Genomic DNA, 112,799 nt, shown 5'->3' on the forward strand with positions numbered 1-112,799 from the left:
TCCGGGTCGACCCGGCCCGCCCGGTAGGCCAGCCACACCCGGGCCGCCGACTCGAAGTGCCCGGCCTCCGGGTCGATGTCGTAGCCGTCGAACGGCCGGTCGCCGGCCGGGTCCAGCTCGGGGTCGGACCAGACCCAGCGATCGCCGTTCCACCACTCGGCGAGCACATGGTCGTGGTGCCAGCCGGGCACGAAGTAGCTCGCGAACCCGACCCGGCTGCGGGCCGGGACGCCGTGCTGGCGCAGCGTCGCGACGGTGAGCAGCGTGTGGTCCCGGCAGCAGCCGGCGACCCGTTCGGCGGCCGGGCGCTCGGCGGCCAGCGGCAGCGGGAACCGCGACTGGTCGGCGTCGAGGATGCGGTCCAGCCAGCGCAGATTCACCTCGGCCCGGCGGACGTCCGGCAGCTCCACCCCGCCGGCCCGGTAGTGGATGATCACGTTGCGGGCGGTCGCCGCGACGGTGGGCAGGTCAGCCGGCACGGCTTCGAGCAGCGCCGCGTGGTGGCGGGGATCGCTGTACGGGGAGTGGGTCCGGTAGTCGTCGACGTCCATCCGGCCATTGTCGGCGCGGGACGCGGCCGGCGGGTGCCCGCTCGGCGCGCAATCTCGCGGCACCCGGAATGCCAGGTCCGATCACCGCCAGCGCCGCGGTCCGGGCCGCGCCAGGCTGGGACCGTGACGATCACCCGTACCGCGTTCCGGATCCACCCGCTGCCCGCGGGGACGCTCGCCGAGCTGCGCCGCACCGGCCGCGACGCCACCGGGCAGCCGCCCGAGCACCGGCACGCCACCGGCGGCGAGCCGCTGCGCTGCTGCCTGCGCGACGCCCGGCCGGACGAGACGCTGCTGCTGTTCGGGTACGCCCCGCCGCTGCCGCCGAGCCCGTACCGCGAGGTGGGACCGGTGTTCGCGCACGCCGCCGAATGCGCCGGCCCGCACGACGTGACGGCGTACCCGTCCCAGTGGCGCGGACGGGAGCAGGTGCTGCGCGCGTACGACAGCCGGGGCCGCATCGTGGGCGGACGGCGACACGACGGCGGCGACCCGGAGGCGGTGGTCGCGGAGCTGTTCGCCGACCCGGCGGTGGACCTGCTGCACAGCCGCAACGTGGTGTACGGCTGCTGGATGTTCGCTGTCGTGCGGAGCTGACCGGGTCCCGGATGGACATCGGCGGACGCCTCTTCTAGCGTCGCTGTCATGCGGAGGACCCTCATCGCCGGCGGGCTCGCGTTGCTCCTGCTCGGCACGGCCTGCGGGGAGAGCCGCCGGTCCGACCCGCCGGCCGCGGCCGGCTCGCCCACCGCCTCGCGGCAGGACCCGGGCCAGGTCGAACGGACGCTGGCCAGCCTCCGCAAGATCGACGACCTGCCGATGTACGAGATGACGTACGACGGCGACTACGACCCGACCGCCGGGCTGGCCGGGTCGACGCCGCCGAGCCCGTTCGGCTGCTCGCTGTTCGCCGCGCTCGGCGACCGGGAGCGGCCGGTGTTCGCCCGCAACTTCGACTGGGAGCCGAACCCCGCGCTGGTGCTGCGCACCGACCCGCCGGACGGGTACGCCTCGATCTCGCTGGTCGACATCTCCTACCTGGGGGTGGCCGCAGACCCGACGGGGGACCGGCGGCTGCTGGACGCGCCGCTGCTGCCGTTCGACGGCATGAACGAGCGGGGTCTCGCGGTCGGGCTGGCCGCCGACGACGGGGCGCGCGCCGAGCCGGTGCCCGGACTGCCGAAGGTGGGCTCGGTGCGCATCCTGCGCCTGGTGCTCGACTCGGCCGCGACCGTGGACGAGGCGGTCGCCGTGTTCAAGCGCTACAACCTGGACTTCGACGGCGGGCCGCCGCTGCACTACCTGCTGGCCGACGCGACCGGCACGTCGGCGGTGGTGGAGTTCGTCGACGGGAAGATGACAGTGGACCGGCGCAGCGGCCCGTGGCAGGCCCTGACGAACGTGCCGGCCGTCGGGGTGCCGGACCGGGAACTGCGCCAGGACCGCAGGTACGGGGTGCTGGCGAAGGAACTGGACCGTGCCGGTGGGGTGGTCGACGCGGCCGGGGCGCTGCGGCTGCTGAACGCGGTACGCCAGTCGCACACCCGCTGGTCGGTCACGTACGGGCTGCGCAGCGGCGAGGTGCGGGTGGTCACGGCCGGTGGCGGCACCCGTGACTACCGCCTGCCGATGAGCTGATCCGGGCCGGGTGGACCGCTCCGGCCGAGGTCGTCGGCGCTGACAACGCACCGGGCCCGGCGGCCCCCGCGAGGGGAGCGCCGGGCCCGGGACGGGTCAGCGGGTCACCAGCTCAGGTAGCCCGCCTGGGTCTGCACGTTCAGCTCGGGAACCAGCAGGAACTGCGCCAGCCAGGTACGCGGGTCACGCAGCTCCAGCACGTCCAGTCCCTTCTGGATGTCGCTGGAGTAGATGTGGCCGTTGTACCAGTACGCCGACCAGGACCCGCCGGTACGCAGCTGCGTGGCGTCCAGCGGACCGCGCTCCCAGTAGGCGATCTCGGTCGGCTTGCGGGAGTTGGTGAAGTCCCACACCGAGATGCCGCCCTGGTACCACGCCTGCACCATGATGTCGCGGCCGGGCACCGGGATCAGCGAGCCGTTGTGGGCCACGCAGTTCTCGGTGTCGGCGTTGACGCGCGGGATCTTGTAGTAGCTGCGGAATTCCAGCTTGCGGGCGTTGCCGCGGCCGGTGATGTCGTAGATGGCGTCCGCGCCACGGTTCGGGCCGACCACCTCGTTGCAGGTGGCCGCGCCGCCGCCGCCCAGCTCGTCGGTGAAGACGACCTTGGTGCCGGAGTTGTTGAACGTGGCCGAGTGCCAGAACGCGAAGTTCTCGGCGTCGGTCACCCGCTCGATCACCCGGGGCGCCTCACGGTCCTTGATGTCCAGCAGGATGCCGTCACCCATGCACGCGCCGGCGGCCAGGTCCTTCGCCGGGTACGCGGTGATGTCGTGGCAGCCGGTGGTGGCCGACGACTGACCGGGGATGCCCGGGTAGCCGCCGTCCGGGAACAGGTTCGGCGTGGCCACCACGGAGGCGGTGGTGGGGTTCTTCACCGGCACCTTGACGATGGAGATGGAGTCGTGCGGCGGCTGGCAGTCCGGGAAGTCGGCGCGCGGGCTGTACGACGAGACGTACAGGTAGACGTTGCGCTTGTCCTTGCCGGGCACGAGCGTGTGGGTGTGCGAGCCGCACGCCGTCTCGACCGACTTGATGTAGCGCGGGTTGCGCTTGTCGCGGATGTCGAAGATCTTGATGCCCTCCCAGGACTCCTTCACCGACGCCGGCTGGCTGGTGCTGGCGCAGGAGTCGTCGCTGCGGGAGGAGTCGGTGGACAGGAAGAGCAGGTCGCCGTGGACCGAGATGTCGTTCTGCGAGCCGGGGCAGAGCACCTGCGACACGATCGTCGGGCGGCTCGGCCGGAGGATGTCGTAGATGACGAACCCGTCGTAGTTGCCGACGAACGCGTACCGCCCCTGGAAGGCGATGTCGGTGCCGAGGGCTGCGGTGGTGTCGAACGGCGCCTGCTTCGGCAGGTTGGCCACCTGCCGCAGGTTGGGGCTGCTGGAGATCTCGTCGACACCGGGGACGGCGCTGTCCACGGTGGCCGGCGCGGCCTGGGCGCGGGGGATCTCCTGGGCGCTGCTCGGCGGCGCGGCGACCACGCCGGCGAGCAGCAGGCCGGCGGCGGCGAGGCTGATGATGCGGGTGCGGGACGTGCGGATGCTGATCACCGGCAACACCCTTCGAAAGGGGATGATGATTCGCCAAACCTTACCGATCGGAGACCGTCATCAATGTGACCTGGGTCACACTGGGGAACTTTTATCTATGTATAGGATCGCCTTCACCTTGACCGGAGGAGGCGTCGTATGACCAGCCGGCAGGCGCGCGTGTGGGTGGGCGTCACAGCGCTCGTCATGCTCGTGGTGATCGGCGGGCTGGCGCTCGCCGGGCGCGACGACACCCGGCCCGAGGCCGCGGCGGGGAACGCCGCGACGGGCGCGCCGAGCCCGAGCGCCACCACCTCGGCGCCGCCGCTGCTGGTTCCCGGCCGCCCGGGGGAGTCGGCCGCCACCCGTGCGCCCGATCAGGTGCGGGCAGCGTCGACGCCCCGGTTCAACAGCCTCGACGTCTGGTACGTCCGGATGATGATCCCGCACCACGAGCAGGCGCTGGAGATGGCGACGCTCGCCCCCGACCGGGCCGCCGACCCCCGCATCCGCGCCGTGGCCGAGCGGATCCGCGCCGCCCAGGGGCCGGAGGTCGGCCTGCTGCGTGCCTGGCTCAGCACCCGCGACCTGCCCGCCGACGTGCCGGGGCACGACCACGGCAGCATGCGCGGGATGCAGTCCGCCGAGGCGATGCGGCAGCTCGCGGACGCCAAGGGCGCGGCGTTCGACCGGATGTTCGTGCGGATGATGACCGACCACCACCAGGGCGCGATCGTGATGTCCACCGACCTGCTGAAGGTCGGCGCCGACCAGGCCATGCAGGAGTTCGCCACCGGCGTGGCCGTCGAGCAGTCCGCCGAGATCACCCGCATGCGAGCCCTCCTGCCCTCCTGACCCCCGATCCTCGCGGTGATCATGAGGTTGGCGGCGACAAATCGGACGACGACGCCCGTCAACCTCATGATCACCGCAAGGTGGGGCGGCGGGGGAGAGGTGGGGAGAGCGGGCCTAGGCTGGGGAATCGTGGCTCGCCTCATCCTCGGCCGTCCGCTGCGCGGCATCGCCTTCGACACCGCCGTCTGCGGGCTGGTCGTGTTCTTCGCCGTCTCCGCGTACGTCGCCGGCCAGATCGGCGTACCGGCGTTCGCGGTCGGGCTGGCGGCGGCGGTGGCGGTGTTCTTCCGGCGTACCCACCCGACGGCGGTCGCCGTCGCGGTGGCCGCGCTCGCGCTGGTCCAGGTGATCGCCGGCTGGGGTCCGCTCGCCTACGACATCGCCGTGCTGATCGCCCTCTACAGCGTGGTCAAGTACGCCGACCGGCTCCGCGACGGCATCGTGGCCGGGGTCGTCGCCGTGCTCGGCGGGGTGCTCGCCGCGCTCCAGACGCCCGGCGCCGGGCCCTGGTGGATGGGCGCGTTCTTCTACGCCCTGATCGTCGGCGCGGTCTGGCTGGCCGGGCTGAACCTGCGGACCCGCCGGCTCTACGTGCTCAGCCTGGAGGACCGGGCCGCGACGCTGGAACGGGAACGGGAGGCGCAGGCGCGGGCCGCGGTCGCCGAGGAGCGCACCCGGATCGCCCGCGAGCTGCACGACGTGGTCGCCCACAGCATGGCCGTGATGATCGTGCAGGCGGACGGGGTGCGGTTCACGCTCGACCGGGATCCGGCCACCGCCCGCGAGGCGGCCAAGGTGGTGGCGGACACCGGCCGGGCGGCGCTGGAGGAGATGCGGCGCCTGGTCGGCGTACTGCGGGAACCCACAGCGACGCAGCCGGACCCGGCGGACGGGCCCGCGCACCGCCGGCCCGCGCTGGTGGAGCTGCCCGCGTTGCTCGACCGGTTCCGCGCCGCCGGGCTGCGGGTCGCCTGCGGCGGCGCCGGCGCGCCGCCGCCGCTGCCCCCCGGCCTGGAGCTGACCGTCTACCGGGTGGTGCAGGAGAGCCTGACCAACACGCTCAAGCACGCGGGCGTCGGCGCGTCGGTGGAGCTGACGCTGGACTGGAGCGCCGACGCCGTCGTGATCCGCGCCGTGGACGACGGGCGCGGCCGTCCGGTCGACGGCCCGGCGCCGTCCGGCGGTCACGGCCTGGTCGGCATGCGGGAACGGGTCGGGGTGTACGACGGCAGCCTCGCCGCCGGACCCACACTTGCCGGTGGCTGGCGGGTGCGGGCGCGGCTGCCGCTGTCCCCGGCGGCCGGCACCGGGGAAGGGAGGGCGGCGGCGTGACGGTACGGGTGATGATCGTCGACGACCAGGCGCTGGTACGCGCCGGGTTCCGGATGGTGCTCGACTCCCAGCCCGACCTGGCGGTGGTCGCCGAGGCCATCGACGGCGCGGACGCGCTGCGGGTGCTGGACCGGGTCGCCGTCGACGTGGTGGTGATGGACCTGCGCATGCCGACCATGGACGGGGTGGAGGCGACCCGGCGGATCTGTGCCCGGCGCGACGACGGGCGCCCCCGCGTGCTGGCGCTGACCACGTTCGACACGGAGGCCGACGCGTTCGCCGCGCTGCGCGCCGGGGCGAGCGGGTTCCTGCTCAAGAACGTGCCGCCGGAGGAGCTCATGGCCGCGATCCGGGTGGTCGCCCAGGGCGACTCGGTGGTGGCCCCGTCGATCACCCGGCGGCTGCTCGACCGGTTCGCCGGGCAGCTCGGCCCCGCGCCGGCCGCCGATCCCCGGCTGGCCCAGCTCACCGAGCGGGAACGGGAGGTGCTGCTGCTGGTGGCGCAGGGGCTCTCCAACGCCGAGATCGCCGCCCGGGTGCACGTCGCGGAGGCGACGGTGAAGACCCACGTCGGCCGCATCCTGGCCAAGCTCCAGCTGCGCGACCGGGTCCAGGCGGTCGTCCTGGCGTACGAGAGCGGCCTGATCACGCCCGGCGGCTGACCCGGCGTACGCCTCAGGTCGTACGGGTTTCCCCGGTGGGGGACGACCTCCGTCGCATCGAGGTCGAGCGCGCAGGTGGAGATCAACCAGGTGGTGCCGCCCCTAGCGTCGGAACTGTCAGAAAGACCGTGTCCGACAGGAGCACCTCAGTGTCCGCACCACCGACCACCGGCGTCGCCCTCGCCGCCCGCGCGCTGCGCATGGAGTACGGCGCCGGGCAGTCCCGCGTCGTCGCGCTCGACGGCGTCGACCTCGACCTGGCCGCCGCCCGGTTCACCGCCGTCATGGGCCCGTCCGGCTCCGGCAAATCCACCCTGCTGCACTGCCTCGCCGGCCTCGACCGGCCGACCGCCGGGGCGGTCCACATCGGTGACGCCGACCTGACGCGCCTGGACGACCGGCGGCTCACCCGGCTGCGCCGGGACCGGATCGGCTTCGTCTTCCAGAAGTTCAACCTGCTGCCCACGCTCACCGCGCAGGAGAACATCGTCCTGCCGCTGGCGATCGCCGGCCGTCGCCCGGACCCGGCGTGGCTGGGGCAGGTGGTGGCGGCGGTGGGCCTGACCGACCGCCTCGGGCACCGCCCGGCGGAGCTGTCCGGCGGGCAGCAGCAGCGCGTCGCGGTGGCCCGCGCGCTGATCACCCGGCCCTGGGTGATCTTCGCCGACGAGCCGACCGGCAACCTCGACTCGCGCTCCGGCGCCGAAGTGCTGCGGCTGCTGCGCGAGGCGGTGGACATGCTCGGTCAGACCGTCGTCATGGTCACCCACGACCCGGCCGCCGCCGCGTACGCCGACCGGGTGGTCTTCCTGGCCGACGGCCGGCTGGTCGACGAACTGCACGCGCCCACGGTCGGCGCGGTCCGGGACGCGCTCAGCCGGCTCGACCCGGCCGTCGCGCCGGCAGGGCGGTGAGCGGGATGCTGCGGCTGACCCTGCGCCAGGTCCGCGCCGACGGCCTGCGCCTGCTGCTGTCCTCGCTGGCGATCGTGCTCGGCGTCGCGTTCGTCGCCGGCACGCTGATGTTCACCGACGGGATGCGCGCCGGGGCGTACGAGCGGGCCGGTGAGTTCGACAGACACACCGACCTGGCCGCGTACGCCGAGACCGACCCGCTGCCCCCGGCGCTCGTGGACCGGGTACGCGCCCTCGACGGGGTGGCCGCCGCCGCGGGCGAGCTGACCGGCTCCGCCGGGGTGGTGGGCGCCGACGGCCGTCCCGTGCTCGGGTACGCGGTGCTCGCCGCCGTCCCCACCGAGGCGGCCCTGCAGTCCTACGACGTGGTGGCCGGGCGGCTGCCGCAGCGCCCCGGCGAGGTGGTGCTCGACGACGAGACCGTCGCCGAGCAGCGCTTCACCGTCGGCGGCCCGGTGTCGATCGGCGGACGCGACGGCGCGGCCCGCCCGTACACGCTTGTCGGCACCGTCGACGTGGACGGCAGCTCCCGCGACGTCGGCGGCCCCTACATCGGGCTGACCGGCCCGGACGCGCTCACCGTCAGCGGCGAGAAGGGCTACGGCCGGATCATGGTGGCGGCCCGCCCCGGCGTGGACACGGCGGCGCTGGCCGACCGGATCCGCGCCGTGGTGGGACCGGACGTGACGGTCCGGGACCGCGACGCCATCCTCGACGCGGCCGTCGACGACGCGGTACGCGACCTGCGGCAGTTCGGCATGCTGCTGGGCACGTTCGCCGCGGTCGCGGTGGTGGTGGCCGGCTTCGTGATCGCCAACACCTTCGCCATCGTGCTCGCCCAGCGCTCCCGGCGTACCGCGCTGCTGCGGCTGGTCGGCGCCACCCGGGGGCAGATCTACCGGGCCACGCTGTCCGAGGCGGCGGTGACCGGCCTGCTCGCCTCCGTCGTGGGGGTGCTGGCCGGCGCGGCGGTGGCCGGCGGCCTCGGCGTGCTGCTCGCCGGCACCGGCGCGCCGCTGGGCGGCGGGCTCACCCTGACCCCGCGTACGCTGCTGCTGTCGCTGGGGCTGGGGACGCTGCTCACCGTGGCGTCGGCGGCGCTGCCGGCCTGGCAGGGCACCCGGGTCGCCCCGGTGGCCGCGCTCACCGACGCGGCGGTCAACCCGGTCCGTCCGGCCGGGCGGATCCGGCTGGCGGTCGGCGCGCTGGCGCTCGCCGCCGGTGTGGCGGCGCTGGCCGGCGCCGGTGCCACCGGCCAGGTGGTGCTGGTCGCGGCCGGCGGGTTGCTGGCCTTCGGCGGCATCGTGGCGTTCGGCCCGGTGCTGGTGCCGGCGCTGGTACGGGTGCTCGGCGGGCCGTTCCGCGCGGCGTTCGGCGCCACCGGCGGGCTGGCCGTGTCGAACGCGGTGCGCAACCCGCGCCGGGTCGCCGCCACCGCGACGGCCATGGTCATCGGCATCGGGCTGGTCTCCGCCTTCGTGGTCGGCGCGGCGAGCGTCAAGTCCGGCATCGAACGCGCGGTGGACGCCCGGATCGGCGTGGACTTCCTGGTCACCGGCATCGGCGGGGACCTGCCCGCCACCGTTGCCGGCGAACTGGCCGCCCGCCCGGAGCTGGGTGTGGTGCACGAGCAGCGCAGCCGGGTGGTCGGCGACGTGCAGCTGCGCGCCGCGCACCCGGCGCTGGTCCGGCGCACGCTGTCCGCGGTGGACGCCGGTGACCCGGCCGGCCTGGGGCCGGGAGCGGTGCTGGTGCACCGCGAGCTGGCCGCGACCAGGGGCTGGACGGCCGGTTCCACGATCACGCTCGCCGGGCGGCCGTTCCGGGTCGCCGCGGTGGTGGCCGACGAGGAGCCAATCCTGGCAGGGAGCCCGGTGCCCCCCGGTCACCTGGTGGACGTGCTGGACGCCGACTTCACCGCCATGTTCCCGACCGTGCGCGGTTACCTGGCCGAGGTGGATCCGGCCGCCGGGGTGAGCGTCGACGAGGCCCGGACCGCTGTCGAGTCGGTGCTGGCGCGCTACCCGACGGTGAACGTGATGGACCAGGCCGCGTACAAGAAGATGCTCACCGGCACCGTCGACCTGGTGCTGGGGTTCGTCACCGCGCTGCTCGGCCTCGCCGTGGTGATCTCGCTCGTGGGGGTCGCCAACACGCTCAGCCTGTCCGTGGTGGAACGCACCCGGGAGACGGCGGTGCTGCGCGCGGTCGGACTGAGCCGGGCCGGGATGCGGGGTGTGCTGGCGGTCGAGGCGGTGCTCACCGCGCTCGTCGGCACGCTGCTCGGCATCGCGCTCGGCGCCGGGGCGGCCGCCGGGGCGATGGCAGTGGTGGCCCGCATCGGCGGGGACTTCACGCTCGTCCTGCCCTGGGCGCGGATCGGGCTGATCGTCGCGGTGGCGGTGGTGGCCGCGCTGCTCGCCTCGGTCCTGCCGGCCCGCCGGGCGCTGTCCCGGCCGGTGGTGGCGTCGCTCGGCGCGGACTGAGCACCACCGCCCGGACACGACGAGGAGCCGGCTCCGCCGCGGGCGGGGCCGGCTCGTCGTGGGTCAGGGTTGGGTGGCCGGCTGCCCGCCGGTGTCACCGCCGGTGCCGGGGTCGGCGGTGGTCGGTTCGGGTGCCGGCGTAGTGGTGGGCGCCGTCGTCGCCGGCGTGCTGGGCGGCGTGGTGGTCGGCGCGCCGGTGGGCGCCGGCTCCTCGCTGACGCTCGGCTGCGCCGACGGGACCGTCGAGGCGCTCGGCGTCACCGACGGCGTGGCCGACGGCCGGCCGCCCGGGCCGACCGGCCGGTAGGTGTAGTCGTCGCCGGCCGTCGGCTCGTCGACTACCGGCTCCGCGGCCGGGTCGCTCGGCGCCACCGCGGGCGCCGTCTTGTCGATCTTCGTGGCGGGTTCGGCGGTGTCGTTCGCGGCGGCCACCAGCGCGCCCAGCGCGCCCATCGCCACCAGCACCGCGCCCAGCGCCCCGACGAGCGTGCCGCGCCGGCCCCGCCGCCGCGACGTCGCCACCGCGGCGCCCGGCCGGACCGCCGGCTGGTCGTCGCGGGACCGCGCCGGGCCCGCCGCGCCGCGCAGCGCCATCGTCGCGGTCGGCGAGTCGGTACGGGCGGCCCGCGCCGCGTCGGCCATCGCCGCGGCGCTCGGGTAGCGGTCGGCCGGGTCCTTGGCCAGCGCCCGGGACACCAGCTCGCGCACCGACGCCGGGATCTCCGCCGGCAGCTCCGGCGGCTCGTCGTCGAGATGGCGTACGGCCACCTGCAGCGGGTTGTCACCGGTGAACGGCGGGCTGCCGGTGAGGCAGCAGTACGCGACCGCGCCGAGCGCGTACACGTCGGTGGCGCCCGAGACCGGCCGGCCGGCGGCCTGCTCCGGCGCCATGTAGAGGGCGGTGCCGGGCACCGCGTTGGTGCTGGTGATGCTCGTGACGTTGGTCGAGCGGGCCACCCCGAAGTCGACGAGCACCACGGTGCCGTCGTCCTGCACCAGCAGATTGCTCGGCTTCACGTCGCGGTGCACGATGCCGCGCCCGTGCGCCGCGTGCAGCGCCTGCGCCACCTGGGTCACGATCGACATGGTCTCGGCGACCTCGAGGCACCCCGCGTCCTCGATCCGCCGCGACAGCGGCTCACCGGCGACGAACTCCATCACCAGGTAGTCGGCCCGGCCGCCGCTGGGCAGCTCGTCCTCGCCGCAGTCGAAGACCTGGACCACGCCGGGGTGGCGCAGCGAGGCCATGATCCGCGCCTCGGAACGGAAACGGGCGATGAAGTCGGGGTCGGACACCAGGGCGGGAAGAAGCACCTTCACCGCGACCGGACGACCGAGGACCAGGTCGGTGGCACGCCAGACGTCGCCCATGCCGCCGGTGGCGACACGGTCTTCCAGGCGGTACCGACCGCTGAGTACGACGTCTGAGGACAGCACCCCCATACCGTACCCACAGCGGGCGCGAAGTATTTCCCGCGATCTCGGCACGGGATCGAAAGCCTTCAGCGGGGCGTTCCAGCAGCCGGGACGCCGATCGGCGCACCGTGACCGGACCGGCACGATCGGCCAGAATGTGACAGCACGTCGCTGTCCGCCCGCGGGGCCCGGCACGATCGGTTGCGCCGGGGAGCGTCGATTCCGTACGTTGCGTTACCTCGACACGCCGGTGACGGGCGTAGACATTTCTCTCTCTTCCTCCGGCCCTGACGTCTTGCCGGAGCGCCCCGCGTTCCCAGGCGTCGGCCCGGCTCCCGGCCGCCCCGAGCCGTCGGTACCGTATGTCCGCCGACGCCCGTGCCGCGCGGCAGTGTCCATGGCTCATCGCACCCGTGTGCGAGTGTCAGATCAACTCACCGGGGGGCGGGGTGCGGATGGCGGTGTGGCCACTGGCTCCCCGGCGCCCGGACGCGACCCGGTCCGGACGGCGACCGTGACGGCCGAGCTGAACGAGGCGGTCGCCGCGGCGCAGGCCGGCGACGAGGAGGCGTTCCGGTTCCTCTACCGCAGCCTGCAGCCCGCCCTGCTGCGCTACCTGACCGCTCTCGTCGGCGCCGACGCCGAGGACGTGGCCTCCGAGGCGTGGCTCCAGATCTCCCGCGACCTGCCCTCCTTCACCGGTGGCGAGTTCCGCGCCTGGGCGGTCACGATCGCCCGCAACCGGGCCATGGACCATCTGCGCCGGCAGCGGCGGCGTCCGTCGGTGCCGGTGCCGGTGCAGGCGCTCAACGACCTGGCCGCCGACGCGGACACCGCCGACCGGGCCGGCGAGGCCATCGCCACCGAGAGCGCGCTGGCCCTGATCCGTACGCTGCCACCGGCCGAGGCGGAGGCGGTGATGCTGCGGGCCGTCATCGGCCTCGACGCGGAGACCGCCGGGCGGGTGCTGGGACGGCGGGCCGGAGCCGTGCGCACCGCGGCGCACCGGGGCCTTCGCCGGCTGGCTGCCATGCTGGAGCGCTCGGCGGCGGACACTGCCCCGGACGACTCCCGGGGCGCCCTCGCGCCGCGTCCCCGTACCGACCGCCAGGTGCCGCACGCGCCCGAGGCCGAGCCGGCGGAGGGCTGACGTGAGGAGAGACGGCATGCACCCTCGCCGGTCCGGCGGGCCCGCCGACCGGGCGGAATCCGATCGTCTGCTCGACGCCGCGCGCGCCGGGTCGCCACCGGGGCCGCAGACCGACCCGCTGACCCGGCTGCTGTCGGCCGCGGCCGGCCCGGCCACCGCCGGTGAGATCGCCGGCGAGGACCGGGCGGTCGCCGCCTTCCGGGCCGCCCGCGCCGGGCCCGTGCCCGCGGTCCGGCCGCGCCGGCGCCTGCGGATCGCCGCCGCGCTGTCCGGGCTGGCCGCCACCGCGGTCGCCGGGGTGGCCTTCGCCGCCGTACGCCTGGACCGCCATCCGGACCCGGTGATCCCGCCGGCGCCGGCCACCAGCGGCCCGGGCGTCACCGGCCCCACCGCCACCGGGCCGTCGCGGCCGGCGCCGAGCACACCGGCCGGCGAGGCGTCGGGCGCGGCGTCCCGGCCGGCCCGCGACGTGACGCCGACGCCGACGTCGACGCCGAGCGTCCCGGCCGCGCCGCCCGCGCCCCCGGCGGGGAACAACCGGATCGTCGCCCACTGCCGCGCCTACCTGGTCAAGTCGGAGCGGCAGCGGGAGAAGGCGCTGACCAGGCCCGGCTTCGCCGACCTGGTGGCCGCCGCCGGCGGCCCCGAGCAGGTGGAGAGCTACTGCCGGAATCTGGTGGGGGAGCCTTCGGGGACCCCGCCAGCCGAAGACGACGACCAGGACGAGGACGACTGAGCGCGGGGGGCGCAATCAGATTCCGGACAAAAATTCATCTCTCCGGGCAAGCGGATCACGTCTGCTAGACAGAGGATGGTGTGACGGCGTCCCGCGCCGAACGGGCCGGGCGCGTCGCGACACCGTGGTCGTCCGTCGCCGAGGAGGAGCCGCCCCATGGTGATGTCGCCGGACCTGGACCGCGCCGTCGTCCTGGGCGACGAGCAGGCGGCCCGGGGCCACCTCGCCCGGATCTGCTTCAAGACCGGACCACCCACGCTCGTCGGCGTCGAACTGGAATGGACCGTGCACGACGCCGCGGACCTGGCCCGGCCGGTCGACCGCGAGCGACTACGCAGGGCGCTGGGGCGGCACAGCCCCGTGACGCTCGACCCCACCAGCCCGGCCGACGAGCTCCGGCGCGCGAGCGCCGTGACCGTGGAGCCCGGCGGGCAGGTGGAGATCTCCGCCGCGCCGCGACCGACTGTCGGCGCGCTCGTCCTGGCCACCGAGGCCGACGTCGCCGAGCTACGGGCCCGGCTGGACGCCGCCGGGCTGGTGCTCGGCCGTAGCGGCATCGACCCCTGGCGGCTGCCGCGACCCGTCGTGGAAACCCCCCGCTACCGGGCCATGCGGTGCGCCTTCGACCGGCGCGGCCCGGCGGGGCGGGCGATGATGTACAGCACGGCGGGCCTGCAGGTCTGCCTCGACGCGGGCGAGCCGGAGCACCTCGCGCAGCGGTGGGCCGCCGCGCACGCCGTCGGCCCGCCGCTGCTGGCCGCCTTCGCCACCGCCGACCGGCACGCGGGCCGGGCCACCGGCTGGGCCTCCGCCCGGATGGCCACCTGGCTGGCCATCGACCCGGCCCGGACCCGTCCGGTGTGGTCGCCCGAACGCGCCGACGAGGATCCGGTGGCCGCCTGGACCGGGTACGCGCTCGCCGCGCCGCTGCTCTGCGTACGCGGCGACGGCCCGGACTGGACCGCGCCGCCGGGCGTCACGTTCGCCGACTGGCTGGCCGGCGCGCTGCCCCGCCCGCCCACCACCGACGACCTGGAGTACCACGTCAGCACGCTGTTCCCGCCGGTGCGCCCGCGCGGCTACCTGGAGCTGCGCTACCTGGACGCACAGCCCGGGGCGGCGTGGACCGTGCCGCTGACGGTCCTGGCCGCGCTCTTCGCCGACCCGGTGACCACCCGCGACGCGCTGGCGGCGGCCGCGCCGGTCGCCGACCGGTGGCGCGCGGCGGCCCGGTGCGGACTGGCCGAGCGCCCGCTGGCGACCGCCGCGGCGGCGCTGTTCGACCTGGCCCTGACGGCCCTGCCCCGCCTCGATCTGCCGCCCGCCATCCACGAGGAGACCCACCGAGAGATCCGGCGGCGACGTGCCGCCGCGGAGAGGGGACACCGGTGACCACGACCGAGCGACCGGGCACTGACGCCGAACGACTGCGCGACCGGATCGCCGCGGAGCTGGAGCGGACCCGCGCCCGCACCGCGGCGCTCACCGACGCGGTGGACGACGACGACCTGGTCCGGCAGCACTCCACGCTGATGTCGCCGCTGGTCTGGGACCTGGCGCACGTCGGCAACCAGGAGGAGCTGTGGCTGGTCCGCGACGTCGGCGGCCGCGAACCGGTGCGCCACGACATCGACGACCTCTACGACGCGTTCAAGCAGCCCCGCAAGGACCGCCCGGCGCTGCCGCTGCTGCCGCCGGCCGAGGCGCGCGCCTACGTGCGTACGGTCCGCGACAAGGTGTTCGATCTGCTCGACGGCATCCGCTTCACCGAGCGTCCCCTGGTCGCCGACGGGTTCGCGTTCGGCATGATCGTGCAGCACGAGCAGCAGCACGACGAGACCATGCTCGCCACCCACCAGCTGCGCGCCGGCGCCCCGGTGCTGGACGCGCCGCCACCGCCGGAGCCCCGGGCCCGGGTCGGCGGGGAGGTACGGGTGCCGGCCGGGCCGTTCACGATGGGCACCTCCACCGACCCGTGGGCGCTGGACAACGAGCGCCCGGCGCACACCGTCGACCTGCCCGCGTACCTCATCGACGCCGCGCCGGTCACGAACGGGCAGTACCGCGCGTTCATCGCCGACGGCGGATACGACGAGCCGCGCTGGTGGAGCGAGGCCGGCTGGCGGCACCGGATCGAGGCGGAGCTGAGCGCGCCGATGCACTGGCGGCGCGACGGCGACGGCTGGGCGTACCGCCGGTTCGGCCGCTGGTCGGCGGTCCGCGACGACGAGCCGGTGGTGCACGTCTGCTGGTACGAGGCGCAGGCGTACGCGGCGTGGGCCGGCAAGCGGCTGCCCACCGAGGCGGAGTGGGAGAAGGCGGCCCGCTGGGACCCGGCGTCCGGCCGGTCCCGCCGCTACCCGTGGGGCGACGAGGATCCGGGCGCCGAGCACGCCAACCTGGGCCAGCGGCACCTGTGGCCGGCGCCGGTGGGCGCGTACCCGGCGGGCGCGTCGCCGCTGGGCGTGCACCAGCTCGTCGGCGACGTGTGGGAGTGGACCTCGTCGCCGTTCCGCGGGCACCCGGGCTTCACCGCGTTCCCGTACCGGGAGTACTCGGAGGTCTTCTTCGGCGACGACCACAGGGTGCTGCGGGGCGGCTCGTTCGGCACCGACCGGTCCGCCTGCCGGGGCACGTTCCGCAACTGGGACTACCCGATCCGGCGGCAGATCTTCAGCGGTTTCCGCTGCGCCCGTGACGCCGGCCCGGAGGAGTGAGCCGGCCCGATGTGCCGTCACCTCGCGTACCTCGGTCCACCCGTGCTCCTGGGCAGCCTGCTGTTCGACCCGCCGTACGGCCTGCTGCGCCAGTCGTGGGCGCCGCGTGACATGCGCGGCGGCGGCACCATAAACGCCGACGGCTTCGGCGTCGCCTGGTACCCGGACGACGGCGACCCGGTCCGGTACCGGCGGGCCCAGCCGATGTGGAGCGACACCACGCTGCCGGAGCTGGCCGCCGTGACGCGCGCGCGGGCGGTGCTGGCGGCGGTCCGGTCCGCCACCGTCGGCATGCCGCTGCACGAGACGGCGGCGGCGCCGTTCGCCGAGGGCCGCTGGTTGTTCAGCCACAACGGCGTGGTGCGGGGCTGGCCGGACAGCCTGGTCCCGCTCGCCGCGGGCCTGCCCGTGCGCGACCTGATCACGCTCGACGTGCCGACCGACTCGGCGCTGCTGTGGGCGCTGGTCCGGCACCGGCTGCGCGCCGGGGCCGCGCCGGACGAGGCGGTCGCGGACACGGTCGCGGCGGTCGCCGCCGCCGCTCCCGGCTCACGGCTGAATCTGCTGCTCACCGACGGTACGACGGTGGTGGCGAGCACGGGCGGCCACGCGCTGTCGGCGCGTCGCGGGCCGGACTCGGTGCTGCTGGCCTCCGAACCGTTCGACGACGACCCGGCCTGGCAGGCGGTGCCGGACGGCCGGCTCGTGGTGGCGTCCACGGGCCGGTTCGACGTGCGGGAGCTGACCGCCGCCTGACGTTCTTCCCATCACCGGCAGGACAGAGAGGACACCTGATGAGCGCGGAGCCGCTGGAGATCCACCTGGAGGAGCGGGACCTCGACCGTGGGTTGCGGGAGGACGTACGGGTGGGGCTGGCCGCGACGCCGAAGTGGCTGCCGCCGAAGTGGTTCTACGATGCCCGGGGCAGCGAGCTGTTCGAGGAGATCACCCGCCTGCCGGAGTACTACCCGACCCGGGCCGAGCGGGCCGTGCTCGCCGCGCACGCCGACGACGTGGCCACCCTGACCGGCGCGAAGACGCTGATCGAGCTGGGGTCGGGCTCGTCGGAGAAGACCCGCCTGCTGCTGGACGCCTTCACCCGGCACGGCGACCTGGGCACGTTCGTTCCGCTGGACGTGTCGGTGAGCGCGTTGCGCTCCTCCACCGAGCAGATCGCCGCCGCGTACCCGGGGCTGCGGGTGCGGGGGATCGTCGGTGACTTCACCCGCCACCTGGACCGGCTGCCCACCGGCGGCCGGCGCCTGGTCGCGTTCCTCGGCGGCACGATCGGCAACCTGCTGCCGGTGGAGCGGTCCGGGTTCCTCACGGCGATGCGCGCGGCGCTGGAGACCGGCGACTGGCTGCTGATCGGCACCGACCTGGTGAAGGACCCGGCGGTGATCGTGCCCGCGTACGACGACGCGGCCGGCGTGACCGCCGAGTTCAACCGCAACGTGCTCCGGGTGATCAACCGGGAGCTGGGCGCGGACTTCGACGTCGACGCGTTCCGGCACGTGGCGGTCTGGGACCCGGAGCGGGAGTGGATCGAGATGCGGCTGCGCGCCGAGCGCCCGACAACGGTGCGGGTGCTGGACACCGACGTCGTGTTCGCCGCCGGCGAGGAGCTGCGCACCGAGGTGTCGGCCAAGTTCCGGCCGGAGGGGATCGCGGCCGAGCTGACCGCCGCCGGGTTCACCCGGCAGGCGTTCTGGACCGACCCGGGCGGGCTGTTCGGGGTGAGCCTGGCCCGGGCCGACTGAGGTCCGGGTGGTCCGGGCCACACCCGCTGACGGGCCCGGCGGGTGATCGGCTAGGCTGGCTGCGCGAAGGGGAGTAGCCCCCAATGTCGTGGTCGACACACTGGTGCGTTCCGCATCCGGCCACGCGGCCCCGGTCTCCGGGGCGGGCGAGACCTTCGACTCAGGCTGTCGCAGCCGGGTCGAGGGCGCCCCCGTTCCTCCTCCCGGCTTGATCGGGAAGGTTCACATGGAGGGTTTCCTCGTCGCGCTGGTGGTCAGCTTCGGCGTGATCTTCGTTGCGGAGCTGGGCGACAAATCCCAGCTCATGGCGCTGACATTCGCCACTCGGTTCAAGACGGTGCCGGTGCTCATCGGCATCACGATCGCCACCGCGATCGTGCACCTGGCCTCGGTGGCCATCGGGTACGGCCTGAACGCCGCGCTGCCCACCGGCTGGATCTCGCTCATCGCCGGCCTGGCGTTCCTCGGATTCGGCGCGTGGACGCTGCGCGGCGACAAGCTGACCGAGGAGGAGAAGCGCAAGGCCGAACGCAGCGGCAAGTCGGCGATCCTCGCGGTGGGTGTGGCGTTCTTCCTGGCCGAGCTGGGCGACAAGACCATGCTCGCCACCATCACGCTGGCCACCAAGTACGGCTGGTTCGGCACCTGGCTCGGGTCGACGCTCGGCATGGTCGCCGCGGACGCGCTGGCGATCCTGGTGGGCCGGATGCTCGGCCGGCACCTGCCGGAGCGGGCGATCCGTTACGGCGCGGCAGTGCTGTTCGCCATCTGCGGCCTGTGGCTGATCTTCGAGGCGGTCACCGAGCTGAACTGATCGGCCCGTGTCGCGCCGGCCGTTCCCGCTCCGGGGACGGCCGGCGCGACGCGGGTCAGGCGGCTCCGCCCTGGTAGATGTCCGGGATGCCGTCACCGTCGGCGTCCCGGTTCTCCCGTTCGCTGATCCGGCGGTAGACCCGGTTGCGGCGGACCAGCACCACCGAGGCGAGCAGGGCGGAGGTCAGCGAGCCGAGCAGCACCGCCACCTTGACGCCGTCCTCCTCCGGGCTGCCCGTGCCGAACGCGAGCTCGCCGATGAGCAGCGACACGGTGAAGCCGATGCCGGCCAGCAGCGCGAGTCCGAGCAGGTCGGCCCAGGTGATCTCCTCGTCCAGTTCGGCCCGGGTGAACCGGGCGAGCAGGTACGTCGAGCCGAACACGCCGACGACCTTGCCCAGCACGAGTCCGGCGGCGACCGCGAGCACCACCGGGTTGCTGAGCACGCCGCCCACGTCCACGCCGACCAGCGTCACCCCGGCGGCGAAGAAGGCGAAGACCGGTACGGCCAGGCCGGCGGAGACCGGCCGCCAGCGGTGCTCCAGCCGTTCGGCCAGGCCGGGTGAGCCGTCGCGTCCGCGCAGCACGGGCACGGTGAAGCCGAGCAGTACGCCCGCCACCGTGGCGTGCACGCCGGAGGCGTGCACGAGCGTCCAGGCGGTCACGGCCAGCGGGATCAGCGCCCACCACCAGGTGCGGCGCCGCTGCACGAGCAACCCGAACACGGCGATCGGCAGCAGGGCGGCGAGCAGCGGCAGCGGGTGGAAGTCGGCGGTGTAGAACACCGCGATGATGGTGATCGCGAAGAGGTCGTCCACCACCGCGAGGGTGAGCAGGAACGCGCGCAGCCCCTGCGGCAGGTGGGAGCTGACCACGGCGAGCACGGCGAGGGCGAACGCGATGTCGGTGGCGGTGGGGATGGCCCATCCGCGCAGTCCGGCGCCGCCGGCGCTGAGCGTCACCGCCAGGTAGATCAGCGCGGGCGCGACCATGCCGCCGACGGCCGCGATCACCGGCAGCGCGGCCCGGCGGGGGTCACGCAGGTCACCGGCGACGAACTCGCGTTTGAGTTCCAGGCCCACCACGAAGAAGAAGATCGCCAGCAACCCGTCGGCGGCCCAGGTGCGCAGGCTGAGGTCGAGGTGCAGCGCCGCGCCGCCGGGCCAGGGCACCCAGTGGCTCAGTTCCGCGTACCCGGCGCGCCACGGCGAGTTGGCCCAGATCAGCGCGATCACGGCGCCGAGAAGCAGCAGAGCGCCGCCGACCGTCTCGGTGCGCAGCACGTCGGCCAGGAACCGGGCCTCCGGCCAGGAGCGGCGGGAGAGCAGGCGCGACGGAGGTGGGGTGTGGGTCATGCGGCGTCCGTTCGGGAGCTGGGGTCGGCGAATCCATCGCCGACCAGGCTTCCCGGCACACCGGTTCCAAGCCTAACGGCCGCCGGGACCGGCGGCGAGCTAGGCCGGTGGGACGCTCGTCCCATCTCGTGGGCGGGCGTCCCACCGGCTCCGGTCAGCGCTGGCCGGGCAGCGCCGGCAGGGCGGCGCCGGCCGGTTCGCAGAACGCCGCCAGTCGCTTGATCAGCTCGTCCGGTTCCGCGTACGGGTCCAGCGTCCGCACCTCGTCCGGGTCCAGTTCCGGCACCGGGACGTGGGAGATCAGCGGGTGCAGCGGGCGGGTGTCCACCTCGTCCGCGCCGAACAGGTGTTCGTGCAGCTTCTCACCGGGCCGCAGGCCGGTGAAGACGATCTCCACGGGCCGGTCCGCCTCGGCGGCGAGCCGGCGCGCCACGTCCGCGATCCGGACCGGCTCGCCCATGTCGAGCACCAGCGCCTCGCCGCCCCGGCCGATGGTCGCGGCCTGGAGCACCAGGTGCACCGCCTCCTGGACGGTCATGAAGTAGCGGGTGACGTCGGGGTGGGTGACGGTGACCGGCACGCCGGCGCGGATCTGCGCCTGGAACGCGGTGAGCACCGACCCGCGGCTGCTGAGCACGTTGCCGAACCGGACGCTGAGGTAGGTGCCGTTGAGCCGCTGCGCGTGGTACGCGGTGAGCCGCTCGGTGATCCGCTTGGAGTAGCCGAGCACGCTCGCCGGGTTGGCCGCCTTGTCGGTGGAGATGTTCACGAACTGGGCGACGTCCCGGCACGCCTCCAGCACGTTCAGCGTACCCAGGATGTTGGTCTTGATCGCCTCACCGGGGTGGCGCTCGAGCAGCGTGAGGTGCTTGAGCGCGGCGGCGTGGAACACCACGTCGGGCTGCCGGTCGGCGATCACCCGGGCGATGCCCTCGGCGTCGCGGATGTCGGCCAGGATCAGCTCCGGGCCGTCCAGCAGCGCGCGCCCGTGCAGGGACATCTGCAGCGCGTGCAGCGCCGACTCGTCCCGGTCGAGCATCATCAGCTCGTCCGGCTCGCAGCGGGCGATCTGCCGGCACAGCTCCGAGCCGATCGAGCCGCCGGCGCCGGTCACCAGCACCCGCCGGCCGGCCAGCCCACCCCGCTCCACGCTCAGCTCCGCCACCCGGTGCGCCCGGCCCAGCAGATCGGTGAGCTGGACGTCGCGCACGTCGGTGGCGGCGACCGGCCGGTCGAGCAGCTCGCGCACCGGCGGCAGCACCTTGAACGCCGCCCCGGCCTCCAGGGTCCGGGTACGCACGTCGCGCAGCAGCTGCGGGTCCGAGCCGCTCATCGAGAAGATGACGGTGGTCGCCCCGGTCGCCCGAACGGCGTCGCCGACCTGCTCGCGGCCGCCCAGTACGCGCAGCCCCTCCAGCCGCAGGCCGCGGCTGTCGGCCGCGTCGTCGAGCAGGCCGACCGGCCGGTAGCTGCTGTCGGGATCCTGCAGCAGCACCCGGACGAGCCGCTCGCTGGCCGCGTCCACCCCGTAGACCAGGCAGCGCTCGGCGTTCCGTGGGGCGGGTGGCCGGCGGTCGGCGTGGGCACGCCACAGGCCGCGGGCGGTCGCCATCACCACCAGCGCCACCGTGCCGCCGACGAGCGGCGTGCTGGCCGGTACGGGATGCCGCGTCCACTGCATCACGGCGACGGCGCCGACGGCCGCGACGAGCGCGACGGTGACGGCGAGCCCCTGCGCGTCCCCCGAGCTGCCGATCGGGTAGCGGCCGTAGACCCGGGAGCGCAGCAGCGTGAGCGCGGCGTACAGCGCGGCGCAGGCCAGCGCCAGGCCGAGCGTACGGGCGCTGGCGGCGACGGTCAGGTCGAACTCGTACCTCGTCCAGGCGGCGCCGAGAAATCCTCCGCACCACGCGGCCGTGTCCAGCGTTAACAGGGAAAGGGTGGCGGCGCGGTGGGTGATCCGGCGGTGCGGTCGCACTGCTGTGCTGGCTTCACGATCCATGGGCTGCCCTCTGTGTCCTATCCGGATTGAAAGGATTAGACCTTCTGTGCCTGTTCGGTCGTTTACATTCGTCAAGTCACGTAACGTCGTGAATAGGCGATTCGATCCTGGCACGGGTACGGGTGCTTTTAGGGGGCTTTCGTGCAGTTTCATCGGCAGACCGGCGTGTCGCTAGGGAGGGCGTGATGGACGTTCTCGGCTACCTGCGCCTGGTCCGACGCCACTGGTGGATCGTGTTGGTGACGGTGATGCTCGCCCTGGGCACCGCCGCGCTCGTGACGGTCCGGACGGCGCCTCGGTACGAGGCCTCGGTGACGTTCTTCGTCACCACGCCCAGCCAGGGCGTCACCGACGCCTACCAGGGCAGCCTCTTCCTCCAGCAGCGGGTGAAGTCCTACGGTGACCTGCTCACCAGCGACCGGCTGGCGCAGAGCGTGGTGGCCGACGCGCCGCTGGGTCTCACCGCCGACCAGGTGCGCAGCCGGATCCGGACCGCCAGCACGACCGGCACGGTCCTGCTCAAGGCCACGATCACCGACACCGACCAGACCCGGGCGCTGAAGACCACCGAGACGCTCGCGACGAAGTTCACCGAGCTGGTGCGCAAGGTCGAGACGCCGCCGGACGGCAATGCCCCGCCGATCAAGATCGAGGTCGTCAGCGGTCCCCGGGTGACGTCCAGCCCGGTCTCGCCGCAGCCCACGCGCAACCTGGTCATGGGCGGTGTGCTGGGCCTGCTGCTCGGCGCCGCGCTGGCCGTGCTGCGCGGGCTGGCCGACGTCCGGATGCGCGACGGCGCCGCGCTGCAACGGGTGACCGGCAGCCCGCTGCTCGGCGAGATCCCGTACGAGAACGGCGCGAAGGCGGCGCCGCTGATCGTCGGCGCGGCGGCCACCTCCGCCCGGGCCGAGGCGGTCCGCAAACTGCGCACGAACCTGCGCTTCGTGGACGTGCACGAGCCGGCCCGGGTCATCGCGGTCACGAGCGCGTTGCAGGGCGAGGGGAAGACCACGATGGCCTGCAACACCGCCATCGCGCTGGCCGAGGCGGGCTGGCGGGTGCTTCTCATCGACGCCGACCTGCGCCGCCCGAAGGTGGCCGACTACCTGGGCCTCGACGGCGGCGTCGGCCTCACCGACGTGCTGGTCGGCGACGTCCAGGTCGGTGACGTGGTGCAGCGCTGGGGGGAGAAGTCCCTTCTCGTGCTGCCCAGCGGCGCCACCCCGCCCAACCCGAGCGAGCTGCTCGGCTCGAAGTCCATGGCGGACCTGCTGGTGGCGCTGCGGGACTCGGCGGACATCGTGGTGATCGACACCGCGCCGCTGCTGGCCGTCACCGACGGCGTGGTGGTGGCCGTGCAGGCCGACGGCGCGCTCCTGGTCACCCAGCAGGGCCGGACCTCGCGCAGCCAGGTGGCGGCGGCGGCGAACGCGCTCAGCTCGGTCTCGGTGCGCCTGCTCGGCTGCGTGCTCAACATGGCCAAGGTGGCCAAGTCGGACGCCTACCAGTACGAGGCGTACAAGGTGGTCGTGCCGCCGGCCGCGCCCTCGGTGCCGGCCGACCGGGCCGGCAGCCGCCGGGGCGCCAAGGCCGTCGGGGGCGACCGGACGCAGGAACTCACCCGGCTGTCGCGATGAGCGCGAGCACGGGGCGGATCGACCGCTCGATCTCCTCCGCGCACCGCCGGAAGTCGGCCGGCGAGCCGCCGATCGGGTCGCGCAGGTCGTCCACGTCGGGGGCGGCGGGTTGCAGCCGCCCCCGGGCGCGCACGGCGGCCGACACGGCCGCCCGCAACGGCGTGCCCGCCTCCGCCTCGTCCGCCCGGGCCTCGGTGGCCAGCCGGGCGAACTGCCGGAGCGTGAACGTCCGCGCCAGCGTGGCCGGGGCCATCGCGGTGCAGGCCGAGCGCTGGCGGCGGGTCGCGGTCAGCACCAGCGCCGCTCCGGTCAGGTGCTCGGGGCGAAGCCGCCGGGTGCGGAAGGCCGCCGGGTCCGCGCCGGTCCGGGCGGCCACCTCGACCGCGTACGGGTGCATGGCGGCGCCGTCGATCGCGTCGGTGCCCGCGCTGGCGACCGCCAGCGGCAGACCGGCCAGCATCCGGCGGGCGATGAACTCCGCCATCGGTGACCGGCACATGTTCGCGTGGCAGACGAAGAGGACCTCGTCGACCATCTGCACCCCTCTCGTCGGCACGGTCGCGGCGCAGAGTGCCGCGACGGCGTTCTTCCGGCTGTCGCGGCCGGACGCAGAGGGGTTGCCGGAATCGTACGCGCCGCGCCGCGCGCCCGTCCGGCAAGCCGCGCCGGGAGCGTGGACATGAGGATCGGCATCCTGTCGTACCACTTCCCGCCGGAGCCGGCGTTCGTCCCGGGCAGCCTGGCCGAGGAGCTGGTCGCCCGGGGCCACGAGGTACGGGTGCTCACCGGGTTCCCGGACTATCCGGGTGGCCACGTCTATCCGGGCTGGCGGCAGCGCTGGCGGCACCAGACGCACAGCGAGCGGCTGACCGTACGCCGGGTGCCCCGGTACGCCGGCGGCGACGGCACGCCCCGGGCCCGTACCGCGAGCTGGCTCTCCTTCGCCGGCAGCGCCGCGCTCGCCGGGCGGGGCCTGCTGCGGGGCGTCGACGCGCTCTACGTCTTCGGTCACCCGGCGGTCACGTTCGCGGCGTCCGGGCTGCTGCGGCTGCTCGGCCGTACGCCCACCGTCCTGCACATGCAGGACGTCTGGACGGAGCACGAGCCGGGCCCGGCGCAGAGCGACCGGGCGCCGGCCCGGCTGGAGGCCGCCATGCGCCGCCTCTACCGGGAGGCGGCAGTGGTGGCGGTCAGCTCGCCGTCCATGGCGGATCTGGTGCGCGCCCGCGGGGCCGATCCGGCGCGGGTGCGTACGGTGCTCAACTGGACCGACGAACGCATCTTCCGTCCGACCCAGGCCGGTCCGGCCGTCCGCCGGCTCATCCGGCGGGACGACCGTTGCGTGGTGATGCACGCCGGGACGATCGGCGTGCGCCAGGGGCTGGAGACGGCGGTCCGCGCGGCGGCGGCGCTCGGCGACCGGATGGACCTGGTGCTGGTCGGCTCCGGTCCGCAGGAGCGGCGGGTGCGGGGGCTCGCCGCCGAGCTCGGCGCGGACAACGTCCGGTTCGTCGAGCGACGGTCCGCCGTGGACATGCCGCAGCTCTACGCGGCCGCCGACTATCAGCTCGTGGCGCAGCGCGACCTGCCCGAGCTGCGGGGGACCGTGCCCGCCAAGCTCCAGGCCGCGCTCTCCTGTGCCGCGCCGGTGGTCGCCTCCGCCGGTGGGGAGACGGCGGAGCTGGTCGAGCGGGCCCGCGCGGGGCTGTCCTGCCCGCCGGAGGACTGGGCGGCGCTCGCCGACCGCTTCTGGCTGGCCGCCGCCATCCCGGCGGCCGCCCGGATCGACATGGGTAGGCGGGGCCGGGGCGCGTACCTGCGGGAGATGTCGATGCGGACCGGCGTGGACCGGATCGAGGCCCTGCTGCAGGAGGCGGCGGGTGTGGCGCCGAAGCGAGCAAAACTCGCAGAAGCGATGCAAGCCGACAGAGCGGCGGAATAGCCAACTAAGCCTCCCTTTTCCATGCTAGAAAGCAACTCGATTGCGAAAAGTGTCTTATTCGTCTCGTAGGAGGATTTTGTGTCCGGACCCGGTCCTTCGCCCGGCCGCCGACGGCGCTCGCGGCGGCGCCGGCGCGCCCGGGTCCGCCGGATCCTGCTGACCGGGCTGGTCGTCGTCTCGGTGCTGCTCAGCGCCGGTGGCTGGGTGGCGTTCCGGGGCTGGCAGGCCCGCGCCCACCTGGTCAACGCCGCCGGGCTGGCCAAGGAGCTCAGCGCCCAGGTGCTCGACGGCGACGTGGCCCGGGCGCAGCGCACGCTCGCCGCGTTGCAGGAGCAGGCGGCCGCCGCGCGCGGCGCTACCAGGGATCCGGTCTGGTGGGCCGGCCAGCAGGCCCCCTACGCGGGGGACAACCTGGCCGCGGTGCGGCAGATCTCGGTGGCGGTGGACGACCTGGCCCGGCTCGCGTTCCCCACGCTGCTGCGGGTCGACCTCGCCTCGCTGGTGCCGAAGCAGGGCCGGCTGGACCTGGCCCGCCTGCGCGGGGTCTCGGCCGAGGTCGCGGCGGCCGACCAGGCGGTCCGGGCCACCGCCGAGCGGTTGCGGCAGGTGCCGGTGGACAGCCTCGTGGCGCAGGTGCGCGACGCGGTCACCGCGCTGCGCGCGGAGCTGGACAAACTGGGCGAGCTGACCTCGGCGGCGGATCGGGGCGCGCGGCTGCTGCCGCCGCTGCTCGGTGCGGACGGGCCACGCAGTTATCTGCTCGTCTCGCAGAATCCGGCCGAGCTGCGCGCCACCGGCGGCATGTTCGGCGCGTACGCGGTGCTGCGGGCCGAGGGCGGCCGGGTCCGGTTGGTCAAGCAGGGCAGCTCGTCGGACCTGCGGTCCTTCGACCCACCGCTCAAGATCGGCGCGGAGGCGAAGCGGCTCTGGGGCGACCTGCCGGGCATCTATCCGGCTGATGTGAACCTCAGCCCGGACTTCCCGGCCGCCGCCGCGCTCTACCGGGACATGGTGCGCCGCCGTACCGGCACCACCGTGGACGGCGTGCTGGCGGTGGACCCCGTGGTCCTGTCGTACCTGCTCGGCGTGGTCGGCCCGGTGACCGTGCCGGACGGGCCTTCGCTGGCCGCCGCCACCGCCGTGCGGACGCTGCTCAGTGACTCGTACCGGGACCTGGACACCAAGGACCAGGACGTGTTCTTCGCCCGGGCCGCGTCCGGCGTGTTCGACACGTTGTTCACCAAGACGGTCGACCCTCGGTCGCTTTTGACCGTTTTTAGTCGTTCCATTAGCGAACGTCGGATATTGTTCTGGAGTGTCCGATCCGATGAGCAGCGCGCGCTGGCCGACACCCGGCTGGCGGGTCAGCTCCCGGAGAAGGACACCGTGCCGACTGTCGGCGTGTTCCTCAACGACGGCAGCGGCGCGAAGCTCGGTTACTACCTCAGGTTCTCGGCCACCGTGACGGTCGGCGAATGCCATCCGGACGGGCGCCGCGAGCTGCGGCTGAAGGTGACGGTGCACTCCACCGCCCCGAAGTCGGGCCTGACCAAGTCGGTGACCGGGCTGGCCCTGTCCGGCGACAAGTACACCGCACGCACCTTCGTCTCCGTCCACACGCCCACCGGGGGCGCCGTCCTCACCGGGCGGCTCGACGGGAGGGACACCGCGATGGGCAGCGGCACCGACGGCCGCCGCCAGGTGGCGGTGGCCAACGTGGAGACCCGCCCGGGGCAGACCCGGACGCTCGACGTCACGGTGCTCACCGGCCAGACCGGCGCCGGGACGGCCGAGCTGGTGCACACGCCCACCGTCACCCCATGGACCACCCAAGTAGTCAACGCACCAAGCTGTGAACAGTAGGAGGGAAACCATCATGCGGCTATCCCGCATCATCATGGCGCTCACGGTGGGCCTGGCCGTAGCGGCCGTGCCGACCGCGGCCGGGGCGGCGCAGCCGCAACCCCCGGTCTACCCGCCCGAGGTCGCGTCGCTGACCGTCTCACCGACGACCATCCGGCTCGGCGAGACGTTCACCCTGCGGGGATCGAACTTCGGGCCGAACGAGACGGTCCGAATCGACGTGGCGATCTCGGGCCTGCCCGCGGCCGCCCCGGCCGACGGTTCCGCGCGACGCAGCGACGGCAGCACGGTGGCGATGGCGCCGGTCGCCTACACGCCCAACCGTGCCCAGCCGCAGCCCGCGCCGACCACGTTCACCGTGACGACCGACGCCAGCGGCAACTTCACCGTGACCTACCGGCCGACCCGGCCCGGGCGGTACACGTTCACCGCCACCGGTCTGACGTCCGGTCGGATCGCCAGCGCCACCGGCACCGTCCTGCCGCCGCGGCCGACCAAGTCCCCGCACCACGGCGGGCTGCCGGTCACCGGTGACAGCATCGGCACGCCGCTGAAGCTCGGTGGGGGCCTCGCCGCCGCCGGCGCGGTGCTGCTGCTGGCCTCCATGGCCTGGCGTCGCCGTCGCCTCGGCTGATCCGGGGCGCGCCGGGAAAGACCCGGCTCGATCGTGAGTGCCCGCCGGACGGAGTCCGGCGGGCACTCACGTGTCCGTGCCACACGACACAATGGGCCATGGACGCGACACCGTGGACCGATCAGGCCGGCCTGCTCACGCTGCCCGGGGGCGCCACCGTCCGCGGGCGGCGAGTCGCCGAGCCCGCCTCGCCCGCCGACTTCGCGCTGCTGCTGGCGCCCGGCCCCGAACCGGAGTGGCCCGCCCGGCGCGTCCGCTGGCCCGACTTCTGGATCCCGGCCGACCGCGCCGACGCGCTCGACGCGCTCCGGGAGGCGTGGCGGCGCGCGTACGCGGGCGAGCGGGTCGAGGTGGCCTGCCACGGCGGTGTGGGGCGTACCGGAACCGCGCTCGCCGCCTTCGCCGTACTGGACGGGCTGCCGCCCGATCGGGCGGTGGCCTGGGTCCGGTCCCGCTACCACCGGAAGGCGGTGGAGACGCCGTGGCAACGATGGTGGTTGCGCGGCGTGCGCTGACCCCCGGCCGGTCACCGAGCGGGGCCGGGCGATCGGCGCCGCGTCACGGCCCCGGTGAGCCACCCGGCCCTGATCAACGGGCTCGGTATGGTGCCTTCTCATGAGAGCCCGGGTCCTGGCCGCCGTCACCGCCGTCACCCTGCTCGCCGCCGGGACACCCGCACCGGCGCCGGCCGCCCCCGGGACGGCCCCCGCGCCCGGCGCCACCGTGCCCTGCCCCCGGCAGCCCGCGCCGAAGGTGAGCCGGCCGCCCCGCCCCACGCCGCCGGCCACGACGCCCGAACAGGCGGCGGTGGGCGGGGAGGCGCTGGCCGGCGCCGGACTGGTCGCGCCGCCGGGCAGCCCCGCGCCCCCGGCGGTCACCGCCAGCACCTGGCTCGTGGCGGACCTGGACACCGGCACCGTTCTGGGCGCGTGCGGGGCGCACGTCCCCGGCACGCCGGCCAGCACCCAGAAGCTGCTGCTGGCCGCCACCATGCTGAGCCGGCTCGACCCGAAGCAGGTGGCCGTCGCGACCCGCGCCGACCTCGACATCGAACCGGGCAGCTCGGCCGTCGGGCTGCTCGTCGGTGGCCGCTACAGCGTGGAGACGCTCTGGCTGGGCCTGCTCCTGCAGTCCGGCAACGACGCGGCGAACATGCTGGCCCGTCTCGGCGCCGGCAGCACGCAGGCCGGCGTCGCCGAGATGAACGCGCAGGCCCGCCGGCTCGGCGCCGGGCAGACCCACGCGGTCACCCCGTCCGGACTGGACGGCCCCGGGCAGTTCACCACCGCGTACGACCTGGCGCTGATCGCGCGGGCCTGCTTCGCCGACGCCGCGTTCCGCCGGTACGCGCTCACCGAACGCACACAGATCCCGGCCCAGCCCGCCCTGAAGAAGGGCGGGTTCCAGATCCAGAACGAGAACCAGCTGATCTACCGCTATCCGGGCGCGCTCGGCGGCAAGACCGGTTTCACCGAGCTGGCCCGGCACAGTTACGTCGGCGCCGCGCAACGCGGCGGACGCCGTCTCGTGGTGACGCTGCTCGGCGCCGAGGCCCGGCCGGTACGCGGCTGGCAGCAGGGCGCCCAGCTGCTCGACTGGGGCTTCGGGCTGCCCCGGGACGCCTCGGTCGGCCGGCTGGTGGAGCCGGGTGAGGGGGACGCCGCGGCGGCGGAACCCCGTAACGCTCCCGCCGCCGCGCCGGCCCGTACCGTCTCGCCGCCGTGGCGGGGGCCGGCCGGCACCGCGCTGCGCCGCGTCGGCGAGGGGGACTGGCGGATGATCGTGCCGCTCGCCGGTCTGCTCGCCCTCACCGTCGGCGGGGTGGCGGCGGTGCTCGCCGCCCGCCGGGGCCGGTCCCGCCGCCGCGGACGCCGCCGCGCCTGAACCCGGCGTCCCGGCGGGTCGCGTGGACACCGATTCCGTGGGTATGCGCCCGGCATGGAGCACCCGGGCCGGATCGTGGTGGTCTCGGCGGACATCGGCGCCGGACACGACCGGGCCGCTGACGAGCTGGCGCAACGGCTGCGTGCGCGGGGCTTCGCGGTGGACCGGCTGAACCTTCTGCACCTGCTGCCCCGCCCGCTGCACCGGGCGGTGCGCGAGACGTACCGGGGGGTGCTGCACCGGCTCCCGTGGGGCTACCACGCGCTGTTCCGGCTGACCGGCAGCTCACCGACGGCCGTACGCGCGATCCGCGCGCTGCTGAGGCCGTTGCGCCGTCGCCTGCGCCGCCGCATCCCGTCCGACACCCGAGCCGTGGTCACCACCTATCCGTTCGCCAACCAGCTCCTCGGCCCGTTGCGGCGGCACGGGCGGCTCCGTGTCCCGGTGATCACCTACGTGACCGATTTCGTGGTGCACCCGACCTGGCTCGCGCCGGGCGTGGACGTGTACTGCGCGGTCCGCCACGCCGAGACGCGCCAGGCCGACGCCGCCGACGTCACGGTGGTGCAGCCGCTGGTGTCCCGCGCCTTCGCCCGGCCCGGCCCGGAGGACCGGCAGCGGGCCCGGCAGCGGTTCGGCCTCCCGGCCGACGGTGTGCTCGCGCTTGTCGTCGCGGGCTCCTGGGGCGCCGGCGAGGTGCCGGCGACGGTGGCCGAGGTCGCCGCGGCGGGTGTCCGCCCGGTGGTGGTGTGCGGGCACAACGCGGCGCTGCGCCGCCGGCTGCACGGCGCCGGCCGGTACGTGCTGGGCTGGGTCGACGACATGCCGGCACTGATGCGCGCCGTCGACGTGATGGTGGAGAACGCCGGCGGGCTCACCTGCCAGGAGGCGCTGGCGGCCGGGCTGCCGGTGGTCACGTACCGGCCCATCGCCGGACACGGGCGTGCGAACGCCGCGATCCTGGCCCGCGCCGGCCTGAGCCGGTGGGCGGGCACACCGCAGCAGCTCGGGCCGGTGCTCGCGGCGGTGATCGGGACTTCACCGGTGGTCCCGTCCCACGACGACGTGTCCCAGGACCCGGCCGGCCTGGTCGCCGAGGCGGCTCGCCGGGCGCCGCCCGCGGGTTCGGCCGGCACGCGCCGCCCGCTGCTGGACCCGGTCGGCGACGCGGTCGCCGTACTCGCCGCGATGCTGCAGTCCACCGGCGGTCTGCGATGAGAGCGGCGACCCTGGCCCGGGCCGCCGCGCTCGCGCTGCCGGTGTTGCAGGTGGCGCCGTCGGTCACGGCGCTGCCCGCCGTGCGGCGGCGGTGGCTGCCCGGCCTGCACGGAATCGGGGCGCCCGACCGGGTCGCGCTGACCTTCGACGACGGCCCGGACCCGGAGTCCACCGGCCACGTCCTGGACGTGCTGGCGGCACACCGGGTCCGTGCCACGTTCTTCGTGCTCGGCGCGATGCTGCGGCGCAACCCGGCGCTGGGCCGCCGGCTGGTCGACGACGGCCACGAGGTGGCCGTGCACGGCTGGACGCACGACAACCTGCTGCTGCGCGGCCCGGCCCGCACCGTCCGGGACCTGACCCGCGCGTACGACCTGGTCACGGACGTGACCGGCCGTGCGCCCCGGTTCCTGCGACCGCCGTACGGCGTGCTCACCGCCGCGGCTCTCACGGCCGCCCGGCGGCTGCGTCTGCGGCCGGTGCTGTGGAGCTGCTGGGGGCGGGACTGGACCGCCACGGCCACCGCCGACACGGTCGCGCGAACCGTCCTGTCCGGGCTGGAGGGAGGTGGCACGATCCTGCTGCACGACTCCTCCCGTACCGCCGCGCCGGGCGCCTGGCGGGCCGGTGTCGCCGCGCTTCCGCGCGTGCTGGCCGAGTGCCGTCGCCGCGGATGGCACGTCGGCCCGCTCAGCGGTCACGGGCTGCCCGCGCGCTGATCCGGGCACGGGCGGGGGAGCCTACCGCGTGGCCCCGGCGCCGGGGCCCGAATCCCGGAGCCGGTGACCCGTTCGGGTCGGCGTGGCTAGCGTCCGGGTCATGAGGACCTGGGGATCCTTCGTGGCGCTGGCCGCCGCCCTGCTGGTGCCGGTGTCGGCGACGCCCGCGGTGGCGGGCGTCCGCGCGCCCGTACGCCGGATGCCGGCCGCGCCGCCCTGCCCGAACGTGCCGCCCCCGTCGACCCGGCCGCCGCAGCCGCCGCCCGCGCCCGATCCGGCCGCGCGGGCCGTCGGCGGCGCGGCGCTGGACACCGCCGGGCTGGTCGTCCCGCCCGCGTCGACCGCGCCGCCGCCGGTCACCGCCACCTCCTGGGTGGTCGCCGACCTGGACAGCGGCGCGGTACTCGGCGGCTGCGGGCCGCACGAGTACGCGGTGCCCGCGAGCGTGCAGAAGCTGCTGCTGGCGGCCACGATGCTGCCTCGGCTGGACCCGAACCGGGAGGTCACCGTGACCGCCGGGGATCTGGCCGTGGAACCGGGCAGCTCGGCGGTCGGGCTGGTCGAGGGCGGGCGGTACCGGATCGAGACGATCTGGCTGGGACTGCTGCTGCGTTCCGGCAACGAGGCGGCGAACGCGCTGGCCCGCCTCGGCGGCGGCCCGGACGGGCTGGCCGGCGGGGTGCGGGCGATGAACGAGGAGGCGCACCGGCTCGGCGCGCGGCAGACCCACGCGGTCACCCCGTCCGGGCTGGACGGTCCGGGCCAGTTCACCAGCGCGTACGACCTGGCGCTCATCGCGCGGGCGTGCTTCGCGAACCCGGCCTTCCGCCGGTACGCCGCCACCCGTACGGCGCAGATCCCGGCCCAGCCGGCGCTGCGCAAGAAGGCGTTCGCGATCTCCAACGACAACATGCTGCTGGACCAGTACCCGGGCGCGATCGGCGGCAAGACCGGCTTCACCGACCTGGCCCGGCACACCTACGTCGGCGCCGCCGAGCGCGGCGGGCGGCGGCTCGTGGTCACGCTGCTCGGCGCCGAGGTGACCAGCCAGCGGGGCTGGCAGCAGGGCGCCGCGCTGCTGGACTGGGGATTCGCGCAGCCTCGGGACGCCTCGGTCGGGCGGCTGGTCGAGCCGGGTGAGCTGGACCGGACCGCGCCACCGGCGGGCGGCGGGGCGTCGGCCCTGGCCGGGCACGCCGACCTGCGTGGCGGCGCGCCGGGCCCCGGCGCCGCGCCCAGCGCCGGTGTGACGGTGGCGGTGGGCGCGGTGCTGACGGCCGGGGGAGCGGTGCTGCTGGCACGGCGGCGCCGGCACGCCGCGGCGGCCGCCGCCACCATGTCGACCGGGCCGGTTCTGCGCGAGCCGGAAATTCCGGAACAGGACTGAAAGCGGCGGTCCGGGTCAGCGGCAGGCGGGCGCCGCGGTGCTGTCGCGCACCACCAGTTCGGTGGCCAGTTCGACCCGGGGCGAGTCGATCTCCTCACCCTGGGCCAGCCGCAGCACGGTACGCGCGGCGAGCCGCCCCATCTCGACGAGGGGCTGGCGGACGGTGGTCAGCGGCGGTGAGGCCCACCGTGCCTCGGGCAGGTCGTCGAAGCCCACCACGCTCACGTCGTCGCAGACCCGCAGGCCGCGCCGGCGCACCGCCTCGTACACCCCGAACGCCATCTGGTCGCTCGCCGCGAAGATGGCCGTCGGCGGCTCGTCGAGGTCGAGCAGCGCGCCACCGGCGGTGAACCCGGAGGCGTGGTAGAAGTCGCCGGGCTGCACCAGCCGGTCGTCGGCGGCCACACCGGCAGCGGCCAGCGCGGCCCGGTAGCCGTCCAGCCGGGCCCGGCTGCACAGCAGGTGCGGCGGGCCGGCCACGAAACCGATCCGCCGGTGGCCGAGCTTGAGCAGGTGCTCGGTGGCGGCCAGGCCGCCGGTCCAGTTGGTGGCGCCGATCGCCGGCACGTCGGTGGCGGCCACGCCGGCGGCCGGGTCGACCACCACCACCGGCACGTTGAGGCGGCGCAACTGGGCCTGCACGGCCGGGCTCAGGTGCGAGGTCACCACGATCACGCCGTCGGACGCGCGGGCGCGCAGGTTGTGCAGCCACTGCCGGGTGGAGCTGGACTCGCGGTGGATCGCCGAGACGACGGTGCCCACCCCGGCGGCGTGACTGACGTCCTCCACGCCGCGGATGATCTCCACGGCCCAAGGGCTGTCCAGGTCGTTGAAGACCAGGTCGACCAGGTCCGCCCGGCGCACCGTACGGCTGCCCCGGCGCCGGTAGCCGTGGTGGCGCAGCAGCTCCTCGACCCGTTCCCGCGTGTCCGGCGCGACGTCGGACCGCCCGTTGAGCACGCGCGACACGGTCGGGACCGAGACGCCGGCCTCCCGTGCGATCGCGGTGATGGTCACCCTGCGTTCGTCGTCCGCGCTCACCCGTGTTCCCTTCGCCGGCTGCCGGAACCGACCGGTAGACCGTCCCGCCCCACGCACATCTTGCCGTACGCAGAGGGCTTGACGACAGGCCGGACCGGCCCTAGCGTTCGCACGAGTTGCGGAAACGTTCCGGAAATGCGCCAGTCATCTTCCGGCGGCTCGCCGTCCACCCCCGACGAACGACGAGGAAGACCGAGGCGTGCTCACCGACCTGACCGAGGCCGAACTCCGTACCTACCGCAGCGACCTGCACGAGCCTGCCGACTTCGACGCCTTCTGGGCTGACACTCTCGCACAGGCGCGCTCGTGCGGCGACCCCGTGACGGCGACCCCGCTGCCGACGCCGCTGACCGGTGTCGACGTCTTCGACGTGACCTTCCCCGGCTTCGCCGGACAGCCGATCCGCGCGTGGCTGCGGGCGCCGCGCGGCGCGTCCGGCCCGCTGCCCACGATCGTGCAGTACGTCGGGTACGGCGGCGGGCGCGGCCACGCGCTGGAGAACCTGCTCTGGTCCGCGGCCGGCTTCGCCCACCTCCAGATGGACACCCGTGGCCAGGGCTCGGGGTGGAGCCGGGGCGACACCCCGGACGTGGCCGCCGCCGGGCCGCAGGCGCCGGGCATGGCCACCCGGGGCATCGAGGACCCGAACAAGTACTACTACCGTCGTTTCCTCACCGACGCGGTCCGCGCCGTGGACGCCGCGCGTGAGCTGCCGGCAGTCGACCCGGACCGGATCGCCGTTCTCGGTCACAGCCAGGGCGGGGCCGCAGCGCTCGCGGCCGCCGCGCTGGCGCCGTCGGTACGCGCGGCGGTGGCGTACGTGCCGTTCCTCTGCGACATCCCGCGCGCGATCACGATCACCGACTCGGCGCCGTTCCGGGAGATCCGGGACTACCTCGCCGTGCACCGCGACCGCGAGGAGCAGACGCTGCGCACGCTCGGCTACGTCGACGGCGTCGCGTTCGCCCGCCGCGCCACCGCGCCGGCCCGGTTCTCCGTCGCGCTGATGGACGAGATCGTCCCGCCGTCCACGGTCTACGCCGCCTACCACGACTACCGGGGCGACAAGGACCTGACGGTGTGGCGGTTCAACGGCCACGAGGCGGGCGGCATCGACGACGACGCCGCCGCTGTGGACTTCCTGCGTACCGTGCTGGGCGGCTGACCACCGGTTCCGCCGATGCCGGCCCGCCCGGGCTGGTAGACACGGCGGATGGGCACCGGCATGCGCGCGACGGCGGGCCTGGCCGTGGCGACCGCGCTGCTCGCCGCCGCCTGCCAGCGGCCCGCGCCGTCGCCGTCGCCGTCCGCGCCGCCGTCAGCCACCCCGACCGGCCCGCGGGCCCCGGCGGACTTCGTGGACCTCAGCACCGTCGACCCCACCGTCCGCACCGACATCCGGTACGCGGGCCCGCACAACTTCGTCGGCCGCCCGATCGACGGGTACGCCGAACCACGCTGCCTGCTCACCCGCCCGGCGGCGCAGGCGCTGCACCGGGTGCAGACCGCCGCGCTCGCCGGCGGGCACAGCCTCAAGGTGTACGACTGCTACCGCCCGCAGCGCGCCGCCGACGACTTCGTCGCCTGGGCGAAACTCCCCGGCGAACAGCTGATGAAGGGCGAGTTCTACCCCGCCGTGCCGAAGGACCGGCTCTTCGCCGACGGGTACATCGGCGCGCCCACCGCGCACAGCCGGGGCAGCACCGTCGACCTGACCCTGGTCCCGGTCTCCGGGCCCCCGCAGGCCGGGTACACGCCCGGCCAGCCGCTGGTGCCCTGCACCGACCCGGCCGGCCGCCGCTTCGCCGACGACTCGATCGACATGGGCACCGGCTTCGACTGCTTCGACCCGCGTGCCCACACCGCCGACGCGCGGATCAGCGACACCGCCCGCAACAACAGGGACCTGCTGCGCCGGCTGATGTCCGCGCAGGGCTTCGAGAACTATCCGCTGGAGTGGTGGCACTACCGCTACGTCGACGAGCCGTACCCGGACACCTGGTTCGACTTCCCGGTGGCCGGTTCGTCGCTGCGGTGACGCGGTCGTTCCACCATGATCGATTGCGGCTAGGGTGGGCGTTCATGGAGACCGAACGGATCGGCCCGCCGCTGCTCGGCGGGGAGCGGGAGTCGCTGCGCGCGTTCCTCGACTTCCACCGGGCCACGCTGGCTCTCAAGTGCGAGGGGCTGACCGACGAGCAGTTGCGCCGGCAGGCGTCGCCGCCGTCCACGCTGTCCCTGCTCGGGCTGGTCCGGCACATGGCGGAGGTGGAGCGCACCTGGTTCCGCCGGGTCATCGCCGCCGAGGACGTGCCGCTGGTGTGGTCGGACACCGGTGACTTCCAGCAGGCGTACGACGCCCGCGACGCCGACGTGGCGGAGGCGTTCGAGGCCTGGCAGCGCGAGATCGAGCACGCCCGGCGCATCGAGCGGGAGGCCGAGTCCCTCGACGTGACAGGTCACCAGGCCCGCTGGGGCGAGGACGTGTCGCTGCGCCTGGTCATGCTGCACATGCTGCACGAGTACGCCCGCCACAACGGGCACGCCGACCTGATCCGCGAGGCGATCGACGGCACCGTCGGCGTCTGAGTCCGGCCGATCAACGCGTGCGCAGCGGCAGCCAGGCCAGCACGTCGGAGATGCGTGCGTCCCAGTACGCCCAGTCGTGGTCCCCCGGACCGAAGTCGACGGTGACCGGCACGTCGCGCTCGCGGGCCGCGTCGAGGAACCGCACGTTGTCCTCGTACAGGAAGTCCTCGGTGCCGCACGCGACGTAGAGCGCCGGCCGGTCGTCGCCGGAGCGCTCCAGCAGCCCCACCGTGTCGTCGTCCGCCGGCACCGGGTCGTCGCCCCAGACCGTGTGCCACACCGCCGGGTCGACCGGGTGGGTCGGATGGTGGCGGCGGCGGGTCACGTCCAGCGCGCCGGACAGGCTGGCCGCCGCCGCGAACCGCTCCGGCCGGCGCAACGCCCACTTGAGCGCGCCGTAGCCGCCCATCGACAGGCCCGCGACGAACGTGTCCTCCCGGCGGTCGGACAGCCGGAAGAACGACCGGCACACCTCGGGCAGCTCCTCGCTGAGGAACGTCCAGTAGCGGTTGCCGTGTGCCTCGTCGCAGTAGAAGCTGCGCTGCACCTGCGGCATCACCACGGCCAGCCCCAGCGGCGCCACGTACCGCTCGATCGACGTGCGGCGCGTCCACACCGTGTCGTCGTCGGTCAGCCCGTGCAGCAGGTAGAGCACCGGCGGGTCACCGTCCGCGCCGGAACCCGCCATGCCGATCCCGGCGGCGCCCGGGTCGGGCAGCAGCACCGTCATCGAGGTGCCCACGCCGAGCGCCTCGGAGAAGAAGTCACACCGGATGTGCGCCATGAGGCGGGAGCGTACCTCGCAGGGGTTCGATGAGGGCGTTCCTATTGCCCCCGGACGGTCGTACGGGACAGGATGGCCGTGCGTGCCGGTAACACACCCGTAACCTGCGCGCTGCTGGTCTCTGTCACAAGGAAGTGGGAGTCAGGCATGAGCGACGTGTCGGCCGCACTGGGTGTGCGCCTCTACCCGGACCTGGTCGAGCCGGGTGGTCTCGCCCCCGCGCTCGTGGCGACCGCCGCCGCGCACCAGCTCGACGTCGGCGCGGTCTCCGCGCCCGAGCAGGGGCGCAGCCGCTTCACCTGCGCCGAGATGACCTCCCCCCGGGGCGTGGTCTGCGTCAGCCTCGGCTCCCAGGCCCGCTACTTCATGATCGACCTGAGGGTGGACGGCGACGTCCAGGCCCGCGGCGACGCCACCGACCTGCTCCAGGTCGCGCAGGTGGCGGCCGCCTGGCGGGCGGGGATCACGCTCGCCGAGCTGACCGCGCGCTACCCGTTCATGGAGGAGATGCGGCGCCACCCGGTCGCGCAGGCCGGCTGAGGCCGGGCACCCTGGCCCGGCCCGATCCAGGTCGACCGCCGCTCCTGGACGCGCCGTGTCGATCTAGGGTGATGCGATGACCGCCAGGCGCGTGACGACAGTACTGTTCGACTTCGCCTGGACTCTGTTCGCCAGAGACTCGGAGCGCTGGGTGGGCAACGCGGCGGCATCGATCGACCGGACATTGGCTGTCGGCGAGGCGCACCGTATTGCCGGCGACTTCGCGGAACTGTTGCGGGAGACGGCCACGGATCCGGCCCACATCGCCCGAGATCTGGACCCGCGAGTCTGGGATCGGGCGATCCTCGCTGTGCTGGAACAGATTCCTGGGGTGGACCAGGCGCTGGCATCGGCCATGCACGAAACACACGCCGAAGCAGTCGAGCCGTACGCCGACACCGTCGCCACCCTGTCCGCATTGCGTGACAGCGGTGTTCGCATCGGCGTCGTCAGCAACGTCGGCTGGGACATCCGCACATGCTTTGCGCGGCATGGACTCGACGGCTATGTCGATGCGTTCGTACTGTCCTACGAGGTCGGCTTCGTCAAACCGGACCCTCTGATCTGGGTCGCCGCCCTCGAAGCCCTCCATGCCGCACCGGGCCAGACCCTGATGGTCGGTGATCATCCCGCCGGCGACGGCGGATCGGTTGCCGCCGGCATACCGGCGCTGATCCTGCCAATGGTGGATTCGCCCGCGCAGAAACGCGGATTCGAATACGTGCTCAGGCTTGCCCAGGTTCCGTCCTGACGGGTCTTTCGCTGGTCACTCACGTGAAGCTCCTGGTAATCAGCGCGTGCGCGGAAAGGTTCAGTGCTGTCGCAAATTCGCGTTGCCGCCGGTGCGTGGCGGCCGTACGGTGAGCGGGCAACGTCGATCTGATCCACCAGGGGAGTCCACCGTGTCGCAGCAGAACCGCACCCGCGCCGAGCGGCAAGCGCCGCGCGCCGGTGCCCTGCTGCCCGAACCGGGCACGGGCCGGGAACGGCAGTGGCAACCAGGGTGGTGGCGCGTCTAGCGCCGGCGCGACGATCCGCGCGAACCGCCCGCCCCGACACCGGAGCAGGGCGGTTCTCCGTTTCCGGGGTACCTATCTCCGACGGACACGAGCAAGGAGACGACGATGGGTTTCACCCCGCTGGCCGGTACCCGGGCGCCGGTCCGCGTCTGGACCGACCCGTACACGATCGAGGCGCAGGCGGCCCGGCAGCTGCGCAACATCGGCGCGCTGCCGTGGGTGCAGGGCGTCGCGGTGATGCCGGACGTGCACTTCGGCAAGGGCGCCACAGTCGGCTCGGTGATCGCGATGCGGCAGGCCGTGTCGCCGGCCGCGGTCGGCGTGGACATCGGCTGCGGCATGTCCGCGGTGCGGACCTCGCTGACCGCCGCCGACCTGCCCGACGACCTCGCGCCGCTGCGTTCGGCAATCGAGGCGGCGATCCCGGTCGGCTTCGCGATGCGCGACGACGCTGTCGATCCGCGGCGGGTCCGGGGCCTGGAGCAGGCCGGCTGGGACGAGTTCTGGCGGCGGTTCGCCACGCTGGACCGGAAGGTCGCCCAGCTCGAGACGCGGGCGCAGCGGCAGCTCGGCACGCTCGGCGGCGGCAACCACTTCATCGAGGTCTGCCTGGAGCAGGGTGGCCCGGACGACGGCCGGGTCTGGCTGATGCTGCACTCCGGTTCCCGCAACATCGGCAAGGAACTGGCCGAGCGGCACATGTCGGTGGCGCGCGGGCTGCCGCACAACACCGACCTGCCGGACCGGGACCTCGCGGTGTTCCTCGCCGGCACGCCGGAGATGGAGGCGTACCGGCGGGACCTGTGGTGGGCGCAGGAGTACGCCCGGCGTAACCGGGCGGTCATGCTCGCGCTGCTGAGCCAGGTGGTCCGGGAGGCGTTCCCGCACGTGCGCTACGACGAGCCGATCTCCTGCCACCACAACTACGTGGCGGAGGAGAGCTACGACGGGGTGGACGTGCTGGTGACCCGCAAGGGCGCGATCCGGGCCGGTAAGGGGGACCTGGGCATCATCCCCGGCTCGATGGGCACCGGGTCGTACATCGTGCGCGGCAAGGGCAACGTCGACGCGTACTGCTCGGCGTCGCACGGGGCCGGGCGGCGGATGTCGCGGGGGCAGGCGAAGCGCACGTACAGCACGGCGGATCTGGCCGCGCAGACCGCCGGTGTGGAGTGCCGTAAGGATGCCGGTGTGGTGGACGAGATTCCCGGCGCGTACAAGGACATCACCGAGGTGATGGCCCAGCAGGAGGACCTGGTCGAGGTGGTCGCCCACCTCAAGCAGGTCGTCTGCGTGAAGGGCTGAGCGGCAGGGCCGGCGTCGAGGGGGCGCCGGCCCTAACGGGTACGCCGGGCGACACGTACGCCGATGGCTACCGCGCCGATGACGAGCAGCGCGGACAGGAGCTGGAGGCCGGGGGAGTCGTCGGCCTCGCCGTACACGAAGCCGGCGACGCCGAGCACGACGGCGAGCACCGCCACGGCGGCGGCCAGGTGCCTCATCGCTCCTCCTCGTCGGGGACCCATTCGAGCAGGTCGCCGGGCTGGCAGTCGAGCACCCGGCACATGGCCTCCAGGGTGCTGAACCGGACGGCCTTGGCGCGGCCGTTCTTGAGCACGGCGACGTTGGCCGGGGTGAGCCCCACGCGCTCGGCGAACTCGCCGACGCTCATCTTGCGCTTGGCCAGCTCCACGTCGATGCGCACGACGATCGGCATCAGATCACCGCTTCCATGTCGGTGCGCAGCGTGGTGGCCTGGCGCAGCAGCGCGCGCAGCACAACCATCAGCAGCCCCAGCACGGTGACGCCGGTGACCAGCAGGAACAGCAGCAGCGGCAGCCCGGGGTCGTCGGCGTTGAAGCCCACATAGAGGAACACCCCGACGAGCACCACCCAGGCGGCGGCGACCGCCCAGACGATCCCGTCGACCCAGCGCAGGGACGCCTCGGTGAAGATGCGGTCGCGCTTGACCAGGGTGAGCAGGTGCCAGGTGCAGACGATCACCACCTGGACGCAGAGCACCCAGAAGACCGTGACCGCGGTGGCGGGCCATCGCAGGTACGCCATGTCCGGGTCTTCCCGGGCCATGTGGGCGAACTGGCCGGGCAGCGACATGGTCTGGAACAGCACCAGGACCGCGAACAGCAGGACCAGGAAGGCGCGGAGTGGTGTCACCGCGCGTTGCGCCGTAAGCATGCATCGACTATCGCGCGGAACCTATCGAAAGTCAATCGGTATCGCTCGCGCGGCGGGTGACGGCGTAGCGGACGTGCACGGCGTACCGCGAGTGGTGCACGGCGCAGATCTCCAGGTCGACGTCCCGGTCGAAGCCCTCGAAGAGCCGCTTCCCGCCGCCGAGCACCACCGGAGCCGTGGACAGGCCCAGCTCGTCGACCACGCCGGCGGCGAGCGCCTGCCGGATGACGGCGGCGCCCCCGCCGATGATCACCGCACCGTCCCCGGCCGTACGCCGGGCCGCCGCCAGCGCCGCGTCGAACCCGTCGACCATGAGGAAACCCGCGTCCGGATCTGGCTGGTCGGCGGTGCGGTGGGTGAGCACGACCAGGGGCGTCTGGAACGGGTTCCGGCCGCCCCAGGCGCCCGCGGCGTCGTACATGCCCCGGCCGCACAGCGCCGCGCCGGCACCCTCCAGCAGCTCGTCGAAGTACGCGCGGTCCTCGGCGGTCATGCCGGCGCCGGGTTCGCGTGGCGTGTCGTACGTCCACGGCCCGCCCATCACCCAGTAGTGCAGCCGCTCGCCGCCGGCACCGAGCCCCTGGCCCGCGTGGTCGTCCGGACCGGTGACGTAGCCGTCCAGGGACACGGTGACGAACGCCCGCACCCGGCCCCGCGCTTCGCTGGTGCTCATGCTTCCTCCCGGAGACTCGGAGAACACCGACTCACCGAAGACCGCGCACCGGCACCGGACTCATCGCCGTCCTCGGTCCGGCGTCAGCCGTACACCGGATGTTCGGCCTGGAACGCCAGCCGGCGGTCCGCGCCGGCGGCCAGCTCGGCGAGCACGTCGTCGAGGTCCAGGAACGTCTGCCAGCGCTCCTGGCCGGTGATGCCGGCGAGCCGGTCGACCACGAGTTGCTCCAGGTCGGCGACCCGGCGGCCCTTCCACACCTTGTCGGCCAGGCTGACCATCAGGTCCTCCAGCTGCACGCCGGGGGAGTGCCAGGCGGCGTGGGTGACGGCGAAGCGGGCCCGCTCCTCCGGCACGCCGAAGCGCAGCAGCAACTGGTAGCCCGCCTCCTCGTGCGCGGACCCCGGGCCGGTCAGCTCGGCCGGATGCTCGACCTTGCCGAGGTCGTGCACCGCGGCGCCGAACAGCACCGCCTGCCTGTCGAACGGCACCGTGGCGAACCGGTCGGCGAACGCGGCGGTCAGGTGCCAGGCGACGTCGTGCACCAGCCGCAGGTGCGCGCCGAGGCGCGGCGGGGCGGCGAGGGCGGCCAGCAGCTCGACCGCCACGCCGGGCAGCGGGAGCAGCGGCGGGTCACCCGGCTCGGTGAGGGCGCGGCGCAGGGCGTCGGAGGTCATCGGGGCGAGCGTACCGGTCCTCGCCGGTCTCACCAGCGGTGATGGACGAGCAGCCGAACGTGAAGCGGCCGCTCGCCCGATTCCCGTCGGTCGATCCACTCGGGAGGGTGGGGGCCACGTCTCTCACGGGGGTTGTCGAATGACAGCGTTGAATCGTCGTGCCCTGCTGCGTACCGCCGCGTTGACCGGGCTGGCCGCCGCGACCGGGCTGGCCGCCACGTCCCACGGCGCGGCCGCCGCCGAGCCGGTCAACGGGCCGTGGCTGGTCAGCGTCGGCTGGGGTGTGCTCCAGGTCGACCCGGGCCGCACCACGCCGCGGGAGCTGCTGCCGAACGGGGACCACGCCAAGACCTCGCCCGACGGCCGGTACGTGGCCTGGGTCAACACGGCCCGCTCCGGCGACGGCACGCTGGAGCCGTTCGTCGCGGTGTACGACCGGACCACCGGCCAGAAGCGCACGCTGCTCGCCGACCCGTTCGGCGTCCGCTACGGCGCGCCGACCTGGTCGCCGGACGGCACCGAGATCGCGCTGGTCACCGGGCAGGACAACGACCGGCTGATCGCCGTCGACGTGGCGACCGGTGCCACCCGGGTGCTGGTCGAGGGGCACGCCATGGCCGACCCGGACTGGTCCCGGGACGGCTCCTCGATCGCCCTGCGGTGGCGCAGCCGTTCCGAGGGGCCGCAGCTGCGCGTGCTGGACCTGGCGACCGGCAGGGCGCGGCCGATCTACACACCGCTGGCCGGCGAGCGGTTCGGCTCGCCGGTCTTCATGCCCGACTCCGGGCGCGTGGTGTTCTGCACCGACCGCTGGTATCCGGACCTGGAGACGCTCAACCAGTCCCTCGCCTCGGTGCGGATCAACGGGACCGGGCTGAAGAAGCTCACCGACGAACCCCGGTTCTACCTGTCCCCGGTGTTCTCCCCGGACGGCCGCTACTGCGCCGCGCTGTCGATCCCGCCGGAGAACGAGTACCCCGACGGCGGCAACATCATCGTGTCCACCAGCGGTTTCGGCGAGCAGTGGTGGATACCCGGCGACGAGTACGACGACAGCACCCGGCTGGACTGGGCGCGGGCGATCTGACGTACCGGGCGCGCGCATCACGGACCGGATGCGCGCCGCCGGGCGTGACCGGTGCGAGGCTTGGAGCGGACGCCGCCGACGGGGCCGGCGTCCGCTCTGGAGGGGTGATGGCCGAGCCGCCGACCGGGACGTCGTCGCACCGCGCGCAGGCGCACGGCCGGCACGCCAACCACCGCCGCTACCACGACGGCGCGGAGGTCGACGGGTACGTCGACGACCCGTACCACAGGGTGCGCCGCGCGGTCGCGGCCCGGCTGGTGACCGAGGGGGTGACCGGCGGCGGGCCGGTGCTGGAACTGGGCTGCGGACCGCGCGGCATGCTCGACCCGGCGGCGCTGCCCGGCCCGCTCGTGCTCGCCGACATGGCCGAGGCGGCGCTGGGCGCGGCGCGCGCGGTGACCGGCGGCCGGGCGCTGCCGGTCTGCCTGGACGCCACCCGCGGGCTGCCGTTCCGCGCCGGCAGCTTCGCCGGGCTGCTCGCCGGGGAGCTGATCGAGCACGTGTACGACCCGCTGGCGCTGCTGCGGGAGTGTCACCGGGTGCTGGCGCCGGACGGGCTGCTGGTGCTCACCACCCCGAACCTGGCGCCGGTGCAGGACCGGCTGGCGTTCCTCGCCGGCCGCGCGCCACGCCAGGTCGACCCGCTGCACCCCTATCTGTGGCTGCACATCCGCCCGTTCACCGCCTCGCTGCTGCGCCGCACGCTGCGCCGGGCCGGGTTCACGCCGGTGGCCCTGCGCTCCAACGAGGTCGGCTGGCGGCTGCCCGGCGGGCGGTGGGTGGCGTCGCGGCGGCTGGCCCGCGCCGCGCCCGGGCTCGGCGGCTCGCTGATCTGCGCCGCCCGCCGGCAGCCGCCGCCGGCCGGAAACAGGGTGTGATGGTGACATTGACAGCGGGCTATCATGGAGGTTCCGTCGTCGACCGGGGGATGTCATGACGCGCCTGCTCGCCTGGGTCGTGACCAACCTCGACGCGTTCATCGGTCTCGTCCTGGCCCTCACGGTCGCCGTGCTCGGCCTGACCAACGACGCGGTCAGCCAGGAGGTCGTCAACAGCGCGATCCTGCTGGTGCTGGGCCTGCTCGCGCAGGCGGTGCTGCGGGACCGGCTGCGCCGGCGCACCACCGAGCGGGAGATCCGCCAGGTCATCGTGGACACCCGCGACCGGCTCACCGAACTGGTGCCGCAGATGCGGGAGATCACCGGCCCGGAGGGCGCGCTGAACCGGGCCCGCGAGGCCATCGACAGCGTCTCCATGGTGCGGGTGCTGCACGGCAGCGAGGTCGGGCAGGCGCTCGCCGAGGCCCGGCGGCACACCGACCAGTGGAGCTTCAAGGGCGGCACCGGCACCTTCCTGCGCGCGGTCACGCTGCCGGACTGCCTGGAACACGCCCGGCGGCGCAACGCCACGCTCACCGTCGCGATCGAGATCATCGACCCGACCGACGAGGAGGTCTGCGAGCGGTACGCGCGGTTCCGGCGCAGCCTCGACCCGGACGCGCCGGGCGAGCCGTGGACCGTCGACCGCACCCGCAAGGAGTCGTACGCGACGGTGCTGGCCGCCTGCTGGCACCTGCAACGCTCCGGCCTGCTCACTGTCGACGTGCGGCTCTCCGCGCAGATGACCACGTTCCGCTACGACCTCTCCTCCTCCTGCGTCGTCGTCACCCAGGAGAACCCGCAGACGCCCGCGCTGCGCATCGACCGCGGCGAGGTCTACTACAACCGTTTCAACATCGAGCTGGACTACAGCCGCCGGCAGAGCCGGCGCGTGCCGATCGAGGCGGCGGCCCAGGTCAAGCTCGACGACGAGCCGTCGGTCGAGCAGGTACGGCGGTTGTTCACCGCCCTCGGCCTGACGCTGCCCCGGTCCTTCGGCGACCGCGAGGTCGCCGACATCATCGGCAAGGCCGTCCAGGCGAGGAACCCCTACTCATGACCAGTTACGCCGACCTCGAACGGGAGATCGACCGGGGCACCCGGCCGGAGCTCCTACGCGGCTGGGCGCTGGACGTGCTCGACGACGTCGCCGAGGGGCGGCGGTCGCTGCGCGCGGTCCGGCACCCGCTCGGCTTCACCTGCCTGCCGGTGGAACGCGACGGCCCGGACGGCGTCTGCGTGCACGCCTGGCCCGCCGACCCGCCGCCGGTGCGCCCGACCACCTCCACCATGCACTCGCACAGCTGGGACCTGCTCAGCCACGTGCTGCACGGCACCGTGCGCAACGAGCTGATCGAGGTCGACGACGCGCCGGCCGACCCGGCCTGGCGGGTCTACGAGGTGCGCAGCCTCGGCGAGGTGGACGAGATGGCCGCCACCGACCGGCTGGTCACCGCGATGACCGCCACCGTGGAGACGCACTCGGCCGGCGACTCGTACGCGCTGCGCGCCGGCGGCTTCCACACCTCGGAGGTCGACGCCGGTGAGCCGGCGGTGACAGTGGCGCTCGGCCGGACCACTCCCGGCGCGTGCGACCTCAGCCTCGGCGCGGTGGACGGGCGCAGCCACCGGGTACGCCGGGACCGCTGCGACGCGGCGGAGACCGCGCGGATGGCGCGGCAGATCGCGCGACTGGTGGCACGGGGCTGACTGGCTGGAGGAGCCATGGACGTGGAGCCGAGCAGAGGCGGGCCCGACCTGCGCGAGGCGCACCGGTTCGCGGTGGAGGCCGCCCAGGCGGCGGGCCGGCTGCTGCGCCGGGGCACCCGGGGGGAGGTGCGCGCCCGGGCCAAGAACGACACCGGCGACCTCGTCACCGACCTCGACCTGGCCGCCGAGCGGCTGATCGTCGACCGGATCCGGGCCCGCTGGCCGGAGCACGGCGTGATCGCCGAGGAGGGCGGCGAGTACGCCCCGGACACCGCCTTCGCCTGGCTGGTCGACCCGCTCGACGGCACCAACAACGTGGCGATCGGACTGCCCGCGTACGTGGTCGGGATCGCCCTGTGCGACAACGGCTCGCCGGTGCTCGGCGTGGTCCACGACCCGGTCGCCGGCCGTACCTGGTCGGCGGTGCGCGGCCGGGGCGCGTTCGTGCACCCCTCCGGCCCGGCCGCCCGTCCGCTGCGCGCCGCGCACCGGCCGGTGCCGGCCGCGCCGGTGCTGGCCTGGACCCAGGGGCACGAGGTACGCCGGGACGACAGCACCGCCCGGGCGCTGAAGGTGGTGCTCGACACCACCGCGCGGCGGGTGCTGCAACTGTGGGCGCCGCTGCTGTCCTGGGTGATGCTGGCCCGCGGCGACATCGACGGCATCGTCGGCTACCGCCCCGAGGCGGTCGATCTGCCCGCCGGGATGCTGCTGGCCGCCGAGGCCGGCATGGCGGTACGCGCGCTCGACGGCGGCACGTTCGACGACCGGTACGGCTGCCCGGCGGACCGGCGCAGTTTCGTGGCCGGGCCGCCGGAGACCATCGACCGGCTGGTCAAGCTGGTCACCGCGGCACAGTGGATCGAGCCGCAGGTGCGCCGCCTCACCCCGGTCAGTCTCGGCTCGGTCGGCTGGTGAGACGCGATCCGCTGCAGACGAACCTGCGCTACCCCGGCCTTCGGTCGGCCAGGAAGTCGGTCCAGGTCCGCACGCCCCTCGCCGCACCGGGCCGGGCGAGGTTCGCGCCGTCCCGGTACGCCCGGCCCGCCCGCCCGGGGATGCGGACTGGCAGGCGTGCCCGGCGCTTCCCGGTGGCCGCCAGGTAGCCGGTCAGCAGCTCGCCGATGCCGTGGGTGTCCGGCCCGGCCAGGTCCGGCACCAGCCCGGCCGGTGCGCCCAGCGTCAGCTCGGCCAGCCGCGCCGCCACCTCGGCGGCGTCGACCGGCTCCAGCCGCAGCCCGCCCGGCACCGGTGCCACCGGCAGCCGGGTCATCGCCGTCAGCATGGTCAGCACCAGGTCGTGCACCTGCGCGGCGCGCAGCACCGTCCACGGGACGCCGGAGTCCGTCACCGCGCGCTCGGCGTCGAGCTTGGACCGGATCCAGGCCAGCGGCACCCGGTCGGCGCCGGTCACGGAGATCTGCACCAGGTGCGCCACACCGGCCCGGTGCGCGGCGCGGGCCAGGTGGGCGGTGGCGCGGTCGTCGCCCTTCGCGCCGCCGGCCAGGTGCAGCACCGTGGACACCCCGCGCAGCGCGGGGCCGAGGTCGGCGCCGGTGAGCAGGTCGGCGGTCACGTGGGTGACGCCGTCGCCGGACCGTCCGCCGCGTCGGCTGAGCACCCGCACCGGATGCCCGGCGGCGCGCAGCAGCGGTACGACGTGCCGGCCGATCGTGCCGGTGCCGCCGGTGACCAGGATCTGTGGGTTCATCGTCTTTCCCTCCGTCGCCTGTGCTGCCACGTCGACCCGCGCCGACCCGTCGACGTGACAGGTGTGACGGTGGTCACCTCCGGTCACCTCGGCCGGTTGTGGCGGGTCGGGACGACGTGCGGGAGAGGGAGGCTCAGGTGATGGACCACGGGCTGGCGGAGCGGTTCGAGCGGGAGCGGCCGCGTCTGCGCGCTGTCGCGTACCGGCTGCTCGGCTCGCTCACCGACGCCGAGGACGCGGTGCAGGAGACCTGGCTGCGGCTGGCCCGTACCGACCCGGCCTCCGTGGACAACCTGGATGCCTGGCTCACCACAGTGGTCGCCCGGGTCAGCCTCAACGCGCTGCGGTCCCGCGCCGCCCGCCGGGAGGACCCCCTCGACGTACGCCTGCCCGACCCGGTGGTGGACGCCGACGACCCGGCGCATGCCGCGGTGCTCGCCGACTCGGTGGGGCTGGCGTTGCTCGTGGTGCTGGACACGCTGAGCCCGGCCGAGCGGCTCGCGTTCGTGCTGCACGACATGTTCGGGGTGCCGTTCGACGAGATCGGTCCGCTCGTCGACCGCTCACCGGCGGCGGCCCGGCAGCTCGCCAGCCGGGCCCGCCGCCGGGTACGCGGACAGGCGCCCACCCCCGATCCCGACCTCACCCGGCAGCGGGCGGTGGTCGACGCCTTCCTCGCCGCCGCCCGCGACGGCGACCTCGACGCGCTGATCGCGGTGCTGCACCCGGACGTGGTGCTGCGCTCCGACGCGGGGACCGCCCGCGCCCGCCACACGGTCGTGCTCACCGGCGCGACGACGGTGGCCGCGCAGGCCACCACGTTCGGGCGGCTGTTCCCGCACACCCGGCCGGTGCTGGTCAACGGCGCCGCCGGGGTGCTGGTGAGCGCCGGGGACCGCCCGCTGTCGGTGATGGCGTTCACCGTCACCGGCGGACGGATCGCCGCCGTGGACGTGATCGCCGATCCGCGCCGGCTGGCCGCGCTCGGCCTCACCGGCTGACCCGGAGCCCGCTCGGTCGGCCGGGACCAGGTCGGCTCGGTCGGGACCAGGTCGGCTCAGTCGACCAGGGCCAGGTTGGCCATGTCGACCACCGGCCGGAAACCGAGGCCGGCGTAGAGCCGGTTCGACACCGGGTTGGCCTGGTCGGTGAACAGGCACACCCGCGCGCCCTCGGCCGTGAGCAGCCGGCTGACCTCGGCGACCGCGTTGCCGGCCCAGCCGCGTCCGCGCTGCTCGGGTGGCGTGTAGACCGGACCGACCCGGGCCACGCCGAACGACGGCGGGTTGGCGGCGGTCAGGTGCACCGGAGCGCCCGACCCGTCGGTCCAGAACCAGACCCGGCCGTCCCGGATGCGGCGCAGCAGATCGGCGCGGTCGGGCGTCTCGTGGGCGCTCGTGCCGCGCGGGCGGCCCGCCTGCTCGTCGGCGTCGGCCATGAACGCGGCGAACCACGCGGCGACCAGGTCGACCTCGTCGGCGGTGGCCGTCCGCAACGCGCCCGGCGCCGGCGCGGGCGGCCTGAGATGGTCGAGCACGTGCAGCCGGGTGTGCTGGGCGACAGCGACCCGGCCGCCGTCGAGCCGGGCGACCTCCTCGGCGCAGGCGCGCGCGGCGGGCAGCGCGCCGTTCACCGCGCGGACCCGCTCGCCGCGCCGGTGCCACGCGCGGGCCAGCGCCTCGGCGGCCTCCGGCGGCATCGGCAGCAGGAACGCCGGTCGCGGCGGGAACGGCGCGGTACGCATCGCGGCGCCCACCACCGCCCCGGAGGCGTCCCGCACCACCAGCCACCAGTCGTCCTCGGGCAGCGCCACGCCCTCGGCGCGGCGGGCCGCCATCCGGCGCGTGACGCTGGCGACGACGGTGCTCACCACCGGGTCGGCGGCCAGGTACGCCCCGGCGGCGGCGAGGAACTCCTCCGGGTCGGCGTAGAAGCGCAGGGTGGGATCGGCGGTCATGCGGGCACGGTAGCCACTGCCCGCGGCCGGGCCGTAGCGGTTTTCCCGCCCCGGCTCAGGGTGCGATGCGCAGTCGCCGGATGCGGGTGTCGTCGTACTCCTCGAACCGGAACCGCAGCCCGGCGAACGGGCTGCCGGGGAAGTCACCGCTGATCGTGGCGGTCACGACCGTCCCGGCGGGTGTCTGCTCGACGTCGGTGATCTCGTACGACACCAGCGGCGTGCCGTCGCGCCAGGCGCGGATCTCCCCGATCCCGCGGTGGGTGCGGCCCTCGTCCTCGACCACCGCGTCGTCGGCGAACAACGCGAGCCAGGGCTCCTTGTCGGCCTGGCCGGCGAGCGCGAAGTAGCGGCGGACGATCTCGGGCGGGTTGCTCATGGACGCGATGCTAGGTGCCGGGACCGACAAGAAGCGCCGTGACGGTGGCGGCGGTGGCCAGCACGGCGAGCGCGGCGCTGGTGGCCACGAACCGGCCCAGCGGCACGGCCACCCCGGCGGCCCGGCAGCGCTCGTACCAGATCAGTGTCGCCAGCGACGCCCACGGCGTGGCCAGCGGACCCACGTTCGTGCCGATCAGCAGCGCCAGCAACTGGGTGTGCCGGTCGGCCGCGATCACCGCCTCGCCGGCCAGGTACGCGGGCAGGTTGTTCACCGCGTTGCTGAACAGCGCGCCGACCGCGCCCGCCCGCAGCGCGCCCTCAGCGCCCGGGTCGGTGCCGATGAGCGTGCCCATCACGGAGTCCAGGCCGTACCGGCCGATGGTCTGCACCACCAGGAACAGCCCGGTCACGAACACCAGCAGCCGCCACGGCACCAGCGCGAGCCGCAACCGGTGCCGGGCCCGTACCGCGAAGCCGGCGACCAGGATCGCGGCGGCCACCCCGGAGGCGACGCCGATCTCCACCCCGGCGAGGATTCCCGCGACGAACAGCAGGCAGGCGGCGAGCGCGGTGCGGTAGAGCACCCGGTCCGGCGGCACGTACGGCGGCGGCGGGTCGAACGGGTCGGCCCCGGCGCGCGCCGGACGCCAGTACCACCACCACAGCAGCAGCGCGGTGACCGCCACGGCGACCAGTTGCGGCCACCACATCCGGGCCGCCCACGGCACCGGGTCCAGGTCGACCCGGTCGCTGGCCAGGATGTTCGTCAGGTTGGACACCGGCAGCAGCAGGCTGGCCGTGTTCGCCAGCCACACGGTGGTCATGGCCAGCGGTGTCGGCGGCACGTTCAGCGCCCGGGCCAGCGCGATCATCACCGGCGTGAGCAGCACCGCCGTGGTGTCCAGGTTGAGCGCGATGGTGGTCACCGAGGCGAAGCCGACGCAGAGCCAGAACAGGGCCCGGAAACTGCCCCGCGCGGTCACCGCCACCCGGGTCGCGAGCGCGTCGAACACCCCGGCCACAGCGGTCAGCTCGGCCAGCACCACCACCGTGCCGAGGAAGATCAGGATCGGGATGATCCGCCGCATCGTGCCCTCGGCGTCGGCGCGCGGCAGCAGCCCGGTGAGCACGCACACCAGCCCGACCGCGGCCAGGCCGATCGCGATCCAGTCCAGCACGTGCAGGCGGCCCCAGCGGGAACGGTCGGGCACGGCGTTCGGCGGATCGCCGGGGGTCTCCACGAGTGATGATCCTCGCACATGCGGGCGTGGCGGCAGGAGCCCGACGCGGGCCCGATCCGGGCTGCCGAGGGTGTCGATCTGTTGACCGTCGGTGGCCATAATGACCACGTGGCTGTAGGCGCGCACCCCACCCGGTCCGACCGCCCCATCGACTTCTTCATCAGTTACTCACCGGCCGACGAGCGCTGGGCGACGTGGCTGGCGTGGGAGTTCGAGGCGGCCGGCTACCGCACACTGTTGCAGGCGTGGGACTTCGTCGCCGGCACCAACTTCATCGACTTCATGGACCGTGGCGTCCGCGAGGCCGAGGTCGTGGTGGCGGTGCTGTCCGAACGCTACCTGCACTCCACGTACGGCAAGCTGGAGTGGCAGGCCGCGCTGCGCGCCGACCCCGACGGCACCGGAAACAAGCTCGTCACGGTACGCGTCGAGGACTGCCCGATCGACGGGCTGCTCGCCACCATCACCTATGTGGACCTGGTCGGTGTGGACGACCCGGCGCAGGCCCGCAACCGGGTGCTCGACCGCATCCGGGAGGCGCTCGACGGCCGGGCCAAACCGATGCGGCAGCCGGCGTTCCCGCACCACCCGGCCGACCCGCACGGGGTGCTCGCCGCGCCCGCCGCCGGAGCGCCCGCGCCGCGCCGCGCCCGGCGTACCCCGATCAACCCGCCGCCGTTCCCGCCGGCCGCGGTGGCGCCGCCGACCGCCCGGGACACCGTCACCGTGCTCCAGGTCGCCGGGCCGCGCTTCGGCCGGGGCGTGATCACCCCCGGCGCGCCGGTCACCCCCGGCGAGGTGCAGGAACACCTGATGGGTGACCTCACGCTGCTGATGAACGACGGCGTGCCCCGGCCGGACCTGCTCGTCGTCGCCGGCAACCTGACCGAGTCGGGCAGCCCGCGCGAGTTCTCCGACGCGCTGAGCTTCCTCACCGGCCTGCGGGTGCTGCTCGGGCTGGAGCCGCACCGCCTGATCGTGGTGCCCGGCCCGCGCGACGTGACGATGGCCGCCTGCCGCGCGTACTTCGCGACCTGCGAGGCCGACGACGTCGACCCGCAGCCGCCGTTCTGGCCGAAGTGGCGGCACTACGCGCGCCTGTTCGACGACCTCTACCAGGGCCTCGAGGACCGGATCTTCGACAGCGAGCAGCCCTGGACGCTGTTCCCCGTCCCGGACCTGCGGGTGGTGGTGGCCGGGCTGAACTCCACCATCGCCATCACCCACCGCGAGGAGGACCGGTACGGCTTCCTCGGCGAGGCGCAGTCCAGCTGGTTCGCCCAGCGGCTGCGCCACTACCAGCAGTCCGGCTGGCTGCGGCTGGGCGCGATGGCGCACGCGCCGGGGCCGCGCAGCCCGTACGCCGACGAGGTGCCCCCGGACCCGGTGTCGCTGCGCGACCGCGGCGCGGTCAACCGGCTGGTCGGCCCGATGCTCAACCTGCTGCTCTCCGACGCCGCGCCGTCGGCCCGGGTCGACCCGGTGGTGCCGCTGGCCGCCGCGCCCCGCGACGGCCGGGCGCAGGTGCTGCGGCTCGGCGGCGACGGGATGACCCGCTGGGTGCTCGGCCGCGACGACCGCCTCGACTCCGGGGCGCTGACGGCGGTGAACTGGCCGCACGCCGAGGCGACGTTCGGCGCGGCCGGCCCGGCCCAGGTGCCCGACCCGCGCCGCCCGGTCGCAGTCGAGGGGGCCACCCAGGGCGTGGCGGTCACCGCCGCCCCGGTGCAGCGCCTGCTGGACCGGCTCGCCGAGGTCTGCGAGGCCCGCTACGACCGGGTGGTGGTACGCCGCGTCGACACCGACCCGCCGCACCTCTACATCAGCTACCGCGCCGACGGCGTGGTCCGCCAGCAGCGCGTCGGCGCGCACGTGGGCACCCCCACCGCCGCCGACGTGGACGTCTTCGCCCGCCGGGTGCACGCCACCGACCCGGACATCGCCTCCGAACTGGTCTACGACGGTGACCGGGTGCCGCGCGGGCTGGCCGAGGAGGCGCAGCGCCGGGGCGTGCGCGTACTGCACCTGACCGAGTTCCAGGGCCTGCTCGACCTGCGCGACTACGTCGCGGCGCAGACCGCGCGGCTGCAGGCCGACCGGCTCTACCCGCCCGGGCAGTACGTGCCGCAGCGCTACCGTCACCTCGTCGGCGCCGACCAGCGCGTCCGCGACGACGTGGTGGACGAGCTGCTGGAGACCGTCTCCGCCCCGGACGGCCGGTTCGTGCTGGTGCTCGGCGACTTCGGCCGGGGCAAGACGTTCGCGCTGCGCGAGGTGGCCCGGCGGCTGCCCACCGCAGCCCCCGACCTGATCCCGATCCTGGTCGAGCTGCGCGCGCTCGACAAGGCACACTCCGTGGACGGCCTGGTCGCCGCGCACCTCGCGAATCACGGCGAGCAGGTGATCGACCTCAAGGCGTTCCGCTACATGCTGCGCCAGGGCCGCATCGTGCTGCTGTTCGACGGGTTCGACGAGCTGGTCGCCCGGGTCACGTACGACCGGGCGGCCGACCACCTGGAGACGCTGCTGCAGGCCGCCGAGGGCAACGCGAAGATCGTGGTGAGCAGCCGGACCCAGCACTTCAAGACCAACTCGCAGGTGCTGACCGCGCTCGGCGAACGGGTCGGCCTGCTGCCGCACCGGCGCGTGCTCGCCGTGGAGGACTTCACCCCCGGGCAGATCGAGGCGTTCCTGCGCAACCGGTACGGCGGCGACGAGCGGGCCGCCCGCGAGCGGATGGACCTGCTGGCCGGCGTGAAGGACCTGCTCGGGCTCTCCCGCAACCCGCGCATGCTCGGCTTCATCGCCAACCTGGACGAGGGGCGCCTCGCCGCGGTCGCCGGCGCGGGTGGCACGTTCAGCGCCGCCGCGCTGTACCGGGAGATCCTGGAGTCCTGGCTGGACTTCGAGGAGCGCCGCACCCAGGGCATCCCCGGCGCGCCGGTGAGCCTGCGCCGCCCCGAGCTGTGGCAGGCGGTGAGCCGGCTGGCGTTCCAGCTCTGGGAGAGCGGCGAGGCGTACCTGCGCCTGGCCGAGCTGGCCGAGTCCACCGGCCAGCTCGCCGGGCGCGCCGACTCGCGGCTGTCCGGCCCGCAGGCGGCGCACGCGGTCGGCGCGGGCAGCCTGCTCGTCCGCACCGACGACGGACTGTTCGGGTTCATCCACACCTCGGTCATGGAATGGCTAGTCGCCGAGGGCGTCGCCGAGCAGATCAACCGGGGCGAGGAACCGGCCGCGCTGGCGGTGCGGTCGCTGTCCGCGCTCGCCGTCGAGTTCCTCGGCGACCTCGCCGACCCGGCCCGCTGCACCGCCTGGACCGCTCGGGTGCTCGGCGACGAGTCGGCGGGGGAGACGCTGCGCGCCAACGCGCTGCGGCTGTCCGCCCGGCTGCGCCTGCCCGACCGGGCCGACCTGCGCGGCGCGGTGCTGCGCGGCGAGGACCTGTCGCACCGCGAACTCGCCGGCGCCGACCTCACCGGCGCCGACCTGACCGACGCGCGGCTGGTCGCCACGAACCTGACCGAGGCGCGGCTGGAACACGCCCGGCTGCGCGGCGCCCGCCTGGACCAGGCCCGCCTCGCCGGGGCGGACCTGCGCGACGCGGAGCTGGCCGGGGCGCGGCTGTTCCGTACCGACCTGCGCGGCGCGCGCGTGGGCGGCAGCAGCTGGCACCGCACCGCGCTGATCGACGTCAGCGCCGACGCGGCGATGCTGCGCGCCCCGGAGCTGCGCGGCGCCGTCGTCGCGCCGGGCCGGCCGGTCGCGCCGGGCCTGGCCCCGCCCGCGGTGGGCGTCGCCTACGGCTTCGAGGTGGGCCGGCTGCCGGTGCCGGCGGCGTACAGCCCGGACGGCGCGGTGCTCGCGGTCGGCAGCGACGACGGCGGTGTGCTGCTCTGCGACACCGCCACCGGGCTGCCGGTACGCACGCTCCAGGGACACCGCTCCCGGGTGTACGCGGTCCGCTACGACGCCGCCTCCCACCAGCTCGTCACCGGCGCGGCCGACCTCACCGTACGGCTGTGGGACGCCGACCACGGCGACGTGCGGCACGTCATCGAGGACGTCTTCACCGGCTGGGTGTGGCCGCTGCTGACCGACGGCCGCCGCGGCCGGCTGGTGGTGGGCGACGCGGCCGGCGTGGTGCGGCTGTACGACACGCGCACCGCCCGGCTGCGCCACGAGTGGCCCGGCCACGCCGCGCCGATCTGGGGCACCTCGTTCAGCCCCGACGGCCGGCGGGTCGTGGTGGCCGACAGCGGCGGCACGGTACGCGGCTGGGACATCCCCACCGGCCGGCTGGCGTTCGAGGTGCGCGAGCCGGAAGTCGTCTACCGGCTGGCGCACACGCCGGACGGGCGGCTGCTGGCCGCGGTCGGGCAGCACGGCCGGGTCTGGGTCCGCCGGGCCGCCGACGGCGAGCTGCTGCGCTCGCCGCGCGGCCACGAGGCCGACGTGTACGCCCTCGACATCCACCCCGACGGCACGCTGATGGCCACCGGCGACACGCACGGCGCGCTGCGGCTGTGGGAGACCGAGACCGGCCGGCCGGTACGGGTGCTCGGGCGGCAGCGGGGCGCGATCTACAGCGTCCGGTTCAACGGCGACGGCAGCCTGCTCGCCACCGCCGCCAGCGACGGCGCGATCCAGCTCTGGGACACCGACGACGGGCAGGTCCGGCACGAGCTGACCCGGCACCGCGGCTCGGTCTGGCCGGTGGTCTGGCGGCCGGACCAGAACCAGGTGGCCACCAGCAGCAACGACGGCACCACCCGGCTGTGGGACGTACGCACCGGGCAGCTCCAGCACACGTTGCGCGGGCACGGCCGGCGGGTCACCGCGCTGTCCTTCCGCGACGACGGGGAAGTGCTCGCCGCCTGCGGCAACGACGGCGTGATCCGGCTCTGGGAACCGCGTACCGGCCGCCTGCTGCGCCAGCTCGCCAGCCCCGCCGACCGGCTGCTGTCCGTGGTGTTCTGCCCCGAGGAGCCGCTGGTCGCCTCGCCCAGCGGCGACGGCGGCGTGCACCTGTGGAACACCGACACCGGAGCCGACGAGCGCGAACTCAACGTGGACACCGACCACGTCTGGGCGGTCGCGTTCAGCCCCGACGGCGACGCGCTCGCCACCGCCAACGACGACGACACGGTACGCCTGTGGTACCGCCGCACCGGCCGGCACTTCGCCACGCTCACCCCGCACCGGGGCCGGGTACGCACCGTCGCGTTCAGCCCCGACGGCGAGACCATCGCCACCGGCTGCGACGACCAGACGGTACGGCTGTGGGACGCCGCCACCGCCACCTGCCGGATGACGCTGGAACACCACACCGACCGGGTCTACTCGGTCGGCTTCAACAGCGAGGGCACGCTGCTGGCCAGCGCCGGCAACGACGGCACGGCCGTGGTCTGGGACGTGCAGACCGGCCAGCCGCGTGTCGTGCTCACCGAACACGACGGCCGCCTCTGGTCGTGCGCGTTCAGCCCGGACGGCAACCTGCTCGCCACCGCCGGCGACGACCTGGTGATCCGGCTGTGGGACCCGGTCACCGGCCGGCTGCACGGCACGCTGGCGGCACACACCCGGCGGGTCTGGTCGGTGCACTTCAGCCCGGACAGCAGCCTGCTCGCCAGCGCCGGTGACGACGGCACGGTACGCCTGTGGGACGTGGCCGACCCGGAGCACGCCCAGCTGCGGACCACGCTGATCGGGCTGCCGGACGGATGGGCGGCGGTGAGCCCGGACGGCCGGTACAAGCTGGACGGTGACCCGGGCGGCCAGTTCTGGCACGTCATCGGCACGTGCCGGTTCGAGGTGGGCGAGCTGGATCCTTACCTGACCCAGGTCCGCCGACTACCCGTGGACGCCCCCTTCTGACCCCCGCGAATCTCCCCGTGCTCTCCGCGGTGATCAAGGAGTTTGTGTCCCGATCCGCGCCCGATCCGGACACAAACTCCTTGATCACCGCCGTGGGCGCTGCCGGGAGGTGCTCGTTCCGCCGGGCCGCCGTGGGCGCCTCGTCCGAGGGCGGTCCGGAGATCTTGGTAGGAAAGGGTCCCTATGGGGGCCCTTTCCTACCAAGATCTACTGCAGTTCCGGGATGTGGTCCGCGAATCCTGGAATCCGGACACGCGTGGCTGGTGCGGGTGGCCGGGCAGGGGGCGGGTGGGCCGGCCGCACCCCATGCCCGCGATCTTGCACTTTGTGCCCGGGCGAACGGGACATTCGGGGCGCGACTCGGGCCGAAAGTGCAAGATCGCGGGTGCGGGTGCGGGTGACGCCGGGGCGGGTGAGGGCGGGGCGGGCGGATGCGCCGCCCGCCCCGGGCCGGGACGCCGGTCAGCGGCGCCACTTCTGGTTGGCGGCGCCGGTGCAGTCCCAGATCTGCAGCCGGGTGCCGTCGGCCGAGCTGGGACCGGTGGCGTCCAGGCACTTGTTGGCCTGGGGATTCACGATGTCGCCGGCCGCGCTGAACACCCACTTCTGCGCGCCGGTGCCGTTGCAGTCGTAGAGCTGCACCTTGGCGCCGCTCGCCGTGGACCCGGCGGCCACGTCGAGGCACTTGCCGAGCGCGCGTACCGAGCCGTCGGTGTTCCAGCTCCAGCGCTGGGCGGCGGTGCCGTTGCACGTCCAGAGCTGCACCGGGGTGCCGTTCGCGGTGCCGGCGCTGGCCACGTCGACACACTTGTTGCCGTACCCGGTGATCTGGCCGCCGGTGCCCCCGCCGCCGTTGTCCCAGGCCTGGACCCGGACGTAGTCGATGGTCATGGTCTGCGGGAACGTGGTGCTGCCGTCCGGCGAGCCGGGCCAGTTGCCGCCGACCGCCACGTTCATGATCATGAAGAACGGGTGGTCGAAGACCCACCGGTTGCCGCCGATGTCGGCGGGCGTCTTGCGGGAGTACGCCACGCCGTCGAGGTACCAGGTGATCGAGTCCGGCGCCCAGTCCACGGCGAACGTGTGGAAGGCGTCGGCGAGCGCCTGACCGCCGGGTAGCGACGTGGATGCGCCGACGCCGCTGCCGCCGGAGTAGCCGGGACCGTGCAGCGTGCCCCAGACGGTCGACGGCGCGTACCCGACGTTCTCCATGATGTCGATCTCGCCGCTGCCGGGCCACGGGTTCGTGCCGATGTCGTTGCCGAGCATCCAGAACGCCGGCCACAGGCCCTGTCCACGCGGGACCTTGATGCGCGCCTCGAACCGCCCGTACGCTTGGGCGAACGTGCCGTTGGTGAGCAGCCGGGCCGAGGTGTACTGGCAGCTTCCGTACCAGCAGTTGTAGCCGGACGGGTTCTCCCGGCGGGCGGTGATGACCAGGTTGCCGTTGCCGTCGAGCGCGGCGTTGCGGGTGCTGTTGGTGTAGTACTGCAACTCGTTGTTGCCCCAGCCGCCGCCACCGAGGTCGTAGCGCCACTTGCTCGCGTCGGGCGCGGCGCCGGCGGGGCCGTTGAAGTCGTCGGACCAGGTGACCGCGCCGGGGGCGGCGATCGCGGGGGAGTGGGGGACGACGGTGAGGGCGGTGGTGAGGCCGACCGCTGTCACCGCCAGGGCGGCGAGGGTACGGATGGTGCGCACGGGGCGCCTCCTGCGGGGATGGTGGCTGTTCCCGTCACGGCGGCCGGCCCCGCCCAACGGTAAACAAACCATACAAATAGACTTCGATGAAGGTATGAACGAAGTCGGTCGATGTCAAGAGAGCGTTTCCCGCCTGCGCTCCGAGGCGGGCTCGGGCTCGCGCTGCCGCACCACTGTGGGCCGGCGCATGTCCCGCCACGGCCCGCCCAGCAGCGGCGTCAGCACCACCAGCAGGTAGCAGGCGCCCATCACGACCAGTGTGGACGCCGGGCCGAACCGGTCCGCGGCGAATCCCGCGCCGACCGCGCCGGCCGGCATGGCCGCCCACGCGCCCGCGCCGATCACGCCGTACACCCGGGCCCGCATGGCCGGCGGCACCCGCTCCAACTGGACCGCGCCCATCAGCGGGTTGAGCGCGCCGGCGGCGAGCCCGGCCATCGCCACCACGGCGGCCACCACCGGCAGCGGCGGCGCGGCGGCGAGCGCCCACAGCGGTGGGGCGCCGCACAGCGCGTACGCGGTGACGAATGTGGCCCGGCGGGGCAGGCGGTGCCCGATCGCGCTGAACACCAGCGAGCCGACCAGCGCCCCACCACCCATGACGCCCACCAGCAGGCCGAACGCGGCCGGCCCGCCGAGTTCCCGTTCGGCGACCACCGGCAGCAGCACCTGGCTCTTGGCCGCGTCGAACAGGTTCGTCACCAGCACCAGCAGGACCATGGCGCGCAGCAGCGGCTCGCGGACCAGGAAGCGCAGCCCGGCGGCGAACTGCCGCCAGTAGCCGCCGGCCTCCGGCTCGCTCCCGTCGTCGGACGGCCGCAGGCCACGCGGCACCAGCAGTGTCACCACGAGCGCCGACACGGCGAACGTCACCGCGTCCAGCGCCAGCACCGGCACCGCCCCGAACACGCCGACCAGCAGGCCGGCCAGGGGTGCGCCGATCATCCGGGCGCCGCGCGAGGTCGCGTCCTCCCACCCGGCCGCCCGCTCGATCGGCACCCCGGCCGCCGCCGCGGCCTCCGGCAGCAGCGCGGTGCGCGCGGTCTGCCCCGGCGTGTCGAGCAGTCCGCTGACGAAGACCAGGGCCAGCAGCGCCGGGAACGGCAGGCCGACGGTGGAGTGCAACAGGGGTACGGCGGCGATCGTCACGCCGGAGACCACGTCGGCGAGCACGCTGGAGCGCCGGTAGCCGATCCGGTCGACGAGCACGCCGCCGAACGCGCCGCCGAGCACCACCGGCGCGGTGGCGAACGCGCCGGCCAGCCCGGTGGCGCCCGGCGAGCCGGTTTCGGCCAGCACGTAGAGCGGCAGCGCGATGAGCGTGAGCACGTTGCCGGTCAGCGAGACGGCGTGCCCGATCAGCAGTCCGGCCAGCGGCCGGCGGTCGCGGGTCACCGCGGCCCCCGGTACGCCTGCCAGATGAGCGTGACCATCTCCGCGCCGGGCCGGCCGGCGGCGCCGCGTTCCCGCCAGCGCCGGCCCAGCTCGGACAGTTCGTCCCGCAGCTCCACCAGCTCGTCGGGGGTCAGGTGCAGCACCGTGTCGCTGCTCGTGGTGCCGCGGACCCAGGCCGGGTCGAGGTCGGCCTCCGATTCCAGGTACGCCTGGTAGCGGGCCACGTAGCGCTGCATGGCGGCCTGGCGCAGCAGGTTGCCGGCGAGCCGGCGCTCGGGGTCGTCGAGCAGTTCGAGGGGATCCCAGTCGGTGGTGGCGTGCGCGGCCCGCCACCACCGTTCGCGCCGGTCCCGGGCCAGTTCGGGGGCCTCGGCCACGAAGCCGTGCTCGGCCAGCTTGCCGACGTGGTAGCTGACCGACCCGACCGCCTCCCCGGTCCGCTCGCTCAGCATGCCTACGGTCTGCGGGCCGCGCAGGCGAAGCTCGCCGAGCAGCCGCAGCCGGGTGGGGTGGGCCAGCGCCCGCATGGCGCGCGGGTCGCTGAGGCGCCGGTTGCCGGTTCCGTCGGTCATGCCGCCAGGCTAGACCGACAAGAAGTAATGTACAAGGAGTCTTGTCGAATCTCCTCGGGTCTCAGTCGAGGCAGAACTCGTTGCCCTCCGGATCGGTCATCAGCACGTGCCCCGCCTCCAGCGGGGGAGCGGGCTCGAAGCGCCCGACGCGCGTCGCGCCCAGCGGGACGAGCAGGTCGGCCGCCGCCTCCAGCGCCGCCATCCGGGCCTCGCCGGTCAGGCCGGGCGCGGCCCGGACGTCCAGATGCACCCGGTTCTTGACCCGCTTGGACTCCGGCACCCGCTGGAAGAACAGTCGCGGACCGGCCCCCTCCGGGTCGACCACTGCCGAGGCGTCGTTGTGCCGCTCCGGCGGAACGCCCATCGCGGTCAGCGCCTGCTCCCACGAGTCGAAGCCCTCCGGCGGGCCCTGGACCCGGTAGCCGAGGACCTCGGCCCAGAACGCCGCCAGCTTCGCCGGGTCGGCGCAGTCGATGGTGATTTGCACGTCGCGGGCCATCTCGGCTCACCTTCCGTCGGTCCCGCCGGCGAACCGGCGGCACGTGTGATCGGTCGCCGTCCAGCCTGCCGGAGCCAGCGGACAGCGACTGTCCTCAACACGGGACGGATCAGGTTCGGCGGCCGGTGGCGCGGCCCTTGAGCCGGCGACCCAACTCCCGGGCGATCTCCTTCTTCGCGTCCCGCTCGGCCAGCGCCTGACGCTTGTCGTACGACCGGCGGCCCCGGGCCAGGCCCAGCTCCACCTTGGCCCAGCCGTCGGCGAAGTACATCGACAGCGGCACCAGCGTGACGCCGCCGTCGCGCAGCTTCTCCAGGATGCGGGCGATCTCCACCCGGTGCAGCAGCAGCTTGCGGGTGCGCCGGGGCGCGTGGTTGGTCCAGGTGCCGAAGCCGTACTCGGCGATGTGCAGGCCGTACAGCATGATCTCGCCGTCGCGCTCCTGGGCGAACGCGTCGACAAGCGACACCCGCCCCTCGCGCAGCGACTTGACCTCGGTGCCGGCCAGCACGATGCCCGCCTCGTACGTCTTGAGGATGTCGTAGTCGTGCCGCGCCTTCTTGTTCGAGGCGATCAGCTTGCGCCCGTTCTCCCTGGCCACGCGAGCAGGGTACCCGCGGGCGGCGACTCCGGGCCGGTCGCCGGGCGGGTCGCGGCCACCCAGCCGGTGGTGATCAGCAGCAGCGCCGCGCAGTAGGTGGTCATCACCAGCAGGCCCCGCCCGGGCAGCTCGATCCCGGCCGCGCCCACGCCGATGAGCAGGTCGGAGACGAGGAAGAACGCGCCGCCGGCGGCGACAGGCGCGGACACCCCGGCCGCGGCGGCGGCCATCAGGCACAGCGCCAGGCTGTAGCCGAGCACCGGCAGCCGCAGCGGCCCGAGCATGCCCCACAGCAGCGCGTTCGCCCCGGCCCAGGCGAGCAGGTAGCCGGCCCACGCCACGACCGGCGCGCGCCGGTGCCGGACGAAGGCGGTGATGAACGCGATCTGGGTGACCAGGAAGAAGCCCATGCCGGCCAGGAACGCGGTGTCACCCTCCAGGAGCAGGGCGACGTCGCCCGCGGTGGCGGCGACCAGGCCGACCGCCACCGCGTCCACCCGGCGGCGGCGCGCCCAGAGGTACGCCAGCAGCACCGGCGCGAGCAGCGGCTTGGCCAGCCACTGGAGCACCGTCGAGTCGAGCGCGACCCCGACCAGTTCGACGGCGGCGACCAGCCCGAACAGGAGCAGCATCCAGGAGCGCCTCATCGGGCCGGCTGCCAGCCCGGGCGGCCGAACAGGTAGCCGAGTCGGTGCCGCCAGCAGTCGGCCCGGCGTACGTCGGACCAGATCGCGGCGAACTCGTGGGTGGCCACCCGCAGCGGGTTGTAGGTGCCGATGTTCTTGGTGAGGCCGTAGCGCGCGGAGGCCCGCTCGGGCTCGAACGTGCCGAACAGCCGGTCCCAGATGATCAGGATGCCGCCGTAGTTGCGGTCCAGGTACTCGGTGTTGGAGCCGTGGTGCACCCGGTGGTGCGACGGCGTGTTGAAGATCCACTCGATCGGCCGGGGCAGCACCCTGATCCGTTCGGTGTGCAGGAAGAACTGGTAGAGCAGGCTGACCGACTGCTGCAGGAAGATCATCCACGGCGGGATGCCGAGCAGGGCCAGCGCGAGCCAGAACGGCAGCGAGGTCATCGGCGTCCAGCTCTGCCGCAACGCGGTCGAGAAGTTGTAGTAGACGCTGGAGTGGTGGACCACGTGGCTGGCCCAGAGCACGCGCACCTCGTGGTGCGAGCGGTGGAACCAGTAGTAGGCCAGGTCGTCGGCGAAGAACAGGATCACCCAGGTCCACCAGTCGCCGGGGGACAACTGCACCGGCGCCACGGTCCACAGCGCCGCGAACAGGCCGACGGTGAGCAGCTTCCACGGGAAGCCGATGATCTGGCTGCCCAGCCCCATGGACAGGCTGGTGGTGGTGTCGCGCAGCTCGTAGCCGCGCTCGTCGTCGTCGGGCAGGAAGCGGTAGGAGACCGCCTCGATCACGATCAGGAGCAGGAACGCCGGGACGGCGTACAGCACGGCGGGGATCATGCGCGCGCTTCCCTTCCGGGGGTGGTGGTGGGGGTGGGGGTGACCGGCGCGGTCAGCAGCTCCCGGGCGTGCCGGGCGGCCGCCGCGCCCTGACCGGAGGCGATCGAGGTGGCGAGACGGCGGTGCCCGGCGACGTCGAGCAGTTCGGCCGCGCGGGCGTCCGGGGGGACGTCACCGACCGCGAACGTGCCGGCCACCAGGCTGTTGAAGGCGAGCTGGTAGGCGGTGTTGCCGCTGCCGCGTACGACCAGCCGCCAGATGGCGATGTTCGCCTCGTTCATCAGGTCCAGGTCGGGGGCCAGGTCGCCGTACTCCTCGGCGGCCCGGACCACGGCGGCGACGACGGCCGCGTCGCCGCGCTCGGCGCACAGCCGGGCCGCGTCGATCCCGACGCACGCCCGCATCTCCAGCATGTCGCGCACCAGCGTCTCGACCGGGAGTACGTCACCGGAGCGGGCCAGTGACAGCGCCAGGTCCAGCCCGGCGTGCACCCGCCAGTCCAGCACCCGGGTCGCGCCGCCCTGGCTGACCCGGACCAGGCCGAGCTGCTGCAGGCGGCGCAGCGCCTCCCGGACCGCGTGCCGGTTGACCGCGAACGCGCCGGCCAGCTCGCGCTCGCCGGGCAGCGTCTCGTCCGGCGCGTACCGGCCGGAGACGATCGCGTCGCGCAGCCGGCCGAAGACGTGGTCGGAGACCGAGACGCGGGGCGCGGGATCGAAGGTCATGCGCAGCAGTGTGGCCCCGTACACATCAACCCGTCAACTGGTTGTACCAGTCGAATTCCGGGGCGGCCGGTGCGTGCCGCAGCGGTCACCCCTCGTATCCTTTCCGCCGTAGGAGCCGCCAGAGGGAAGGAGCCGGTGTGAGCGACGGGGTCGAGACGTTGGAGTTCCAGGCCGAGGCCCGTCAGCTGTTGCAGCTGATGGTGCACTCGATCTACTCGAACAAGGACGTCTTCCTGCGCGAACTGATCTCGAACGCGTCCGACGCGCTGGACAAGCTGCGGCTGGAGTCGCTCGTCGACAAGGACCTGCCGGCCGACACCTCCGACCTGCACATCGAGATCGAGGCCGACAAGGACGCCCGTACGCTCACCGTGCGGGACAACGGCATCGGCATGACCCGTGACGAGGTGGTCCGCCTGATCGGCACCATCGCCAAGTCCGGCACCGCCGAACTGCTGCGCAAGCTGCGCGAGTCCTCCGACGCCGCCGCGTCCCAGGAGCTGATCGGCCAGTTCGGCGTCGGTTTCTACGCCACGTTCATGGTCGCCGACAAGGTGACGCTGCTGACCCGCCGCGCCGGACAGTCCGGCGGCACCCGCTGGGAGTCCACCGGCGAGGGCACGTACTCGATCGAGGAGGTCGAGGACGCACCCCAGGGCACCTCGGTCACGCTGCACCTCAAGCCCGTCGACACCGAGGACAACCTGCACGACTACACCGCCGAGTGGACGATCCGGGAGATCGTCAAGCGCTACTCCGACTTCATCTCGTGGCCGATCCGGATGACAGTCGACAAGCCCGGCGAGGACGGCGCCACCACCCCCGAGGAGCAGACGCTCAACTCGATGAAGGCGCTCTGGGCGCGCTCGCGGGACGAGGTCGACGAGGCCGAGTACAAGGAGTTCTACCGGCACGTCGCGCACGACTGGGCCGACCCCCTCGAAACCATCCACATGCGCGGCGAGGGCACATTCGAGTACGAGGCGCTGCTGTTCCTGCCGTCGCACGCCCCGCTGGACCTGTTCTCCCCGCAGGGCCGCCGCGGCGTGCAGCTCTACGTCAAGCGCGTGTTCATCATGGACGACTGCGACGCGCTGATGCCCAACTACCTGCGCTTCGTCAAGGGCGTGGTGGACGCGCACGACCTGTCGCTGAACATCTCCCGGGAGATCCTCCAGCAGGACCGGCAGATCCGCGCGGTACGCCGCCGGCTGGTCAAGAAGGTCCTCGCCACGCTCAAGGACATGTCCGCCGAGTCGTACCGCACCTTCTGGACCGAGTTCGGCGCGGTGGTCAAGGAGGGTCTGCTGGAGGACCCGGACAACACCGAGACGCTGCTGGAACTGGTCCGCGCCGCCAGCACCCACGACCCGGCCGAGCCCACCACGCTGCGGGCGTACGTGGAGCGGATGAAGGACGGGCAGAGCGAGATCTACTACGCCACCGGCGAGAACCGGGCCACCATCGAGAACTCGCCGCACCTGGAGGCGTTCCGCGCCAAGGGCTACGAGGTGCTGATCCTCACCGACCCGGTGGACGAGGTGTGGGTCGAGCGCGTCGGCGCGTACGACGGCAAGACGCTGCGCTCGGTCGCCAAGGGCCAGGTGGACCTGGAGACCGAGGAGGAGAAGGAGAAGGCCGAGGCCGAACGGCAGGAGTACGCCGACCTGCTCACGTTCCTCGGCGGCGCGCTCGCCGACAGCGTCAAGGAGGTGCGCCTGTCCACCCGGCTGACCACCTCGCCGGCCTGCGTGGTGGGCGACGCGCACGACATGACGCCGACGCTGGAGAAGATGTACCGGGCGATGGGCCAGGAAGTGCCCCAGGTCAAGCGGATCCTGGAGCTGAACCCGGCCCACCCGCTGGTCACCGGGCTGCGCAAGGCGCACGGTGAGGGCGGCGACACGGCCGCGCTGACCGAGACCGCCGAGCTGCTGTACGGCATGGCGTTGCTGGCCGAGGGCGGCGAGCTGGCCGACCCGGCCCGGTTCACCCGCATCCTGGCCGACCGCCTGGCCCGCGGCCTGTAGCCCGACCCGACCCGGCCCGCTTGATCGACTCCACTACGCCGAGGTGGCGGTACCTGGGTGCCCCCGATGCCTCCACCTCGGCGAGCTGGTGTCGATCAAGCGCCGGGAAGTCGATCCGGGTGGTTGTCGGGTCAGTCCTTCGCCGGGCTCGTGCGGGCGGCTGGCTGCCGCTTGATCGACTCCAGCTCGCCGAAGTGGTGGTATCAGGCGGGCTCTGACCCCGCCACTTCGCCGAGCTGGTGTTGATCACCTGGGGCGTCCCGGAATGAGGAAGATCGATCCCAGTTGGAGGGACGCTCGGGGCTCTAGATGAGTGAGGGCTCTGGCGGAGATGGTCTTGCGGGCCCGCGTCGGCGGGGCGGCCCCAATGCGCAGGTGTCGAGCGGGTGGATCTGACGGAGCGCCGCTTGGCGAGCGTCGGCTGATGTCGGGCTCTTGTCGAAGGCTGTTGATCGGCTGTGTCCGGGCGGTTGTCGTGGCTTGTGCTTGATCGACACCATTGCGCCGAAGTGGTGGCATCGGACGGGTTCTGACCCCGCCACCTCGGCGAGACGGGTCTGTTCAGGGGAGCGCGGGGTAGAGCGCTGCCACCCCACCGGACAGCCCCGCCTGGACCCGGCGGGCGACGTCGTCGGCCAGGATCTCGTAGCTGCCGGACTCGATGCCGTCGGCGGCGAGCCGGGCGACGTCGGCCGGGTGCGCCTTCGGGCCGGGCACGGCGGCGGCCATCTCGGTGTCCATGTAGCCCACGTGCAGCCCGGCGACCCGGACGCCCCGGCCGGCCAGTTCCAGGCGCAGCGCGTTCGTCATCGACCACTCGGCGGCCTTGGCCGCGCCGTACGCGCCGACGCCGGGGATCGTGAACCAGGACAGCGCCGACAGCACGTTCAGGATCGTGCCGCCGCCGTTCGCCGCGATCCGGGGCGCGAACGCGCGTACCACCGACAGCGTGCCGAGGTAGTGCGTCTCCAGCTCCAGCCGGATCTGCGCGAGGTCACCGTCGAGCAGGTCGGCGCCGGTGCTCACGCCGGCGTTGTTCACGAGCAGCGTCACGTCACCGGCCCGCTCCGCGGCGGCGGCCACCGAGGCGGGGTCGGTGATGTCGAGGCGTACCGGGGTGACGCCGGGCAGGTCGACGGTGTCCGGGTTGCGGGCGCCGGCCCAGACGGTGGCGCCGCGCGCGACGAGTTCGGCGGCCAGGTGCCGGCCGAAGCCGCGGTTGGCGCCGGTGACCAGGGCGGTGCTTCCAGCGATCTTCATGTCTCGCTCCGAGGGGTGGGGAAGGAAGGTGGGTCAGGCGGACAGCAGGCCCGGACCGGGCAGGACGGCCAGCTCGCCGGGCGGTACGTCGTGTCCGGCGTCGCAGCGCAGCCGGGCGTGCACGGCCGCGCCGCACTCGTCGTGGGTCAGCCGGACGGCCGGGCCGGCCTCGTCGGCGGCGTACGTGTCGCCCCACTGCCGCAGCGCGACCAGCACCGGGATCAGGTCGCTGCCCTTGGCGGTGAGCACGTACTCGTCGCGGGTGCGCTGCCCGGGCTCGCGGTAGGGGCGCCGGTCGAGCAGCCCGTCGGCGACGAGCTGCTTGAGGCGTGCGGCGGCGACGGGCTCGCTGACGCCGACCCGCCGCGCGAAGTCGTCGAAGCGGCGGGTGCCGAACGACGCCTCGCGCAGCAGGAGCAGCGTGGTGCGGTTGCCGACCACCTCCAGCGCCCGGGCGATCGAGCAGTTGGCGGTGGACCAGGAGTCACGCTGCGCAAGGAGGTCCGTCATGGCGTCGACGGTACCCCCTGACTTAGGAAATCAAAAGTCAGCTACCTCACAGCTGGCCGGGGAAGAAGCCGTGCCGGGCCAGCGGCTCGACGATCTGGTGCTCCTCGTACGACAGGTGCGACAACAGCGTGTCGGTGAGCAGGTCCACCGCCTCCTGGAGCTGCGTGAAGTCGCCGGGCCGGTGGACCAGTTCCACGAGCGCCCGGTCGACGCTCTCCACCACCCCGTGGATCACCACGTGTTCCTCCTCGAGGCGGTCGAGCACGGCCGCCAGCCCGGCCTCGGAGCGGCGCAGGTGCGGGAAGATCGAGGCGTCCTCCAGCCCGTGGTGCTGGGTGACCATGGTGCAGTAGGCCGCGCAGTACGCCCCGAGCGTCCAGTTGTTCTGCCGCATGGTCATCTCGTTGAGCGCCGCCCGCGCCCGGCCCGGCGAGACGGCGCCCCGCTTGACCTGTTCCAGCAGGTCGCGCACCTGGGCCAGCTCCTGGCGCAGGTGGTCGTGCACGTCCACCAGGTGCTGCCCGGCGGCCTGCCCCCGGGGTGGGTAGACCTGGCCGGCCGGAGGCAGCGGGGCGGTCGGCCGGGTCGACTCGTCCCAGGGGCGGCGCGCGCTCAGACGTACCCCCGGGTCGGGGGTGGGGGTGACCGCCAGCGTGGCCGCGCCGCCGGTGGCGGCCGTGTCGTCGGCGACCGCGCGGGCCCCGCTGCCGGGCGCGGTGCGCTCGGCGGCGACGAGTTCGCGGACCGCCGGCGCGACCTCCTGGGCGAAGATCTGGATCGCGCGCGGCTCGTCGCTGCCGAGGATGAACGTGGTGACGCCGTGCTCCAGCGTGAGCCCGGCCAGCTCCTCCACCCACTGCTCCGGCGGGCCGGCCAGGAAGCCGGCCGACGAGCGCGCGAACGTGCCGGTCACGTTGAGCATGCGGCGGATCTCGGCCGGGTCGCGCCCGGCAGCCTGCGCGCCCTCGTCCACGAGCGCGTTCAGGGCGGGCAGCTCGTCGGGGCCCTTGGGCAGGTAGGACAGGGAGGGCAGCCAGCCGTCCGCGGCGCGGCCGACCAGGCGCAGCATGCGCGGCTTGTACGCGCCGACCCAGATGCCCACCCGATGCGCGGGCGCCGGGCCGCGCTTGGCGCCGACCACCCGGTAGTGCTCGCCGTCGACGCGGATCATGCCGCGGCGGTCGGTGTCCCAGACCTCGCGGATCACCCGGATCGCCTCGTCCAGGGCCTCGACCGCCGCGCCGGGGGACAGGCGCCGCCCGCCCGTCGCCTCGATCGCGTCCCAGAACGCGCCCGCGCCGAGTCCCATCTCGACCCGGCCGCCGGTGAGCAGGTCCAGGCTGGCCACGCTGCGGGCCAGCACCACCGGCTGGCGCAGCGGCAGGTTGAGCACGTTGCCGGCCAGGTGGATGCGCTCGGTGACGGCGGCCACGTAGGACATCAGCGTCCAGGTGTCCAGGAAGCCCGGCTGGTACGGGTGGTCCTGGAACGTGACCAGGTCCAGCCCGACCTGTTCGCAGAGCGTGGCCAGCGCCACCACCTGGTCGGGCTGCCCGGCGGCGGGCGTGATGAAGCCGCCGAAGGTCAGCTCGTGTCCGTGATCGGTCATCCGTCCCGCCCCTCCCGTGATCTTGCTCGGCCCTGCCACGGTAGCTCCACAGGTGGTAGCCCGGCCGGGTGAACACCATCACAAGAAGTGGACGATCGTCGCAAACCGTCCTTAGCGTCGGTTTCGTTCGCATTCGCGGGCACCGCGGGCCGGAAACGCCAAATCCCGCCGCCGGCCCCGGTAACCGAACCTCGTGCGGGAGCGGGGGAACCACACGTTCCACGGTGCATCGTCACCTCGGGGTGAAGCCGCCACCGGCGGCCGGGCTCCTCGGCCCGAACCCGACAGCTCACCTCGTCGGCGTGGAGGAATCCACATGGCAACTGCATACTCGGCCCGAAGCCGCCGTACCGCTCTCGGTGCGGTGGTGACCGGCGCCGCCGTCGGCGTCGCGACCCTGTTCGGCCCGGCCGCACCGGCCAGCGCGGGCGTCAACTGGGACGCGGTCGCGCGCTGCGAGTCCGGCGGCAACTGGAAGATCAACACCGGCAACGGCTACTACGGCGGGCTCCAGTTCTCCCGCGCCACCTGGAACGGCTACGGCGGCCAGAAGTACGCCGCCCGCGCCGACCTGGCCAGCCGGTCCGAGCAGATCGCCGTCGCGGAGAAGGTGTTGCGCGGCCAGGGCATCGGCGCGTGGCCGGTCTGCGGCAAGAAGGGCGGCTCGGCGAACGCCGCGGCGACCCGGTCCGAGCGGGCGGCCCCGAAGAAGGCCACCTCGAAGAAGTCCGCCCCGAAGCGGGCCGCCACGCGCAAGACCGCGCCGGAGCGGGCCGCGACGACTGCGGCGCCGCAGCCGTCGGCCGGGACGTACGTGGTCCGGCGCGGGGACACGCTGTCGGAGATCGCCGTGGCGCAGCGCGTCGACGGCGGCTGGCGTGCCCTGCACGAGCGCAACCGGGCAGTGGTCGGCGACGACCCCGGCCTGATCTTCCCCGGTCAGCGGCTGCGTCTGCGCTGATCTGGTCCGGACGCCCGGCCGGTTCGACCCGGCCGGGCGTCCGGCCGCCCGCGACACGCCGCGCCGCCGGTGTCCGGCCTGCTCGCGGCGCCGGACGCCACCCGTGACGGCCGCTGACCGCGATTCGTCGGAGCCGGTTGCTAGGGTCACGATGATCGGCTCAGACGTGAAGAAAGCGCGGAAATGACCAACGATCCGTTCTCGGCGGCCGCGAGCATCGACGAACTGCTGACCCGCACGCAGCAGGCGCTCACCGCGATGCGCTCCCGGGCCTCGGAGCACGCCGACGGCGAGCCGGGCGACCTGCTGCGCGCCGAGGGCACCGCAGCCGACGGCCGGGTCCGCGCGGTCGCCGTTCAGGGTGGCCGGCTGGATTCCGTGACGATCGACCCGGACTTGGCCGGCGAGCCCCTCGACGTCCTGTGCGGACATGTCACCGCCGCCGCCAACGCCGCGCTGTCCGAGCTGGACGCCCGGGTCAGCGCGTCGGCGCGGGCCGACGCCGACGCGCTCGCCGCCCGGCTCGGCAGCATGGGTGACCAGGCCGAGCTGTTCGGTCGCGCGATGCACGAGGCGGCCGCGCGGATCCACCGCGACCGCGGCACGGCGTCCCAGGCCGGGCGTCCGGCCTGACCCGACCGCACGCGGTCCGGCACGACGCGGCGCCGCCCCGGCACGCGGCGGCGGCCACGCGCGACGCGGCACCGCCCGGCACGACGAGGCGGCCGGCCGCCGGGAGGACGACGACCGGCCGCGCTACGCCACGGTCAGCTCAGGGTGACCGCGGTGTCGTCGACGACGAAGGACGTCTGCAGTGAGCTGTCCTCCACGCCGCTGAACGAGATGGTCGCCGTGGTGCCTGCGAGCGACGAGATGTCGAAGGACCGCTGCACGTAGCCGGTGGCCTTGTTCAGGTTGGAGTAGGTGGCCAGCGTGGTGCTGCCGGCCTTGACGGTGAGCTTGTCGTACGCGGTGCCGGTGGTCGTCTCCGCGCTGTCGATGTGCAGCCAGAAGCTGAACGTCGCGCGGCATCCGGCCGGGATCGTCACCGACTGACTGAGCGTGTCGGTGTGCGACGAGCCGTACCCGTCCAGCCACGCCTTGTACGAGCCGCCGTGCGCGGCCTGGCCGCTGTCGGTGGTGATGACGCCGGACGAGGCGCTCCAGCTCACGTTGCCCGACTCGAAGCCGGGGTTGGCGAGCTTGTTGCCGGAGCAGCCGCCCGACGGCGGGGTGGTGGTGGCGGTCGGCGTGGGCGTCGGGGTGCCGCCGGCGCAGGTCGGCTCACCCGACTGGGCCGGCACGCTGACCGCCGCCCAGGCCGCCTTGACCGCGTTGAACTCGGTGCAGCTGCTCGGGTAGAGGTTCTTCGCCGCCTGCAACGTCCAGACGCGGTACTTCAGGTAGGACGAGGACGACGTCTTCAGCAGCATGGCGTTGTACATGATCTTGATGGCCTTCTGGATGCCCAGGCCGCTCACGCTGCTGCTGTTGCAGGTCGAGCTGGACGGCTGCCCGTTGGTCGGGCTGCTGCCGTTGGCCAGCAGGTAGAACCAGTGGTTGCCGGGCCCGGCCGCGGCGTGCACCTCGGTCGACGGGATGCTGCTGGAGTAGCAGTTCGGGTCGCCGAGCGCCGACGGGTTGTACATGTTGCGGATCGGGCCGGAGCCGACCAGGTTGATCTTCTCGCCGACCAGGAAGTCCGGCGCGTCGTAGCTGGACGGCTCGTTGGCGAACCACTCGGTGGCCGCGCCGAACGTGTCCGCCACGAACTCCTGCGTGCCGCCGCCGGAGATGCCGCCGGGGGTGTTGTCGTCGATGCCGTGGCCGATTTCGTGCGCCACCACGTCCAGCGAGCCGATCCACTGGCCGGCGGTGTTCTTGCCGATCTGCACCTGGCTGCCGTCGTAGTAGGCGTTCTGGTCGTTGAGGCCCACCCGGATCGGCCAGTAGCCGCCGTTGCCGTTGGCGCCGTTGCGGCCCAGCCACTGGGCGAGCATCTTGTGCTCGGTCTGCGCGGAGAACAGCGCGTCCACGCAGCCGGTCTCCTTGTTCGTGGCGGTGCCGTTGCCCCACACGTCGTCGGAGCCGCTGAACGTGGTGTTGTTCGCCGCGTCCTGGCAGCTCAGGTTCGTGACGGTCGGGTCCTTCATGGTGTACGTGGAGCCCGACTGGGTGGTGTTGAGCGTGAGCGGGCTGGGCCCGTTCCAGGCGCCGGTGCCGGTGCCGCGTACCACGTGCTCCTGCTTGCGCAGGACCGCGCCGGTACGGGCGTCGACGTCGACGGTGAGCCGGCTCGGGCCGTCCGCGCCGGTGCCGCGTACCGTGGTCTCCCAGGCCAGCGCCGGTGCGGCGCCGAGCGTGTAGACGACGAGCGTGGTGCCCTCGACGGCGCTGACGGTCTTGAGCTGGGCGCGCGCCGTGGCCGCGGCGGCGGCCTGGGTCAGCGCGGGCGTGGTGGCGAGGGCGCCGATCGGCCGCTGCTGGGCGACCGAGGCGTACTTGAGGTTGCCGGCGGAGTCGGTGGCCAGCACGAAGTCGCCGCCGACCACGGGCAGGCCCTTGTAGGTGCGCTCGTACGGCACGTACTGGGTGCCCTCGGAGGAGATGACCGGCTTCTGGACGAACGCGTCGTCGGAACCGGCCTGGAGGTAGGCGGGGCGGTTCGCGACCAGCGCGCGGGTCGAGTCGGCGGCGGCCGCTCGGGCCTGGGCCGGGTTGGGGGCGGCGGGCCCGGGTGGCGCGGCCTGCACGGCCGCGGCGGTGCCGGCGGCGATGACGCCGGCCGCCGCCGCGCCGGTGAGCGCGGCGAGGCGAGGTGAGAGTTTCACGGAGGTTTGCTCCTGTTCTACAGGCGCGCCGCACGAGCCCGGTGGGGACGGGCGGCGCGGTGGTGCGAGGCAGGGTGACGGCCGGTCACCGGAGCTGCCGGCGTGGCTCCGGGTCGACAGATCGACCGTCGCGATTCGCCGGGGGTCGGCGGTTCGCTGGTGCACAATCACACGCCGCGCGAGCCGTGAGCAATGGGTGACCTGGGCAACGGCTGGCAGTCGGGCGTGTCGCCGCGCGCGTCGTCCCAGGCAACCATGATCTTCAATAGGCCCTGATCAGGGCGAACATCGCCGACAGTGGATGGGGGCCCGTGCAAATTGCGGACGTTGCCTATGTGCGCGAATGGCGCACATAGACGCGAGGACGCCGCCGCACGCGGGCCGCCACCGCGCGGCCGGGCACGTCAGCGCGGGCCGCGGGTCCGCGTCGGCGTGATCGTGGGCGGCGGTGGCAGCGTGGGCGTCAGCGTGGGCCGCGACGTCGGCCGCCCGGTCGGCTCCGGGCTCGGGCTGGGGCTCGACGGGGTCGGGCTCGGGCTCGGGGAGTCCGACGGTGTGGGCGCGGCGGTCGACGGCAGCGGCGCCGACGCGGTCGGCTCCGGGGTGTCGCCGGGAAACTTCGGCTCACCGAAGCGGTACTTGCCCGGGTCGAGCTTCATCGCCTCGGTGGCCTTTGTCATGAACTGCCGCCAGATCGGCGCGGCGCCGGTCGAGCCGTACACGTCGTAGCTGCCGTCGCTGGTCCGCAGCGGCTTGCCGTCGGTGGTGCCCAGCCACACGGCCGAGGCCAGCGCGCCGGTCCAGCCCACCATCCAGGTGTGCACGTTCTGCGTGGTGCTCTTCCCGGCCTGCCAGGTGCCGGTCTTGCCGGCGGAGTCCCAGCCGTTGTCCAGCTTGGCCGCCCGGACCCGGCGCAGTGTCCAGTCCAGCTGGTCGACGGCCTCCCGGTCCAGCCCGAGGTCGGTGGTGCGCAGCTGCTCGGTCCACACCTCCTCGTCGTCCTTGCTCACCGACCGGACGAAGTGTGCGTCGGCGCGCTTGCCGCCGGCTGCGAACGTGGCCATCCCGTTCGCGTGGTCCTGCACGGTGATGCCGTACTGCCCGATGCCGACCTCGGTGGAGAACCGCTTCGCCACCTCGTCGGCGGGGTCGCTGCGCAGGTCGACGCGCTGCGGTCGGGGGTTGCCCCGGACCGTCTCCCACATCGACTCCACGCCCGCCTGCCGGGCCGTCTCGATCACCTTGTCCGTGCCGAGCCGCTCGGTCAGCTCGAAGTAGGTGACGTTGAGCGAGGCGACGGTGGCCTCCCAGAGCGCGCAGTCCGGCTGGCAGGGCGCCCGCTCGGCGTTGCGGATCGGCCCGGCCGCGCTGCCCTTGGTGCGCCCCGAGGCGGGGAACTCCTTGGTGTCCGGCGAGTCGAACCGCTCCTTCACCGAGATCCCGTCGCGCACGGCGGCGGCCAGGTCGTACACCTTGAACGACGACCCCGGCGGATGCTGGCCGAAGCCGCGGGCCTGGCCGTCCTCGTCGGAGTACCAGCCCGCGTAGTCCGCGCCCGAGCCCTTGTCGCCGCCGTAGTAGCCGAGCACCCGGCCGGTGCCCGGCTCCACCGCCACCAGCGCCGCCTGCCAGTTCCGCGGCTGCCCGCGCACCGCTCGCGGAGCGGTGTCCCGGCGGATGTCCGCCGCCGCCTCGGCCGCGTCCTGCACGCGCTTGTCGATGGTGGTGACGATGCGGTAGCCGCCGTCCCGGATCACCTCGTCCGGCTTGCCGCGGAACGGCTCGGTCCCGCGCAGCTCGGCCAGCACGTGGTTGACCACCAGGCCGGTCGGCCGGTCCAGGTCGGACCGGCCCGCGTCCTTGTCGATCGGCCGGACCGTGTCCGGGTACGCGAGGTCCGCCGCCTGCTGCGACGTCAGGTAGCCGAGCTTGACCATGCCGTCGCGGATGTAGTTCCACCTGTCGATCGAGTTCTGCTTGGCCAGCGCGTTGCGGCGCGGGTCGTAGCCGGGCGTGCCCTCGGGGTCGGCCGGATCCGCCTCCGGCTGCTTCACCATGGCGCAGAGCACCATCGCCTCGGCCTGGGTGAGCTGCCGCTCGGGTGGGGCGTCCCGGCGGACCGTCTTGCCGAAGTACGTCTGCGCGGCCGCCTCGATCCCGTACGCTCCCCGGCCGAACGGCACGGTGTTCAGGTAGAAGCCGAGGATCTCCTCCTTGGTGTACGCGTCGTCGAGCTTCCACGCGATGACCGCCTCGCGCAGCTTGCGGGAGTAGGTGACCCCGCGCAGGTCGGCGGCGATGCGCGCGTACTGCTGGGTGAGCGTGGACGCGCCCTGCCGCTGCCCGCCGCTCACGTTGGCCCAGGCGGCGCGCAGCACACCCTTGAAGTCGATGCCGCGGTTGGTCCAGAAGGTCCGGTCCTCGGCCGCCACGATCGCCTGCTTGGCCGAGTCGTTCATCTGGTCGTACGGCACGATGGTGCGGTTCTGCGCGCCCAGCTTCGCCATCGGCGTGCGCCCGTCGGCGTAGAAGACGGTTGTCGACTCGGGCAGCTTCAGGTCGCTGGGCGTGGGCACGCTGTCGAAGTAGTAGCCGCCCGCGACCAGGCCGCACCCGGCCAGCAGCACGCAGACCGCGAGGACGACCGGCAGGCGCCGCCGCTTGCGCTTCGGGCTCGCGGTCGTGGCGCCGGCCGGCCCCGGGGTCTCTCCCGTTCCTCGCACCGTTACCTCCGGTCGCTCGGCGAAGTCGTGCCCGGCTCGCAGGCTAACCGAGGTAGGGCGCCCGCACCGGCCGACGACGTCGGGGCAACGGATCAACCTCCGGCTCGCCGAGGCCGAGCACAGCGACGTCCCCGTGAAGGCGGCGGGCGGGAGCCGGGGCGGCTGGGTGGCCGCCCCGGCCCGGTCAACCGGTCAGCGCGCCGCCCGGTCGGCGGCCCGGCCGTCGCGGTCCGGGCGGCCGAAGCCGCGGTGACGCACCGGCCAGCGGTCGTTGCCGCCCGCACGGAACGGCGTCGACCGCCACAGCGCCCGCAGCTCGGTGCCGTCCGGGGCCGCGAAGGCCTCCCGTGCGGTGTAGCCGAGCCGCCGCAGCAACTCCTCCTGCTCCCCGGCGCACGGGTGCGCGTAGGTGGGCAGGCTGAGGGTGTCCATCCGGCGCTGCGCCCCGGCGAGCGCCTCCGCCGCACCGCCCCGGGGAGCGGCCAGCAGCGCCAGGTTGTTGTGCGGCTCGACCGGACGCCGGGCGGCGAGCGCGTCACCGAGGCGGCGGAACCGCTCCTCGTCCGGGCCGGCGGCGGCGGCGAGACGATCGGCGTACCGGTGGGGCGTCGGGATCGGCCGGTAGCGGTGGAACCACACGGTGGCGGCGCTGCCGTCGGGCAGCAGGAACGCGTCGCCGAACAGCAGCGCGTGCTCGGTCCAGATCCGCGCCACGGCGGCGAGGACCGGCAAACGGCGCGGCGCGTCGGGGACGAGCCAGGCCGCCAGGGCGGTGGGCATCAGGGCCTCGGCGACGAGATCGGCGATGCGGCCGATGTCGCACCACCGGGCGCGGGCGACGGGCAGGGCTGTGCTCATGAACGAACTCCTGTTTCACAGGCGTGATCGGGTCTGGTGCGGGCGCCGGACGACGGCGCCGCCGCGCAGGCGCGGCAGTCGGGCGGGACACGCCCGTGCTCCGGATCGCATGTGGTCCTGTGAAGTCCGCTCAGGCGGGTCTGGTGCCGGGCCGTGACGTGCGGGAGGCCGGCAGGCGTTCGTGCGACGGGCGCCCGTACTGGTGGGCGAGCGTCGGCAGCCCCCAGCGGCACGCGTCCGCGTCGGCCGCCTCGCTGTGCACCGCGCCGCCGGCATGGCTGGCGCCGTCGTACGGCTGCGGCGCGACGGGGGTCGGGGCGAAGTCGGCCGCCGTGCGGACAGCCTGTGTCGCGCTGCGCGCGGCGGCGCCCCGTTGTTCGACGGCGAAGGCACGCGCCACCGGGCCGGCGGCGACCGTAACGCTGTCGCCCGCGCGGGCCGGCGCAGCCGGGCGGGCCTTCACGGCCGGATCAGCGGTGCCGGCCGGATCAGCCGGACCAGCCGGATCAGCCGGGTCGGCGGGGGCTGTCGGGTCACCGGGGTCGGTCGGGTCAGCGGGGTCGGCCGGGTCCGGCTGCGACGCCGCCGGTGGGTCGAGCAGATCGGTCACCGGGCTGAGCGGGTCGAGCACCGGGTCCAGCGGCGCGACCACCGGTTCCAGGCCCCGCCAGACCGGACCGAGAATCGGGCTCAGCGGCTCCACGACCGGGGACAGCACGTCCGCGACCGGTTCGAGCACGCCCTCCGTGACCGGGCCGGTGAGCGGGCGCAGGGCCTCCGCGACGGGCGTGAGCAGGTGATCGCGTACCGGGTCGGTGGCCGGGCGCAGGCCCTCGGTGACCGGGGTCAGCACGTGGTCGCGGACCGGCGTCACCACCGCCTCGACGACGCGGCCGGTGACCGGCGTCGTGGCGGCCGGGGCCGCCTCCGGGGCCGCCTCCGGGGGCGTCGCCACGGCCTTTCCGGGCGTGGCCGTGCCGGATGTGGGCGTGCCGGGCGCGTCAGCGCTCGGCGCGGTGGCGTCGGCGGCGGGAGCTGTCGTGCCGGATGCCGGCCCGGCGGCGGGTGTGGACTCGACACCGACGGCCCCGGACGCGGGCAGGCCGAGAACCGCGCCGAGTGTGTGGGTCAGAGTCTCCACAGTGGCCGTGGGCGGCGGACGGTCGGCGGCGTGGGCGGCCGAGCCGGCCGCCACCTCGTGCGCGCCCCAGACGGCTGCCACGCCGCCGAGCAGCAAACCGAGGCGCAGCGTGTAGTACGCCACCCACCCGATCCGTCGCGTCATCGCACACCCTCCGGATCCGCGCCCGGCGGCGCGGATCATCGTCCGCACTGTACCGAACGTGGCCGTCCGGGCACAGTACGCCGCGAATCGGTTTCGGGCGCGTCGCGCCGGGCGCAGGCGTGGGACGCGCGCGCTCCGGGTACAGCGGGACCATGAACACGAGCACGGCCGAGCGCCCGGCCACCGCCCCCGCCGCGCCCCCGGCCGGTGTGGTCGCCGTCGTCGCCCATCGGAAGAAGACGTTCGGGGGAGGGCTCGACGAGCTGCGCTCCCGGCTCGTCGCCGCCGGGGTCGGGCGGCTGCTCTGGTACGAGGTGCCGAAGAGCCGCAAGGCGCCCAAGCGGGTCCGCGCGGCGCTGGACTCCGGCGCCGAGCTGGTGCTGGTGTGGGGCGGCGACGGCATGGTGCAGCGGTGCGCCGACGCGCTGGCCGGCAGCGGCGTGCCGATGGGCATCCTGCCGGCCGGCACGGCCAACCTGTTCGCGGTGAACCTGGGCATCCCGGTCGACCTGCCCGAGGCGGTACGCATCGCGCTGCACGGCCGCCGCCGCGAGCTGGACCTGGGCCGGATCAACGGGGAGCACTTCGCGGTGATGGCCGGCGCCGGGTTCGACGGCGACCTGATCCGGGACGCCGACCGGCAGCTCAAGGGCCGGTTCGGCCGGATCGCGTACGTCTGGACCGGGCTGCGGCACGTGCGCGGCGAGTGCGTACGGACCCGGATCCGGGTCGACGGCGCGGACTGGTTCGACGACGAGGCGAGCTGCGTGCTGTTCGGCAACGTCGGCACCATCACCGGCGGCATCCCGGCCTTCGACGACGCCCGTCCGGACGACGGGGCGCTGGAGGTCGGCGTGTCCACCGCCAGCGGCGCGGTGGACTGGGCGCGCACGCTGGGCCGGATGGCCGCCGGGCGCTCCGAGGAGTCGCCGTTCGTGCGGATCACCCGCGGTCGCAAGATCACGGTGCGGTTCGACGCGCCGAAGACGTACGAGCTGGACGGCGGCGCGCGGGGCAAGGCGAAACGGCTCAAGGTGAAGGTGGTCCCGGGCGCGCTGACGGTGTGCTGTCCCGACCCGCCGGACTGACCGCGTTCTGGCCGGGGCAGGATGCCGGCATGCGCGACGACATCCGCGACTACCTGGCCGAACTGGTCCGCCGCTCCCGGGACGTGCTCGGTGACGACCTCGTCGGCGCGTACGCCGCCGGGTCGGTCGGGCTGGGCGCGTACCAGCCGGGGCGCAGCGACGTGGACGTGGCGCTGCTGGTCGCCGGGCCCCAGCCGGAGGCGGCCAAGCGGATACTCGTGGAGCGGCTGCGGCACGAGTCGCTGCCCTGCCCGGCGCGCGGCCTGGAACTGGTCGTCTACCGCCGCGACGTGGCCGCCTCCGGCGCCCCGGAGCCCGGCTTCGAGGTCGAGCTGAACACCGGCGCGACAATGCCGTTCCGCGCCACCTACGACCCGGCCGACCGGCCCGCCGCCGACGGGCGGTTCTGGTACGCGCTGGACCGCAGCATCCTGCGCCAGTCCGGCCTGACGCTGCTCGGCCCGCCCGCCGCCGACGTGTTCGCCGACCCGTCACCGCAGGCGCTGCGGGCGCTGCTGGCCGACGCGCTGCGCTGGTGGCTGGCGCTGCCGACCCCACCCGGCGACGCACCGGCTCCCGGCGCGGAGGACGCGGTGCTCGGCGCCTGCCGCGCGCTGGTGCGCCACCGCGACGGCGTCTGGCTGGGCAAGGTCGACGCCGGGCTGCGGGTTGCCGCCGACGACCCGGACGCCGCGCTGATCCGCGCCTCGATCGAGGCCCGCCGCGGCGGCACGCCGCCGTCCGGCCCGGCCGCCCGCGCGTTCCAGCGGCGGGTGCTGGACCGGATCACCGCGGACTGAACCGCGACTACTGTGAGCCGGGGAGGTGCGGTGATCATGACGGAGCTGAGCGCGTCCACGCGGGCCGGACTGGAGTCGGTGGTGCCCGGCGGCGTGGCGACCCGGGCCGCGGACCGGCTGCGGATGGCCCACGACGCCTCGCACTATCTGCTGCACCCCGGCGCGGTGATCACCCCGGCCGACGCCGGTCAGATCGCCGCGCTGCTGGCGCACAGCCGCCGAACCGGCACCCCGCTGACGTTCCGCTCCGGCGGCACCAGCCTCAGCGGCCAGGCCGTCACCGACCGGCTGCTCGTCGACGTGCGACGGCACTTCCGCGACCTCACGGTGCTCGACGACGGGCGGCGGGTGCGGGTCCAACCGGGGGTGGTGCTGCGGCAGGTGAACGCGCGGCTCGCGCCGTACGGCCGCAAGCTCGGCCCCGACCCGGCCAGCGAGTCCGCGTGCACGGTCGGCGGCGTGGTCGCCAACAACTCCAGCGGCATGACCTGCGGAACCGAGTTCAACACGTACCGGACGCTGGAGTCGCTGGTCCTCGTGCTGCCCAGCGGCAGCGTGCTGGACACCGGCGCCCCGGACGCCGACGCCCGGCTGCGCGCCGCCGAACCGGCGCTGCACGCCGGGCTGCTGCGGCTGCGCGACCGGGTACGCGGCAATCCCGACTCGGTGCGCCGCATCCGCGCCCAGTACGCCATGAAGAACACCATGGGGTACGGCGTGAACGCGTTCCTCGACCACGACGACCCGGCCAATCTGCTCACCCGGCTCGTGGTGGGCAGCGAGGGCACGCTCGCGTTCGTCGCGTCGGCGACGTTCCGCACCGTACCCGTGCACCGCCATGCCGCGACGGGCCTGCTGGTCTTCGACTCCCTCGGCGCGGCGATGGCCGCGATGCCGGCGCTGGTGGCCGCCGGGCCGGCGGCGGTCGAGCTGCTCGACGCCGCCGCCCTGCGGGTCGCCCAGCGGGACCCGAAGGCGGACGCCACGCTGCGCGGCCTGGCCGTGCGCGGGCACGCCGCGCTGCTCGCCGAGTGGCAGGAGTCCGACGCGGCGGCGCTCGCTCACCGGGTCGCCGACGCCGGACCGGTGCTGGCCGGCCTGCCGCTGAGCGCACCGGCGCGGCTCAGCGGCGAACCGGCCGCCCGGGCCGCGCTGTGGCACATCCGCAAGGGCCTGTACGCGGCGGTGGCCGGCGCGCGCCCGTCCGGCACCACCGCGCTGCTGGAGGACATCGCCGTGCCGGTCGAGGCGCTCGCCGGCACCTGCGCGTCGCTGGCCGAGCTGTTCGAGCGGCACCGGTACGCCGACAGCGTCATCTTCGGCCACGCCAAGGACGGCAACCTGCACTTCATGCTCAACGAGCGCTTCGACGGCGGTGCGGCCCCGGCGCGCTACGCCGACTTCACCGAGGAGATGGTCGACCTGGTGCTCGGCCACGGCGGCACGCTCAAGGCCGAGCACGGCACCGGCCGGGTGATGGCCCCCTACGTGCGCCGCCAGTTCGGCGACGAGCTGTACGAGGTGATGCGCGAGCTGAAGACGCTCTGCGACCCCGACGGCGTGCTCAACCCGGGGGTGCTGCTCAGCGACGACCCGGAGATCCACATGCGGCACCTCAAGACCGTGCCGACGGTGGAGGAGGAGGTGGACCGCTGCGTCGAGTGCGGCTACTGCGAGCCGGTCTGCCCCAGCCGCGACCTCACCACCACGCCCCGGCAGCGCATCGTGCTGCGCCGGGAGATCGCCGCAGCGCAGGCCGCCGGCGACACCGCGCTGGTCCGGGAACTGACCGACGACTACGACTACGACGCGGTGCAGACCTGCGCCGTCGACGGCATGTGCGCCACCGCCTGCCCGGTGCTGATCAACACCGGTGACCTGGTCAAGCGGCTGCGCGCGCAGGAGCACGGCCGGGCGGCGGGGACCGCCTGGCGCGGCGCGGCCCGCCGCTGGGGCGCCACCACCCGGGGCATGGCCCGGGGACTCGATCTGGCCGGGGCGCTGCCCGCCGCGCTGCCCGAGGCCGCCACCCGGGCCGCCCGCGCGGTGCTCGGCGCCGACCGGGTGCCGCAGTGGCAACGGGACCTGCCGCGCGGCGGCACTCCGCGCCGCCCCCACCCGGCCGACGACCCGGACGCCGTGTTCGTGCCGTCCTGCCTGGGCACGCTGTTCGCCCCGGCCGATGGCGGCACCGGCGTGGCTGCCGCGCTGCTCACGCTCGCCGAGCGGGCCGGCGTACGCCTGCTCGTGCCCGACGGCATCGGCGACCTGTGCTGCGGCACCCCCTGGTCGTCGAAGGGACTCACCGACGGCTACCGGCAGGTGCGCGACCGCGTCCCGCCGGTGCTGCGCGCCGCCAGCCGCGACGGCGCGCTGCCGGTGGTCAGCGACGCCGCGTCCTGCACCGAGGGCTTCGAGCGGCTGCTCGACGGCGCCGGGGACGTGCGGGTCGTCGACGCCGTCGCGTACACCGCCGGCACGCTGCTGCCCCGGCTGACAGTGCGCCGCCGGATCGGCTCGCTCGCGCTGCACCCGACCTGCTCGTCGGTCCGCCTCGGACTCGACGACGCGCTGCTCACCGTGGCCCGCGCGGTCGCCGACGAGGTGGTCGTCCCGGAGGGCTGGCAGTGCTGCGGCTTCGCCGGGGACCGGGGACTGCTGCACCCGGAGCTGACCGCGTCGGCCACCCGGGCCGAGGCCGCCGCCGTCACGGCACGCGCCTTCGACGGGTACGCCTCGGTGAACCGTACGTGCGAGATCGGGCTGGCGCGGGCGACCGGGCAGCCGTACCGGCACGTGCTGGAGTTGCTGGCCGAGGCCACCTCGCCGTAGCGACGTCCGCGGAGTGCCGGCTTTTCGCGTGATCGACACCAGTTCGGGGACGAGGGGAGCGGGCGCCGTGAGCTGGGCTGGCGTACCGAGGGCTTGATCGCGGGCGGGGCGGGGACGGCAGGGCTTACGGTGCGGGAGGGGGAGTCCACGGGAGGGGTGACTGCGGGCGTGTTGTCGGGGCGGGTCGCTGTGGTCACCGGCGCGGCGCGGGGGATCGGCCGGGCCGCGGCGGTGGCGCTGGCCGAGTCGGGCGCGGACGTGGCCGGGATGGACGTCGCCGGGCCGGTCAGCCCGATCCTGGACCTCCCGCCCGCCACCCCGGAGGACCTGGCCGAGACCGGGCGCCGGGTGACGGCGGCCGGCGCCCGCTGGTCCGCGCACGTGGCCGACCAGCGCGACATCGGGGCGGTACGCGCGTTCGCCGAGGCGGTCGAGCGGGAGCACGGCGGCGTGGACGTGCTGTTCGCCAACGCCGGCATCCAAGCGTTCGCGCCGCTGCTGGAGATGACCGACCAGCACTGGCACGACCAGATCGACGTGAACCTCACCGGCGCCGCGAACGTGCTGCGGGTGTTCGCGCCACTGCTGGTACGGCGCGGCGGCGGGCGGATCGTCATCACGTCGTCCACCCAGGGACAGCACGGCACCACGAACGGGTCCGCGTACTCGGCGTCCAAGTGGGGGCTCATTGGGCTGATGAAGTCCGCCGCGCTGGAACTCGGGCCGCACGGCGTGACGGTGAACGCGGTGATCCCGGGGCTGGTCGACACCGCGCTGACCCGGCACCGGGACCGTTACGTGCAGGCGCTGGTGGAGGCGGGGAAGTCACCGTCGGGTGACCTGGCCGAGGTGGAGCGGGAAGCGGTCGGGGCGCTGCGGGCGAAGACGCCGCTGGGCGTGCCGTGGGTGGAGCCGGAGGACGTCGCGCCGCTGGTGGTGTTCCTCGCCTCCGACGCGGCGCGCATGGTCAGCGGCACGTCGTTCGCCGCGACAGCGGGCGACAGCGCGCACGTGACCGCCTGATCCCGCCGGGCCGCCGGCGACGGCGGTCGTGGCCGGGGACGCATCGAGCCGGCGCCCCGGCCACGAGGGCCGGGGCGCCGGAGTCGCGCGTTCAGGAGCTTCGGGTCAGGAACCGTACGGCAAGGTGACCGTCGAGCTGTTGCCGACGCCGAGGATCGTGGGCGCGCCGCCGATGGCGTTCCACACCTCGACGCGTACCGTGCCGCCGGACAGATTGCCCAGCGTGCCGGTGGCCGAGAGCAGGCCCTGGGTCTGCCGGTAGCGCTCCGCGCCCGGGATCGGATCGGTGGCGAAGTACCGGTAGGTCTCCACCCGCTCGACGCTGCCGTTGCCGGTCAGGTCGTAGGAGACCCGGATCTGGACGCCGTTGCCGATCGCCGTGCCGGCGTCGACGGCCAGGTCGAAGGCGGTCGCCCCGCCGGTGTACGTGCCGGTCAGCCCGGTGGCGGTGAACACCTGCGGGTTGGTCGGCGTGCCGTCGTGGTTGCCGTTCGCCGCCGCCACGTTCACCGTGCCGGCGGTGCCGGCGGCGCCGTCCAGCCCGCCGCCCGAGCGCAGGTACCGGACCGGCTTCAGCGCGCTGCCCGTACCCGTCGGGCTGGGGCTGGCGGAGGTCGGCGTGGGACTCGCGGTGGTGGGGGTGGGGCTGGGCGTCGAGGTCGTCGGCGTGCCGGTCGGCACGGTCCCGCCGCCGGTGGCGTTGCCGCCGCTCCACGTGTACGCCCCGGACGTGGCGGTCTTGCCGGCCGGCACGGCGAGCGTGACGCCGTTGGAGAACGTGACGGTGAGCGGCCGGGCGGTGATGTTCGACGCCACGTAGGTGCGGACGCCGTTCTTGACGAACACCTTCGCCAGCGGGTGGTTCGCGGTGACCGTGGTGTCCACGGTGCCGAGCGCGGCCAGGTTGCGGATCCAGTGGAACGTGTGCGCCTTGCTCTCGCCCTCCTCGCTGGTGAACCCGCTGTTCGCGCGGAAGTTGCGCAGCGCCTGCTCGCCGTCGCCGAGGGCCAGGAACTCCCAGATGATGTCCTGCCACACCGTCGGCGGGCCGCCCTTGTTGGTGACCAGCTCGGCGTAGTTGGCCTTGACGTACTCGGGGAAGTCGCCCAGGTAGAGGTGACCGCCGGTGATCGGCAGCATGTTGATGCCCTGGATCATCTCCGGCGCCGCGGAGAACCAGGTGGAGTACGACCCGCCGTCGCCCCACACCATGCCGACCGTCTTGTGCCCGAACGCGGCCGGAAAGTTCTGGTCGTACACGTCGAACCAGTACTCGGAGATGGCCGCGGACTGGGTGGTCCACAGGTAGACCCCGGCGTCGCGCACGGCGGTGTCGCCGGTGGCCTGACCCCACTGGATCAGGGCGTTGGCGAAGTTCATCCCCTCCGACGAGGACTCCTGGTTGTTGCCGGCGAAGAACGGCGCCAGCCCGGAGGCCCAGTCGTGCCCGGCGTAGATGTCGAAGTCCCGCAGGTAGGGGAAGCGGCTGTCGGCGCGGTCGTAGTTGTTGGCGTCGCGGATGAGCAGGTCGATCATGCCGCCGTAGCGGCTGTCGTCGGCCCAGCCGGGGTCGAACTTGGCGACCGTGGCGGCGGCGGCGATGAAGTAGCCGTAGTGGAAGTGGTGGTCGTTGAGGTCCTCGTCGGAGCCGTACGAGGCGGGGTAGCCGATGAGCGTGCCCCAGTTGCGGTCGTAGTAGAAGAGCTGGCCGGTCTCGCCCGAGCTCGCGGTGAGCCAGTTGGTCAGCCGGTTCTTCATCGCGGTCACCGCCGCGTCGCGGACCGAGGTCTGCCCGAGCTGGTCGGCGATCTCGGCGATCCGGGCGGCCCGGCCGAGTCCCTTGCCGGCCCAGTACGTGTCGGTGCCGCTGACGCCTTCCGGGTTGCCCTGCTCGGCGTTCAGGTAGCCGGTGACGGTGGCCAGGTCGGCGCCGCTGGAGTCGCCGACGGCGGGCACCTCGGGCAGCACGCCGGTGAAGCGCATCGTGGTGGTGAACGACGGCACACCGGTGAGCACCCGCATGGCGCCGCGCGCCGAGACGTACGTCGGGGTGATCGGGGTGGCGCCGGTGAGGCTGCGCCACTGGTGCGGGTAGAGCGCCACCACGGTCTTCGTCTCGCTGCCCTCGCGGGGCGTGGTGGTGAACGCGTACGTGGTGCGCACCGTTCCCGCCGACGGGTCGTACGTGTAGCTCATCCGGGTGCCGGTGACGTGGGCGTGGGCGTACCGGCCGTAGGTGTCGGCCAGGGCGGCCCGGTCACCGCCGCCGGGCAGCACCGCCACCGAGAAGTACCCCTTGCCGGCCAGCGTCGAGCTGATGCCGGCGCCGTTGACGGTCCAGGTCGCGCCGGTGGGGGCGTACGCGACGTAGTCGTGGCCGTTGACCGTGAAGCCGATGGTGGCGCCGGAGTTGCGCCACACGGTGGGCGTCGCGGTGGCGGTGAGCTGCGCGGTGCCGCCGCTGACCGTGTAGTAGCTGAACGGCAGCCCGTGGCCGATGGTGGCGCGCATGGTGCGGCTGCCGTCGCTCCAGTCGGCGGTGACCGTCCAGTCGCTCCAGCCGGCGGCCTTGACCACCGGCGCCGACAGTCCGGGCATCCCGACGCGGACGTCCTCGCCGTACGGGTAGTGGAACTCGCCGACGCCGGTCGCGGTGCCGCTGATGGCGGGCGTGGTGGTGTACGACAGGCCGAGCCCGTTGTTCTCGGCCTTGAACGCCAGCGGGTGGGCGTGCAGGTTCTCGCTGCCGGCGCAGTTGTTGCGCTTCCAGATCAGCGACGACCACCAGTCGTTCGTGGGGATGGCGCCGGCGGGCGCGTCGGCGGTGGTGAAGATGCGCGGGTTGGTGCTGATCGCGCCGCAGCCCTTGGGCAGCAGGGCGCCGGGCGGCAGCGTCTCGGTGTAGCTGCCCGCGCCGACGGCGCCGGCGGTGGCGGTGCCGCCGCCGCCGACCACGGCGCCCAGCAGGCCGGCGGCCAGCACGGACGCGGCGACGAGGGCGGTCGCCCGCAGTCCGCGACGGCGGGCCGGGGACGGGACGGGCGCGGTCGGGGGTACGGGGTCGGGAGAGAAGTCCCGCAGGAGGGTCATGGAGGTCCCCTTCACGAGGAGAAGGCGGGGTACGGAGTGGTGGTGCGGCAGTCGTGAGAGCGCTCTCTTGAGAAGGGACAGTAAGGTTCGGGTTACGGATCCGTCAATGTCTTGTTACCGAAGAGAGCGCTCTCCCGCGCTCGCGATCGACCCTTCGATCACCTCACGAAGCGCGCTGACCAGGCTCGACGGTGCGCACGAGCGCCGCCCCGGGCCGAGGCGGCCGGGGGCGGCGTGAGGACGCGTGTGCCTACGCTGCGTCAGGCGGCGGTGGCGGCGAGGCTCCGCGCGTCGGTCCGTGCCGCGGCCGTGCCCGGCTCACCGGCGGCACCGGGCCGGCTGGCGCCCGGCTGTCCGGCGACGGGCCGCGAGGCGGACTGCGGCGAGCCGGCGGACTGCCGGGGCGCGCGGGCGGCGCTCAGCCCCGCCTGCGCGTTGTTCCACGCGCCGCAGGGCCAGGCGGCCCCAGCGCAGCTCGGGCTCGCGCAGACACGTTCGGCGTCGGGCTGGTGCGCGTCTGCCACCGCGGCGGCCAGGTCCCACAGCAGCGGATCGGTCACCTCCGCGGGGCGGTCGGTGACGCGGTCTGTGCTGGCTTCGGACATGATTCGGTCCCCCTGTCGTGAACGGCCCCCACCTGTTTCCGGAAACCGCCCCGGCCAAACCTGCGCCCGCCAGGTCGCGGGCATAGGCTGGCCGTCGTGGCGAGGTACTACGACCTGCATCCGGACAACCCCCAGCCCCGCGTGATCCGGCAGGTGGTGGACCTGCTGCGCGCCGACGGGGTGATCGCGTACCCGACGGACTCCTGCTACGCGCTCGGCTGCCGGATCGGCAACCGCGACGGCGTGGAACGCATCCGCGAGATCCGGCGGCTCGACGACCGGCACCCGTTCACGCTCGTGTGCGCCGACTTCGCCCAGCTCGGCCAGTTCGTCAAGCTCAGCAATGCGGTCTTCCGCCAGGTCAAGTCCGTCATCCCGGGCAGCTACACGTTCCTGCTGCCGGCCACCGCCGAGGTGCCCCGGCGGTTGCAGGACCCGCGCCGGCGGGTGGTCGGGGCGCGCGTGCCGAGCCACACGGTGACCCAGGCGCTGCTGGCCGAACTGGGTGAGCCGCTGCTGTCCAGCACGCTGCTGCTGCCCGGCGAGGACGAGCCGATGACCCAGGGCTGGGAGATCAAGGAACGGCTCGACCACCTGATCGACGCCGTGGTCGACGCCGGTGACTGCGGGCTCGAGCCGACCACCGTGGTCGACCTGTCCGGCGAGGAGCCGGAGATCCTGCGTCGCGGCGCCGGAGACCCGGCCCGCTTCGAGTAACGATCACCGATTCCGCCCCGTCCGGGCGCCGTCGTGGGGCACGGTAGGGACCCGGGGGAACGGTGACGGGGGTACGGCGTGGAAGCACTCCTGCTGATCACGGTGCTCGGCGCGACAGTGCTCGTCGGGACCACGATCGGCGGTCGCTACAGCGTCGCGCCGCCCGTGCTGCTGATCGCCATGGGCGCGCTGATCGGCCTGCTGCCGCCGTTCGACAACCTGATCCTTGAGCCCGAGGTCGTGCTGGTGCTGTTCCTCCCGGCCATCCTCTACCGGGAGAGCCTGGTCATCAGCCTGCGCGAGATCCGCGCCAACCTGGTGGTGATCATCGGCCTCGCCGTCGTGCTGGTGATCATCACGATGGCCGCTGTCGCGTTCACCGCGCAGGCTCTCGGCGTGGCGGCGTCCGCCGCCTGGGTGCTCGGCGCGGTCCTGGCCCCCACCGACGCCGCCGCCGTGGCCGGCCTGGCCAAACGGATGCCGCGCGGCATCCTCACCACGCTGCGCGCGGAGAGCCTGGTCAACGACGGTACGGCGCTCGTGCTCTTCGCCGTGGCGGCCGGCGTGATCGCGGGCGGGACGGTGCCCGGGCCGCTGCTGCTCACCGGCGAGTTCATCGGCAAGTCGGCCGGCGGCGTGGCCGCGGGACTGCTCGTCGGCGCGGTCGTGGTGCTGATCCGCAAGCACGTCGACGACCCGATGCGCGAGGGCGGGCTGAGCATCCTCACCCCGTTCGTCGCGTTCCTGCTCGCCGACGCGGTGCACGCCAGCGGCGTGCTCGCGGTGGTGGTGTCCGGACTGTTGCTGTCCTACGCCGCGCCCCGGGTGATCCGGGCCCGCTCCCGGGTCACCGCGTTCGCGTTCTGGGACCTCTCCACCTTCATGATCAACGGCGGCCTGTTCGTGCTGCTCGGCACGCAGGTGCCGCGTTCACTGCGCAGCATCACCAGCCACTCGCCGGCCGCGTCGCTCGGCATCGCGGTGCTCGTCGCCCTGGTCGTGGTGATGATCCGGCTGCTCTGGGTGCACCTGTCGGTGTCGGCGCTGCAACGGGCGGACCGGCGGGAGTCGAGCCGGGCGCGGCACTTCGACTTCCGCATGCGTACCGCGGTGGGCTGGGCCGGGTTCCGCGGCGCCGTCTCGCTCGCGGCCGCGCTGGCCGTGCCGGTCACCATGCACGACGGCAGCAACGTGCGCGAACGCGACCTGATCATCTTCGTCACCGTGGTGGTGATCGTGCTGATCATGCTGGTGCAGGGCACCACGCTGCCCGCCGTCGTGAGCTGGGCCGGCCTGACCGGCGACCAGGAACGCGACGACGAGGTGCGCTGGGCCCGGATCCGGGCCACCGAGGCAGCCCTGGAGGCGCTGCCCCGGGCCGCCAGCGACGTGGGCGCCACCCAGGACACGGTGGACCGGCTGCGCGCCGACTACGAGGACCACCTGGCCGCCGCGCGCGACCCCGGCGGCGAGGAGGCGGAGGGGGAGCGGGAGATGGCCCGACGGCTGCGGTTGCGGGTGCTCGACCACAAGCGGCAGGAGATCACCCGGCTGCGCAACACCAGGCAGATCGACGACGTGGTGCTGCGGCAGCTCCAGGCGGCCATCGACATCGAGGAGATCCGCCTGCTCGGGCCGGAGATGGAGGAGTGAACCGGCCGCCACCCGGAGAGGGTGGCGGCCGGCGTGGCTCAGCGCGCGTCGACAGCGACGACCGTGTACGGGGTGGTCGGAGTCGGCGGGGTGGTGAACCGGCCGTTCGGCAGGTAGAGCCGGCCGAACGCGGCGGCCACCGTGGTCGGCACGTCGAAGCCCGGGTCGGTGATGACGCCTCGGGCGACGCCGGCCGTGCCGGCGCGGTTCAGGTCGACCACGGCGACCTGGTTGAGGAAATTCTGCACCACGTACAGCCTGCGGCCGAGCAGCAGCAGGCCGTCACCGTTGAGGAAGGTGGCGCCCGGCACGTCGACGGCGGTGGTGACGCCGGTGGCCGGGCCCACCCGGAACAGCGTGCCGGTGTTCGACTGCACGACGATCAGCGCGCGCCCGTCCGGGGTGGGCGCGATGCCGTTGAGGTTGACGCCGGTGCCGGTCTGCTGGAAGTCACCGGTCAGCGGCAGCGTGGTGAAGCCGTCGGCGGGCGGCAGCTTGCCGCCGCGTCCGAGCGGCAGGCGGTAGAGCACCGGCCGGTTCGAGTCGGTGAACCAGGCGGCGTCGCGGGTGAGCGTCACGTCGTTGACGAACGTCGGCGCCTCGGCGAACCGGTAGCTCGCGAGCACGGCGCCGGTGCGGGTGTCGACGACCCGGGCGTCCCCGGCGGTGCCGCCGGCGACGAAGAGCCGGCCCCGCGCGTCGACCTTCAGGCCGAGCGACGGGGTGCCGGTGGCGGGGCTGACCTGCTTGCCCGCCCCGGTGATCAGGTCGGCGCGGTAGATCTCACCGGTGGCCCGCGACCCGAACCAGGCGTAGCGGCCGGCGGCGGCGACGCCCTCCGGCTGGAAGCCGTCCGGCAGCGTGATGACCGTGGGACGGCGGTCGTGGGCGGAGGCGGCGGGGGCCGGGGCGGCGGTGGTGACGAGGGTGGCGGCCAGGGCGACGCCGAGGACGGTCCTGATGCGTCGGTTCACTGTGGTCCTTCCGGACGAAACGGTGGAACAGGACCTGCCCCACTGTACGGTCGCCGGTCGCCGGCCGGCGACCGCCGGGGACGCGACCCGGCACGGGACTCCCGTGCCGGGTCGCGCCGACTGTCAGCCGGCCGCGCAGGCCGGCGTGCCGGAGGGCGCCGTGCCGGTGCCCTGGAATCCGAACTCGGTGGTGCCACCGGCACCGACCTGGCGGTTGTAGTCCACGTTGCGGAACGTCACCGCGCCGGTGGTGCCGCTGGCCTGGGCGCTCCAGGTGTTCGTGACCGCCGAGCCCGACGGCACGGTGAGCGACACGGTCCACCCGTTGAGCCCGCTGGAACCCGCGGTGATCCGTACGTTGGTGACGAAGCCGCCCGGCCACTGGTTGGTGGTGATCGTGGCGGTGCAGGCGCCGGTCGGCGGCGGAGTCGTCGTCGGCGGCTCACTGGTCGGCGGCGTGCTGGTCGGCGGCGTCGAGGTGGGCGGGGTGCTGGTCGGCGGCGCGGTGGTGGGCGGCGGGGTGCCGCCCTCGTTGAGCGCGTTCAGCACGGCGGTGTACGCCTGCTTCTTGTTGCCGCTGCCGTCGAACAGCAGCGGGGTGCCGCTGGCCCGCCACGAGTCGGTGTCGCGGATGCCCCACACGGTGATGCCGTTGCAGCGCGCCACGGCCAGGCAGTCCCGGGTCACGTTGCCGTACGAGGTGGCCTGGCTGCTGCCGGAGCCCTCGATGTCCAGCTCGGTGATCTGCACGTCGACGCCGAGCGCGGCGAAGTTCTGCAGCGTGGTGCGGTAGTTGCTCGGGTACGGCGACCCGCTGTTGAAGTGCGACTGGAGGCCGACGCAGTCGATCGGCACGCCCCGGGACTTGAAGTCCCGCACCATGTTGTAGACGCCCTGGGTCTTGGCCCAGCTCCAGTTGTCGATGTTGTAGTCGTTGTAGCAGAGCTTGGCGCCCGGGTCGGCGGCGCGCGCGGCACGGAACGCGGCCTCGATCCAGTCGTTGCCGGTCTGCTGGAGGTTCGAGTTGCGGCGGGCGCCGCTGTTGCCGTCGTCGAACGCCTCGTTCACCACGTCCCAGGAGTGGATCTTGCCCCGGTAGTGGGTGGCGACCTGGGTGACGTGGTTGATCATCGCGTCGCGCAACGCGCTGCCGGACAGGCTTCCCGTCCACCCGGGCTGCTGCTGGTGCCAGAGCAGCGCGTGGCCGCGTACCCGCATGCCATTGGCCTGGGCGTGCGCGACGAGCCGGTCGCCGTTGGTGAAGTTGAACTGGTTCCGGGACGGCTCGGTGGCGTCCCACTTCATCTCGTTCTCGGCGGTGACCATGTTGAATTCGCGGTTCAGGATGCCGACGTACGTGCTGTCGGACAACTTGTTCACCGCGACCGCCGTGCCGAAGTACCGGCCCTGCTCCGCCGCCGACGCGCCGAGCGTCGTGCCGGCGCTGGCGCTGGTCGCCACCGCTATCGTGGCGGCGACCATCGCGGCCCCCGCCACCATCGCGACCACAGCGGTCCGCGGGCGTGACCGGGCTGCCGCGCTCCCGCTGCCGCGGGCGAGCACCTTGTCCATCTGAACGCCTCTCTAGCCTGTCAATGGGATCGGCTCGCCTCGGCCACCGCCCGCCACGATGTCGGCTCCGCGCGGTCGCCCGATGGCCGCGCCAGCTCGGGGAGCGACTCCCCGGCACATCGTGAGTGGATCGAAGCGAATCTCTGCCCGGAGCCTACCGGAAGCGTTCCGAAAACTTAATCACCTCGATGCGTCGACATCGGGGCACGCGGTGGCGGGTGGAGGGCGGGAATCCGAGGGCGGGCGCGGGGGGACGGGCGCGCGCACCGCCCGCCGCGACTCCGGAAGTTTCGGGAATCGCCGGTTCTGCCGGTTGAGTGGATCGCGCCCGCGGGCTGATGCTGTGCCAATCGACCGTAGACGATGGAGGAGGTCCCGGAGGATGCGCCGACCCGCGCTCGTCGTACTCGTCCTCGCCGTCCTGCTGACCGGCGCTCCGGCGGTCGCCCGGGCCGGCGTCGCCACTCCACCGGCCGGGCCCGCCGCGCTCGCCGGGATCCGCACGCCCGGCACCGCCTGGGAGCACGACCCGGCCACCGGCCGGCTCACGGTCACCGCCGACGACACGGTACGCGGCAGCGAGCTGGCCGCGCTGCGCCGGACCGCGGCCCGGGCCGGCGCGGTGCTGCGCCACGAACCCGGACGGCTGCGTACGCTCATCGCCGGCGGTCAGGCGATCTACGGCGGCGGCGGGCGCTGTTCACTGGGCGCGAACGTGCGCAGCGGCGCCACCTGGTACTTCGTCACCGCCGGACACTGCACGCGCCTCGCCGCCACCTGGTACGCCGACAGCGCCCGCACGACGGTGCTGGGCAGCCGGACCGGCAGCAGCTTCCCCGGCAACGACTACGGCGTGGTCCGCTACACCGGAACCGTCGCCCACCCGGGCGCGATCCACACCTACCCGGGGCAGGTCACCGTAACCGCCGCCGGCAGCGCGTACGTCGGTCAGGCGGTCTGCCGCAGCGGCGCCACCACCGGCGTGCGGTGCGGCACCGTCACCGGGTTGAACGCCACAGTCAACTACGCCGAGGGCAGCGTCACCGGGCTCATCCGCACGAACATCTGCGCCGAGCCGGGCGACAGCGGCGGCCCGCTCTACGTGGCCGCGACCGGCGTCGTCCTCGGCGTCCTGTCCGGCGGCAGTGGCAACTGCACGAGCGGTGGCACCAGCTACTACCAGCCGATCCTGGAGATCCTCGCCGCCTACGGCCTGACCATCCCCTGACCGGCCGCGCGGGCGGCCCGCCGCGCCGCCCGCGCGCAGTTGCGCCGTCCGGTCAGGCGTCGCCGGGTACGGCCATCTCGCCCAGGCGCGACCAGTCCTGCTGCGGCACCGTCACGTTGACGATCCGGGGCGTCTCGGCCAGGTGTGGCGGCAGCGTGCGCTGGGCTTCGCGGAAGTGCTCCGACTGCACGTGCGCCGCGCCCGCCTCGTCGTCGCGGAACGCCTCGACCAGCACGTACTCGGTCGGGTCGTCCAGGCTGCGGGACCAGTCGAACCACAGGCAGCCGGGCTCGGCCCGGGTCGCGGCGGTGAAGTCGGCGGCGATCCGCGGCCAGTTGTCGGCGTCTTCGGGGCGGACCCGGAACTTGGCGGTAATGAAGATCATGGGATCAGGCTACCCAGGGCCGCCGGTGACCCGCGCCCGATCAGCTCTTGGCCGCCGGGCCGAGCAGTTCGGCCGCCCGCCGGTCGGCGAACGCGGTGACCGCCTGCTGCCCGGCGCCGAACACGATGGCCAGGCCCAGCAGCGCGGCGGTGCTGCTCACACTGGTCTCCACCAGGCCGCCGATGACCAGCATGATGCCGACCACCGCCACCAGCGGGCCGACCGCGAGCTTGAGCAGCCCCTGCTGGAACGGCAGCTTGTAGGGCAGCCCGCCGGACCGGGACGTGATCATCGACGGCAGCGCGCTGAGGAACGCGCCGAGCGCCCCGGCGATCAGCACGAAGAACAGCAGCCGCCAGGCCGGTACGCCACCGGCGTCGGTCGGCGCCTCCAGCAGCCGGACGTCGTGGCTGAGCCACTGCACCAGCACCACGAGGATCTCCGCCACCAGCGCGAACACCGACAGCCCCAGCATCCGGTTGCGCAGCCGCCGCGCCGACTCGTGGAACTCGTCGGACGCGGAGTGGAAGCGCAGCAGCAGCGCCTGCACCCGGGCGCGCAGCAACTCCACGGGCACCCCGCCGGTCGCGGTGTCGAGGTCGCTGAGCACCTTGTCGTCGGCCGGCAGCACCTGCGCCGCCGCGCTGCGGTACGCCGGCAGCAGCCCGGCCAGCTCGTCCGGGCTGCGCAACCCCACCATGGCCCGCTCCACCGAGTGGATGGTCTGCCACGCGTACTCCAGGTTGCCGCCGCGCAACCACTCGACCACGCCGCTGCGTCCGAGCACCACCTCCACCCGGGACAGCTGCGCGCGCAGCGCCTCGGCCCGATCGGGGTCGCGCGCGGACAGCACCGCGAGCTGCTGGTACAGGTCGTCGAGTTTGGTCCGTACGCGGACCTGCCACACCGCGCCGGGAACCGGCGTGGCGGGCCGGGACGGCCCGCCCTCCGGCGTGTTCCGGGGCTCGGGTATGGCCTCCGGCTGGGTCTCCTGCTCGATCATCGTGCCCCACCTCTTTCCCCCACGCCGCGCGGACCTGCTACCAGTATTCGCAGGTCAGAGCCATAATGGCTAGAGCACACCGGACAGTCGACCCGGCTCGCGGAGGCGGCGGATCCGGCCCGACGGACGAGGCCGGAGCGCTCGGGCGGTCGGTAGCCTGAGCCGGTGACCGTCTACGCCCTCGCGCAGCTCACCATCCACGACCGGGCGCGCTACGACAGGTATGCCGCCGCCTTCCCGCCGGTGCTGGCCCGCTACGGCGGTCGGCTGCTCGCCGCCGACACCAGCCCGCGCGTGGTCGAGGGGGAGTGGCCGCACCACAAGGCGGTGCTGCTGTCGTTCGACAGCCGGGAGGACTTCGAGCGCTGGTCCACCTCGCCGGAGTACCGGGAGATCTCCCGGGACCGGGAGGCGGCCACCGAGGGCGTGGTCCTGCTGCTCGACGGGATCGGGCACGCCTGGCCGGCCTGACGACCGGTCAGAGCCGGTGGCGTACCCACACGTTGGGCTCCACGTACGCGGCGTGGTCGTGGTCGACGTCGACGAGCACCGGCGTCAACGCACCCGGCACCCGCACCGGCCCGGAGGTGTCGAACGGCAGCCCGGTCCAGCGCCGCCAGTCCGCGAGCGTCCCGGTCACCGTCATCGACCGGGGCGCGACCCGCTCGATCACCCCGCCCGCCCGCACGTGCACCCGCAGCCACGGATCGGCCGGCAGGCCGTCGGGGCGGCGGCGGGCCGCGTACTCGGTCATCGGCACGTCCGGGGCGTCGGCCTTGCCGTTCGGGCGCACCGGCGCCACCAGCGTGTCGAACCCGGCGCGGGCCACCGCCGCGCGCATGGCCGCGAGCATCAGCCCGGACACCCCGCCGCCGCGCCGGTCCGGGCGCACGCAGATCTCCAGCGCGGACACCAGGTTGGGGGTGGACCCGGTGAGCCGGCCGAGCGTGGCCCGCTGGATCACCCGGTCCCAGCCGCCGTCGGGCAGCTCGTCCTCCGTCCAGCGCAACGGCGCCGCGTAGCCCCGGGCGACGGCCCGGCCCGGCTCGGCCGGGTCGACGGCGGCGAAGACGAACTCGGGGTACGTCTCGTGTGCGACGCCGTAGTAGAGCGCGCCCATCGGATCCCAGAGCATGAACGGCGGCCAGGCGCCGTCGAAGTCGGTGTCGAGCAGCGGCGCCAGGTCGGGCCGCTGCGCCAGGGTCACGATCTCCAGAGTCACGCCGGGGAGGCTAGAGCCGCGTGGCCCGGACCGCACGCCGTTTTGTCCGCGCCGCTGGTTAGGCTGCCGGCATGGCAGATCCGTTCCGGGTGCGCGTCACCGTGCGCGGCTACGAACTCGACACGCAGGGGCACCTCAACCAGGCGGTCTACCTCCAGTACGCCGAGCACGCCCGCTGGGAGTGCCTGCGCGCCTCCGGCATCGGCCAGGACCGGCTGATCGCCGGCGGCGTCGGGCCGGTCGCGCTGGAGGTGACTGTGCGTTACCTGCGGGAGCTGCGCGGCGGCGACGAGGTCGACGTGACCTGCGAGTTCCACTGGGGCGAGGGCAAGACGTTCCGGATCGGCCAGGAGTTCACCCGCGCGGACGGCACCCCCGTCGCCTCGGTGTCCGGCGTCGGCGGCCTGCTCGACCTCGCCGAACGGCGGCTGGTGCCCGACCCGCGCGAGCGGTTCCGGGCGCTGGCCACCGACCCCGCGCCGATGAGCCTGTAGCGCCCGGTCAGCCCGCCGCGCGCAGGTGGGCGAGCACTGCCAGCACCCGTCGGTTGGTGTCCTCGTCCGGCGGCAGGCCGAGCTTGGCCAGGATGTTGCCCACGTGCTTGCCGATCGCCGCCTCGGTCACGTGCAGCCGCGCCGCGATCGCGCTGTTGGAGTGCCCCTCGGCGACCAGGCCCAGCACCTCCCGCTCACGGGGGGACAGCGCGCCGAGCGGGTCGCGCGGGCGGCGCAGCAGGTGCCGCACCACGTCCGGGTCGACGGCGGTGCCGCCGGCCGCCACCCGGCGCAGCGTCGCGGCGAACTCCTCGACGTCCGCCACCCGGTCCTTGAGCAGGTAGCCGACCCGGTTGCCGTCGCCGCTGTCGAGCAGCGCGGCGGCGTACCCGCTCTGCACGTGCTGGCTGAGCACCACCACGGCGAGGTCCGGGCGTTCGGCGCGCAGCGCGACCGCCGCCCGCAGGCCGTCGTCGCGGTGCTGCGGCGGCATCCGGATGTCGGTCACCAGCAAATCGGGCCGGTGGGTGCGGACCGCGTCGAGCAGGTCCGGGGCGGAGCCGACGGCGGCGTCCACAGCGAAACCGAACCGGGTCAGCAGGCCCACCAGACCCTCCCGGAGCAGCACCTCGTCCTCGGCCAGGACGACCCGGATCACGGACGGCACGGCAGCTCCACCCGCACGAGGGTAGGCCCACCGGGCGGGCTGGACAGCAGCAGCCGCCCGTCCACCGCCGCCACCCGGTCCGCGAGCCCGGTCAGACCGGTGCCGCGCGCCGGGTCGGCGCCGCCCCGGCCGTCGTCGCGCACCTCCACCACCAGCAGTCGTTCGTCGCGGATCAGGCGCACCTGCGCCCGGGTCGCCCCGGAGTGCCGGGCCACGTTGCCGAGCGTCTCCGAGACCACGTACCAGGCGGTGGTCTGCACCAGGTCCGGCACCGGGCGGGTCAGGTCGGCGTGCACGGTGACCGGGACGACCGACCGGGCGGCCAGATCACCGACGGCGGCGGCCAGGCCGAGTTCGGTGAGCTGCTGCGGGCGGATGCCCTGGACGATCCCGCGCAACGTCACCATCAGCTCCTTGGCCTGCTCGTGCGCCGCCGCGAGCGGCTTCGCCGCCGGGGAGCCGTCCGGCACGTCGAGGCGGGCCAGCCCGAGCTGGAGGGTGAGGCTGGTCAGGCGCGGCTGCACGCCGTCGTGCACGTCCCGCTCGACGCGGCGGCGCTCGGCCTCGTAGGCGCTCACCAGGCGGGCCCGGGACCGGGTCACCTCGCGCAGCGCCGTCCCGCCGGGCGCGTCGTCGAGCAGCAGGCGGGCCACCGCCGCCTGGGCCGCGACGAGCAGCCCGGCGAGGTAGACCAGCGCGGGGACCGCCAGCAGACCGGCGACCGCGTACGGCACCGCCTCGGCGGGGGAGTCGACAGTGGCCCAGATCAGCACGATGCGGTCCTCGCCGCCGGCCAGCCACGGACCGGCCACCAGCGCCACGTCCAGCAGCACGAGCAGACCGAACATCCCGTACGCCAGCGGCACCGCCACACCCAGCACCGCCAGGTACGCGCCCTCCCGCCACCCGTCGGCGGTGGTGAAGCGGGCGACGAGTCCCCGCCATTTCGGCGCGGTCACCGGGCGGTCGTCGACCAGGCCGAGGCGCCACCGCTCGACCGCCGCCACCGGCGCGCCGGCCAGCGGCGCGAACGCCACCACCGTCAGTGCCAGCACGGCCAGCACCGCCAGCGCCGTGGCGTCGACCGGGCGGCCCCGCCGCAGCGCGCCGGCCACCAGCAGCAGCGGCGCGGCGACCACCGCCGCGCCGAGCGCCGCCGTGCCGGCCAGGGGCAGGGTCGTGACGGCGTACGCCAGGGCCCGCCACGGCCACGCGGACAGCAGGTAGCGGCGGCGGCGCAACGCGCCGGCCAACCCGTGATCAACGGTCATGGCCCGACGCTAGCCAGGCCACACCGTGCTTCCCAGCCGGCTGGACCCCGCTTCCCGGGTAGGTCTGGCCCTACCTCGAACCGGCCCGCCACGCCCCGTGCGCCGGGGCGCCCCGAGACCGTGCACTCGTCGGGTGAGAAACCGTCTCGCGGGCGCCTGCTGGCTGCTCGCCGCCGTGTCGTTCCTGGCCGCCAACGTCCTCGTCGGCCTGGCCTGGGACCAGCCCCGGTTCAGCTGGGCCGAGCACAACATCAGCGACCTCGGCAACGTGACCTGCGGCGTGTGGGACACCAGCCGGCCGCGTCCGGTCTGCTCACCGTGGCACGCGGGCATGAACGCCGTGTTCGTCGCCGCCGGGCTGCTGCTCGCGGTCGGCGCGCTGCTCGCGCGCCGGGCGCTGCGCCCGGGCCGCGCCGCGACCGTCACCGTGGCGTCGGCAGTGGCCGCCGGGTCCGGGTACGTGCTGGCCGGTCTCTACCGGCCGACGTGGACGAGAACCTGCACGTGCTCGGCGCGCTGCTGGTCTTCGCGCTCGGCAACGCGGCGCTGCTGGCCGCCGCGCTCGGCAGGTCGCCGCTGCTGCGTGAGCTGCGGACCGTCAGCGCGTTCCTGGGCCTGCTCGGCCTGGCCGGCACCGTGCTGTTCCTGGCCCGGGTGGACGCCGGCATCGGCGTGGGCGGCATGGAGCGTGTCGCCGTGTTCCCGTTGTTCGCCTGGGTGACGACGGCCGGGCTGCGGCTGCTCGGGCTCTGTCGGTCCCGGCCCCTATCCTGACCGGATGGAGCTGGCGTTCAGCGGCGAGGTGTGGTTCTGGCGCGGCCCGGCGCCGTACCACTTCGTCACGGTGCCCGACGAGCAGAGCGCGGCGATCGAGGCCGCATCGGCGTCGGTCACCTACGGCTGGGGCATGATCCCGGTGACGGTCCGCATCGGCGGCACCGACTGGCGGACGTCGCTGTGGCCCAAGGACGGCCGGTACGTGGTGCCGCTGCGGGTCGCGGCGCGCCGGGCCGAGGGCATCGAGCTGGGTGACCGGGTCGACGTGCGGCTGACGGTGGACGTGTGACCGGGCCGGAGCTGGCCGAGGCGGGCCGGCTGCTGGCCGCCGCGCGCCGGCCGGTGGTGTTCACCGGGGCCGGCATGTCGGCCGAGAGCGGCGTGCCGACGTTCCGGGACGCCCAGACCGGGCTGTGGCAACGCTACGACCCGCAGGAGCTGGCGACACCGGCCGCGTTCCGCGCCGACCCGGCGCTGGTCTGGGGCTGGTACGAGGCACGCCGGCGCGGGGTGCGCCGGGCCGAGCCGAACCCGGGGCACCGGGCGGTGGCGGCGATCGCGGCCCGGCTGCCGGACACCGTGGTGATCACCCAGAACGTCGACGACCTGCACGAGCGCGGCGGCGTGCCCGCCCCGGTACGCCTGCACGGCAGCCTGTTCGCGCCCCGCTGCTCGGCCTGCGCCCGGCCCGCGCCGCTGCCGTCGGACCTGCCGCCGTCCGCCGGTCCGCCGGAGCCGCACGACGGGGCGGAACCGCACGACGGGGCGGAGTCGCATGCGCCGGAGGCGCACGACGGGCCGCTGGACCCGCCCGCGTGCGCCGACTGCGGCGCGCCGGTGCGGCCCGGGGTGGTGTGGTTCGGCGAGGCGCTGCCGTCGGCCGCGCTCGACGCGGCGGTCGAGGCGGCTTCCAGCTGCGACCTGCTGCTGACGGTGGGCACCTCGGCGCTCGTGCACCCGGCCGCCGAGATCCCGCTCGTCGCGGCCCGTCTCGGCGCGCCGGTGGTGCAGGTGAACCCGGTGCCGACGCCGCTGGACGCGATCTGCGCGGTGAACCTGCGCGGCCCGGCTGGCGAGGTGCTGCCCGCGCTGGTCCGCGCCGCCTGGCCGGACGACGCGGTCGGCTGAACTGACCGCAGGCCGAGCCCGGCGTGATCCCGGGAATCGCCCGATCGCCCGCCCTGCGCCGCCTACCGTCGGCGCAGGAGGTGGACCGGCGGAGGGCGGCGGGCGTGGGACGCGAACGGGTGCGACGACGGCCGCGCGCGCCCCGGCCGGGGCCGGACGAGCGCCGGGTCACGCCCTTCGAGATCTTCTTCGACCTGGTCTTCGTCTTCGCGCTCACCCGGATCATGGCGCTGATCGAGCCGCACCCGACCCCGGCGGGGATGGCCAAGGGCCTGCTCCTGCTCGTGCTGCTCTGGGTGGCGTGGTTGTCGTACACATGGTTGGGCAACCACACGCCCGCCGACGTCGGGGTGGTGCGCGGCGGGTTCCTGGTCGCGATGGCCGCGTTGTTCCTGGCCGCGCTCGCCATGCCGCAGGCGTGGACGCCGGGCCCGGGGCTGGACGGTCCGTTGATCGTCGTGCTGGCCTACGTGGTGCTGCGCGCGGTGCACCTGACGCTGTTCCACTGGGCCGCGGCGGGTGACCCGGAACTGCGCGCCCGGATCCGGTTCTTCGCGTGCGTCAGCGCCGTCGGCTGGGTGCCGCTGCTGCTCGGCGCGCTGCTGGACGGTGCCGCGCACGCGGCGCTGTGGGTGCTGGGCTTCGCCGTCGAGGTGGCCGGGCAGCGGCTGTCGTACGCCCGCCGGGGTGCCTGGCCGCTGCGCAGCCCGACGCACTTCGCCGAGCGGTACGGCCTGGTGCTGATCATCTCGCTGGGGGAGTCGGTGGTGGCCGCGGGAGTGGGCGCGGCCTCGGCGGTCACCGAGCCGTCGGTCCTCGCCGTGGCGCTCGTCGGTTTCGTGGTGACCGTCTGCCTCTGGTGGCTCTACTTCCGCAGCACGTCCCCGGAGGCGGCCCGGGCGCTCGCCGCCGCACCGGCGGCGCGGCGGGACCGGATGGCCGCGGACGCCTACAGCCAGACCCATCTGCTGCTCGTCGCCGGCGTCATCTACCTGGCGCTCGGCATCGAGCAGGTGCTGGAGCACGTCGCCGACCCGGAGGCCGGGCCCCGGCTGAACCGCTCGGCCGCGGTGGCGCTGTTCGGTGGCGCGGCCGTCTACCTGGCCGGACGGCTGCTGTTCCGGCGGCTGACCGGTCAGCCGGTGGGAGCGGCCCGGCTGGCCGTCGCCGGTGCGGCGTTGCCGCTGGCCGCGCTCGGGACGGCGCTGCCGCCGCCGCTGGCGCTGGCGGCGCTGGCCGGGCTGTTGCTGGTCGCGATCGCCGTCGATCGGCGCGGTGAGCCGTCCGCCGCCGGGCGGTCGGCGAAGCAGCCGGTAGGCCGGGTCGCCGGGGGCGGAGGGTGAGCCTCACGCGTCGCGCGGCGCCCGCTTCGGGAAGACGGTGTACGCGACCGGCCAGAACACCAGCCAGCCCGCCATCACCACGGTGAGCCGGCCGGCCCACGCCCACAGCTCGGCGGTGCGCTCGCCGTCGCCGACCAGGGCGATGCCACCGAGCAGCACGGCGCAGGCGACCGCCCAGCCGATCATGCCCTTGCCCCACTCGCGCCACTCGTGCCGGGTCCGCGCCATCCCGTACTTCGGGGCCCGGCGCGGGGGAGGCCCGCCGGCGAACCGGTGCGCGAACCGCTCGTCGGCCCAGCGCACCATGCTGTGCCCGAACGCCACCGAGAACCCGAGGTACGCGGCGGCGAGGCCGTGGGCGAACGTGGCTGTCGCGCCCCGGCGCAGGTCGATCATCGTGGCGGCCAGCAGCACGAGATCGACCACGGGCACGGCGATCAGCAGCGCCGCGCCGAGGCGGGGCCGGCGCAGCGGGTACCGGGCGATCAGCCCGGCGAGCAGCACCACCCAGAACGCCACCTCGCATCCGACGATCACTGCCACGAGCATGCGGCCTCCTTTTTTAGTACGATGTGCGATAACCGTAGCAGCGTTCGTCGACCAGGTTCGGAGGGGCCCGTGCCCAAGATCGTCGACCACGACGCGCGCCGTGCCGAGCTGGCGCGGGCGATGTGGCGGGTCGTCTACCGCGACGGCGTCGGCGCCGCCACCGTGCGCAGCATCGCGGCCGAGGCGGGCTGGTCACCGAGCGCGCTGCGGCACTACTTCGCGACCCAGACCGAACTGCTGGTGTTCGCCATGGAGCACGTACAGGCCGAGGCGGCCGAGCGGATCGCCGCCGACGACCGGACCGGCAGCCCCCGCGAGGTCGCCCAGCGGGTGCTGGAACACCTGCTGCCGCTGGACCAGCAGCGCGTCCGCGAGGCCGAGGTGTGGCTGCTGCTCGCCGCGCGCGCCCAGACCGACCCGGCCGCGCGATCCCGGATGGCCGAGGCGGACGACGGCATCCGCCGCGCCGCCGAGTTCGCCGTCTGCCTCCTCACCGGGGAACCGGCCCCCGACCCCGAGGCGGTCGCCGGGCTGCACGCCCTGCTCGACGGGCTCGCGCTGCACGCGCTGCTGCACCCCGAGCGGATGCCACCCGCGCGCGCCCGGGCGCTGCTCGGCGCGCACCTGGACACGCTCGCCGCGCCCTGACCGCCCCGGCCGCGTCCTGAGCGACTCAGTCGCCCGGACGCCGGCCCATCGCCGCGCCCAGCTCGGCGCGGCTGGCGATGCCCAGCTTGCGGTAGACCCGGGCCAGGTTCGCCTCGACCGTCTTCGGGCTGATGTAGAGCGCGTCGGCGATGAGCCGGTTCGTCTGCCCCCGGGCGGCGAGCCGGGCCACCCGCTCCTCCGTCGCGGTGAGCGCCGTCGGGGCCGGGGTGCGGGCGCCGATGCGGCCCAGCTCCGCCCGCGCCCGGTCGGCGAACGCGGACGCGCCGAGCGCGTCGAACTCGGCCACCGCCGCGTCGAGCGCCGCCCGCGCCTCCCGCCGCCGCCGCACCCGCCGGTACGCCCGCCCGGCCGCGAGCAGGCAGCGGGCCCGGTCCAACGGCAGCACCGCCTCCGGCACCGTGGCCCGGGCCTGCGTCAGCGCGTCCAGCGCCTCGCCCGGGTCCGCGCCCGTCGCGCCGGCCAGCAGCACCCGGCTGCGGGCCAGCCCGAGCGTCGTCCACGGCCGCGGCAGCCGCGCGTGCCGCCGGGCCAGCCGGTCCAGCGCCGCGTGCGCGGTGTCCAGGTCACCGGCGCCCACGCACGCCTCGATCCAGTCCGGCTCGAACCGCTGCCCCAGCGGCTCGACGATGCCCGAACCGTCCAGGTCGGCCGCGAGCGAGCCGTACGCCGCCGCGGCCGTGACCCACTCGCCCGAGGCGAGCGCCACCAGCCCGGTGAGCTGGTGGTGCAGCCGGCGGCTCCACGCGTCGCCGAGGTCGTCGTCGCGACGTAGCCCGGCGGCGGTGGCACCCGCCCGCGCCAGCCGGCCCCGGTGCGCGTCGAGCATGCCGGCCAGCCAGCTCTCGCCCACCAGGCCGGTGCCGAGCTGCTCACCCAGGTCACGGGCGTCTGCGATGTGCGTACCGGCCTCGGCGAACCGCCCGGCGAGCAGTTCCGTCTCGCCGAGATGGGTGAGCGCCTCGTGCCGCAGCGGGTCGTCCCCGCGCGCCACCGCCCGGTCCAGCATCAGGTGCAGCCGGGCCCGCGCCCGGTCGTGGTCGTCGACGGCCTTCCACCAGATCGCCGGCACCGAGCCGGCCAGGTAGGACGGTTCGCCGGCCTCCAGCGCCAGCGCCCGGTCGAGCAGGCCGGTCGGCGCCTCGCCACCGGCGCGTACCTCGTGGAAGAAGAACAGCAGCAGCGCGGCGGTGAACAGCGGGCGGTGGTCGTCGCGGTCGGAGAGCCGGGCGATCGCCGCCCGGGCGTGCGCCCGCGCGGCCTCCGGCTGGTCGTGGAACATCGTCAGGTGCGTGTGGATCCGCCCGGCCAGGTCCCCGTCCGGCCCGGCCGCGGCGAGCGCCTGCTCGGCCACGCGCACGGCGGTGACCAGGTCGTCGGCGCACCAGGCGACGAGGGCGCGCAACAGCAGCGCCTCACCCCGCTCGGCGCCGGTCAGCTCCTCGGCCGCGGCCTCGGCGGCCCGGCCGGCCGCCGCGTAGTCCCCGCTGTCGATGCGGCACTGCACCGCGTCGAGGCGACGCCGGTTGCGGTCGGCGGTGGCGGCCTGCGGGGTCAGCTCGGCCGCCCGGGCGTACCAGTCGGCGGCGAGCGCGGGCGCGCCGCGTATGCGCTGCCGGGCCGCGGCGGCGGCCAGGTCGGCGGCGACGTCCGCGTCCGGCGCGACAGCGCACCGGGCCAGTTGCCGGGCCCGCTCGTCGGGGTCGGCGACCGCGCGGGCGAGCACCGCGTGCAGGCGCCGCCGGGCTCCCGGCGGGATGCTCTCCCGGACCGCCGCGGCGTACCGGGGGTGGGCGAAGCTGATCCGGCTCGGCGTGACCACGACCAGCCCGGCGTCCTCCGCCGCGTCCAGCGCGCCGGGCGGCATGCCCGCCGCAGTCAGGTCCCGCATGTCCGGCACGGTCAGCAGCGCGGCCAGCCGGACCGCCTCCCGGCTCGGGCCGGGCAGCGCCCGCAGCGTCTCGGCGAGCAGCCGGCGCAGCGACGACGGTACGGGCAGGTCCTCGTCGTGCGCGGGTGGGCGGGGCAGCCGCAGCACCGCCCGGGCCAGTTCGACGGCGAGCAGAGGGTTGCCGTCGGCGTCGCGTGCCAGCCGCTCGACCAGCGGGCGGCTGAGCGTGCCGCCGAGGCGGGCCTGAAGGATGCGGTGCAGGTCGGGCGCGGGCAGCGGCGGTACGTCGGCGCGCAGCAGCGGGTGCCGGCCGGTCGGGTCGTCGTCCAGCCCGAGCGGCACCGGCGTCGCCGGGGTCTCGCCGGTGCGGTGGGTGGCCAGGACGGCGGGCCACCGGGACAGCCGGCGCAGCGCGAACCGCAGCGCCCGGGCGCTCGGCAGGTCCAGCCACTGCGGGTCGTCGACGGCGAGCAGGAGCCGGGGCGCGTCCGTGACCGCCGCGTCGAGCAGGGTGCGGGTGGCGGCGCCCACTGCCCGTTCGTCGACCGCCGCGCCGTCGTGCTCGCCGGTCAGGAGCACCATGTCGGCCGCCGCGCGTTGCGGCGCCGGCAGCCCCGGTAGCGCGTCGGCCAGCGGGCGCAGCACGTCCGCCAGCGCCGCGTACGGCAACGCGCTCTCGGCCTCGGTGGGCGCGGCGGACAGCACCCGCCAGCCGGTGCGCCGGGCGTGGTCGAGCACTGCTCGCCACAGCGTCGTCTTGCCGATGCCGCTGGGACCGTCGAGGAGCACCGGAGTGCCCGCCGCCAGGGCGCGCCACACCCGCTCGACGACCGCGTCGCGGCCGACCAGTGCGGCGTCCATGGCGGGATGGTGGCACAGCCGCGCCCCCGAACCCAGCGTCGGCGCGGCCTAGCCCGGAACCTGTCCGCATATCGAGACGGGCGGGATCACCTCCTGGTTGCGGTAGACGTCGGCGCTCCAACTCGGCCCGCTGGTCGCCGCGATCGGCGGGATCCGGGGCGCCCGGGACGGGCTGAGCAGGCTGAGGAACTTGTTGATCACTTGGACGACGGGTTCCAGGATGCGGTAGCCGATGCCGAACCTCGCCCGTACGCCGAGGCCGACGCCCCGGCACACCGCGTACGGGGCGCCGAGCGCGGACCCGATCGTGGCCCCGTACGAGGTGACCAGCTCGAACCAGATGCCGGCGGTGAACAGGAACGCGCTGATCCCCATGGTGAACCGCACGCCGTGCCGCACGACCAGCCCCATCACGCCGACCGGCACGCCGGTGAGCGAGTCGAGCAGGCTCACCCGGCGCGCGAAGCCCTCCGTCACGCGCGACCCCACCTGGCCGTTCGCGTAGCCGAACCCGAGCTTGCCGGCCAGGGCGTACTCGCCGGAGCCGCGGAACGTGCCCAGTTTCGCGCCGAACGCGGTGGCCACCTCCAGCGTCTGGCTCACCGTGAACGACAGCGGCAGGCCGGCGACCAGCCCGATCGGGAACGCGATGTCGACCGGGACCGGGAACGTCCTGCGGTGGTTCTGCCCGCCGTCGACGCCGGCGGTGAAGTCCACCTTGATGCCGAAGCCGCCGCCGAGCTCCAGCTCGGCCCGGGTCACCTTGCCCGCGCCGATGGCCAGGTGGAACGACGCGGCCGGGCGGCCGACTGTGAGCGTGACGGTGCCGGCGAGCCGGACGCCGCCGTCGTCGTACGTGAAGTGCGTGCCGACGCCACCGGCGCAGCAGAACGTCCGTACCCGGTAGCCGTGGGCGCTCGCGGCGGCCTGCCCGCCCGGCGCGGGCGGCGGCTGCGCGGGCGCGACGGCGAGCGGCCGGGATCGGCCGAGCGTGCCGCCGGCCGCCGCGGCGTCCCGGGTCCACGACGGCTCACCTGCCACGTAGACGGTCGGCTGGTCGAGGGTGACGTCGTCCCCGCCGAACGTGCCGTCGCGGATCACCTCGGTGAGTGTGACCGGGCCGATCGTGACGACCAGGTCGCCGCCTTCCTCGGCCAGGTCGAGCACCCGGCCCACGCCGCGTCCGGTGAGGAACATGACCCGGCCGGGCGCGAGCCGGTCGGCGTCGCGCGCGCCGGGGTCGAGCCGCCAGGTCAGCCCGTCCGGGCTCACCGACCGCACGGTGCGGCTGCCGCCGCCGACCAGCACCACGTCCGGTTGCAGCGTGACGTCCTTCCCGGGCGCCGGCGCCTGCCCGTACCGGGGCTGCCCGTCGTCGGCCGCGTCGGCCGGGCCGGGCGTGGGGCCGCCGCAGCCGGTCACCGCCAGCAGCGCCGCCACGCCGGCCGCGAGCAGCCGACGGCCGCGCACCGGCCGCCTCACATCCGGCCGGCGACGGTACGGGCGAGCCGTTCCAGCGGCGCCCGGTTCTCCTGCGGGTCGTTGAGCCGCACCAGCCGCACCGCGACCCACAGGTCGCCCTTGCGCAGGAAGAACGCCTCCGCGGTGAGCAGGGCCTCGTCGGCAGTGCCGGCCAGCTCACGGATCTCGTGCTCGAGTTGCCGCTCGATGTCGAGGTACTTCTTGGCGCCGTCGCCCACGAACACCTCGACCTGGGCGGTCGGCCCGCTCGTCGGCCCCGTGTAGGTGCACGACTGCCCGGCGGCGACCGGCTCGTCGAGGGGCGTGCCGGCGAGACGTTCGGCGTCGGCCTTGGACACCAGCGCGCAGGCGTCCGGCCCGGCGACGTCGTCCACCGGTTCGGCGCTCGGCTCGGCCGGCGCCTCCCCGGTCGGGTCCGCGACCGGCGAGCCCGCGCCGGGCGCGGCGGCACCGGCGGCCGGCGGTTCGTCGCCGCCGCAACCGGCGGACGCGGTGAGCAGGATCGCGGTCAACGCGAGCGCGATCAGTCGACGGGTTCGCATGCCGGCCCCCGCTCAGGCCGGGATCGCGTCGAGCGTGCGGCGCAGGATCTGCTCGTTGCCGGCGGTGCCGCCGCCGAAGCTGCTGATCGTCACCGTGTACGTGCCCTTGCCGTCGATCAGCACCGCCTCGCCGCGCACGTCCTTGACCGCGAGGTAACCCCGCTCGCCCCGGTCCAGGTCGACGACCTTCTCGTACTGCTGGCCGGCCTGCTCGTGCTGGTAGTCGTAGGTGGCCTTGCCGGCGGTGGCCGAGGCCGTGGTGACCGCCAGCTGGGCGATGCCGTCGCCGAACGAGCAGTTGCCCTCGTCGCGCAGCTTCCGGTCGACCAGTTCGGAGACCTGGGCGGCGGTGAACGGGCACGGCGGTCGCACGTCGTCCACCGCGCCCGCGTCGGTGTCGCCGCCGTCCTCGCCCGCCACGGTGTCGGCCGCGCCTCCGTCGAGCACGTCGCCGCCGGAGTCGCACCCGGCCGGCGCGAGCAGGGCGAGCAGCAACAGGGGCAGCGCCAGGCGGGCGCGGTGGAGACGGGCGGTCCGGGCCGGTGTGAGCGCGTCAGTTGCCATGCCTGCGACGCTAGGCGCGACGTCACCGCCGGTAATCGGGGGTTTCCCTATGCGGTGACCTTGGCGGCAGGCTCGCGCGCCCCGGTAGGCGGCGCGTCCGGGCCGCCGCGCCGCCCCACCCGGACGGCGAGCCGATCCAGGTAGCCGACCATGAGCGCGACGAACAACACCACGAACAGGATCAGCATGGGCAGCGGCAGGACCAGGCCCAGCGGAAGCTCGCCCCCGGCGCCGAAGGCGCGGCCGGCGATCATCTGCACCAGCGCGGGAGCGGTGAGGCTGTCCGGGCCCCGGCCCACGAGCATCGACCACAACGGCGACTGGGCGTGTGCCAGCCAGGTCGGCAACGCGGTCACGGCCAGCATCGGCAGCGCCGGCAGCAGCAGCGTACGGCCGGCGCCGCCGCCGGAACGCCACCGCTCGTGCTGGCCCCGGAACAGCAGCGTGAACGCGAACAGCGCGGGCACCGACAGCCAGGTCGGCGGCACCAGGCCGAGGAACAGGCCCAGCTGTTCGCGCTCCGTCGTGCGTTCGAAATTGGCGATGGCCAGCGGGCCGGCGCCGACGAACAACCACGGCGCGAACGGCACCAGCAGCAGCTCGCTCCAGCGCCCCAGCGGGCGCAGCGCGCCGATCCCGAACCCGGCCAGCGCCGCGACCGTCACCGCGACGAGTGTGGACAGCAGCGGCGGCACCCAGGTGTTGGCGAACAGGTTCGCCGTGTCGACCCCCTTGGGCAGGGGCCCGGTGTCGGCGGAGAAGTTCCGCAGCCACGGCAGCGACGCCCAGACGGTCACGCCGAGGACGACGACGAGCGCGACAGCGGTCAGCCCGACGAGCAGCGGCCGGCGGCCGGTGAAGGACTCCGCCTCCCGGACGGCCGGGCCGTCCCGCCAGCCGTCGAACTCGATGCGCAGCCGGGTGGCCAGGATGAGCGCCACCGCGGCCATCCCGAGCAGCCCGAGCAGCACCAGCAGCAGCGTCGACGTGGCGGACCCGACACCGAAGCGCATCGTCCGGAAGGTGGTCTGCACGGCGGTGAACACCGGCGTCGCAGTGGATTCGCCGCGCGGCCCGCCGCCGGTCAGGATCACCGGGGCGGTGTAGGTCTGCAGGGCGGCGGCGAGGACGCCCAGGCCGAGCAGCCCGCCGACAGTCAGCATGGCGGGCGCGGGCCGCTGGTCGGGGTCCCGCCGGCGCAGGGCGCTCAGGTACAGCGTCGCGGCCACCGCGACGACCAGCCCGAACGTCACCTGTGCCAGCGCCGAGACGAGGAACGTCCGGGGGGACTGCAGATCCTGGGTGAGGGTGCCGTCCTCGATGCCCTCGGCGCGCCGGCCGAGGTACACCGCGACCGGCGCGTACGCGGCGAGCGGCAGCGCCAGCACGCCCCGGGTGACCAGGCGGGCGACCCGGCCGGCCCGGTCGGCGAGGACGGCGAGCAGCGGCGCGGCGAGCAGCGCCACCGCCAGCGGGATCAGGGCGAGCAGCACCGCGAACCCGACCTGCCCGGCGAAGCCGGAGGTGAGGGCGGCCTCGTAGTTCGCCGTACCGGCCGACTCGCCCGAGCCGCGCGGCCCGTCACCCTGGAAGCTGCGGGCCACTGTGGACAGGGTGGGCAGGACGTACGACCAGACCCAGGCGATCACGGCCGGGACGATCAGCGCCAGCCCGATCAGGGTCTGCGCCGGGCGGTTCGGCTGGGTGTGCTGGGGCGCTGGCGCCTGCGGTGTTGCCGGCTGATTCATCGGGACATCCACCCTCGAAGATCGACGATCACGGCCGTCGCGACGGTAACCGATGCCGTCCACGTCGGCAGCGCGACCGGACCGCTGCCGGGCGGGGCGGCTACTGTCGCAACCGTGCGGAGCAAGCAGGAGCTGACCACGGCGATCCGGGGACGACGGCGGGCGGCGCTGGTGGTCAACGCCCACTCCCGCCGTGGCCGGCGGCTCTACGACACCGTCCACGCACGCCTGCGCGCGGCCGGGTTCACGCTGCTCGGCGCGTACCCGGTGGACCGGCCCGGCGAACTGGACCGGGTACTCGCCGAGGCCGCCGACCTGGGCCCGGACCTGCTGGTCACCGGCGGCGGCGACGGCACCGTCGGCGCGGCCGCCCGGCTGCTGGCCCACCGGGACGTCGCGCTGGGTCTGCTGCCGCTGGGCACCACCAACAACTTCGCCCGCACCGTCGGCGTGCCGCTCGACCTGGACGCCGCGATCGCGGTGCTCACCGACGGCAAGGTGATCGACGTCGACCTGGGCCTGATCGGCGACACCCGGTTCACCAACCACGTCGGGATCGGGCTGTCCGCCGACATCATGCAGGCCGCGCCGCCGGGGCTGAAGCGGGCCGCCGGGCGGCTCGCGTACCCGATGACCGGGCTGGGTCTGCTGGCCCGGCACCGGCCGCTGCGCGTGACGGTCCGCGCCGAGGGACGCGAGCACACGTTCACCACCCATCAGGTGTACGTGGCAAACGGCGGTTTCCACGCCGGCCGCCCGATCACCGCCGACGCCACCGCCGACGACCGGCTGCTGGTCGCGTACCCGGTGGGTGGGCCGACCCGGCGCGGGCTGCTGCGCGAGACGGCGCGCAACGCGGCGGCCGGCCACCGCCGCACGCTCGGCGACGAGCCGTTCCTGGCGGTACGCCAGCTGTGGCTGGACACCGACCGGCCGGCCCGCATCGAGGTCGACGGCGAGCCGTACGGGCAGACCCCGGTCCGGATCGGTCTGGACCCGAACGCGCTGCGGCTGATGGCCCGGGCGGACAGCCCGGACCACTGAGCCGGTCAGGCCCAGTGCTCCTCGTCGGGCAGCGGGATCTCCGTGTTCTGCTCCACTGCGTCGGCGGCGGTCAGATCGTCGCGCACCGACTCGCCCAGGCCCGCCCGGTCGCTCGGCGGGCGCAGCACGCCCTGCTCGGCCAGGTCCGCCTCGCTCGCCTCGGGCACCGCCCTGTCGACCGTGTCGGGTGGCCCGACGAGCGTCTCGTCCTGCCGCTGTTCCTGCGCGTCGGCCTCGGGCGGGCGGCGCAGCGCGTCCTCGCTCACGCCGTGCGCCGCACGTACGGGGCGCTCCGGTCGGCCACGTCGCCGTACTCGGCGGGAAGCTGCGTGACGACCTGGGCGTACGCGGCCGGGTCGACGGCGTCGCGCAGCACGTCGAACACCGCCGTGATGCCGTCGCGGGCGGCGTCCACGTCCACGTCGGCGCGTCCGCTGACCCGCTCCACGAACACGTCGAGCCCGAACGGCTCGGCCGCCTCGGCCGGGCCGAACGCGTAGGCCCGCAGCGCCTCGGGCAGCTGGTCGGCAAGGTCGCGGGCCTCCCCACCGTCGATCCGCTCGGCCAGCGTCGTCAACGTCGCCCGGGTGATCGCCGTGGCCTGCTCCGCGGACGCGCCGCACCGCCGGGCCACCGCGCCGATGAACTGATCCTGGTCCATCTCGCCGCCTTCCTCCGCTGGGATTGCCGGATTCCCACGCTGGACGTCGGCAAACGGGTCGCGAGCCCGAGGCGCCGGCGCCGCCGGGCCGGGGGTAGCGTGCAGCCCGGAACCCGCAGCAAGGAGGCCCCGACAGTGCAGCCGACGACCGTGGACGTGCCCACCCCCGACGGAACGGCGGACGCCTACCTGGCGCGGCCGGACTCCGGTGGCCCCTTCCCGCCCGTCCTGCTGTTCATGGACGCCTTCGGGCTGCGGCCCCGGGTGGCGGAGATGGCCGCGACGATCGCCGAGCGCGGATACGTCGTGCTGGCGCCCAACCTGTTC

General features: G+C 74.4%; 104 protein-coding genes, 1 pseudogene and 1 riboswitch (2 of these 106 only partly in view). Of the genes and pseudogenes, 56 read left to right on the forward strand and 49 right to left on the reverse strand.

The features are described 5' to 3' along the window. Positions 1-551: the 5' portion of a transglutaminase domain-containing protein gene (locus tag A8711_RS15325; RefSeq protein WP_069088582.1), read on the reverse strand. 325 nt of this gene lie to the left of the window's left edge; 551 of the gene's 876 nt are visible here — the first part of the coding sequence; its start codon is at positions 549-551; its stop codon lies off the left edge, out of view. A 123-nt stretch (positions 552-674) separates the two neighbouring features. Between A8711_RS15325 and A8711_RS15330 the strand changes: the two genes are divergently transcribed. Next, entirely contained in the window at positions 675-1,148 is a 474-nt protein-coding gene (locus A8711_RS15330) for a DUF1203 domain-containing protein (protein ID WP_069088583.1), read from the forward strand. 48 nt (positions 1,149-1,196) lie between these two features. Next, positions 1,197-2,189: a carcinine hydrolase/isopenicillin-N N-acyltransferase family protein gene (locus A8711_RS15335; protein WP_069088584.1), complete on the forward strand. Its 993-nt coding sequence runs from the start codon at positions 1,197-1,199 to the stop codon at positions 2,187-2,189. Between the two features lie 104 nt (positions 2,190-2,293). On the opposite strand, the gene A8711_RS15340 is transcribed toward A8711_RS15335, so the two are convergent. Next, entirely contained in the window at positions 2,294-3,736 is a 1,443-nt protein-coding gene (locus A8711_RS15340) for an LVIVD repeat-containing protein (protein WP_369799352.1), read from the reverse strand. A 147-nt stretch (positions 3,737-3,883) separates the two neighbouring features. On the opposite strand from A8711_RS15340, the gene A8711_RS15345 reads away from it, so the two are divergent. From A8711_RS15345 to A8711_RS15365, 5 genes are all read left to right on the forward strand, one after another. After that, a complete protein-coding gene (locus A8711_RS15345) occupies positions 3,884-4,579 on the forward strand; it encodes a DUF305 domain-containing protein (protein WP_069088585.1) in 696 nt (231 codons plus the stop codon). A gap of 129 nt (positions 4,580-4,708) precedes the next feature. Beyond that, the gene (locus A8711_RS15350; protein WP_233607739.1) at positions 4,709-5,911 is read left to right on the forward strand and encodes a sensor histidine kinase; all 1,203 of its coding nucleotides are present in this window, start codon (positions 4,709-4,711) and stop codon (positions 5,909-5,911) included. After that, entirely contained in the window at positions 5,908-6,573 is a 666-nt protein-coding gene (locus tag A8711_RS15355) for a response regulator transcription factor (protein WP_043323707.1), read from the forward strand. Before A8711_RS15350 ends, A8711_RS15355 begins: the two co-directional genes overlap by 4 nt. A 200-nt stretch (positions 6,574-6,773) precedes the next feature. Further along, entirely contained in the window at positions 6,774-7,487 is a 714-nt protein-coding gene (locus A8711_RS15360) for an ABC transporter ATP-binding protein (RefSeq protein ID WP_051611472.1), read from the forward strand. Between the two features lie 5 nt (positions 7,488-7,492). Then, on the forward strand, positions 7,493-9,973 hold the full coding sequence (locus tag A8711_RS15365; protein WP_069088587.1) for an ABC transporter permease: 2,481 nt from the start codon (positions 7,493-7,495) through the stop codon (positions 9,971-9,973). Between the two features lie 63 nt (positions 9,974-10,036). On the opposite strand, the gene A8711_RS15370 is transcribed toward A8711_RS15365, so the two are convergent. Then, entirely contained in the window at positions 10,037-11,416 is a 1,380-nt protein-coding gene (locus A8711_RS15370) for a serine/threonine-protein kinase (RefSeq protein ID WP_083297019.1), read from the reverse strand. A 487-nt stretch (positions 11,417-11,903) separates the two neighbouring features. Between A8711_RS15370 and A8711_RS15375 the strand changes: the two genes are divergently transcribed. The 7 genes from A8711_RS15375 to A8711_RS15405 all read left to right on the forward strand — a co-directional run bounded on the left by A8711_RS15375 (position 11,904) and on the right by A8711_RS15405 (position 18,566). Continuing rightward, a complete protein-coding gene (locus tag A8711_RS15375; RefSeq protein WP_069088687.1) occupies positions 11,904-12,539 on the forward strand; it encodes an RNA polymerase sigma factor in 636 nt (211 codons plus the stop codon). A gap of 16 nt (positions 12,540-12,555) precedes the next feature. Next, positions 12,556-13,275 carry a hypothetical protein gene (locus A8711_RS15380; RefSeq protein WP_069088588.1) on the forward strand — a complete coding sequence of 240 codons (720 nt, stop codon included), beginning with the start codon at positions 12,556-12,558 and terminating at the stop codon, positions 13,273-13,275. Between the two features lie 156 nt (positions 13,276-13,431). Next, positions 13,432-14,667, forward strand: coding sequence for an ergothioneine biosynthesis glutamate--cysteine ligase EgtA (gene egtA, locus A8711_RS15385; RefSeq protein ID WP_069088589.1), 1,236 nt, complete (start codon positions 13,432-13,434; stop codon positions 14,665-14,667). Next, positions 14,664-15,992: an ergothioneine biosynthesis protein EgtB gene (egtB, locus tag A8711_RS15390; RefSeq protein WP_043323713.1), complete on the forward strand. Its 1,329-nt coding sequence runs from the start codon at positions 14,664-14,666 to the stop codon at positions 15,990-15,992. Before egtA ends, egtB begins: the two co-directional genes overlap by 4 nt. 9 nt (positions 15,993-16,001) lie before the next feature. Beyond that, entirely contained in the window at positions 16,002-16,748 is a 747-nt protein-coding gene (gene egtC, locus A8711_RS15395; protein WP_069088590.1) for an ergothioneine biosynthesis protein EgtC, read from the forward strand. 38 nt (positions 16,749-16,786) lie between these two features. Beyond that, positions 16,787-17,752, forward strand: a complete 966-nt coding sequence (egtD, locus tag A8711_RS15400; protein ID WP_069088591.1) for an L-histidine N(alpha)-methyltransferase — start codon at positions 16,787-16,789, stop codon at positions 17,750-17,752. A gap of 226 nt (positions 17,753-17,978) precedes the next feature. Then, on the forward strand, positions 17,979-18,566 hold the full coding sequence (locus A8711_RS15405; protein ID WP_069088592.1) for a TMEM165/GDT1 family protein: 588 nt from the start codon (positions 17,979-17,981) through the stop codon (positions 18,564-18,566). Between the two features lie 55 nt (positions 18,567-18,621). On the opposite strand, the gene nhaA is transcribed toward A8711_RS15405, so the two are convergent. Both nhaA and A8711_RS15415 read right to left on the reverse strand, forming a co-directional pair. Beyond that, positions 18,622-19,920: a Na+/H+ antiporter NhaA gene (nhaA, locus tag A8711_RS15410; protein ID WP_069088593.1), complete on the reverse strand. Its 1,299-nt coding sequence runs from the start codon at positions 19,918-19,920 to the stop codon at positions 18,622-18,624. Positions 19,921-20,074: 154 nt separating this feature from the next. Further along, positions 20,075-21,922 carry a nucleoside-diphosphate sugar epimerase/dehydratase gene (locus A8711_RS15415; RefSeq protein WP_069088594.1) on the reverse strand — a complete coding sequence of 616 codons (1,848 nt, stop codon included), beginning with the start codon at positions 21,920-21,922 and terminating at the stop codon, positions 20,075-20,077. A gap of 185 nt (positions 21,923-22,107) precedes the next feature. Here A8711_RS15415 and A8711_RS15420 point away from each other — a divergent pair, with 185 nt between their 5' ends. Continuing rightward, positions 22,108-23,559: a polysaccharide biosynthesis tyrosine autokinase gene (locus tag A8711_RS15420; protein WP_043323724.1), complete on the forward strand. Its 1,452-nt coding sequence runs from the start codon at positions 22,108-22,110 to the stop codon at positions 23,557-23,559. Here the strand turns inward: A8711_RS15420 and A8711_RS15425 are convergent. Continuing rightward, positions 23,540-24,094, reverse strand: a complete 555-nt coding sequence (locus A8711_RS15425; RefSeq protein WP_043330096.1) for a protein-tyrosine-phosphatase — start codon at positions 24,092-24,094, stop codon at positions 23,540-23,542. The genes A8711_RS15420 and A8711_RS15425 overlap by 20 nt on opposite strands. A 144-nt stretch (positions 24,095-24,238) precedes the next feature. Between A8711_RS15425 and A8711_RS15430 the strand changes: the two genes are divergently transcribed. The 8 genes from A8711_RS15430 to A8711_RS15465 all read left to right on the forward strand — a co-directional run bounded on the left by A8711_RS15430 (position 24,239) and on the right by A8711_RS15465 (position 33,206). Further along, a complete protein-coding gene (locus A8711_RS15430) occupies positions 24,239-25,501 on the forward strand; it encodes a glycosyltransferase family 4 protein (RefSeq protein WP_069088595.1) in 1,263 nt (420 codons plus the stop codon). A 78-nt stretch (positions 25,502-25,579) separates the two neighbouring features. After that, a complete protein-coding gene (locus A8711_RS15435; RefSeq protein WP_069088596.1) occupies positions 25,580-27,364 on the forward strand; it encodes a DUF4012 domain-containing protein in 1,785 nt (594 codons plus the stop codon). Between the two features lie 13 nt (positions 27,365-27,377). After that, positions 27,378-27,998 carry a hypothetical protein gene (locus tag A8711_RS15440; RefSeq protein ID WP_043323730.1) on the forward strand — a complete coding sequence of 207 codons (621 nt, stop codon included), beginning with the start codon at positions 27,378-27,380 and terminating at the stop codon, positions 27,996-27,998. Positions 27,999-28,096: 98 nt separating this feature from the next. Beyond that, positions 28,097-28,513 carry a protein-tyrosine phosphatase family protein gene (locus A8711_RS15445; RefSeq protein ID WP_069088597.1) on the forward strand — a complete coding sequence of 139 codons (417 nt, stop codon included), beginning with the start codon at positions 28,097-28,099 and terminating at the stop codon, positions 28,511-28,513. Positions 28,514-28,613: 100 nt separating this feature from the next. Beyond that, the gene (locus A8711_RS15450; protein ID WP_069088598.1) at positions 28,614-29,882 is read left to right on the forward strand and encodes a D-alanyl-D-alanine carboxypeptidase family protein; all 1,269 of its coding nucleotides are present in this window, start codon (positions 28,614-28,616) and stop codon (positions 29,880-29,882) included. 54 nt (positions 29,883-29,936) lie between these two features. Then, positions 29,937-31,100 carry a glycosyltransferase gene (locus A8711_RS15455; protein WP_064445817.1) on the forward strand — a complete coding sequence of 388 codons (1,164 nt, stop codon included), beginning with the start codon at positions 29,937-29,939 and terminating at the stop codon, positions 31,098-31,100. Beyond that, positions 31,097-31,819: a polysaccharide deacetylase family protein gene (locus tag A8711_RS15460; RefSeq protein ID WP_069088599.1), complete on the forward strand. Its 723-nt coding sequence runs from the start codon at positions 31,097-31,099 to the stop codon at positions 31,817-31,819. Before A8711_RS15455 ends, A8711_RS15460 begins: the two co-directional genes overlap by 4 nt. Before the next feature lie 100 nt (positions 31,820-31,919). After that, on the forward strand, positions 31,920-33,206 hold the full coding sequence (locus tag A8711_RS15465; protein WP_069088600.1) for a D-alanyl-D-alanine carboxypeptidase family protein: 1,287 nt from the start codon (positions 31,920-31,922) through the stop codon (positions 33,204-33,206). A 15-nt stretch (positions 33,207-33,221) separates the two neighbouring features. Here A8711_RS15465 and A8711_RS15470 read toward each other — a convergent pair whose 3' ends face one another. Next, positions 33,222-34,247: a LacI family DNA-binding transcriptional regulator gene (locus A8711_RS15470; protein ID WP_043323734.1), complete on the reverse strand. Its 1,026-nt coding sequence runs from the start codon at positions 34,245-34,247 to the stop codon at positions 33,222-33,224. Positions 34,248-34,446: 199 nt separating this feature from the next. Here A8711_RS15470 and A8711_RS15475 point away from each other — a divergent pair, with 199 nt between their 5' ends. Genes A8711_RS15475 through A8711_RS15485 form a run of 3 tightly spaced genes read left to right on the forward strand, consistent with a single transcriptional unit; the run spans position 34,447 to position 36,836 of the window. Continuing rightward, a complete protein-coding gene (locus tag A8711_RS15475) occupies positions 34,447-35,412 on the forward strand; it encodes an acetylxylan esterase (RefSeq protein WP_069088601.1) in 966 nt (321 codons plus the stop codon). A gap of 60 nt (positions 35,413-35,472) precedes the next feature. Next, positions 35,473-36,285 (forward strand): M15 family metallopeptidase, encoded by an 813-nt coding sequence (locus A8711_RS15480; RefSeq protein ID WP_069088688.1) that lies wholly within the window; start codon positions 35,473-35,475, stop codon positions 36,283-36,285. A 44-nt stretch (positions 36,286-36,329) separates the two neighbouring features. Further along, complete coding sequence (locus A8711_RS15485) at positions 36,330-36,836, forward strand: DinB family protein (protein ID WP_064445820.1); 507 nt, start codon at positions 36,330-36,332, stop codon at positions 36,834-36,836. Positions 36,837-36,846: 10 nt separating this feature from the next. On the opposite strand, the gene A8711_RS15490 is transcribed toward A8711_RS15485, so the two are convergent. Then, the gene (locus A8711_RS15490) at positions 36,847-37,620 is read right to left on the reverse strand and encodes an alpha/beta hydrolase family protein (RefSeq protein WP_064445821.1); all 774 of its coding nucleotides are present in this window, start codon (positions 37,618-37,620) and stop codon (positions 36,847-36,849) included. A gap of 147 nt (positions 37,621-37,767) precedes the next feature. Here A8711_RS15490 and A8711_RS15495 point away from each other — a divergent pair, with 147 nt between their 5' ends. From A8711_RS15495 to A8711_RS15505, 3 genes are all read left to right on the forward strand, one after another. After that, positions 37,768-38,160 carry a hypothetical protein gene (locus A8711_RS15495; RefSeq protein WP_043323741.1) on the forward strand — a complete coding sequence of 131 codons (393 nt, stop codon included), beginning with the start codon at positions 37,768-37,770 and terminating at the stop codon, positions 38,158-38,160. A 76-nt stretch (positions 38,161-38,236) separates the two neighbouring features. Continuing rightward, positions 38,237-38,911, forward strand: a complete 675-nt coding sequence (locus A8711_RS15500) for an HAD family hydrolase (RefSeq protein ID WP_064445822.1) — start codon at positions 38,237-38,239, stop codon at positions 38,909-38,911. Between the two features lie 373 nt (positions 38,912-39,284). After that, positions 39,285-40,484 carry an RtcB family protein gene (locus A8711_RS15505; protein WP_064445823.1) on the forward strand — a complete coding sequence of 400 codons (1,200 nt, stop codon included), beginning with the start codon at positions 39,285-39,287 and terminating at the stop codon, positions 40,482-40,484. Between the two features lie 32 nt (positions 40,485-40,516). Here A8711_RS15505 and A8711_RS32450 read toward each other — a convergent pair whose 3' ends face one another. The 5 genes from A8711_RS32450 to A8711_RS15525 form a co-directional block, all read right to left on the reverse strand. Then, the gene (locus A8711_RS32450) at positions 40,517-40,681 is read right to left on the reverse strand and encodes a hypothetical protein (RefSeq protein ID WP_166455878.1); all 165 of its coding nucleotides are present in this window, start codon (positions 40,679-40,681) and stop codon (positions 40,517-40,519) included. Next, on the reverse strand, positions 40,678-40,896 hold the full coding sequence (locus A8711_RS15510) for a helix-turn-helix transcriptional regulator (RefSeq protein ID WP_030499989.1): 219 nt from the start codon (positions 40,894-40,896) through the stop codon (positions 40,678-40,680). The genes A8711_RS32450 and A8711_RS15510 overlap by 4 nt, the downstream gene beginning before the upstream one ends. Then, positions 40,896-41,375 carry a DUF2975 domain-containing protein gene (locus A8711_RS15515; RefSeq protein ID WP_064445824.1) on the reverse strand — a complete coding sequence of 160 codons (480 nt, stop codon included), beginning with the start codon at positions 41,373-41,375 and terminating at the stop codon, positions 40,896-40,898. Before A8711_RS15515 ends, A8711_RS15510 begins: the two co-directional genes overlap by 1 nt. A gap of 31 nt (positions 41,376-41,406) precedes the next feature. Then, on the reverse strand, positions 41,407-42,048 hold the full coding sequence (locus A8711_RS15520; protein WP_064445825.1) for a dihydrofolate reductase family protein: 642 nt from the start codon (positions 42,046-42,048) through the stop codon (positions 41,407-41,409). A gap of 83 nt (positions 42,049-42,131) precedes the next feature. Further along, positions 42,132-42,725 carry an HD domain-containing protein gene (locus tag A8711_RS15525; protein WP_069088602.1) on the reverse strand — a complete coding sequence of 198 codons (594 nt, stop codon included), beginning with the start codon at positions 42,723-42,725 and terminating at the stop codon, positions 42,132-42,134. Positions 42,726-42,864: 139 nt separating this feature from the next. On the opposite strand from A8711_RS15525, the gene A8711_RS15530 reads away from it, so the two are divergent. The 5 genes from A8711_RS15530 to A8711_RS15550 all read left to right on the forward strand — a co-directional run bounded on the left by A8711_RS15530 (position 42,865) and on the right by A8711_RS15550 (position 47,318). Beyond that, the gene (locus A8711_RS15530; protein WP_069088603.1) at positions 42,865-43,812 is read left to right on the forward strand and encodes an LpqB family beta-propeller domain-containing protein; all 948 of its coding nucleotides are present in this window, start codon (positions 42,865-42,867) and stop codon (positions 43,810-43,812) included. A gap of 107 nt (positions 43,813-43,919) precedes the next feature. After that, positions 43,920-44,690 (forward strand): class I SAM-dependent methyltransferase, encoded by a 771-nt coding sequence (locus tag A8711_RS15535; protein ID WP_064445828.1) that lies wholly within the window; start codon positions 43,920-43,922, stop codon positions 44,688-44,690. Positions 44,691-44,745: 55 nt separating this feature from the next. After that, positions 44,746-45,750 (forward strand): hypothetical protein, encoded by a 1,005-nt coding sequence (locus A8711_RS15540; protein ID WP_064445829.1) that lies wholly within the window; start codon positions 44,746-44,748, stop codon positions 45,748-45,750. Beyond that, positions 45,747-46,400, forward strand: a complete 654-nt coding sequence (locus tag A8711_RS15545) for a hypothetical protein (protein WP_069088604.1) — start codon at positions 45,747-45,749, stop codon at positions 46,398-46,400. Before A8711_RS15540 ends, A8711_RS15545 begins: the two co-directional genes overlap by 4 nt. A 15-nt stretch (positions 46,401-46,415) precedes the next feature. After that, entirely contained in the window at positions 46,416-47,318 is a 903-nt protein-coding gene (locus A8711_RS15550) for an inositol monophosphatase family protein (protein WP_064445831.1), read from the forward strand. Positions 47,319-47,346: 28 nt separating this feature from the next. On the opposite strand, the gene A8711_RS15555 is transcribed toward A8711_RS15550, so the two are convergent. After that, positions 47,347-48,111: an SDR family oxidoreductase gene (locus A8711_RS15555; protein WP_069088605.1), complete on the reverse strand. Its 765-nt coding sequence runs from the start codon at positions 48,109-48,111 to the stop codon at positions 47,347-47,349. A gap of 140 nt (positions 48,112-48,251) precedes the next feature. Here A8711_RS15555 and sigJ point away from each other — a divergent pair, with 140 nt between their 5' ends. Next, a complete protein-coding gene (gene sigJ / locus A8711_RS15560; protein WP_069088606.1) occupies positions 48,252-49,112 on the forward strand; it encodes an RNA polymerase sigma factor SigJ in 861 nt (286 codons plus the stop codon). A gap of 56 nt (positions 49,113-49,168) precedes the next feature. Here sigJ and A8711_RS15565 read toward each other — a convergent pair whose 3' ends face one another. Genes A8711_RS15565 through A8711_RS15575 form a run of 3 tightly spaced genes read right to left on the reverse strand, consistent with a single transcriptional unit; the run spans position 49,169 to position 51,690 of the window. Further along, positions 49,169-50,068: a GNAT family N-acetyltransferase gene (locus A8711_RS15565; RefSeq protein ID WP_069088607.1), complete on the reverse strand. Its 900-nt coding sequence runs from the start codon at positions 50,066-50,068 to the stop codon at positions 49,169-49,171. A gap of 55 nt (positions 50,069-50,123) precedes the next feature. Beyond that, positions 50,124-50,447 carry a nuclear transport factor 2 family protein gene (locus A8711_RS15570; protein ID WP_043323765.1) on the reverse strand — a complete coding sequence of 108 codons (324 nt, stop codon included), beginning with the start codon at positions 50,445-50,447 and terminating at the stop codon, positions 50,124-50,126. A 10-nt stretch (positions 50,448-50,457) separates the two neighbouring features. Further along, complete coding sequence (locus A8711_RS15575) at positions 50,458-51,690, reverse strand: SLC13 family permease (RefSeq protein WP_069088608.1); 1,233 nt, start codon at positions 51,688-51,690, stop codon at positions 50,458-50,460. Between the two features lie 108 nt (positions 51,691-51,798). Here A8711_RS15575 and A8711_RS15580 point away from each other — a divergent pair, with 108 nt between their 5' ends. Further along, complete coding sequence (locus A8711_RS15580; protein ID WP_069088609.1) at positions 51,799-57,564, forward strand: TIR domain-containing protein; 5,766 nt, start codon at positions 51,799-51,801, stop codon at positions 57,562-57,564. Between the two features lie 462 nt (positions 57,565-58,026). On the opposite strand, the gene A8711_RS15585 is transcribed toward A8711_RS15580, so the two are convergent. The 8 genes from A8711_RS15585 to A8711_RS15620 all read right to left on the reverse strand — a co-directional run bounded on the left by A8711_RS15585 (position 58,027) and on the right by A8711_RS15620 (position 64,525). Then, on the reverse strand, positions 58,027-59,262 hold the full coding sequence (locus tag A8711_RS15585) for a glycoside hydrolase family 16 protein (protein WP_069088610.1): 1,236 nt from the start codon (positions 59,260-59,262) through the stop codon (positions 58,027-58,029). Between the two features lie 114 nt (positions 59,263-59,376). Then, on the reverse strand, positions 59,377-60,657 hold the full coding sequence (locus A8711_RS15590) for an MFS transporter (protein ID WP_069088611.1): 1,281 nt from the start codon (positions 60,655-60,657) through the stop codon (positions 59,377-59,379). Beyond that, a complete protein-coding gene (locus tag A8711_RS15595) occupies positions 60,654-61,229 on the reverse strand; it encodes a helix-turn-helix domain-containing protein (protein ID WP_069088612.1) in 576 nt (191 codons plus the stop codon). Before A8711_RS15595 ends, A8711_RS15590 begins: the two co-directional genes overlap by 4 nt. 61 nt (positions 61,230-61,290) lie before the next feature. Continuing rightward, positions 61,291-61,728 carry a VOC family protein gene (locus A8711_RS15600; RefSeq protein WP_069088613.1) on the reverse strand — a complete coding sequence of 146 codons (438 nt, stop codon included), beginning with the start codon at positions 61,726-61,728 and terminating at the stop codon, positions 61,291-61,293. A gap of 109 nt (positions 61,729-61,837) precedes the next feature. After that, positions 61,838-62,329 (reverse strand): SsrA-binding protein SmpB, encoded by a 492-nt coding sequence (smpB, locus tag A8711_RS15605; RefSeq protein ID WP_064445840.1) that lies wholly within the window; start codon positions 62,327-62,329, stop codon positions 61,838-61,840. Continuing rightward, a complete protein-coding gene (locus A8711_RS15610; protein ID WP_233607917.1) occupies positions 62,302-62,961 on the reverse strand; it encodes a lysoplasmalogenase in 660 nt (219 codons plus the stop codon). The genes smpB and A8711_RS15610 overlap by 28 nt, the downstream gene beginning before the upstream one ends. An 11-nt stretch (positions 62,962-62,972) precedes the next feature. Next, a complete protein-coding gene (locus tag A8711_RS15615) occupies positions 62,973-63,800 on the reverse strand; it encodes a sterol desaturase family protein (RefSeq protein WP_043323784.1) in 828 nt (275 codons plus the stop codon). Continuing rightward, positions 63,797-64,525 carry a FadR/GntR family transcriptional regulator gene (locus A8711_RS15620; protein WP_043330104.1) on the reverse strand — a complete coding sequence of 243 codons (729 nt, stop codon included), beginning with the start codon at positions 64,523-64,525 and terminating at the stop codon, positions 63,797-63,799. The genes A8711_RS15615 and A8711_RS15620 overlap by 4 nt, the downstream gene beginning before the upstream one ends. A 137-nt stretch (positions 64,526-64,662) precedes the next feature. Here A8711_RS15620 and htpG point away from each other — a divergent pair, with 137 nt between their 5' ends. After that, a complete protein-coding gene (htpG, locus tag A8711_RS15625) occupies positions 64,663-66,555 on the forward strand; it encodes a molecular chaperone HtpG (RefSeq protein WP_083297020.1) in 1,893 nt (630 codons plus the stop codon). Between the two features lie 561 nt (positions 66,556-67,116). Here htpG and A8711_RS15630 read toward each other — a convergent pair. Genes A8711_RS15630 through A8711_RS15640 form a run of 3 tightly spaced genes read right to left on the reverse strand, consistent with a single transcriptional unit; the run spans position 67,117 to position 69,934 of the window. Further along, positions 67,117-67,815: an SDR family oxidoreductase gene (locus A8711_RS15630; protein WP_064445843.1), complete on the reverse strand. Its 699-nt coding sequence runs from the start codon at positions 67,813-67,815 to the stop codon at positions 67,117-67,119. A 33-nt stretch (positions 67,816-67,848) separates the two neighbouring features. Next, positions 67,849-68,325: a helix-turn-helix domain-containing protein gene (locus tag A8711_RS15635; RefSeq protein WP_043323791.1), complete on the reverse strand. Its 477-nt coding sequence runs from the start codon at positions 68,323-68,325 to the stop codon at positions 67,849-67,851. 46 nt (positions 68,326-68,371) lie between these two features. Next, the gene (locus A8711_RS15640) at positions 68,372-69,934 is read right to left on the reverse strand and encodes an LLM class flavin-dependent oxidoreductase (RefSeq protein ID WP_069088615.1); all 1,563 of its coding nucleotides are present in this window, start codon (positions 69,932-69,934) and stop codon (positions 68,372-68,374) included. A gap of 172 nt (positions 69,935-70,106) precedes the next feature. Further along, a riboswitch (cyclic di-AMP (ydaO/yuaA leader) is annotated at positions 70,107-70,252 on the forward strand. Here A8711_RS15640 and A8711_RS15645 point away from each other — a divergent pair. Together A8711_RS15645 and A8711_RS15650 are read left to right on the forward strand one after the other, a co-directional pair. Continuing rightward, a complete protein-coding gene (locus A8711_RS15645; protein WP_069088616.1) occupies positions 70,251-70,895 on the forward strand; it encodes a transglycosylase family protein in 645 nt (214 codons plus the stop codon). Its footprint overlaps the riboswitch before it by 2 nt. 183 nt (positions 70,896-71,078) lie before the next feature. After that, the gene (locus tag A8711_RS15650) at positions 71,079-71,528 is read left to right on the forward strand and encodes a YbaB/EbfC family nucleoid-associated protein (RefSeq protein WP_043323797.1); all 450 of its coding nucleotides are present in this window, start codon (positions 71,079-71,081) and stop codon (positions 71,526-71,528) included. 134 nt (positions 71,529-71,662) lie between these two features. Here A8711_RS15650 and A8711_RS15655 read toward each other — a convergent pair whose 3' ends face one another. The 4 genes from A8711_RS15655 to A8711_RS15670 all read right to left on the reverse strand — a co-directional run bounded on the left by A8711_RS15655 (position 71,663) and on the right by A8711_RS15670 (position 78,592). After that, a complete protein-coding gene (locus A8711_RS15655; protein ID WP_069088617.1) occupies positions 71,663-73,726 on the reverse strand; it encodes a M4 family metallopeptidase in 2,064 nt (687 codons plus the stop codon). Positions 73,727-74,130: 404 nt separating this feature from the next. Next, complete coding sequence (locus A8711_RS15660) at positions 74,131-76,449, reverse strand: transglycosylase domain-containing protein (RefSeq protein WP_069088618.1); 2,319 nt, start codon at positions 76,447-76,449, stop codon at positions 74,131-74,133. A 192-nt stretch (positions 76,450-76,641) separates the two neighbouring features. Beyond that, positions 76,642-77,307 (reverse strand): hypothetical protein, encoded by a 666-nt coding sequence (locus A8711_RS15665; protein WP_064445849.1) that lies wholly within the window; start codon positions 77,305-77,307, stop codon positions 76,642-76,644. A 130-nt stretch (positions 77,308-77,437) separates the two neighbouring features. Beyond that, the gene (locus tag A8711_RS15670; protein WP_233607911.1) at positions 77,438-78,592 is read right to left on the reverse strand and encodes a hypothetical protein; all 1,155 of its coding nucleotides are present in this window, start codon (positions 78,590-78,592) and stop codon (positions 77,438-77,440) included. A gap of 152 nt (positions 78,593-78,744) precedes the next feature. On the opposite strand from A8711_RS15670, the gene A8711_RS15675 reads away from it, so the two are divergent. From A8711_RS15675 to A8711_RS15690, 4 genes are all read left to right on the forward strand, one after another. Beyond that, on the forward strand, positions 78,745-79,680 hold the full coding sequence (locus A8711_RS15675; RefSeq protein WP_069088619.1) for a diacylglycerol kinase family protein: 936 nt from the start codon (positions 78,745-78,747) through the stop codon (positions 79,678-79,680). Between the two features lie 29 nt (positions 79,681-79,709). Then, entirely contained in the window at positions 79,710-80,480 is a 771-nt protein-coding gene (locus tag A8711_RS15680; RefSeq protein WP_069088691.1) for a nucleotidyltransferase, read from the forward strand. 36 nt (positions 80,481-80,516) lie between these two features. Next, entirely contained in the window at positions 80,517-83,312 is a 2,796-nt protein-coding gene (locus A8711_RS15685; RefSeq protein ID WP_069088692.1) for an FAD-binding and (Fe-S)-binding domain-containing protein, read from the forward strand. A gap of 156 nt (positions 83,313-83,468) precedes the next feature. Further along, a complete protein-coding gene (locus A8711_RS15690; protein ID WP_069088620.1) occupies positions 83,469-84,335 on the forward strand; it encodes an SDR family NAD(P)-dependent oxidoreductase in 867 nt (288 codons plus the stop codon). Between the two features lie 105 nt (positions 84,336-84,440). Here the strand turns inward: A8711_RS15690 and A8711_RS15695 are convergent, their stop codons facing one another. Next, the gene (locus A8711_RS15695) at positions 84,441-87,425 is read right to left on the reverse strand and encodes a glycosyl hydrolase (RefSeq protein ID WP_069088621.1); all 2,985 of its coding nucleotides are present in this window, start codon (positions 87,423-87,425) and stop codon (positions 84,441-84,443) included. 260 nt (positions 87,426-87,685) lie between these two features. Next, a complete protein-coding gene (locus tag A8711_RS15700; protein WP_083297021.1) occupies positions 87,686-88,030 on the reverse strand; it encodes a hypothetical protein in 345 nt (114 codons plus the stop codon). Between the two features lie 96 nt (positions 88,031-88,126). Between A8711_RS15700 and A8711_RS15705 the strand changes: the two genes are divergently transcribed. Both A8711_RS15705 and A8711_RS15710 read left to right on the forward strand, forming a co-directional pair. Next, on the forward strand, positions 88,127-88,747 hold the full coding sequence (locus A8711_RS15705; RefSeq protein WP_064445853.1) for an L-threonylcarbamoyladenylate synthase: 621 nt from the start codon (positions 88,127-88,129) through the stop codon (positions 88,745-88,747). A 78-nt stretch (positions 88,748-88,825) separates the two neighbouring features. Further along, positions 88,826-90,400 (forward strand): Na+/H+ antiporter, encoded by a 1,575-nt coding sequence (locus A8711_RS15710; RefSeq protein ID WP_176722813.1) that lies wholly within the window; start codon positions 88,826-88,828, stop codon positions 90,398-90,400. A gap of 38 nt (positions 90,401-90,438) precedes the next feature. Here the strand turns inward: A8711_RS15710 and A8711_RS15715 are convergent, their stop codons facing one another. Beyond that, complete coding sequence (locus tag A8711_RS15715; protein ID WP_069088622.1) at positions 90,439-91,374, reverse strand: superoxide dismutase; 936 nt, start codon at positions 91,372-91,374, stop codon at positions 90,439-90,441. 123 nt (positions 91,375-91,497) lie between these two features. Beyond that, positions 91,498-92,946: an endo-1,4-beta-xylanase gene (locus tag A8711_RS15720; RefSeq protein WP_043323818.1), complete on the reverse strand. Its 1,449-nt coding sequence runs from the start codon at positions 92,944-92,946 to the stop codon at positions 91,498-91,500. 382 nt (positions 92,947-93,328) lie between these two features. Here A8711_RS15720 and A8711_RS15725 point away from each other — a divergent pair, with 382 nt between their 5' ends. Continuing rightward, positions 93,329-94,174, forward strand: coding sequence for a S1 family peptidase (locus A8711_RS15725; protein ID WP_069088623.1), 846 nt, complete (start codon positions 93,329-93,331; stop codon positions 94,172-94,174). A gap of 52 nt (positions 94,175-94,226) precedes the next feature. Here A8711_RS15725 and A8711_RS15730 read toward each other — a convergent pair whose 3' ends face one another. Together A8711_RS15730 and A8711_RS15735 are read right to left on the reverse strand one after the other, a co-directional pair. Next, on the reverse strand, positions 94,227-94,559 hold the full coding sequence (locus A8711_RS15730; protein ID WP_043323822.1) for a putative quinol monooxygenase: 333 nt from the start codon (positions 94,557-94,559) through the stop codon (positions 94,227-94,229). A 40-nt stretch (positions 94,560-94,599) separates the two neighbouring features. Further along, the gene (locus tag A8711_RS15735; RefSeq protein WP_064445857.1) at positions 94,600-95,562 is read right to left on the reverse strand and encodes a hypothetical protein; all 963 of its coding nucleotides are present in this window, start codon (positions 95,560-95,562) and stop codon (positions 94,600-94,602) included. 165 nt (positions 95,563-95,727) lie between these two features. On the opposite strand from A8711_RS15735, the gene A8711_RS15740 reads away from it, so the two are divergent. Further along, positions 95,728-96,033, forward strand: coding sequence for a DUF1330 domain-containing protein (locus A8711_RS15740; RefSeq protein WP_043323825.1), 306 nt, complete (start codon positions 95,728-95,730; stop codon positions 96,031-96,033). A 7-nt stretch (positions 96,034-96,040) separates the two neighbouring features. Here A8711_RS15740 and A8711_RS15745 read toward each other — a convergent pair whose 3' ends face one another. Beyond that, positions 96,041-96,784, reverse strand: a complete 744-nt coding sequence (locus A8711_RS15745) for a hypothetical protein (RefSeq protein WP_064445858.1) — start codon at positions 96,782-96,784, stop codon at positions 96,041-96,043. Positions 96,785-96,855: 71 nt separating this feature from the next. Here A8711_RS15745 and A8711_RS15750 point away from each other — a divergent pair, with 71 nt between their 5' ends. After that, positions 96,856-97,278: a thioesterase family protein gene (locus A8711_RS15750; RefSeq protein ID WP_043323829.1), complete on the forward strand. Its 423-nt coding sequence runs from the start codon at positions 96,856-96,858 to the stop codon at positions 97,276-97,278. A 7-nt stretch (positions 97,279-97,285) separates the two neighbouring features. Here A8711_RS15750 and A8711_RS15755 read toward each other — a convergent pair whose 3' ends face one another. Both A8711_RS15755 and A8711_RS15760 read right to left on the reverse strand, forming a co-directional pair. Then, on the reverse strand, positions 97,286-97,945 hold the full coding sequence (locus A8711_RS15755; RefSeq protein ID WP_043323831.1) for a response regulator transcription factor: 660 nt from the start codon (positions 97,943-97,945) through the stop codon (positions 97,286-97,288). Continuing rightward, the gene (locus A8711_RS15760; RefSeq protein WP_064445859.1) at positions 97,933-99,216 is read right to left on the reverse strand and encodes a histidine kinase; all 1,284 of its coding nucleotides are present in this window, start codon (positions 99,214-99,216) and stop codon (positions 97,933-97,935) included. Before A8711_RS15760 ends, A8711_RS15755 begins: the two co-directional genes overlap by 13 nt. A 175-nt stretch (positions 99,217-99,391) precedes the next feature. On the opposite strand from A8711_RS15760, the pseudogene A8711_RS32855 reads away from it, so the two are divergent. The 5 genes and pseudogenes from A8711_RS32855 to A8711_RS15780 form a co-directional block, all read left to right on the forward strand. Continuing rightward, positions 99,392-99,637, forward strand: a pseudogene (locus tag A8711_RS32855) (DUF998 domain-containing protein); the annotation flags it as partial. A gap of 65 nt (positions 99,638-99,702) precedes the next feature. Then, complete coding sequence (locus A8711_RS32860; RefSeq protein ID WP_233607800.1) at positions 99,703-99,990, forward strand: hypothetical protein; 288 nt, start codon at positions 99,703-99,705, stop codon at positions 99,988-99,990. Positions 99,991-99,994: 4 nt separating this feature from the next. Next, positions 99,995-100,282, forward strand: coding sequence for a DUF1905 domain-containing protein (locus A8711_RS15770; RefSeq protein WP_069088624.1), 288 nt, complete (start codon positions 99,995-99,997; stop codon positions 100,280-100,282). Further along, positions 100,279-101,121 (forward strand): Sir2 family NAD-dependent protein deacetylase, encoded by an 843-nt coding sequence (locus tag A8711_RS15775; RefSeq protein WP_069088625.1) that lies wholly within the window; start codon positions 100,279-100,281, stop codon positions 101,119-101,121. The genes A8711_RS15770 and A8711_RS15775 overlap by 4 nt, the downstream gene beginning before the upstream one ends. A 104-nt stretch (positions 101,122-101,225) precedes the next feature. Beyond that, on the forward strand, positions 101,226-102,464 hold the full coding sequence (locus A8711_RS15780; RefSeq protein WP_069088626.1) for a low temperature requirement protein A: 1,239 nt from the start codon (positions 101,226-101,228) through the stop codon (positions 102,462-102,464). Between the two features lie 3 nt (positions 102,465-102,467). Here the strand turns inward: A8711_RS15780 and A8711_RS15785 are convergent, their stop codons facing one another. Beyond that, on the reverse strand, positions 102,468-103,013 hold the full coding sequence (locus tag A8711_RS15785; protein ID WP_069088627.1) for a hypothetical protein: 546 nt from the start codon (positions 103,011-103,013) through the stop codon (positions 102,468-102,470). Between the two features lie 69 nt (positions 103,014-103,082). On the opposite strand from A8711_RS15785, the gene A8711_RS15790 reads away from it, so the two are divergent. Beyond that, on the forward strand, positions 103,083-103,661 hold the full coding sequence (locus A8711_RS15790; RefSeq protein ID WP_069088628.1) for a TetR/AcrR family transcriptional regulator: 579 nt from the start codon (positions 103,083-103,085) through the stop codon (positions 103,659-103,661). A 25-nt stretch (positions 103,662-103,686) separates the two neighbouring features. Here the strand turns inward: A8711_RS15790 and A8711_RS15795 are convergent, their stop codons facing one another. From A8711_RS15795 to A8711_RS15815, 5 genes are read right to left on the reverse strand one after another with little or no spacing between them, the layout of a single operon-like run. Then, the gene (locus A8711_RS15795) at positions 103,687-106,431 is read right to left on the reverse strand and encodes an AAA family ATPase (RefSeq protein ID WP_064445866.1); all 2,745 of its coding nucleotides are present in this window, start codon (positions 106,429-106,431) and stop codon (positions 103,687-103,689) included. Between the two features lie 48 nt (positions 106,432-106,479). Continuing rightward, positions 106,480-107,901: a hypothetical protein gene (locus A8711_RS15800; RefSeq protein WP_069088629.1), complete on the reverse strand. Its 1,422-nt coding sequence runs from the start codon at positions 107,899-107,901 to the stop codon at positions 106,480-106,482. A gap of 8 nt (positions 107,902-107,909) precedes the next feature. After that, a complete protein-coding gene (locus tag A8711_RS15805; RefSeq protein WP_069088630.1) occupies positions 107,910-108,455 on the reverse strand; it encodes a hypothetical protein in 546 nt (181 codons plus the stop codon). Positions 108,456-108,467: 12 nt separating this feature from the next. Beyond that, entirely contained in the window at positions 108,468-109,019 is a 552-nt protein-coding gene (locus tag A8711_RS15810) for a hypothetical protein (RefSeq protein WP_069088631.1), read from the reverse strand. Positions 109,020-109,066: 47 nt separating this feature from the next. Beyond that, complete coding sequence (locus tag A8711_RS15815; protein WP_233607799.1) at positions 109,067-110,767, reverse strand: sugar ABC transporter permease; 1,701 nt, start codon at positions 110,765-110,767, stop codon at positions 109,067-109,069. 114 nt (positions 110,768-110,881) lie between these two features. Between A8711_RS15815 and A8711_RS15820 the strand changes: the two genes are divergently transcribed. Further along, a complete protein-coding gene (locus A8711_RS15820) occupies positions 110,882-111,811 on the forward strand; it encodes a diacylglycerol kinase family protein (RefSeq protein WP_064445870.1) in 930 nt (309 codons plus the stop codon). 5 nt (positions 111,812-111,816) lie between these two features. Here the strand turns inward: A8711_RS15820 and A8711_RS15825 are convergent, their stop codons facing one another. Both A8711_RS15825 and A8711_RS15830 read right to left on the reverse strand, forming a co-directional pair. Beyond that, complete coding sequence (locus A8711_RS15825) at positions 111,817-112,077, reverse strand: hypothetical protein (RefSeq protein WP_064445871.1); 261 nt, start codon at positions 112,075-112,077, stop codon at positions 111,817-111,819. After that, positions 112,074-112,472 carry a DUF2267 domain-containing protein gene (locus A8711_RS15830; RefSeq protein ID WP_069088632.1) on the reverse strand — a complete coding sequence of 133 codons (399 nt, stop codon included), beginning with the start codon at positions 112,470-112,472 and terminating at the stop codon, positions 112,074-112,076. Before A8711_RS15830 ends, A8711_RS15825 begins: the two co-directional genes overlap by 4 nt. 135 nt (positions 112,473-112,607) lie before the next feature. Between A8711_RS15830 and A8711_RS15835 the strand changes: the two genes are divergently transcribed. Continuing rightward, on the forward strand, positions 112,608-112,799 hold the 5' portion of the coding sequence (locus A8711_RS15835; protein ID WP_069088633.1) for a dienelactone hydrolase family protein. It continues 561 nt past the right edge of the window; 192 of the gene's 753 nt are visible here — the first part of the coding sequence; its start codon is at positions 112,608-112,610; its stop codon lies off the right edge, out of view.

This window comes from Micromonospora sp. II (assembly GCF_001709195.1).
Classification (GTDB): Bacteria; Actinomycetota; Actinomycetes; order Mycobacteriales; family Micromonosporaceae; genus Micromonospora; species Micromonospora chalcea.

What these genes read in the sequence shown, in the direction of transcription:
- sigJ (WP_069088606.1), top strand. Translation starts at nt 48,252, where the DNA reads ATGGACCACGGGCTGGCGGAGCGGTTCGAGCGGGAGCGGCCGCGTCTG.
- A8711_RS32450 (WP_166455878.1), bottom strand. Translation starts at nt 40,681, where the DNA reads ATGAGGCACCTGGCCGCCGCCGTGGCGGTGCTCGCCGTCGTGCTCGGC.
- A8711_RS15485 (WP_064445820.1), top strand. Translation starts at nt 36,330, where the DNA reads ATGGAGACCGAACGGATCGGCCCGCCGCTGCTCGGCGGGGAGCGGGAG.
- A8711_RS15570 (WP_043323765.1), bottom strand. Translation starts at nt 50,447, where the DNA reads ATGAGCAACCCGCCCGAGATCGTCCGCCGCTACTTCGCGCTCGCCGGC.
- A8711_RS15450 (WP_069088598.1), top strand. Translation starts at nt 28,614, where the DNA reads ATGAGAGCCCGGGTCCTGGCCGCCGTCACCGCCGTCACCCTGCTCGCC.
- A8711_RS15445 (WP_069088597.1), top strand. Translation starts at nt 28,097, where the DNA reads ATGGACGCGACACCGTGGACCGATCAGGCCGGCCTGCTCACGCTGCCC.
- A8711_RS15380 (WP_069088588.1), top strand. Translation starts at nt 12,556, where the DNA reads ATGCACCCTCGCCGGTCCGGCGGGCCCGCCGACCGGGCGGAATCCGAT.
- A8711_RS15600 (WP_069088613.1), bottom strand. Translation starts at nt 61,728, where the DNA reads ATGGCCCGCGACGTGCAAATCACCATCGACTGCGCCGACCCGGCGAAG.
- A8711_RS15490 (WP_064445821.1), bottom strand. Translation starts at nt 37,620, where the DNA reads ATGGCGCACATCCGGTGTGACTTCTTCTCCGAGGCGCTCGGCGTGGGC.
- A8711_RS15505 (WP_064445823.1), top strand. Translation starts at nt 39,285, where the DNA reads ATGGGTTTCACCCCGCTGGCCGGTACCCGGGCGCCGGTCCGCGTCTGG.
- A8711_RS15700 (WP_083297021.1), bottom strand. Translation starts at nt 88,030, where the DNA reads ATGTCCGAAGCCAGCACAGACCGCGTCACCGACCGCCCCGCGGAGGTG.
- A8711_RS15545 (WP_069088604.1), top strand. Translation starts at nt 45,747, where the DNA reads ATGACCAGTTACGCCGACCTCGAACGGGAGATCGACCGGGGCACCCGG.
- A8711_RS15530 (WP_069088603.1), top strand. Translation starts at nt 42,865, where the DNA reads ATGACAGCGTTGAATCGTCGTGCCCTGCTGCGTACCGCCGCGTTGACC.
- A8711_RS15480 (WP_069088688.1), top strand. Translation starts at nt 35,473, where the DNA reads ATGCGCGCGACGGCGGGCCTGGCCGTGGCGACCGCGCTGCTCGCCGCC.
- A8711_RS15335 (WP_069088584.1), top strand. Translation starts at nt 1,197, where the DNA reads ATGCGGAGGACCCTCATCGCCGGCGGGCTCGCGTTGCTCCTGCTCGGC.
- A8711_RS15515 (WP_064445824.1), bottom strand. Translation starts at nt 41,375, where the DNA reads ATGCTTACGGCGCAACGCGCGGTGACACCACTCCGCGCCTTCCTGGTC.
- A8711_RS15725 (WP_069088623.1), top strand. Translation starts at nt 93,329, where the DNA reads ATGCGCCGACCCGCGCTCGTCGTACTCGTCCTCGCCGTCCTGCTGACC.
- A8711_RS15460 (WP_069088599.1), top strand. Translation starts at nt 31,097, where the DNA reads ATGAGAGCGGCGACCCTGGCCCGGGCCGCCGCGCTCGCGCTGCCGGTG.
- A8711_RS15720 (WP_043323818.1), bottom strand. Translation starts at nt 92,946, where the DNA reads ATGGACAAGGTGCTCGCCCGCGGCAGCGGGAGCGCGGCAGCCCGGTCA.
- A8711_RS15640 (WP_069088615.1), bottom strand. Translation starts at nt 69,934, where the DNA reads ATGACCGATCACGGACACGAGCTGACCTTCGGCGGCTTCATCACGCCC.
- A8711_RS15760 (WP_064445859.1), bottom strand. Translation starts at nt 99,216, where the DNA reads ATGACCGTTGATCACGGGTTGGCCGGCGCGTTGCGCCGCCGCCGCTAC.
- A8711_RS15430 (WP_069088595.1), top strand. Translation starts at nt 24,239, where the DNA reads ATGAGGATCGGCATCCTGTCGTACCACTTCCCGCCGGAGCCGGCGTTC.
- A8711_RS15405 (WP_069088592.1), top strand. Translation starts at nt 17,979, where the DNA reads ATGGAGGGTTTCCTCGTCGCGCTGGTGGTCAGCTTCGGCGTGATCTTC.
- A8711_RS15620 (WP_043330104.1), bottom strand. Translation starts at nt 64,525, where the DNA reads ATGACCTTCGATCCCGCGCCCCGCGTCTCGGTCTCCGACCACGTCTTC.
- A8711_RS15785 (WP_069088627.1), bottom strand. Translation starts at nt 103,013, where the DNA reads ATGCTCGTGGCAGTGATCGTCGGATGCGAGGTGGCGTTCTGGGTGGTG.
- egtC (WP_069088590.1), top strand. Translation starts at nt 16,002, where the DNA reads ATGTGCCGTCACCTCGCGTACCTCGGTCCACCCGTGCTCCTGGGCAGC.
- A8711_RS15520 (WP_064445825.1), bottom strand. Translation starts at nt 42,048, where the DNA reads ATGAGCACCAGCGAAGCGCGGGGCCGGGTGCGGGCGTTCGTCACCGTG.
- egtD (WP_069088591.1), top strand. Translation starts at nt 16,787, where the DNA reads ATGAGCGCGGAGCCGCTGGAGATCCACCTGGAGGAGCGGGACCTCGAC.
- A8711_RS15770 (WP_069088624.1), top strand. Translation starts at nt 99,995, where the DNA reads ATGGAGCTGGCGTTCAGCGGCGAGGTGTGGTTCTGGCGCGGCCCGGCG.
- A8711_RS15645 (WP_069088616.1), top strand. Translation starts at nt 70,251, where the DNA reads ATGGCAACTGCATACTCGGCCCGAAGCCGCCGTACCGCTCTCGGTGCG.
- A8711_RS15615 (WP_043323784.1), bottom strand. Translation starts at nt 63,800, where the DNA reads ATGATCCCCGCCGTGCTGTACGCCGTCCCGGCGTTCCTGCTCCTGATC.
- A8711_RS15555 (WP_069088605.1), bottom strand. Translation starts at nt 48,111, where the DNA reads ATGAACCCACAGATCCTGGTCACCGGCGGCACCGGCACGATCGGCCGG.
- A8711_RS15345 (WP_069088585.1), top strand. Translation starts at nt 3,884, where the DNA reads ATGACCAGCCGGCAGGCGCGCGTGTGGGTGGGCGTCACAGCGCTCGTC.
- A8711_RS15670 (WP_233607911.1), bottom strand. Translation starts at nt 78,592, where the DNA reads ATGACGCGACGGATCGGGTGGGTGGCGTACTACACGCTGCGCCTCGGT.
- A8711_RS15565 (WP_069088607.1), bottom strand. Translation starts at nt 50,068, where the DNA reads ATGACCGCCGATCCCACCCTGCGCTTCTACGCCGACCCGGAGGAGTTC.
- A8711_RS15535 (WP_064445828.1), top strand. Translation starts at nt 43,920, where the DNA reads ATGGCCGAGCCGCCGACCGGGACGTCGTCGCACCGCGCGCAGGCGCAC.
- A8711_RS15730 (WP_043323822.1), bottom strand. Translation starts at nt 94,559, where the DNA reads ATGATCTTCATTACCGCCAAGTTCCGGGTCCGCCCCGAAGACGCCGAC.
- A8711_RS15370 (WP_083297019.1), bottom strand. Translation starts at nt 11,416, where the DNA reads ATGGGGGTGCTGTCCTCAGACGTCGTACTCAGCGGTCGGTACCGCCTG.
- A8711_RS15415 (WP_069088594.1), bottom strand. Translation starts at nt 21,922, where the DNA reads ATGGATCGTGAAGCCAGCACAGCAGTGCGACCGCACCGCCGGATCACC.
- A8711_RS15525 (WP_069088602.1), bottom strand. Translation starts at nt 42,725, where the DNA reads ATGACCTCCGACGCCCTGCGCCGCGCCCTCACCGAGCCGGGTGACCCG.
- A8711_RS15830 (WP_069088632.1), bottom strand. Translation starts at nt 112,472, where the DNA reads ATGGACCAGGATCAGTTCATCGGCGCGGTGGCCCGGCGGTGCGGCGCG.
- A8711_RS15595 (WP_069088612.1), bottom strand. Translation starts at nt 61,229, where the DNA reads ATGACCGACGGAACCGGCAACCGGCGCCTCAGCGACCCGCGCGCCATG.
- A8711_RS15630 (WP_064445843.1), bottom strand. Translation starts at nt 67,815, where the DNA reads ATGAAGATCGCTGGAAGCACCGCCCTGGTCACCGGCGCCAACCGCGGC.
- A8711_RS15810 (WP_069088631.1), bottom strand. Translation starts at nt 109,019, where the DNA reads ATGGCAACTGACGCGCTCACACCGGCCCGGACCGCCCGTCTCCACCGC.
- A8711_RS15455 (WP_064445817.1), top strand. Translation starts at nt 29,937, where the DNA reads ATGGAGCACCCGGGCCGGATCGTGGTGGTCTCGGCGGACATCGGCGCC.
- egtA (WP_069088589.1), top strand. Translation starts at nt 13,432, where the DNA reads ATGGTGATGTCGCCGGACCTGGACCGCGCCGTCGTCCTGGGCGACGAG.
- A8711_RS15420 (WP_043323724.1), top strand. Translation starts at nt 22,108, where the DNA reads ATGGACGTTCTCGGCTACCTGCGCCTGGTCCGACGCCACTGGTGGATC.
- A8711_RS15550 (WP_064445831.1), top strand. Translation starts at nt 46,416, where the DNA reads ATGGACGTGGAGCCGAGCAGAGGCGGGCCCGACCTGCGCGAGGCGCAC.
- A8711_RS15510 (WP_030499989.1), bottom strand. Translation starts at nt 40,896, where the DNA reads ATGCCGATCGTCGTGCGCATCGACGTGGAGCTGGCCAAGCGCAAGATG.
- A8711_RS15635 (WP_043323791.1), bottom strand. Translation starts at nt 68,325, where the DNA reads ATGACGGACCTCCTTGCGCAGCGTGACTCCTGGTCCACCGCCAACTGC.
- A8711_RS15365 (WP_069088587.1), top strand. Translation starts at nt 7,493, where the DNA reads ATGCTGCGGCTGACCCTGCGCCAGGTCCGCGCCGACGGCCTGCGCCTG.
- A8711_RS15795 (WP_064445866.1), bottom strand. Translation starts at nt 106,431, where the DNA reads ATGGACGCCGCACTGGTCGGCCGCGACGCGGTCGTCGAGCGGGTGTGG.
- A8711_RS15685 (WP_069088692.1), top strand. Translation starts at nt 80,517, where the DNA reads ATGACGGAGCTGAGCGCGTCCACGCGGGCCGGACTGGAGTCGGTGGTG.
- A8711_RS15750 (WP_043323829.1), top strand. Translation starts at nt 96,856, where the DNA reads ATGGCAGATCCGTTCCGGGTGCGCGTCACCGTGCGCGGCTACGAACTC.
- A8711_RS15805 (WP_069088630.1), bottom strand. Translation starts at nt 108,455, where the DNA reads ATGCGAACCCGTCGACTGATCGCGCTCGCGTTGACCGCGATCCTGCTC.
- A8711_RS15665 (WP_064445849.1), bottom strand. Translation starts at nt 77,307, where the DNA reads ATGAGCACAGCCCTGCCCGTCGCCCGCGCCCGGTGGTGCGACATCGGC.
- A8711_RS15440 (WP_043323730.1), top strand. Translation starts at nt 27,378, where the DNA reads ATGCGGCTATCCCGCATCATCATGGCGCTCACGGTGGGCCTGGCCGTA.
- A8711_RS15500 (WP_064445822.1), top strand. Translation starts at nt 38,237, where the DNA reads ATGACCGCCAGGCGCGTGACGACAGTACTGTTCGACTTCGCCTGGACT.
- A8711_RS15610 (WP_233607917.1), bottom strand. Translation starts at nt 62,961, where the DNA reads ATGCTGCTCCTGTTCGGGCTGGTCGCCGCCGTCGAACTGGTCGGGGTC.
- A8711_RS15650 (WP_043323797.1), top strand. Translation starts at nt 71,079, where the DNA reads ATGACCAACGATCCGTTCTCGGCGGCCGCGAGCATCGACGAACTGCTG.
- A8711_RS15360 (WP_051611472.1), top strand. Translation starts at nt 6,774, where the DNA reads ATGGAGTACGGCGCCGGGCAGTCCCGCGTCGTCGCGCTCGACGGCGTC.
- A8711_RS15540 (WP_064445829.1), top strand. Translation starts at nt 44,746, where the DNA reads ATGACGCGCCTGCTCGCCTGGGTCGTGACCAACCTCGACGCGTTCATC.
- A8711_RS15465 (WP_069088600.1), top strand. Translation starts at nt 31,920, where the DNA reads ATGAGGACCTGGGGATCCTTCGTGGCGCTGGCCGCCGCCCTGCTGGTG.
- A8711_RS15495 (WP_043323741.1), top strand. Translation starts at nt 37,768, where the DNA reads ATGAGCGACGTGTCGGCCGCACTGGGTGTGCGCCTCTACCCGGACCTG.
- A8711_RS15680 (WP_069088691.1), top strand. Translation starts at nt 79,710, where the DNA reads ATGCGCGACGACATCCGCGACTACCTGGCCGAACTGGTCCGCCGCTCC.
- A8711_RS15675 (WP_069088619.1), top strand. Translation starts at nt 78,745, where the DNA reads ATGAACACGAGCACGGCCGAGCGCCCGGCCACCGCCCCCGCCGCGCCC.
- A8711_RS15695 (WP_069088621.1), bottom strand. Translation starts at nt 87,425, where the DNA reads ATGACCCTCCTGCGGGACTTCTCTCCCGACCCCGTACCCCCGACCGCG.
- A8711_RS15815 (WP_233607799.1), bottom strand. Translation starts at nt 110,767, where the DNA reads ATGAATCAGCCGGCAACACCGCAGGCGCCAGCGCCCCAGCACACCCAG.
- nhaA (WP_069088593.1), bottom strand. Translation starts at nt 19,920, where the DNA reads ATGACCCACACCCCACCTCCGTCGCGCCTGCTCTCCCGCCGCTCCTGG.
- A8711_RS15425 (WP_043330096.1), bottom strand. Translation starts at nt 24,094, where the DNA reads ATGGTCGACGAGGTCCTCTTCGTCTGCCACGCGAACATGTGCCGGTCA.
- A8711_RS15735 (WP_064445857.1), bottom strand. Translation starts at nt 95,562, where the DNA reads ATGATCGAGCAGGAGACCCAGCCGGAGGCCATACCCGAGCCCCGGAAC.